Source organism: Enterovirga aerilata (genome assembly GCF_013044135.1).
GTDB lineage: Bacteria > Pseudomonadota > Alphaproteobacteria > Rhizobiales > Beijerinckiaceae > Enterovirga > Enterovirga aerilata.
In genome coordinates, this window is the sequence record NZ_JABEPP010000001.1 from 777,461 (window position 1) to 886,310 (window position 108,850).

The window sequence follows — 108,850 nt, forward strand, 5'->3', positions numbered from 1 at the left end:
CCTGCTCTGCGGGCTGGCCTGGTGGGTCTTCACCATCGGGGCGAGTCTCGTCGCCTGCACGGCAGCGCGCTTCGTCCGGGATGGGGCGTCGAGCGTGTTGGCGATCATCCCGGGCATGGGCGAGGTCGCCGGCATCCGCGCGCTGACCCTGTTCGGCGCGCGGGCCGGCAATGCGGCCGGGAGCGGCGTGATCGATCTGGCCACGGAGATCGTGGCGCAGATCCTCTTTACCCTCGCGGGGGTTGTGGCGCTTGTTGGCGTGCTCGGCTGGGCGGAGCTGGATCACGCGATCGGCATCGCCGTCGCATCCGTGCTGCCCCTTGTCGTGGCCTATCTGGTTTTCCGAATCGGGCGCATCCGCAAGGCGGTCGTGCGTTTTGTCGCCCGTGTGGAGCATCATTTCGGTCTCGCCGAGTGGGGCCTCGGGGCCGAGGCGGGCCGCACCGTCGCGGCGCTCTGGCAGGACCGACCGCGCCTCCTCGCCGGAATCCTGATCCATTTCGCCGCCTGGATGCTGTCGGCGCTCCAGATCTGGTACGCGGCCTGGGCGCTCGAGGCGCCGCTCTCCCCGCTCGGCTCGCTGGCGCTCGCCGCGCTCGTCCATGCGGCGCGCGGCGTGCTCTTCGTCGTGCCCTGGGGCGCGGGGGTGCAGGAGGTCGGCTTCGTCGTGGCCGGCGTCGCGCTCGGGCTCGACGAGCCGACCGGGATCGCCATGTCGCTCGCCTTCCGGGTGCGGGACATCCTGCTGGCGCTGCCGGCCCTCCTTCTGTGGGGCGTGGCCGAACTGCGCGAGCTCTGGCTCGCGCCCAAGTTCGATGCTCAGGCCGCGAAGGCGAAATCGCGGCCCGGCGCCGCATCGAGCAGCGCCCGCGTATAGGGGTGGCTGGGCGAGGCGAAGACCTCGCTCGTGCGGCCTTCCTCCACCACGACGCCCTTCTCCATGACCATGATGCGGTCGCAGATCTGTGCGGCGACCCGCAGGTCGTGCGTGATGAACAGGATGGCGAGCTGGAACCGCTTCTGCACGTCGTCGAGCAGGTCCAGCACCTGCTTCTGTACGGAGACGTCGAGCGCCGAAACCGCCTCGTCCGCGATCAGCACGTCGGGCTCCATGGCGAGGGCTCGGGCGATGGCGATGCGCTGCCGCTGCCCGCCGGAGAACTGGTGCGGGTAGCGCGACAGCGCGTCGGGCTGGAGGCCGACGAGCTTCATGATCTCGCGCGCCCGTGCGGTCGCGTCGGCTGCCGGGAGGCCGTAATTCATCGGCCCCTCGACGATGGAGGCGCCGACCGTGCGGCGCGGGTTCAGAGACCGGTACGGATCCTGGAATACCACCTGGATGCGCCGGCGATAGGGCCGGAGCTGCCGCTCGCGCAGCTTTGCGATATCGGCATTTGACACCAGGATCGCGCCCTCCGTCGGCTCGATGAGCCGCGCGATGCAGCGCGCCACCGTCGTCTTGCCCGAGCCGGATTCGCCCACGATGCCGAGCGTCTCGCCGCGCCTGACCTTGAGGTTCACGGCCGCGGCCGCCTTCACGATGCGGGGCCTGGAGAAGAAGCGTCGCTCGCCATAGGTCTTGCCGAGCCCGATCCCCTCCAGCGCGACCGGGCCGGTCGGCTCGGGCCGGCCCTTCGGCTTCAGGCTCGGGACGGCGCCGATCAGCATGCGTGTATAGGCGTGTTTCGGACGGGTCAGGACCTCTTCGGCCGGGCCCTCCTCGACGACGTGTCCGCCTTCCATCACGACGACCCGGTCCGCGATCTCTGCGACAACGCCGAAATCGTGCGTTATGAAGAGGACGCCCGTGCCGCGGCGGCTCTGCAGCTCCTTGATCAGCTTGAGAATCTGCGCCTGGGTGGTGACGTCGAGGGCGGTCGTCGGCTCGTCCGCGATGAGGAGCGCGGGGTCGAGCACGAGCGCGGCCGCGATCATGATGCGCTGGCGCTGGCCGCCCGAGAGCTGGTGCGGATAGGAGGCGTAGATGCGCTCCGGGTCAGGCAGCCGCATCGCCTCCATGATGCCGAGCACCCTGGTCCGGCGTTCCGCCGCGCCGAGATCGGTGTGGATGCGCAGGACCTCGTCGATCTGGTCGCCGATCGTGAGGACCGGGTTCAGGGCCGTCATCGGCTCCTGGAAGATCATGGCCATGCGCGTGCCGCGCAGGTCCCGCAGCCGCTGCGGCGAGGCTTCGAGGACGTTCTCGCCCTCGAGCAGGATTTGGCCTGCGGAGGGCTTCAGCACCTTCGGCAGCAGGCCCATGACCGAGAAGGCCGTGACCGACTTGCCCGAGCCGGATTCGCCGACGATGCAGACGATCTCGCCCGTGTTCACGGTCAGGGATACGCCCTCCACGGCGTGGCGCCGGTCGCCGCCTACCGGCAGCGCGACCGTGAGGTTCTTCACCTCGAGAACGGGCTTTGCGCTCTCCATCACCGCCCCGCCATCTTCGGGTCGAGCGTGTCGCGCAGTCCGTCGCCCAGCATGTTCACCGCGAGCACGGTGAGCGCGAGGAAGATGCCCGGATAGAGGATGTTGTGCGGATAGATGCGGAAGAGGTTGCGGCCCTCCGCCATGATGTTCCCCCAGGTCGGCGTCTCGGGCGGGATGCCGATGCCGAGGAAGGAGAGGATCGCCTCCACGAGCATCGCCGAGGCACATATGAATGTGCCCTGCACGATCAGGGGCGCGACCGTGTTCGGCAGGATGTGACGCACCATCAGTTTCGGGGTCGGCGTGCCGGCCATGATGGCGGCCTCGACATAGGGCTCCTCACGGACGGAGAGGACGATCGAGCGCACGAGGCGGACGACGCGGGGGATCTCCGGCACCGTGATCGCGACGATGACGGCGCCGAGCCCGGCCCGGAACAGCGAGACGACCGCGATGGCGAGCAGGATGGCCGGGATCGCCATCAGGCCGTCCATGAGCCGCATGATGGCCCCGTCGAGCCAGCGCACGTAGCCGGCGACGAGACCCAGCACGAGGCCGATGGCGAGCGAGATCGCCGCGACCGAGACGCCGATGATGAGCGACACCCGCGCCCCGTAGATGACGCGGCTATAGACGTCCCGCCCGAGCGAGTCGGTACCCATCCGGTGTCGGAAGGTCGCGGACGAGCCGTCGTCCTGCCGGATCGTGCGCTCGACCCCCGGCACGCGGTTGCGGAAGGCCGGGTTGATGGCGCTCGGGTCGATCGTTCCGAGCGCCGGCGCCAGCATCGCGATGAAGAGCATGACCAGCAGCACGCCGCCGCCGATCAGGACGGAGGGCTGCCGGAACAGCCTGCGCCAGACCGCGAAGCCGGGCGCCAGGGTCGGCGAGGGTGTCGCGGGCGCGAGGATCGCGGGCTTGGCGCTCAATAGCGGATCCTCGGGTCGAACAGCGTATAGGCGAGATCCACGCAGAGATTGATCGCGATGTAGACGACCGAGAAGAGCAGGATCACGGCCTGGATGGTCGGGTAGTCGCGGGCGAGAACCGCATCCACGGTGAGGCGGCCAAGACCCGGGATGGAGAAGACGCTCTCCGTCACGACCACGCCGCCGATGAGGAGCGCCACCCCGATGCCGATCACGGTGACGATCGGCACGGCCGCGTTCTTCAGCGCGTGGCGGAACAGGATCTTCCGCTCGACCTGCCCCTTGGCGCGCGCGGTGCGGATGTAGTCCTCGCCCAGCACCTCGAGCACGCTCGCGCGGGTCATGCGGGCGATGAGCGCGATATAGATCACCGACAGCGTCAGCGAAGGCAGGATCAGGCGCTGGAGGAAGCCCCGGAACCCGCCCGAGATCGATTGATAGCCCTGGATCGGCAGCCAGTTCAGCGTGATCGCGAAGACGTAGATGAGCGCATAGCCGATCACGAAGACCGGGACGGAGAAGCCGAGGACCGAGAACCCCATCACGACCCGGTCGATCCAGGTGCCGTGCTTGTAGGCGGCGAGCACGCCCAGCGGCACGGCCACGAGCACCGCGATCACGATCGTCGTCAGCGCGAGCGAGACCGTCGGCTCGAGGCGCCCGACGATCAGCTCGGCGACGGTCTTCTTGAAGAAGAAGCTTTCGCCGAAATTGCCGCTGAGCAGATTGCCGCTCCAGATCAGGAACTGGGTCAGGATCGGCTGGTCGAGCCCGAGCCGGGAGCGGATCATCGCGATCTGCTCTGAGGTGGCGTTGTCGCCCGCGATGACGGCCGCGGGGTCCCCCGGCGTCAGCCGCAGCATCAGGAAGACGAGCACCGCCACGATCAGGAGGACCGGGATGGTCGCGAGGAGGCGGCGCAGGATGTAGCCGAGCATCAGGCAGCACCTCGGCAGGGCAGCAGGGTGTCATCCCCGGCCGGAGCGAAGCGAAGGGGAAGGGGATCCAGTCGCACGAACTCGACCTCGAGATCCCCTTCCCGGCCGCTGCGCGGCCGCCGGGGATGACCTTCGGTCACTTCTTCTCGATGTTCCAGAAGACGGGTGCCGCGGCGGTCAGGATGCCCGAGATGTTCCCGCGCGTCCCGATCGGCACGTAGTACTGGCCGAGATGGATATGGGTCACCACCTCGCGCTGGCGCAGCTGCACCTTCTCGACGATCTCCTTCTGCTTGGCGGGATCGGTCTCGCGCGCGAAATCGTCGCGCAACTTCTCCATCTCGGCGTCGCACGGCCAGCCGAAGGCCGCCTTGTCGCAGGACGCGTTGATGAAGCCGGTCATCACCGGGTTCAGGATGTCGGCCGAGACCCAGGAGGTCAGCATCAGGTTCCAGCCGCCCTTGTCGACCGGGTCCTTGCGGGTGCGGCGGGAGACGACCGTCTGCCAGTCGGAGGACTGCATGTCGACCTTGAACCCGCCCTTCTCGAGGAGCTGCTTGGCGACGGGCGCGAGGTTCGTCAGCACCTGCAGGTCGGTCGAGTGCAGGAGCACGACCGGCGTGCCGTCGTAGCCCGCCTCCTTGAGCAGCTCCTGCGACCTCTTGAAGTTCGACTCGAGCAGGTTCTCCATGCCCTTCTCGGTCGCGAGCGCGGTGCCGCAGACGAAGATCGCCTTGCAGACCTTGTAATAGTCCGGGTTTCCGATCGTCGCGTCCAGGAAGTCCTTCTGGTTCAGCGCGTAGAACATCGCCTGCCTGATCTTCGGATTGTTGAAGGGCGGCAGCAGGTGGTTCGGGCGGAGTGTGTATTGCAGACCGAGCGGGTTGTAGTCGACCAGCTTGATCGACTTGTCGCTCTTGAGCAGCGGGATGAGATCGTGCGGCGGCTGCTCGTAGTAGTCGATCTCGCCCCCCAGAAGGGCGTTCGCGGCCTGCTGGTGGTCGGAGATCGCGAGCCATTCGACGCGGTCGAGCTTGACGACCTTGCCGCCGGCGAGGCCTGAGGCCGGCTCCGAGCGCGGCTTGTACTTGTCGAACTTGACGTAGACGATCTTGTCGCCCGGCTTCCACTCGTCCTGCTTGAACTTGAACGGGCCGGAGCCGGTGAAGTCCGAGATCTGCGTGTTGGGGTCGGTCTCCGCGACGCGCTTGGGCATCATGAAGGGCACGTTCGAGGACGGCTTGCCGAGCGCGAAGAGGAGCAGGCCCGTGGGCGATTTCAGCTTGATCGTGAAGGTCTTGTCGTCGCTCGCCGAGATGGTGTCGACGAAGCTCATGACCTTCTGGCCGAGCGGGTCGCGCGCCGACCAGCGCTTGATGGAGGCAACGCAATCCTCGGCCGTGACGGGCTTCTCGTCATGCCAGAGCAGGCCGTCGCGCAGCTTGAACGTGTAGGTGAGCTTGTCGGGCGACTCCGTGTAGGTGTCGACCATCTGCGGCTTGACCTCGCCCTTCTCGTCCAGCGCGAAGAGCGTGTCGTAGATCATGTAGCCGTGGTTGCGGACGATGTAGGCCGTGGTCCAGATCGGATCCAGGATCTTCACGTCGGAATGCATCACGGCCTTGAGCGTCGTCTGGGCCTGGGCCACGGACGTTCCGGCCAGCGCCGCCGCCGCGAACGCCGCCATTCTCCACGCGAAACTCATTCCCACCTCCGCTGTCGCGCCCCTTGCGCGGTTCTTATGAAAGGAGAATGCACGCGGCGTGCCGCCCCGTGTCAATCGCCAGCGCGTGCAGCATCCCGCTCGTAGGCCGCCGCGATCGCGAGGAGTTCGCGATCGGCGCGCGGGCGTCCCACGAGCTGAATGCCCATCGGCCTGCCCCGCTCGTCGAAGCCGGCCGGGACGTTGACCACCGGGCAGCCCGAGAGCGTGCCGATCACGACCACCTCCATCCAGCGATGATAGCTGTCCATCGGCACGCCCGCGACCTCCTGGGGCCAGCGCCAGTCGATCGGGAAGGGGAAGACCTGGGCGGTCGGCAGTGCGAGGGCGTCGAAGCGCTCGAAGAGCTTCAGGGCGACCTGGTAGAATTTCGCCCGGGTTCTCGCGGCGGCCGAGATGTCCTCGGAGCCGAGCCGGAATCCGCCCTCGATCTCCCAGGTCATCTCGGGCTTGAGGAGAGCCCGCTTGGCGAGATCGGCATAGACCTCGCCGTAGCGGCTGCTCATGGCCCAGTGCCGGAGCGTGACGAAGCTTTCCCAGAGGTCGGCCCAGGGAAACGGTACGGAGACGGGCTCGATCTGCCAGCCTGCCGGCTCCAGATCGCGGAGCGCGGCCTGGCAGAGATCGAGGATGCCGGGCTCGAAGGGCAGCCTGCCGTCGAGATCGGCCAGCCACGCGATACGGGGCGCCTCCTTGGGCGCAAGTCCGGCCTCGAAGGGCTCCGGCTCGGTCGCAAGCGAGAGCGGGGCGCGGGGATCGTAGCCCGCCATCACGGTCAGCATCGCCGCGAGATCGGCGACGCTCCTCCCCATCGGACCGTTCGTCGCGAGCTGGGCGTAGAACGGGTCCTGCGCCGGCACTGTCGGGACGCGGCCCTGGGACGGCCGGAAGCCGAAGACGTTGTTCCAGGCGCCGGGATTGCGCAGCGAGCCGCCGAAATCGGAGCCGTCAGCCACGGGCAGCATGGCAAGGGCGAGCGCGACCGCGGCGCCGCCGCTCGAGCCGCCGGCGCTGAGCTCGGGCAGGTAGGCGTTGCGGGTCGGTCCGAAGACCGGGTTGTAGGTGTGCGAGCCGAGCCCGTATTCGGGCACGTTCGTCTTGCCGACGATGATGGCGCCGGCCTGCCGGATGCGCCCAACGTGGAGGTCGTCCTCGGCCGGGACATGGTCCGAGAAGAGAGGCGAGCCCCAGGTGGTTCTGAGCCCCGCCGTCGCGGCGAGATCCTTGATGGCGATCGGCAGGCCGTGCAGCGCGCTGACCGTGCCGCCGGATGCCCGCCGCTCGTCCGCCTCCCGCGCCTCGGCGAGGATGTCCGCGCGCGGGCGCAGCGACACGACCGCGTTGTAGGTGGGGTTCAGCGCCTCGATCCGGTCGAGGCAGGCGGTCGCGAGCTCGACGGACGAGATTTCGCCGCCGCGCAGCCGCCGCTGCAGCGTGACGCCGTCGTCCCGCAGCAATTCGGGCGGCTCCAGCCCGGCGGGCGGGACGAGGCGGCCGTCGCGGCCGAAGGCGGGCCGGCGCATCAGGTCAGCCGGTGGAGGAGGCCGGCGATGAGGCGGCTGCGCTCAGCCAGGCTCTCCACCTCGATATGCTCTTCCAGCGTGTGGTACCCGGCGCCGAGAAGGCCCAGCCCGTCGAGCGAGGGAATGCCGGCAGCGCCGGTGAAATTGGCATCCGAGCCCCCGCCCGCCGAGCCGTGCGGCAGGTCGAAGCCGAGATCGCGCGCCACCCCCTTCGCCACCTCGTAGACCGCCATCGTCTCCTCGTCCGGCTCCCAGACGGGGCGGGTCACGCCGCGGGTGACCGTGAAGCGCGTACCGTCCGGATTGCGGACGGAGAGCGCAAGCATGCGTTCGACGCCGCGGTCGAGGTCGGCCTGGCGCTTGGCCATGGACAGCGCCTCGGCGCGGCAGGTCGTCGGCACGCAGTTGACCCAGCGCCCGCCCTCGATGACGCCGACCGAAAAGGTGCAGTCCTCGTCCGTCATCGCCTCGATGGCGAGGAGCTGGCGCGCCATCGCGTTGATCGCCGAGCGGCCCTCCTTGAGCGCCGCCCCGGCATGGCTCGGCCGGCCTTCCGCGAGGAGGTTGAAGCGGGCGATGGCATAGCGGCCGGTGACGACGCCGTTGCCGGGCTTCCCGGGCTCGGGCACGAGCACGTAGCGATGCTGACGCGCCTCGCTCATGATGAGGTCGCGCGTGCCGGGACTGCCGATCTCCTCGTCGCTCGTCAGCAGCACCGAGATGGGAAGGGGCGTCTCGATACCCGCGCGGGCGAGCTGGACCACGGCCTCGAGCGACGCGTAGGCGCCGCCCTTCATGTCGAGGATGCCCGGGCCGTAGCAGCGCCCGTTCTCGCGCCGGAACGGGAGCTTCTCCAGCGTGCCGACCGGATGGACCGTGTCGAGATGCGACATCAGCAGGATGCCGGGCTCGCCGCTCCGCGGATGCGGGAACTCGGCGCGGACGCAATCACCGAGGCCCGGCGGTCCGGGGATGCGCTCGATCCTCGCGCCCGCCGCCGCGAGATCTGCGGATGCGATGTCCATCATGCGGTTGACCGCCAGGATGTCGAAGGTCGGGCTCTCGGCCTCTACCCAGCGCTTGAGGCCGGCGAGCATGGCGTCGGTATCGAAGGGGAGGGCAGCGGGGTTCATGGCTGGGCGTTCTCGGATGGCGCGACTTCGCGCTTGACATTTATTCCTGTCATCCCCGGCGGCCGGAAGGGCCGGGAAGGGGATCCAGGTCGGCAAGGCTCCGGCGCGAGACGCTTGGATCCCCTTCCCCTCCGCGGCTGCGCCGCTCCGGCCGGGGATGACAAGGAGGTGCTCCTGCGTGCTTCGAGGCTCCGCTGCGCTCCGCACCTCAGGATGATGAGGTTGAGGAGGGCAAAACCGTTCAGGGCGACGCTCACGCCGCGAGGCGCTTCTCGACCACCCGCGCGAGCAGGCTCGCGCCGAGCGGCAGGATCTCCTCGCCCAGCACGAAGGCCGGATTGTGCAGGGGCACCCGGCCGGTATGGCCCACGAAGGCATAGGCGCCCGGCACGGCGCGCAGCATGTCGGCGAAATCCTCCGATCCCATCATCGGTTTCGGGTCGGTCAGCACGTTCTCGGCGCCGACGATGTCGCGCGCGGCATCCGCCAGCGCCTCCGCCTCGGCTTTCGTGTTGACCAGCACGTCGAAGATCGGCCGGATGTCGACCGCGACCTCCATGCCGAACGAGAGCGCGACGCCCTGCGCGATGGTGCGCATGCGCTCGTGAACGAGAGCGGCGACCTCCCGCGAGAAGGTCCTGATCGTTCCGGCGAGCGCCGCCTCCTCCGGTATCACGTTGTAGGCGGAGCCGGCATGGATCTGCGTGATGGACACAACCGCGGCCTGCAGGGGGTCGGTGTTGCGGGACACGATCGTCTGGAGCGCCTGGGCGAGGGCGGTCGCGGCCACGATCGGGTCGCGTCCGACATGCGGCATGGCGCCGTGGCTGCCCGCGCCGGTGATCCTGATGTCGAAGAAGTCGGCGCCGGCCATCGCCTGTCCCGGCCACACGGCGATCTGCCCCGGCTCGAGATAGGGCGAGTTGTGGAGGCCGTAGATCTCGTCGCAGGGGAAGCGCTCGAAGAGCCTGTCCGCCAGCATCGCGCGGGCGCCCCCGAGACCTTCCTCGGCCGGCTGGAACACGAACACGGCCGTGCCCTTGAAGCCGCGGTTCTCGGCTAGGTAGCGAGCCGCGCCGAGCAGCATCGTCGTGTGCCCGTCATGCCCGCAGGCATGCATCTTCCCCGGGACGGTCGAGCGCCAAGGCAGGTTCGTCAGCTCCTCGATCGGAAGCGCGTCCATGTCGGCGCGCAGCCCGATGCGGCGGCCCGGCCCGCCGGTGCCGTGCAGGATCCCGACCACGCCCGTCCGGCCGATACCGCGATGCACCTCGATGCCCCAGGAGGCGAGCTTCCCGGCCACGACCTCGGAGGTGCGGACCTCCTCGAAGCCGATCTCCGGATGGGCGTGCAGGTCGCGCCGGATGGCGACGAGGTCCTCGGTGAAATCCTGGATGGCGGGCATCGCGCCCATGTCACTCTCCGTCGTGTTCGAAGGTCAGGCGCCCGCGAAGACCGGGCCGAGCGGGGACATACGCATGCCGGGGCGCAGGCGCGTCCAGGGGAGGGCGGCTGGATCAACCGGCATCGGGCCGGGCGCGGCGCAGACGAGGATCGTCTCCGCGACGGGTTCGAAATCGGCACGGAAATGCACCGAGCTCTTGTTCACGAGGATCGCCTGTGCGGTCGGCTCGATTCCGACCTGCCGGTACATGGCCTGATCCGCCATCTGCGCCTTGCGCGACGCGACCGCGATGCGGACATCGCCGATCCGCAGGCACGCGCAGGGCCCGAGCTTCATGCGGGCGCCGCCATAGAAGGGGCCGGGCGCGACGAAGTTGCCGTCGGACAGCGCCTCGACCGCGAACTCCGCTTCGAGCGGCGCATCGCCCGGAACGCGCGACTTGGCGCCGAGTGCGACCCGGATCGTCGCGCCTGTTCCTGCCGCATGGGCGGCGGAGGCTGCCGCCGGATCGACGATGAGGCCGACCGCGGCGCGGCGCGCCTGGTTGCGGACAAGCGCGTGCACCATCCCCATCGTGTCCGAATCGCCGCCGGCGCCCGGGTTGTCCTGGGTGTCCGAGATCACGACGGGGCGGGTCGCGGTCTCCGCGATGCGCATCGCCTCGCGCACGCCCTCGTCCGGCGTGTAGACGCGGCCGCGGAACGCCTCCTCGCTCGCCATCACCAGCGCGGCGATCTCGTCGGCCGCCCTGTCCGCCTCCGCCTGGCTCGCCCCGTAGGCGACGACCGACGGGCCGCAATCCGGGAAGTCGGCGGCCGGAAATCCCGGCAGGAAGGACAGGGTCGGCACGGCCTCGCTCTCGAGGGCGGCAAGCCGACCGTAGATGGTCCGGCACGGCTCCATGGCGGTCGCCTGCCAGGCGATCGGAATGAGATACGGGATCTGCCGGAAGGCCTTGGCATGCCGCCGTGCCGTCCCGATGATGTCCGCGAGGTATTCGGCCGAGCGCCGTCCGGTCTCCGCCATGTCGACGTGCGGATACGTGCGGTACGCGATGAGCGCATCCGCGCTCTCCACCATCAGCGGGGTCACGTTGCCGTGCAGATCGAGGCTCGCGACCAGCGGCACGTCCGGTCCGATCGCGAGGCGCACGCGGCGCAGCACCTCGCCTTCCCCGTCGTCGACATGCTCGGCCACCATGGCGCCGTGGAGGTCGAGATAGACCGCATCGACCGGCAGCGCCGCCCGAATCCGCTCGACGAGATCGCCCGCGATCCGCTCAAAGGCCTCGCGCGTCACATGGGCCGACGGGCTCGCGGCGCACCAGAGGGACGGGAGCAGCGTCCAGCCGCGGCGCCGTCCTTCCTCGATGAAGCCCGACGCACCCACATTCACGTTGCGGACGGCCTCGAACACGCCCTCGCCGCGCGTCAGGACCGGCCAGCCGCCGCCCTGCTCGAAAGCCTCCATGCCCGCCCTGGAAGGCGCAAACGTGTTGGTCTCGTGCAGGAAGCCGCCGAGGGCGACGCGGTAGGGCATGTCGGGGAGGGTGTCAGCGTGTCGGCCGAGAACCAAGCACGCCGCGGCGCGCCAGCCAAGCTCTAATCTCGGGCCGGAACGGGCGCGGTCACTCCCCTTGCGGACGACACCCCGCGACGTATGGGCAGCGACCGATCAGGAACAAAGCGGCGTTGCAGCCCCATCCTCCAAGATCGTTGGTGAATGTAGAACGTCAGCTCGCCAAGCTTAACCGTCGCGTTTCGCGTCTATCCGAGCCGGAAACCTTCCGCCACCCTTGCGGGTTGTGCTTCGGAGCTGGTGAAATCTCAGGGACGACGGACATGAACAAGGTCATATCTGTCATGGCCGCGGCGACGCTGGGTGCGGGCCTGATGGCCATGTCGCCGGGCGCGCAGGCGAAGCCCGCTCTCCCGGATGCGGATGCACTCGCCGCCTCCGTGCCGAACGCCGAGTACACGCAGCATCGCGGGCGCCGCCACGGGCATTACCGCAGCCATCGCGGGCGCGATGCGGCGGCAGCGGCTGCCGCCGTGGGCGTCGCGGGTGCGCTGATCGGCGGCGCGATCGCGGCCCAGCAGCGGCGCGACTACTATTACGACCGGCCCTACGGCGCCTACGGCCATTACGGGCCGGATTACGACTACTACGATCCGTACTAAGCGGGGCCGGGCTCACGGGCCTGTCTGGTAGGAGCCCGGCCGCCGGAAGGCGGCCGGGCTTTTCGAATCACGCGCTCTCCCGGCAGGCTTGGCACTCGCCCTCCAGCTCGACCGCACGGCTGAGCGGCCTGAATCCGACTTGCGCGGCCGTGCCGGCAAGGTCGCGGGCGATCTCCGACGAGGCGAGCTCGTCGACATTGCCGCATACCGTGCAGACGAGGAACACCGTCGTCTCCCCGGCTCCGTGCTCGTGGTGGCAGGGCAGATATGTGTTGCGCACGGCGATCCGGTGGATCAGCCCCGCCTCCATCAGGAATTCCAGCGCGCGATAGACCGAGATCGGCGAGATGCGCCGCTCCCGCCCGAGCTGCTCGACGAGATCGTAGGCCCCGAGCGGGGCCGCGCTCGCGGACAGCGCCTCGAAGACGCGCCGGCGCAGCGGCGTGAACTGAAGGCCCCTGTCGCGGCAGACCCGCTCGGCATGCGCGACGAGCTCCGCCGCGTCCTGCGGTCCGTGCGGGTGGTGATGATGCGCGCCCGCGGGCGGCGGCTGTTCCTTGCCCATGGAGCCGATCCGGTCCTGTCCCGGTTACAATATTACAGCCCATGGCCCGCCAGGGCCACCCCATCGGACGGAAGGCCGCGCCCGTCCACAGGGGGTGCTGACGGCCGGTTCCGGGTCGTGTATGTTATATCCTAACACTGCTGCTCCGCAGCCCCGATCCTGGTGACCCGGTGAACCCCACGACACGATCCCGTTCCGACCGGCGGAGCCACGCCGCCGCCTCCCTGATGCTGCTCGGAGCGGGCGAGCGCCTCGCCATCTCGGTCCTCCTGTCCGGCGCGGCGTTCCTCGGTGTCGCTTGGGCGCTCGCCTGAACCGGGCATGACCTCGTCGGCGGCCGGAGGCACCGCGCCTGCGCTGACGTTTCGGGCCGCCTCCTTCGGCTATGGTGGCCGCCCGGCCATTCAGGGCGTTGACGGTGCGGTCATGCGCGGCGAGGTCCTGGCCCTCGTCGGGCCGAACGGCGCCGGCAAATCGACCCTGCTCAAGGGGATCGTCGGGGAGGCCGCGCGGCTCTCCGGCGATGTTGACCTGCACGGGCTGCGGGTGCGGGACCTCGCCTATCTGCCGCAGCAGCCCGAGATCGACCGGAGCTTTCCGATCACGGCGATCGAATTCGCGGCGACCGGCCTGTGGCGCCGGCTCGGCGCCTTCGGCCGCTATCGGCCGGAGCACCGCGCCGAAGTTGCCGACGCGCTCGCCCGCGTCGGCCTCGCCGCGCTGGAGGGCAGCCTCATCGGCGCGCTCTCCGGCGGGCAGATGCAGCGCCTGCTCTTCGCCCGCACCCTCCTGCAGGATGCGCCGCTGATCCTGCTCGACGAGCCCTTCACGGGGATCGATGCCGCGACCGAGGCCGATCTCCTCGGCATCGTCGGGCTCTGGCGGGAGCAGGGGCGCACGGTGGTCGCGGCGCTGCACGACCTTGCGCAGGTGCGGGCGGCCTTCCCGCGCGCGCTCCTGGTCGCGGGGCGCGTGATCGCCTGGGGCGACACGGCCGCGGTGCTGACGGCCGGGAACCTTGCGCGGGCGAACGGGCGCGAGCTCGCGCCGCCCGCCGATCCGGCCGCCGATGCGGCGCTCGCGGCCCTGGGCGCGACGTGACCGAATTCCTCCTGGGCCCCTTCATCGAGTTTGCGTTCATGCGGCGGGCCCTCATGGGCTGCCTCGCGCTCTCGCTCAGCGCCCCCCCGATCGGCGTCTTCCTGACGCTCCGGCGCATGAGCCTGATGAGCGATGCGATGAGCCACGCCATCCTGCCGGGTGCGGCGATCGGCTTCCTGGTGAGCGGGCTCTCGCTCCCGGCCATGACGATCGGCGGGCTCGCAGCCGGGCTCGCGGTGGCGCTGCTGTCCGGGGTCGTCACCCGGGCGACTCTCCTGAAGGAGGATGCCAGCCTCGCGGCCTTCTACCTCGTCTCGATCGCGCTCGGCGTGCTCCTGGTCTCGCTCAGGGGCTCGAGCATCGATCTCCTCCACATCCTGTTCGGCACGGTCCTGGCCCTCGACGACGCCGCGCTCGTCCTCATCGGCGCGATCTCCGCCACGACGCTCGTCTGGCTCGCGCTCGCCTACCGGCCGCTCGTCATCGAATGCGTCGATCCGCTCTTCCTGCGCCTCTCGGGTAGGGCGAGCACGGTCACGCATCTCTCGTTCCTGGCCGTCGTGGTGCTGAACCTCGTCGGCGGTTTCCAGGCGCTCGGGACGCTGCTCGCGGTCGGGATCATGCTCCTGCCGGCCGTCATCGCCCGCTTCTGGGCGGCGACGTTGTCCGGCCTCCTGCCGGTCGCGGTCGGGGCGGCGGCCCTGTCGAGCTATGCCGGCCTGCTTCTCGCCTATCACCGCGACCTGCCGCCCGGCCCGGCGATCGTGCTCACGGCCGGCGTGATCTACGCCGTCTCCATCCTGTTCGGCCGGCAGGGCGGCCTCGCCTGGCGGATCCGGAGAGCGTGACGGGCGGCAGCCTGGCTGCGGCCTCGCCCGTTCGCGCCGTCAATTGGCGAGGTAGCGCTTCGCCGCCTCGATCTCCGGGCGCCCCGTGTCGGCCTTTGCGGCGAGATGCGTGAGCTGCATATAGTAGCGCTTCGCGTTCTCGGGATCGCCTGCGAGTTCCGCCGCGCGCGCCGCACCATAGACCGCCCGGAAGCGGTTCGGCTCGGTCTTCTGCACGGCGAGGAACTCGCGGAACGCGTCCGCCGGACGATCCAGCTCCAGCAGCATTTCCGCCAGGAGCTCGCGCGCCGGCGCGAGGGGACCCGGCGTGATGACGTGCTTCTCCGTCCGGCTCTCGCGGTCGGCCGCCTGCCGGAGCCCGTCGAGCGCAGCCTCGCGGCGGCCGCGCGCGAACTCCGCCCAGGCCTCCGCCGTCTCGCGCTGGATGTCCACCTGCTCGGCCCAGTAGCCATCCCTGCCGCGCAGGCCTTCCGCGATGGCCTTCAGCGCGGCGATGTCGGCCCCCGCCTCCTCGGGCTTCCCGGCGCGCGCGAAGGCGACCGCGCGGGCGAAGTGGGTGAGGGCCTCCGTATAGGGGAAGCTCGATTTCCGCGGCGTCAGCGCCGCCGCTTCGTCCCAGGCCCCCCGTTCCATCACGAACCGGGCCGGCATGGCCGCGAGCCCGAAATAGGCGCTGTTGCGGGCCGAGGAGGGCAGCACGGCGTAGCGAGCGGCGCTCTCGATGATGCGCCGCGCCGCCTCGACCTGCCCGAGCTGGAGCTGAGCATAGACCATGTAGTCGTAGGCATGGAGCTCGTCGCTCGGCGAAGCGTCCTTGCGGGCGGCCTCGGCCGAACGCGCATTCATGGCGACGGACTGCTCCCAGCGGCCCACCCGGGTGAAGATGTGGGACGGCATGTGGAGCGCATGCGGCGCGTCGGGCGCGATTTCGGCGTAGCGCTCGGCCGCCGTGAGACCCCGCTCGGCGAGGGACGGGAAGTCGTAGGTATGGACCAGGTAATGCGCGACGCCGGGATGCTCCGGCTGCCGCGTCCATTCGGCCTCCAGGATCTCGGCCGCCTTGAGCGGCTTGGCGTAGGTCTTGTCCGTCGGCGAGGCCGCGACGTTGAGCGCAAGCGCATAGAAGATCCGCGCCTCCGGATCGTCCGGGAATCGCGCCGCCAGGCCCTCCATGGCCTTCTCGTAGGCGGCGACCCGCGTCCGGTGGTCCTTCGTGTCGTGGTCTCGGTAGAAGACGAGCAGCGCCTCCAGGTAGCCGCGCTCGCGCTCGGTCCTGGCGCCGATCGTCATGGCCTGTTCGAGCGCCTTCAGGCCCTCGGCCAGGTTGCGAGGAGTGGGCGGGCTGAACGGGTTGTTGAGCTGGGCCATGGCGTAGCCCCAATGCGCCATGACGCAGGACGGGTCGCGGGCCAGCACCGCCCGGAACTTGTCGGCGGCGGCCTGGTACCAGAAGGAATGCTGCAGCTTCATGCCCTCGTCAAAGAGGGGCTGCGCCTCGGCCGAGCAGGTGACCGGGAAATGCACCCTGCCGAGCGCCTGGTGGGCATGGCCGTCATGCTGGGCCAGAGCCGTGGAGGAGAGGAGAGCGGCGAAGGCGGCGCCGAGCAACCAGCGCGCCTCGTGCCGCGATGCGATCGCGACCATGGGCATTCTCCGATCGGTACGGTTCGAATGGCCCGATAGAGCTGGGCAAGGTCTTGCGGCGCTTCAGGTTCGATGCCCCGCCGCCAACGCGCTTATGCGAGGTGGGAGTTTACACCGGCGGACGGGCATGTCCACGAGCGCAAGCCGAGCCGCCGGCGCGGCGATGATCAAGGCCGTCGCGGCCGTCGCGGGAAACCGTAAGGCGCCAGGCGCTATCTCCGGCGGATGCGCCAGACCCGGGACAGCTTGATCTCCGTGTCCTCCAGCTCGCGCGTGACCCTGACGCGGTACTGCGCGATCTGCTCGATCTTGTCCTTCGGCAGATAGGAGCGGCCCGGATCTCCGATGAGCACGGTCGCGCCGCGCTGCTCCAGAGCGGAAAGCCAGGGCCAGATGCGGTCGGACATGTCCCGCTCGTAGAAGGCGTCGCCCGTCAGCACGACCTCCCAGCCCTCGTCCGTGCCGACGAGGTCGGCGAGGCGCGGCCTTACGCCGACCCCGTTCGCCTCGGCGTTGATCGCGATCGCCGCGGCCGCGAACGCGTCGATATCGGCCGCCTCGACCTCCCGCGCCCCGGCCATGGCGGCCGCGATCGCGACGAGGCCCGAACCCGAGGCGACGTCCAGCACCCTCCGTCCCCGCACGAGGCTCGGATTGTCGAGGATGTAGCGCGCGAGCGCCTGCCCGCCGGCCCAGGCGAAGGCCCAGAAGGGAGGCGGAAGCCCCATCTCGCCGAGTTCCTCCTCGGTCTTCTGCCACAGCGCCGTCGCCTCCTCCGCGACATGGAGGCGAATCTCCGGGGCATGCGGCACCGGCAGCAGCCGGGTCTCGCTCCGGATGAACGCCGCCCTGTCCACGATCCGGGTCACGCGGGAGCCCCGGCCAGCATGGCGCGGTAGAGCGCCTTCGCGCGCTCGGCTGCGTCCCGCTCGGTCCAGCCGTGGAGCACCCGCGCCCGGGAGGCCGCGCCCATGCGCGGCAGGAGGACGGGATCCTCCGCGAAACGCCGGAAAGCCGCGGCCAGCGCGGCCGGATCGTCCGGCGCCACCAGAAGGCCCTCCTGGTCGTCCGTGATGAAGTCGCGGCGGCCCGGGATGTCGGTCGCGACGAGCGGCCGGCCGCAGGCCGCCGCCTCGAGCAGCATGTCGGGCACGCCCTCGCCCGCCCGGGAGGGCATGCAGGCGAGATGGTGCTCCGCCCAGAGCGTCGCCGGCTCCGGCGCCACCGGCTGCCACCTGATCCCAGGCTGCGCGGCCCAGCCCCGCAGCGTCTCCGGCCGGAGGGCCTGCGGCGGCGCGCCGGCCTCTCCTCCGACCAGCGTGAGCTCCACGTCTAGGCCGCCCTCCCGGGCGATCCGGACCGCTTCGACCGCGACGTCGACCGCCATGGCCCGGAGCAGCGGACCGGCGACCGCGACCCGCAGCGGCGGCGCCGCAGGCATCGGCGGGGGCCGCAGCCCCTCGGCATCCACCCCGGATAGACGGATTATCGCCACGGCGCCGTCGCGCGGGTCGAAGCGCAGCGCCCGCGCGCCGCCCTCCGTCCCGAACAGGTAGCGCGTCCGGGGGCTGCGGAGGACGCGGCCGAGCAGGAACGCGGCGCCCCGCCGGGCCGCCCGCCCGGCAAGCCGCGGGTGCGGGAGCCAATCGCCGGCTCCCCCGATCCCGAAGACGCGCCTGTCGATCCCGGCCAGCAGGCAGGCGGCGCCGCCGACCAGGCTCGCCCGCAGCCCGATGCAGTGGACGAGGTCCGGCCCGGCGGCCTTCAGGGCCGCCGCGATCTGCCCGGCCGCATAGCCGGAGGCGAGTGGGTTCAGGCCGGGCGGGACGGTCTCGATCGCGTCCGCCGCGAGCCCGAGTTCCGCCGCGGCCCGCAGGAGAGCCGCCGGAACGGGGGCGTCTGCGACCACGAAGGCGATGCGGCCGCCCATCACGGCATCATCGCAGGTCGGCCGCTCGGGCCGCGCCGCCGCACCCGCTAGCGGAGGAACGGGTTGGTCAGCCGTTCCTCCCCCACGGTCGAGCCGGGCCCGTGGCCCGGCAGGAAGGACACGTCGTCGCCGAGCGGCAGGATCTTCTCCCGGATGGAGCGGAGCAGGGTCTCGTGGCTCCCGCCCGGCAGGTCGGTGCGGCCGACCGAGCCGCGGAACAGGACGTCGCCCATGAAGGCGAAGCGCAGGCTCGGCGCGAAGAAGACGACGCTGCCCGGCGAGTGGCCCGGGCAATGCAGCACGTCGAAGGTCACGCCCGCGATCTCGATCGTGTCGCCGTCCGCCAGGAAGCGGTCCGGCGCCACGTTGCGGACCCCGTCGAGGCCGTATTGCCGGCCCTGCAGCTCGAGCCGGGCGAGGAGCGGCGCATCACCCTCGTGCGGACCCACGATCTCGACCCCGATCTCGTCCCTGAGTTCGGCGGCCGCGCCCGCATGGTCGATATGGCCGTGCGTCAGGAGGATCGCCTCCAGGGTCACGCCCGCCCGGTCGACCGCCTGGCGGATCACGTCGAGATCGCCGCCCGGATCGATCACGACGCCCCGCCGGGTCGCCTGCGACCAGGCGATGGAGCAGTTCTGCTGGAAAGGCGTCACCGGGACGACCTGGACGGCGAAATCGGGCATCGGGCTCTCTGGGCGGGACGGGGCGCGCCGGTCGGCCCATCGCCTATCCCAGCTTGCCGCGACGACCAAGCGCCCGGGCTCGCCGGCTCAGCGGGCCGGCACCACCTGCGGCATCGCGATCCCGGTCGCGGCGGGGCGGGTGCGGGCGGAGAGGATCGAAACCGTGATCAGCCCGCCGATCATGCCGATATGCTCGGCCGCCGTGTGGAAGGCGTGCAGTGCCGCCGGGCCCTGCATCGTCCAGAAATGGTGCACGATCGGGATGGTCAAGGCCGTGAATATGCCGAGAGCGCCGGCGCCCAGCCAGACGTGGCGGCCGGCGATGATGAGGCCTGCTCCGACGAGCTGGGTGACAAGGACCGCGACGTTGAAGAGGATCGCGGGCTCCAGCCCGAACTGGCGCATGTCGGCGACGCCGGCGGAGAAGTTGATCAGCTTGTCGAGCCCGCTTCCCCAGAACGGGAAGGTGAGGATGATACGCGCCGCCAAGGCGAGGGCGCGATGGCTCAGCAGCGTCTGGATGGCCTGGGGCATGGACGGTGTCTCCGCTCGGAGCGCGCGGGGCGCGCCTCGGGCGCCGGAGGTAGCCCGTCCCGATTTCGGGGGTGTTGCACCCCTGTTTCGGCCTGAAACGAGCGGGAGTGCCGGCGGGCCGGCACTCCCGTCAGGGCCTCAGCGGCAGACGCGGCGCGGGCCCCACGGGGTATGCCGCACCCAGCAGCGGCGCGGGCCCCAGCCGGGGCCGCGGAAGCCCGGGCCCGGGCCGTAATAGCCGCGGCGCATCGGACGGCAGTAGCCGCCGGGGCCGCGGGCGAAGCCGGGGCCGCAGCCCTGGGCGACGCGCTCGATCAGGCCCGACCCGGCAAGATCGGCGGCGGGGGCGGCCGGAGCGGCGCTGGCCGCCGAGGCGAGGCCCATGCCGCCGGCCACGAGCGCGGCCGCGCCGATCATCTTGAGATTGAAGCTCATCCGTTTCTCCCTTGAGCCCCCGATAACGGCCAAGACGGCCGTCGGGTCCCATCCATCAGGCCGCAGGTGCGTTTACGCCCGCATGAGCGGCACGTGACGTTTTGGTCAGGGTGATGAAGGCGAGATGAACGGCCGAGCTTCGGGGCCCGAGCCGCGGAAGCCGGGGAGCGGGCGGGCACGCGCCGTCCTTCCCCGGCCCGGCACGGGTCGGTCGGACGGGCGTGACCGGACATGGCGCACTCGGTTGCCGAGTCCGATCGCCTGACGTATGCGGTCGCGCGAGGCCGACGCAGCCTGCCGCTCGCCCCCGCAAGGGGATGGTGAAAGCGTCATCCATGCCCCCGCATCGCATTTCTCCTTCCGGAGGGCGGCTGCGTCAGCAATGCGAGCCCTGACGATCGTTCGCCTCCATCGAGGAAGGCACATGCGATCTCATCTCGAGCCGAAGGCCATGGCGAAGGCCCTGCGCAACGCCTTGCAGGAGCGCGGGATCACCATAACCCACAGCGAAGCCCTGGAAATCGTCGCCGCGCAGCACGGCCTTGCGAGCTGGAACGTCCTTGCGGCGGCGCGAGGCGCGCCTGCCGAGGATGAGGTGCGGTTTTATGAGACCTGCCCGATCCTGCGCATCTTCGACGAAGGCCTCGCGAAGGAATTCTACGTCGATTTTCTCGGCTTCCACCTGGATTGGGAGCACCGGTTCGGGGAGAACTTCCCGCTCTATGTCCAGGTGTCGCGGGCGGGGCTGATCCTGCATCTCAGCGGCCACCACGGCGATGAGACGCCCGGCTCGACCGTGTTCGTCCGCATGCACGGCGTCGAGGCGTTCCAGGCGGAGCTCCTGCGCAAGGAGTACAAGCACAACAAGCCTGGGGTGGAGGACGTGCCCTGGGGCCGGGTGATGACGGTGACCGACCCGTTCGGCAACCGTATCCGGTTCTGCGAGGACAACTGAGACAACCGACGCCGAAGCCGTTCCTGATTGTGGTCGGGAGCGGAGCGGCGGCGCGGGTGATTGGAGAAGGCCGGCCCTCTTGGGACGGCCGTGGCGTCGTGCAAGAAGGCGTCATGGAAACCGACGCACGCTGCGAGCGCGAGGAGGCGCCTGGCTTCCTCGCAAATCAGGTTGCTCGGCTGTTCATCCGGGGCGTCGACCGCGACTTGGCCCCATCGGGCTCTCGGTGGCGCATCTGTCGCCCCTGCTTCTCCTTGCCGAGCAAGGATCTCTCTTGCAACGCGACCTCGTCCGCCAGTCTCCCAGCGGGCAGCCGGCGATGGTCGCGACCCTCTCGCGTCTCGAGAGAGCCGGCTTGATCGAACGGCGGCAGCACGATCGCGACCGGCGCGCCGTGCTGATCCAGTTGACGGCTGCGGGTCGCGAGGCGGTGAGGGCGGCCGGTTCGGCGTTGGCGGCTGCGAACGAGAAGGCTCTGATCGGCTTCGTACCCGCCGATCGCAAGCTCGCCATCGAGTTCCTGAAACGAATGGCGTCCAACCTCGGAAGGGCGACTAGATATATCAATATTGATATATTTTCTCTTCAGCTATAGAGCGCTCCGGTGCTGTCTCCCACGGCGCCGGAGGGTTCATGGCTCATCGCGTTCTGGTCACCGGCGCGAGCATCGCCGGCTGCACGGCGGCATGGTGGCTTTCGCATCTCGGAAATGAGGTCACGGTCGTCGAACGGACGGCCGAGTTCCGGGATGGAGGGCAGAACATCGACGTGCGGGGCATCGGCCGCGAAGTGCTGAGGCGGATGGGACTCGAGCAGCGCGTCCTCGAGTGCGGCACCGGCGAAACGGGAACGGCTTGGGTCGATGGCGATGGCCGTATCGTCGCGCAATTCACGACCGACGAGCTGGGCGGGGACGGGCCCACGGCCGAGATGGAGATCCTGCGGGGTGACCTGGCGCGTGTGCTCTACGAAGCCGCGCGCGACACCGTAGAGTTCCGCTTCGGAGACAGCATCAGGGGTCAGGGCATCCCTAAGATCGCTCCGAAGCTCGCGAACCCGAAGACCCGGCTCGGCATCCGCCTCCTCCACGCCGCCTTGCGGATCGCCAGCACCCGAGGCGTCCGCCTCATCGCGGGCCGCCTCTTCTCCCGTCCGCCGAAGGCACCCGACATCTCGGTGTACGAACATCCAGCGGGGTGAAATCCACCAGCGTCCGCTCCTCCTTCTGCCGAAGGTGACAAGCGGCCGGGCATCGGGCAGGTAAGGTGCCCCGTCAGGAGCCCCCATGCGCCGTCTCGCGATCCTCAGCCTCGTCCTGCCGCTCGCGACGCCGAGCCTGGCGGCGTTCCCGTGCGACGAGCTCTGGGGCGAGCGCAACGCCGTCTATGCCGATGCGGGCTACTGCTTTCGGACCGCGCGCGGTATCGCGGCCTTCGGCAATGCGGGCTGCCGCTACGACGACATCCGCGATGTCCCGCTCTCCGCCCGCGATCGCGCCAAGGTGAACGAGATCGTGCGGCAGGAGCGGGAGAACGGGTGCCGGGGGTAGGGCGCGACGATCGTCGGCCTTCCCCGGTCCGGGGTTTGGTTGGCCTGCGATGCCAAAGAGCGGGTGAATGGGTCGAGGAGCGCGGGACGCCGAAACGCCCGATCGGTTCTTATTAGAGGAGCCTTTCGGCGTTCCCACGGTGCATATTCCCATCTTCGTCATGACCGGGCTTGGCCCGGCCATCCACGAAAGACGCCGCGACAGGACTCAACCTTCGACGTCACGGCCACGGACAGACGTGGATGGCCGGGTCAAGCCCGGCCATGACGAGGCGGTTGCTAGTTCGGTTGCAAGAACTACGCTGTTCTCGTGTCTGGCAGCGTCTACATCGTCACGAACCGGCCGAACGGCATCCTCTACACGGGCGTTACGGCGGTTCTTCCCCGTCGTATCTTCGAGCATCGCGAGGGGCGCGGCAGCATCTTCACGCGGCGCTACGGCCTCACTCGGCTCGTCTGGTACGAGCACCACGACGACATTCGCGCAGCCATTCAGCGCGAAAGCAACATGAAGCACTACCCACGTGCCTGGAAGGTCAGGTTGATCCTGGAGATGAACCCAAACTGGGATGATCTCTACGAGACGCTCAATGGCGCGCCGCTCACCTGAACGTCATGGCCGGGCTTGGCCCGGCCATCCACGAAAGACGCCGCGACGGGACTCAACCTTCGACGTCACGCCCACGGATAGACGTGGATGGCCGGGCCAAGCCCGGCCATGACGGCGTGAGGTGAAGGCCCTCACATCACCGCGCCGATCTGCCAGGGCACGAACTCCGCGTCGCCGTAGCCCAGCTCCTCGCTCTTCGTGTGTTCTCCGGAGGCCACGGCGAGGATCTTGGCGAAGATCTCGCGGCCTTTCTCCTCGACCGGAACGCCTTCGAGGACGGGCCCGCAATCGATGTCCATGTCGTCGATCATGCGGCGGTAGATGTCGGAATTCGTCGCGAGCTTGATCGAGGGCGCGGGCTTGGCCCCGAAGGCCGAGCCGCGGCCGGTCGTGAAGCAGATGAGGTTCGCGCCGCCCGCGACCTGCCCCGTCGCCGCGACGGGGTCGTAGCCGGGCGTGTCCATGTAGACGAAGCCGTGCTCGGTCACCGGCTCGGCATATTCGTAGACGGCGCGCAGCGTCGCGCGCCCACCCTTCGCGGCGGCGCCGAGCGACTTCTCGAGGATCGTCGTCAGCCCGCCCGCCTTGTTGCCGGGGGAGGGGTTGTTGTTCATCTCGCCGCCGTTCCTGGAGGTGTATTCCTCCCACCAGCGGATGCGGGAGACGAGCTTCTCGCCCACCTCGCGCGTGGCGGCCCGGCGGGTGAGGAGGTGCTCCGCGCCGTAGATCTCGGGCGTTTCGCTGAGGATCGAGGTGCCGCCGTTCTTCACCAGGATGTCGGACGCGACGCCGAGAGCGGGGTTGGCCGTGAGGGCCGAATAGCCGTCCGAGCCGCCGCATTGGAGGGCGAGGACAAGTTCGGAGGCGGGCCGGGTCTCGCGGCGCGCGGCGGCCGCGATCGGCAGCATGTCGCGGATGGCGGCGACGATCGCCTCGACGGTCTTCTTCGTTCCGCCCGTCTCCTGGATCGTGAGGGTGCGGAAGGTGTCGGATTCGGTGAGCCCGTATTCCTGCTTCATGCGGCCGATCTGGAAGACCTCGCAGCCGAGGCCGACCATGACGATGCCGGCGAAGTTCGGGTGGCTCGCATAGCCCCATTGGGTGCGGCGCAGGACCTCGAAGCCTTCGCCATAGGCGGCATGGCCGCAGCCCGTCCCGTGGACGATGGCGACGACACCGTCGATCCCCGGGTACTCCGCGAGCAGGCCCGAGCGCTCCATGGCATTGGCGGCGAAGCGCGCCACGGAGGCGGAGCAGTTCACGCTCGTCAGGATGCCGATGTAGTTCCGCGTGCCCGTCCTGCCGGAGGCGCGGCGAAAACCCTGGAAGGTGGCGCGCTCGGGCTCCGGCAGGAGGCCGTCGTCGCGGGCGTCCTCGGCGAAGCGGTAGTCGCGCTCGAAATCGTGCAGCCCGACATTGTGCTCGTGCACCCATTCGCCGAGCGCGACGTGTGTCTTCGCAAAGCCGATGATCTGGCCGAACTTCTTCACCGGCTCGCCTTCCCGGATGGGAAGGATCGCCATCTTGTGGCCCTTCATGATCTTCTGGCGGGCCGTGATGCCGTGGGCGGTGTCGCCCGCCTGGACCACGTCGACGGCGACCACGACGTTGTCCTCGCTGCCCAGATGGATCACGCGCGGCGCGTTCATGGCGAGTTCATTCCTTCCTTTGGAAGCATTCCATACGGCGTTTCAGGGCGCGATGCGAACGACATCGGGCCGCGCCGCAGGGGGGCGGACACATGTCAGCGGCGACCGCCGGCGCAAGGCCGGCGCTGAATATCTGGGACGATCACTGGGATTTCCGTCCGGAGGATTGCCCCTGCGACGTGGATTTCGTCGCCTGGCTCGACGAGCAGGGCATCCGGGACGCCGCGATCTATCATTTCGGGACCGGCGGGCATCACCATGTCGGGATCGAATGCGCCCGGCCGGAGCGGCGCAACCACGTCCTCGCCATCACGGCCGCCCCGCGCGAGCACGAGGCCTTCGTGCGGCTCGCCATGGCGCGTCCGGAGGTGCTGCGCTTCTACAACGCGGTCTTCGGCGACATCTATCTCCTGAACGAGCGGCTCGTGCCCGAACTCGACGTCGTCACGCTCTTCCACCTCTGCGAGTTCAGGGGGCCCGCGAACGACGCCTATGGCGCGCTGACCGATCTGGAGGTCCTGCAGATCCTCACGCGCCGGCTCAGGCCCGGCGGCCACGCGCTGTTCTTCCCCGGCTCCTTCGCCTGGGACAGGGCGAACGACAGCGCCAAGGATGTCGTCGCCGCATGGGAGCGCGAGGGCGGCGTCGAGCCGGTCGGCAGGTTCCGCTCGCTCCTGGTCTACCGGAAGGCGCAGTAGCGGCTCGCCCGCTTCAAGCGGCGATGGCGATGTCCTCGATATCGGCCGACGGAGCGGCCACACTTCCGGTCGCGCATTTCCACCCTTCGATCCAGAGCATGTGCTCCGGGGAGCCGACCGGATAAGGGCAGATATCGGCAGGAAGGCCGTCCAGCCCCGCCTTGGCTCCCTCGTTCAGGAACTTGGTTCGATCGAACATGGCGGCGTTCCCTGCTTGTTTTCGGATGGAAACGTGGAGGCGGCCGGTTCGGATCCCGGCTGCCACGTGCAGCCGCTGAGGATCAGGCGGGGGCGTCGCCTCCGCGACTTGCCCGGAGAGCGACACCGCGCCATGAGGACGGGATGTCGATCCATGCCGTCCCGCCGCTCACCGATGCGCCCGCGCAGGTGCTTCTGGCGCATCTCGCCGAGCGGCTCGGCGCCGCCCATGTCCGGACCGATCCGGACGAGATCGCGCTGCATCTGCGCGAGGAGCGCGGCCTCTATACCGGCACCGCGCTCGCGGTGGTGCGGCCGGGCTCGACGGAGGAGGTCGCCTTCGTGGTGCGCGAATGCGCGGCCGCCGGGGTCGCGATCGTGCCGCAGGGCGGGAATACCGGCCTCGTCGGCGGCGGCGTGCCCTATGGCGGGATCGTGCTCTCGCTCGCGCGGCTGAACCGCATCCGCGAGCTGGACGCCGTCAACGCGACCATGGTGGCGGAGGCGGGCTGCGTGCTGGCGGATGTGCAGCGCGCGGCCGCAGAGGCCGGCCTGCTCTTTCCCCTGTCCCTGCCGTCCGAAGGCTCGTGCCGCATCGGCGGGAACCTGGCGACGAATGCGGGCGGCACCGCGGTCCTGCGCTACGGCAATGCCCGCGAGCTCGCGCTCGGCCTCGAGGTCGTGCTCGCCGACGGCCGGATCTGGAACGGGCTCACGGCGCTCCGCAAGGACAACACGGGCTACGACCTCAAGAACCTCTTCATGGGTTCCGAAGGCACGCTCGGCATCATCACGGCGGCCGTGCTGAAGCTGTTCCCGGGCATCCGCTCGCGCGCGACGGCCTTCGTGGGGCTCGCCTCGCCGCACGACGCGCTCAGGCTGTTCGAGCGGCTGCGCGCCGCAGCGGGTGCGGAGCTCACGGCCTTCGAGTACATGCCGCGCTTCGCGCTGGAGATCGTGCTGCGCCACCACGCCGCGGCCGTGAGGCCGCTGGCGGGCGAGCATCATTCCTACGGGCTGATCGAGCTCGCCTCGCCGCAGCAGGATGCGGATCTCGCGGGCATCTTCGAGGAGGTGGTCGGGGCGGCGATCGAGGACGGGCTCGTCGAGGACGCCACCATCGCGTCCTCGGATGCGCAGCGACTCGCGCTCTGGGACCTGCGCGAGCGGCTCTCGGAGGTGCAGCGCTACGAGGGCGGCTCCATCAAGCACGACGTCGCGGTCCCGGTCTCGCGCGTCGCCGAGTTCATCGATCAGGCGACCGCGGCCTGCGAGAGCGAGATGCCCGGCGTGCGCGTCTGCGCTTTCGGGCATTTCGGGGACGGCAACATCCACTTCAACCTGTCCCAGCCGGTCGGCATGGACAGGAACGCCTTCCTGGCCGCCTGGGAGACCTTCAACCGCATCGTGCACGACATCGTGCGCGAGATGCACGGCTCCATCTCGGCCGAGCACGGGATCGGGCTCATCAAGCGCGACGAACTCCCGCACTACAAGGACCCGGTCGCGCTCGATCTGATGTTCACCCTGAAGCGCGCGCTCGATCCGGCCAACATCCTCAATCCGGGCAAGGTGCTGGCCCTCGGCGAGAACCTGCCCGACGCGCTGCCCGCCGCGGGCGCCTGAGATGCCCGGGCCCGATCTCGACCTCCTCGCCTTCGGCGAGCCCCTGATGGAATTCGCCGAGATCACCCGGGAGGGCGAGCGTCTCTACCTGCCCGGGCATGGCGGCGACACGTCCAACGTCGCGATCGCGGCGGCGCGCTGCGGGGCGCGGGCCGCGTTCTTCTCGCATCTCGGCGACGACGCCTTCGGGCGCGGCTTCCTCGACCTGTGGGACGGGGAGGGGATTGACCGGTCTTCCGTGGTCGTCCGGAACGACCTCCGGACCGGCATCTACTTCATCTCCTACGGCCCGGACGGGCACGAGTTCAGCTATTTCCGCGCCGGCTCTGCCGCGAGCCTCGTCGGGCCCGACGACCTGCCGGTCGACCTCATTGCAGGCGCCAAGGTGCTGCATGTCTCGGGCATCAGCCAGGCGATCTCGGCCTCCTGCGCGGATGCGGTCTTCGCGGCGATCCGGCACGCCAAGGCGAACGGCCGCCTCGTCTGCTACGATACCAATCTCCGGCTCGCGCTCTGGCCGCTCGACCGGGCCCGCGCCGTCATCCACGCGGCGGTCGCGCTCTGCGACATCGCCCGGCCGGGCCTCGACGATGCGAGAAAGCTCACCGGGCTCGAGAAGCCGGACGCGATCGCCGATTTCTACCTCGGTCTCGGCCCCGGCATCGTCGCCATGACGCTCGGCAAGGACGGGACGCTCGTCGCGACCCCGCAGGAGCGCCGCCTCGTCCCGACCCGCAAGGTCGAGGCGGTGGACGCCTCCGGGGCCGGCGACACCTTCGGGGGCGCGTTCCTGTCGGAATGGCTGCGGACGGGCGATCCCTTCCGGGCGGCCGCGTTCGGCAACGCCGCCGCGGCGCTGAAGACGCTCGGCTACGGGGCGGTCGCACCGATGCCGCGGCGGGAGGCGGTGGAGAGGTTCCTGGCGGAGGGCGCGGGCGCGTAGCCGCGCGGGATCAGGCGGGGAGCAGCGTCTCGCAGACGGCGACGACCAGGATTGCGGAGACGAGAACGGCGAGCACGATACGCAGCACGAGAGCGGGATCCGGAACGACAATCAAAGCCGAACGCCCGGACCGCGACTTCGTTCGCGCCCGCGACGCTCCTTCGCAGCTCCGCCGCATCTGGAGCCCGCCGTCCGGATGTCCTAAGACGCGGCCCGACCCGGCGCCCGGACGGGCGCCACGGAGGAGACGCATGTATCCAGAGGTCCTTCTGCACATCGCCGGCGAATGGCGCGGAGCGCGCTCGGGCGAGACCCGCCCGATCGTGAACCCGGCGACGGCCGAGGAGATCGGCCGCCATCCGGTCGCCGGCAAGGCGGATCTCGACGAGGCGCTGGAGGCGGCCGAGCGTGGCTTCAAGACGTGGCGCGCCGTCTCGGCCTTCGACCGCGGCAAGATCATGCGCAAGGCGGCCAACCTCATCCGCGAGCGGGCCGATGCGATCGCCCGCGTGATGGTGCTGGAACAGGGCAAGCCGCTCGCCGAGGCGAAGGGCGAGACGCTGGCGGGCGCCGACGTGATCGACTGGTTCGCCGAGGAGGGGCGCCGCGCCTATGGCCGCGTGATCCCGGCCCGGGCCGACGGGGTCATGCAGATCGTCCTGCGCGAGCCCGTCGGGCCCGTCGCTGCCTTCACGCCCTGGAACTTCCCGATCAACCAGGCGGTGCGCAAGGTCTCGGCCGCGCTCTGCACCGGCTGCTCCGTCGTCCTGAAGGGGCCGGAGGAGACGCCCGCGAGCTGCGCCGAACTGGTCCGCGCCTTCCTGGATGCCGGCGTGCCGAGCGACGCGCTGTCCTTCGTGGTCGGCGTGCCGGCTGACATATCGTCGTATCTCATCCCGCACCCGACGATCCGGAAGATCTCCTTCACGGGCTCGACGGCGATCGGAAAGCAGCTCGCCGCGCTCGCCGGCCAGCACATGAAGCGCGTCACGATGGAACTCGGCGGCCACGCCCCGGCGATCGTGTTCAAGGATGCCGACCTCGACAAGGCTATCTCGGTGCTGAGCGCCAACAAGTTCCGCAATGCCGGTCAGGTCTGCGTCGCGCCGACCCGTTTCCTCGTCCACGACTCGGTGAAGGACGAGTTCGTCACCCGCTTCACCGAGGCCGCCAGGGCCATCAAGGTCGGCGACGGGCTCGATTCGAACACCCGCATGGGGCCGCTCGCGCATGACCGGCGCATCACCGCCATGGAGAGCTTCGTCGCCGACGCGCAGGCGAGCGGGGCCGAGCTCACGACCGGCGGCAAGCGCATCGGCAACCAGGGCTACTTCTTCGAGCCGACGGTTTTCACCGACGTGCCGCTGACGGCCAAGCTGATGAACGAGGAGCCCTTCGGGCCGATCGCGGCCATCCGCGGCTTCTCGGACGAGGAGGAGGCCTTCGAGGAGGCGAACCGGCTGCCCTACGGGCTGGCGGCCTACGCCTATACGCGCTCGACCGCGCTGGCCGAGAGGGTCGCGAGCCGGGTCGAGTCCGGCATGGTCTCGATCAACCATCACGGCCTGGCGCTGCCCGAGGTGCCCTTCGGCGGCGTCAAGGATTCCGGCTACGGGTCCGAAGGCGGCTCCGAGGCGATCGAGGGCTACCTGAACTCCAAGTTCGTGACCCAGGCCCGCGCCTGATGCGGGCGGGCCGCACCGGACCGGTACGGCCCGCCATCTTCCGGGGCTGCCGAGCGGCCGCCCGCCTCCCTCGTGCCCGGCAGCGGCCGGCAGGGGCGCGCGCGGTCATCCGGATATCGGGCAGGACGACATGAGCTCCATCGGAACGGCCGCGCCGGCGAGCCGGCCCGTCATGCCCGTGCTGGTGGCGCTCTCGGTCGCCCACCTGCTGAACGACCTGCTCCAGTCGATGATCCCGGCGATCTACCCGCTGATCAAGGCGGCGTACGATCTCGATTTCGCCCGGATAGGCCTGATCACCCTGGCCTTCCAGGTCACTTCGTCCCTGCTGCAGCCGCTCCTGGGCTACATCACGGACCGCCGCCCCTGGCCCTACGCGATGGTGGCGGGAATGGGCTCGACCCTCGTCGGCCTGCTCGGCCTGTCGTTCTCCGTGAACTATGCCATGGTCCTGGTCTCGGCCGCGCTGGTTGGGACGGGCTCGGCCGTCTTCCATCCGGAAGCCACCCGGATGGCGCGCCACGCCGCCGCCGGCCGGCAGGGCCTCGCGCAGGGCGTCTTCCAGGTCGGCGGCCATGCGGGCTATGCGCTCGGGCCCCTGCTGGCCGCTGCCGTCGTCGTCCCGCGCGGCCAGGCGAGCCTGTCCTGGTTCTCCGGCGTCGCCCTCTTGGCGATGGTCCTGATGGCCTGGACCGCCTCCCTCTACTCTGCGCTGCGCCCGCGGGCTGCGGATCCCGCGGCCCGGAGCGCGGAACCCGCCGCGGCGGCGCTGCCGCCGAGGCGGATCCTCCTCGCCATGGCCGTGCTGATCCTGCTCCTGTTCTCGAAGAACGCCTACACGGCCGCGTTCACGTCCTACTACACCTTCTACCTGATCGAGCGCTTCCAGGTGAGCGTCCAGCTCTCGCAGCTCATGCTGTTCCTGTATCTCGCGGTCGGCGCGGTCGGCGTGATCCTGGGCGGGATGCTCGGAGACCGGATCGGACGCGGCCGGGTGATCTGGCTGTCGATCCTGGGCTCGCTGCCCTTCGCGCTCGCGCTGCCGCACGCGGACCTGATCTGGACGGGCATCCTCAGCGTCGTCATCAGCTTCGTGATGGCGAGCGCCTTCTCGTCCATCCTCATCTACGCGATCGACCTGCTGCCGCACCGGGTGGGTCTGGTCGGCGGCCTCTTCTACGGGCTCTCCTTCGGGCTCGGCGGCGTCGCGGCCGCCGGGCTCGGGGCGGTCGCCGACCGGATCGGGATCGTGCAGGTCTTCGCGCTCTGCGCCTGGCTGCCCGCGATCGGCCTTCTGACCTTCCTGCTGCCCCGGAACGCGCCGGCCGCCTGACGGCGCCGGCTCGGCCCTCACGCGCCCGCGAGCGCCGCCTTCCCCGGCTGGCGATCCTGCCGGATCATCAGCACGGCGATCGCGGCCAGCATGCAGGCTGCGCCCGCCGTGTAGAAGGCGGGCAGGTAGCTCGCGAAGGCGTCGCGGCTGATGCCCGCGCCCAGGGCGGCCGTCGCGGCGCCGAGCTGGTGCCCGGTGAAGACCCAGCCGAAGACCAGCGCCGCCTTCTCGCGGCCGAATTCCTGACCGGCCAGTTTCACGGTCGGGGGCACCGTCGCGATCCAGTCGAGCCCGTAGAAGACCGCGAACAGCGTCAGCCCGTAGAACGAGAAGGTGGACATGGGCAGGAACAGGAGCGAGAGCCCGCGCAGCCCGTAATACCAGGCGAGGAGCTTGCGGCTGTCGTAGCGGTCGGAGAGCCACCCGGACAGGACGGTGCCCACGAAGTCGAAGGCCCCCATCATGGCGAGCACGGAGGCGGCCTCGACGTTCTGCATCCCGAAATCGAGGCAGAGCGGGATGAAATGCGTCTGGACGAGGCCGTTCGTCGACAGGCCGCAGACGTAGAAGGAGAAGAACAGGACCCAGAAGGAGGGGTTGCGCGAGCCTTCCGCCAGGACAGCGAAGGCGGTCCTGAACGGGTTCGAGGAGGGCGGAGGCGGGGGCGGCGCGACCTGCGTCTCGCCATAGGCGGGAAGCCCGAGCTGGGACGGGTGGTCGCGTCCGAGAAGCAGCATGAGCAGCGCCGCGACCGCGCAGGCGAGCACCGCCGGGATCACGGCCATGCGCCAGCCGGCATTGTCGGCGATCATGGCGGCGAGCGGCAGGAAGGCGAGCTGACCCGTCGCCGAGCTCGCCGTGAGGATGCCGATGACGAGCCCGCGGCTCTGCACGAACCAGCGGTTCGCGACCGTCGCGCCGAGCACCATGGCGGTCAGTCCCGTGCCGAGACCGGTGAGGAGGCCCCAGTAGAGCCAGAGCTGCCAGACGCTGGTCATCACGGTCGAGAGGCCGAGCCCGAGCACGATCAGCGCGAGCGCCGCGGCCACGATGCGGCGCAGCCCGTAGCGCTGGATGAGGGCCGCCGCGAAGGGCGCCATGAGCCCGAAGAGGAGGAGCCGGAGCGCGAGCGCGCCCGAGATCGAGCCGGTGTCCCAGCCGTATTCCCGCTGCAGCGGCACGAGGAACACGCCGAGATTACCCATCGCGGCGGCGGTCGCGACCATGACCAGGAAGGTCACGGCCACCATCACCCAGCCGTAATGGAGACCTTGCCGCGCCATGACGGGCGCGAGAGCGTTGGACAGCATGGGCGGGGCTCCGGCGCTAGCGCGCTCCGTCGAAATCGAGAGCGATGACGCCGGCCAGCGTCTCGCGCAGGGCCGTCGCGCGTTCGGCCCCGTAGGCCTCGTCGAACCTGGCCTGGGCGGCGGCCCAGCCCTTGCCCGCGAGGCGCAGCCGGTCGCGTCCGGCTTCCGTGATGGAGAGGGCGCGGCGTCGCGCGTCGCGGGGGTCGGTCGCGATCCGGACCAGGCCCTCGCGCTCCAGCGGGCGGATGTTGCGGCCCATCGTGGTGCGGTCCATCGCCATGTCGGCCGCAAGCTCGTTGATGGTGCGCGGCCCGAGATGCCGGAGCCGCGCCAGGACGGAGAACTGCGTCACCTTCAGGCCCGATTCCGCGAGATGCCGATCGTAGAGCGCCGTGATGTGACGAGCCGCTTTGCGGATCGCGAGCGCGTTGCACAAGTCAGGTTTCGTGATGGACGACATCAGGAGATCGGAGCCGGGAGGGGCCTTGCGGGCCGGCATATAGGCGCATATACGCCTATCTGGCAAGCGCGCTCGCCGCGCCGGACCTGGGGGGACGACGATGAGCGATGGACCGGAGATCGCCGGACGCCGGCGGGTGGTCACCTGGTCCGACCCGAAGGCGCTGGCCGCGGCGGGTCGGGGCCTCGCCGGGATCGATCATCTCAGGGCGATGATGGGGGGCAGCCTGCCGCCTCCGCCCGTGATGACGCTCCTCGGCATCACGCTCGGGACGGTGGAGGAAGGGCTCGTCCGGATGCAGCTCCAGGCGGCCGAATACCTCTACAACCCGATCGGCACCGTGCATGGCGGCATCCTCGCCACCATCCTCGATTCCGTGATGGGCTGCGCGGTGCACAGCACCCTGCCCGCGGGGCGCGGCTACACGACCCTCGAGATCAAGGTGAACTACCTCCGGGCCGTCACGGACGCGGTCGGGCTCGTGACGGCCGAGGGCCGCGCCGTCCATGTCGGGCGCACGACCGGGGTGGCCGATGCGCGGCTCTTCGACGAGGCCGGGCGGCTCTACGCGACCGCCTCCACCACCTGCCTGGTGTTCGACATCCCGGTCGAGAAGCGCACGCCGTGAGCACGCCCGGCGCTGCGCTCGACCCGCGCACCCGCGCGATCCTCGAAGGCTCGATCCTGCCGACGCTGCTCCGGCTCGCCTGGCCGAACGTCCTCGTCATGCTTGCCCAGGCCTCGACGGGGTTGATCGAGACCTACTGGGTCGGCCGGCTCGGGACGGATGCGCTCGCCGGCATGGCGCTCGTCTTTCCCGGCGTCATGCTGATGCAGATGCTCTCCGGCGGGGCGCTCGGCGGCGGCATCTCCTCCGCAATCGCGCGCGCGCTCGGCGCCAGGCGGCGCGAGGATGCCGACGCGCTCGTCCTCCACGCCCTCGCGATCAATGTCCTGATCGGCTGCGCCTTCGCGGCGGCGCTGCTCCTGTTCGGGCGGCCGTTCTACCGCGCGCTCGGCGGGGAGGGCGCCTCGCTCGAGGCGGCGCTGGCCTATTCCGACGTGGTCTTCTGCGGCATGCCGCTCCTCTTTGCCATGAACGCGCTCGCGAGCGTGGTCCGCGGCACGGGCAACATGCTCGTCCCGGCGCTCGTCGTCTGTGTCGGGGTGGCGCTCCTGCTTCCCCTCTCGCCGCTTCTCATCTTCGGCTGGGGTCCGGTGCCCGGCCTCGGGGTCGCCGGCGGCGGCGTCGCGCTCCTTCTCTTCTATGCGGCCGGGACGGCGATCCTCGCCTGGTACCTCCTGTCCGGCCGGTCGGTGGTGCGGCCTCGCGGCGCCCGGCTGCGCTGGGCGCTCTCGCGCGACATCCTGCGCGTCGGGGCCGTCGCGGCGGTCTCGTCGGTGCAGACGAACGTCGTGATCGGCGGCGCCACCGCGCTGGCCGGGCTGCATGCCGGGCCGGCGGCCCTCGCCGGGTTCGGCACGGCCGCCCGGCTCGAATACCTGATGGTGAGCCTCGTCTTCGGGATCGGCGCGCCGCTCGTCGCCATGGTGGGGACGAGCATCGGCGCCGGCCAGCGCGAGCGTGCGCTCAAGGTCGCCTGGTGCGGCGCGGCGCTCGCCTTCGCTGTAACGGAGGCCATCGGCGTCGCGGCCGCGCTCTGGCCGCGCGCCTGGCTCGGGCTCTTCGGGCAGGATCCGGCGATGCTGGAGGGCGGGGCCGCCTATCTGCGGATCGTCGGCCCCTCCTTCGGCTTCTTCGGCCTCGGTCTGTCGCTCTATTTCGCCTCGCAGGGCGCCGGCCGCCTGCTCTGGCCGCTGCTCGGCGGCTTCTTCCGCATGGTCGTCGCCCTGGCGGGCGGCTGGCTCGCGATGCGCCTCACCGGCCGAATCGAAGCGCTCTATGCCGGGCTCGCGCTCGGGCTCGCGGTCTACGGCGTGACCGTCGCGGCCGCCGTGGCGCGCGGCGTCTGGTTCGGGCCCCAGGATGACCAGGGCAGCATGCCCGGCCGCATCGAACCCGTCGGCACGACGGCTCGCGCCTAGCCCTCCGCTGCCAGCCGTTCTGCCTCGTCGGCCGGCGCAGTGCGGACGGAGCCGGTGACGTGAGCCCGAGGCGGGCGAGGCCTGCCGGCCTCCTGCGTACGGAATCGACATTTGGGCCGGGATCGGCCTACGCTCCGTGCCTGGGCAGGGGCCCATCGGAGACGGGTATGGATCGCGATACGGCTCGCCGCTCGGCGGCGGAGTTCTTCGGGACGTTCTGGCTCACCTTCGGAGGATGCGGGGCGGCGGTGCTGTCCGCCGCCTTTCCGCAATACGGGATCGGGTTTGCGGGCGTCGCGCTCGCCTTCGGGCTCACGGTCCTGTCGATGGCCTATGCGGTCGGCCATATCTCGGGCGGGCACTTCAACCCGGCCGTCACGCTCGGCCTGTGGTCGGCGGGGCGATGCGCCGACAGGCACGTCCTTCCCTATCTCGTGGCGCAGGTCGCGGGCGCGGTGGTCGCCGCGGCGGTCCTGTACCTGATCGCCTCGGGGAAGAGCGGCTGGGTACCGGGCGGGTTCGCGTCCAACGGCTATGGCGAGCTGAGCCCGGGCAAGTACGGGCTGCTCTCGTGCTTCTCCATCGAGTTCCTGACGACGTTCTTCTTCCTGTTCATCATCATCGGCACGACCTCGAAGGGGGCCGCGACCGGGTTTGCGGGCATACCGATCGGCTTCGCGCTGGTCCTGATCCACCTGATCACGATCCCGGTGACGAACACCTCCGTGAACCCGGCCCGAAGCACGGGACCGGCGCTCTTCGCGGGCGGCGAATACGTCGTGCAGCTCTGGCTGTTCTGGCTGGCCCCGATCCTGGGCGCGATGGGCGCCGGCTTCCTGGCCAAGTGGCTCTACGAACCCGCCGGTATCGTGGATACGGTCGTGGTCGAGGAACGGGCGGCCTGAGCGGCGCGGCTGGCGCCGTGGCTAGCCCGCGCGCGACGTGACGGCGCCGTCCCGCTCGAAGCTCTCGATCTCCTCGTCCGAGAAGCCGTGCTCGCGCAGCACGGCGCGCGTGTCCTCGCCGAGCAGCGGGGCGGCCTTGCGCACCCCGCCCGGCGTGCGGGAGAACTTGATCGGCAGGCCGAGCGCCTTCACGGGCCCGGCCGTCGGGTGCTGCACTTCGACCACCATCTCGCGTGCGATCGTCTGCGGGTCGGAGAGCGCCTGCAGCATGTCGTTGACCGGACCGCAGGGCACGCCCGCCTCCTCCAGCAGGGCGAGCCAATGCGCGGCCGGCGCGGTCCTGAACCGCGCGGAGAGCTCCGCCTCGAGCGCGGGCAGGTTCGCCATGCGGGCGGCGTTGGTCGCGAAGCGCGGGTCGCCCGCGAGCTCGGGCGCGCCGAGCGCCTCCAGCATGCGGACGAAGTTCTTCTGGTTCGCGCCGCCGACCACGATCCAGCCGTCTTCCGCCTGGAAGGCCTGGTAGGGCGCGTTCAGCGGATGGGCCGAGCCCATGGCCCGCGGCGCCGTCCCGGTGGCGAGCGCGATCGCGGATTGCCAGTAGGTCTGGACGAGCGCCGCCTCGAACAGCGACGTCTCGACGAACTGGCCTTCGCCGGTCTTGAGCCGGTGCGAATAGGCCGCCGCGATGCCGAGCGCCGCCAGGATCCCGGCCGTGATGTCGGATAGCGGCGGCCCGCATTTCGCCGGCGGGCTGTCCGGGCCGTCCCCGGTGAAGGTCATGATGCCGCTCATGGCCTGGGCCACAAGGTCGAAGCCGCGGCGGTGACGATAGGGGCCGGTCCGGCCGAAGCCGGAGAGCGAGCAGTAGATGAGGGCCGGGTTCTCGGCCCTGACGGCCTCGTAGCCGAAGCCGAGCCGGTCCATCACGTCCGGCCCGAAATTCTCCACCAGCACGTCGGCGTCGCGGACCAGGCGGCGCAGCACGGCCGCGCCGCCGGGCGTCTTCAGGTCGAGCACGATGCCGCGCTTGTTGCGGTTCATCATCATGAAGGACGCCGCCTCGTCGCCGATCTTGGGCGGGACGGACAGGCGCGTGTCGTCGCCGGAGGGGCTCTTCTCCACCTTGATGACGTCGGCGCCCATGTCGGCGAGCATCATGGTGCAGGTCGGCCCCGCCATGACATGGGTGAGGTCCACGACCTTGAGCCCGGCGAGCGGGCCGGCCTTCGTGCCTGCGGCGTCCGACATCGGAGAGCGGCTCACTCGCCCGTCCAGACGGGCGCGCGCTTGTTCAGGAAGGCGTCCATGCCCTCCCGGAAGTCCCGGCTCATGTAGCACATGAGGATCAGGTCCCGGCCTTCCTCACGGGACAGGCGGTGCCCGAGCCGGCGCACGGCCTCCTTGGTGGCCCGGAGGGTCAGGGGCGCGTGCCCGGCGATGAGGCGCGCGAGCTCCTCCGCCCGGGTCGCGAGCGCCTCGGCGTCCGGCACGATCTCCGACATGAGCCCGATCGCGAGCGCCTCCTGCGCCTCGACGAGCCGCGCCGTGAAGATGATGTCCTTCACGCGGGCCGGGCCGATCAGGCCCATGAGCCGCCCGATATTCCCCATCGCCAGGCAGTTCCCGAGCGTCCTTGCGATGGGGAAGCCGAATTTCGCATCGGCCGTCCCGATCCGGATGTCGCAGCAGGCCGCGATGCCGGCACCGCCGCCGGTGCAGAAGCCCGGGATCGCGGCGATCGTCGGGACGCGGCACTCCTCCAGCGCGGACAGGATGCGGTCGATGCGCGCCTCGTATTCCAGCGCATCCTCGGCCGTCTGGAAGGCGCGGAACTGGTTGATGTCGGTGCCGGACGCGAAGGCCTTCCCGCCCGCGCCGGTGATGATCAGGGCGCGCGCGGAGGGATCGGCGTCGAGCTCGCGGCAGATCCCGGCGAGGCGCTCGTACATGGCGAAGGTGAGGGCGTTGCGGGCCTGCGGCCGGTTGAAGGTCGCCTTGGCGATGCCGTCCCGCATCTCGAAGAGGAGATCCTGGTCGGACGATGCGGACAGGGCTGCGGACATGAGCGTCTCACGCGGAAATGGGTTGGGCTGCCGGAGGCGGATTGGGAGGGCACTTTGGCCATGCCGCGGCCGGCCGGCAACCTTCCGGCACTCGGCGTCCGCCTGCGCCCCGAGGCGCGGCGCGGACCTGGTCAGAATGGCGTCAAGCCGGGCAGATCCCCCGGCCTGATGCCGCAAGTTCCGGCACGGAGCGCATTGCCTTCACCTGATCTAATGTCATACCAATAGACCCATTGGGCCGCGGCGGAGCGTCGGCGGCGAAGCCTGTGCCGGAGCGTGGCGTGGAGCAGTCGAGCAAGACCGCGCGGGAACTCTATGAGGAGATCAAGGCGAGGCCGATGCGGCCCCGCTTCGGCTTCGGCAGGAAGCCGATGCTGATCAATATCGACCTGCAGAAGGCCTATACGGCGGTGGGCGAGTTCGCGACCGCCTACGAGACCGACCCGAAGCAGCTCGACTACGTCAACGAACTCGCCGACCTCTTCCGCGCGAAGCGGCTCCCGGTCGCCTGGACCTATGTGGCCTACATGGAATCGGGCGAGGATTGCGGCGTCTGGGGCACGCGCACGAACACCCCGGATTCGCTGCAGAACATCAAGGTCGGGTCCGAGCGCTCGAAATTCGATCCGCGCCTGAAGATCGACGAGGTCAAGGACATCATCGTCAACAAGCGGATGGCCTCGGCCTTCTTCGAGACCAACATCCCGTCGCTCATGGTCTGGCACCAATGCGACAGCGTGATCCTGACGGGCGGCTCGACCTCCGGCTGCGTGCGCGCCACCTGCGTCGAGGCCCTGTCCCGCGGCTACAAGGTCGCGATCCCGGAGGAATGCGTGGCCGACAAGCACGAGAGCCCGCATTTCGCGAACCTCTACGACATGGCGGTGAAGTACGCCGACGTCGTGCCGGTCGCCGACGTGATCGCCTACCTGAAGGCCTATCCGGGGACGAACGCGTGAGCGGCGGCATGTCGGGCGATCCCGGCCTCTACGATTACCTGCCCTACAAGGGCCGGCCGAAGATCACCTGGCCGAACGGCGCCCAGATCGCCGTCTGGATCGCGCCGAACATCGAGTTCTACGAATACGAGCCGCCGAAGAACCCGCTCCGCACGCCCTGGGGCCGGCCGATCCCGGACGTGCTCGCCTATTCCCACCGCGACTACGGCAACCGGGTCGGGTTCCGGCGCATGCTGGATGCGATGGACGAAGCCGGCTTCCGCGGCTCGGTCTCGCTCAACGTTGCGATGTGCGACCACCATCCCGAGATCATCAAGCTCTGTGCCGATCGCGGCTGGGAGTTCTTCTCCCACGGGGTCTACAACACGCGCTACGCCTACGGGATGAGCCCCGAGCAGGAGCGCTCGATCATCCGCGATTCCGCCGATACGATCAGGAAGTGGACCGGCCAGAAGCTCGACGGCTGGCTCGCACCGGCGCTCTCGAACAACGCCTGGACCATGGACCTCCTGGCCGAGGAGGGGCTGCTCTACACCTGCGACTTGTTCCACGACGACCAGCCGACGCCCATCCGGGTGAAGTCGGGCCACCGCTTCGTCAGCGTCCCGTACTCGCTCGAGATGAACGACACCATCGTCTACAACACGAACAGCTACGATCCCCGCCATTACGGGACGATCATCAGGCGCCAGTTCGACCAGCTCTACCGGGAGGGCGCGACCTCCGGCACGGTCATGTGCATCCCGCTGCACCCCTACCTGGTCGGGCAGCCGCACCGCATCGAGCCCTTCGCCGAGGCGATCCGCTACATCGCCGGCCACGACAGGGTCTGGAAGGCGACCGGGCGCGAGATCGCGCAGCATTTCCTCGCGAACCATTACGACGACTTCGCCGCCGGCGCGGCGCAGGCGCGCTGACGGGAGGACGACCATGCCGCTTCCCGAAGATCACCTCGAATACCCGCGCCGCCGGCACGGCATGGACCACGACCTCTACCCGTGGTCCGACCTCTTCGACCGGCCGAAGGTCGCCTGGCCGAACGGCGCGCGCGTCGCGCTCTGGGTCGCGCCGCTGCTGCAATGGTTCCCGATCGACTCGGCCGGGAAACCGTTCCGCGCCCCGGGCGCGCTGACCATGCCCTATCCGGATTACCGGCACTACACGAACCGGGATTACGGCAACCGCGTCGGCATCTTCCGCATCCTGGACGTCCTGTCGGAGCTCGGCATCCGCGGCTCGGTCGCGACGAATGCGGCGGTCGCGGAGCGCTATCCGGGCCTGGTGAAGGAGGTGGTCGGCCGCGGCCACGAGATCCTGGCGCACGGGCTCGACATGGACCACCTTCATTATGGCGGCATGCCGGAGGACGAGGAGGCCGAGCTCGTCCGGGGCTCGCTCGCGACCCTGCGCGACGCCTCGGGGCAGGCCGTCAAGGGCTGGCTCTCGCCCGGCCGCTCGCAGTCGCACGCCACCCTCGGGCTGCTGGCCGAGCACGGCGTCGCTTATTGCTGCGACTGGGCCAACGACGACATGCCCTTCCGGATGACCACGCCGAAAGGCGGCATCTGGGCGATGCCCTTCGCGCAGGAGACCGACGACCGCACGGTGATGCTCGACTTCAAGCACACCGAGGACAGCTGGCTGCAGCAGGTAAAGGACCGCTTCGACACCCTCTACCGCGAGGCTGCCACCCATGGCGGGCGCATCGTCTCCGTCCCGCTCCATGCCTGGGTCGCGGGCGTGCCGTACCGGATCGGAGCGGTCCGGGAGGCGTTGTCCTACATGATGGGCCAGGAGGGTGTCTGGGCCGCGACCGGCGCCGAGATCCTGCAGGCCTTCGAGGCGTCCGAGACCGGCCATGGCTGACCCTGCCGCGCCGCGCGCCCTCTACGACAAGATCTGGGACCGGCACGTCATCGTCGCGCGCGAGGGCGGTCCCTCGCTCATCGCCATCGACCGCCACATCATCCACGAGGGCTCCTTCCACGCCTTCAACGAGCTGCGGGGGCGGGGCCTCCGGCCGCGCCATCCGGACCGGATCTTCGGCGTCGCCGACCACTACGTCCCGACCCATGGCCGCCGGCCCGAGGATGCGCCGACGGAAGAGATCGCCCGGATGATCCGCGTCTTCGACGAGAACATGCGGTGGGGCGGCATTCCCCATTTCTCGCTCGCCGACCGGCGCCAGGGCATCGTCCACATCATCGGGCCGGAACAGGGGCTCACGCTCCCAGGCCTGACCATCACCTGCAGCGACAGCCACACCTCCACCCAGGGTGCGCTCGGCACCATCGCGTTCGGGATCGGCCAGTCGGAGAGCGCCCATGTCATGGCGACGCAGACGCTCTGGCAGGTGAAGCCGAAGACGTTCCGGATCACGGTCACGGGCCGGCGCGGGCCGGGCGTCGAGGCGAAGGACGTGATCCTCAGCATCATCCGCACCATCGGGGCGGGCGGCGCGACGGGCTATGCGGTGGAATATGCCGGTCCGGTGATCCAGGGACTGTCCGTCGAGGAGCGGCTGACGGTCTGCAACATGTCGATCGAGGCGGGCGCCCGGTCCGGCATGATCGCGCCGGACGACGCCACCTTCTCCTATCTGTACGGCCGGCCCTACGCGCCGAAGGGCGCCGAATGGGACAGGGCGCTGCGCTACTGGCGGACGCTCCCCACCGACGAGGGCGCGCGTTTCGACCGCGAGATCGCGATCGACGGCAGCGCCATCGAGCCGACCGTCACCTGGGGCACGAGCCCGGAGGACGCGCTCCCGATCTCCGGTCGGGTGCCGGATCCCGCCGAGATTCCCGACGCGCAGAAGCGCGGCACGGCCGAGCGCGCGCTCGCCTATATGGGCCTGACGCCCGGCACCAGGCTGACCGACATTGCGATCGACCGGGTCTTCATCGGCTCCTGCACCAACAGCCGCATCCAGGACCTGCGGGCGGCCGCCGCCATCCTGAAGGGCCGGAAATCCGCCGTGCCGGGCATCGTGGTGCCGGGCTCCGGCCTCGTGAAGGAGGCGGCGGAGGCCGAGGGGCTGGACCGCATCTTCAAGGAGGCCGGGCTCGAATGGCGGGATGCGGGCTGCTCGATGTGCTCGGCCATCAACGGCGACACCGTCGGCCCGCAGGAGCGCTGCGCCTCGACCTCCAACCGCAACTTCGTCGGCCGGCAGGGACCGGGTGCGCGCACCCACCTGATGAGCCCCGCCATGGCGGCCGCGGCCGCCGTGACCGGCAGGCTCACGGACGTCCGCCGGCTGGCCGGAAACTGAGGCGGGCATGGAACCCTTCATCCGCCTCACCGGCATCGCGGCCCCGATCGAGGGCCGCAACATCGACACCGACCAGATCCTGCCGGCGCGCTTCCTGAAGGCCGACCGGGCCAAGGGCTACGGCCAGTACTTCTTCCACGACGCGCGCTTCGACGGCGAGGGCCGCGAGAAGCCGGATTTCGTGCTGAACCGCGAGCCCTTCCGGCATGCCACGATCGTCGTGACGGACGACAATTTCGGCTGCGGCTCCTCCCGCGAGGGCGCCGTCTACGCGCTGCACGATTTCGGCGTGCGCGCAGTGCTCGCACCGTCCTTCGGCGACATCTTCTACAACAACTGCCTGAAGAACGGCGTCGTGCCGGTGCGGCTCGAGCGCGGGATCGTCACCGGCCTCCTCGAGAGCCTCAAGGACGCCCCCCGGCCCGAGGTGACGGTCGATCTCGAGGCGCTCGAGGTCGTCCTCCCCGATGGCGCGCGTCATGCCTTCACGCTCGATCCCTTCTGGCGCGAATGCCTGATGAAGGGCGTCGACGAGATCCAGCTCACGCTCGGCTACCTCGACAGGATCGAGGCGTTCGAGGGTGGCTACCACCGCGAGATGACCTGGCTCCGGCCGCAGGCCGGGCCCGTTCCGTGATGAAGACCAAGACGGCGCAAGGCCGCTTTCCGACGCTGACAACGACAGGGGAATGGCAGATGGCAGAGGATAAGAGCGGCTTCGAGACGATCGCCGGGACGGCCCGGAGCCGGCGCGAGCTCCTGAAGGCGGGCGGCTCGACGCTGGCGCTCGCCGCGGTGGGCACCGTTGCGGCTCCGGCCGTGCTCCGCGCCCAGGCGCCGACGGTCAAGATCGGCGGCATCGGGCCGCTGACCGGCGCGCTCGCCTATAACGGCAACCAGGCCAAGGCGGCGATGCAGTTCGCCATCGACGACGCCAACGCGGCCGGCGGCATCAAGAGCATGGGCGGCGCGAAGCTCGAGCTCCTCTTCGGCGACGCCGAATCTCGTCCGGATGTCGGGGCCGCTCAGGTCGACAAGCTCGCCGAGGCGGGCGTCTGCTGCCTCGTCGGCGCGCAGTCGAGCGCGATCAGCCTGGCGACGACGCAGGCCGCGGCGCGATTCAACCTGCCTCAGGTCGTCGATGTCGGCACCGCCGACCAGATCGTGCAGCGCGGGCTCCCGAACGTGTTCCGCTTCTCGCCCGGGACCGCGCGCTCCGTCGCGGAGGGCATCGCCAACCTCAACACGCTCAACGAGCAGGCCGGCAAGCCGGTGAAGACGGTCGCGATCGTGCACGAGGACGGCCCCTTCGGCTCGTCCATGGCGAGGCTGCTCCAGGAGAAGCTGCCCTCAATCGGCATGAACGTGGTGGAGACGATCAGCCACCCGACGCCGCAGCGCGACTTCACCAACATCGTGCTGCGCCTGAAGAACGCCAGGCCCGATCTCGTGATGCCGTCGCACTACATCAACGAGTTCATCCTGTTCGCGCGCACCATCCGGCAGCAGCGCTTTGCGCCCAAGGCGATCTATTCGATCTTCGGCGGCGGCGCCTCCAACATCAAGTTCGTGCGCGAGAACCAGGACGCGGCGCAGTTCGTGATCGACACCAACCACTGGTACGATCCGAGGAAGCCCGCCTCGCAGGCCCTCGCCAGGAAGGTCGCCGACGCCAAGCTCGACCTGACCTACGACATCATGGTCGCCTATGGGGCGACGCAGGTCGTGATCGACGCGATCGAGAAGGCGGGCTCGGCCGACCGTGCGAAGCTGATCGAGACCTTGTCGACCCAGACCTTCGCCGACACGGTCATGCCGTACGGGCCGATCAAGTTCGTCGGCGGCGACAATACCGGGTCGCATCTCGTCAACCTGCAGGTCCGCGGCGACAAGATCGAGGTCATCTTCCCCAAGGAATACGCCACGATCGACCCGGTCTTCCCGTTCCCGGATCGGAGCTGACCACGGTTCGCCCACCCGGTCGCGGTTCCGGATTCGGAGCTTCGCTCCGCCCCGGAACGACGGAGGGGGTCGGTGGAAGGCTCCAGACCTCGTCATCCTGAGGTGCGGAGCGAAGCGAAGCCTCGAAGGACGCACGATGGTCGTGCGTGCTTCGAGACGCCCCGGACGAGGTCCGGGGCTCCTCAGCATGACGACGTGAGTGGAATCCGAAGGTGATGATCCAGTCCTCTAAGACCGTCGCTGAGAAGCGGTACGCCTGATGCTCGGCCTCGTCGTACCGGCGGTCCTGAGCGGCCTGACCACGGGCGCGATCTACGCGCTCGTGGCCCTTGGGCTGACCCTGATCTACGGCGTCCTCCACATCATCAATTTCGCGCATGGCAGCCTGCTCATGGCGGCGCTCTATACGGCGCTGTTCATGAACCTGCGGCTCGGCCTCGATCCCTATGTCGCGCTGCCGGTCGTGGTCGCTATCTTCTTCTGCGCGGGCTACCTGCTGCAGCGCTACGTCATCGACACCTTCAGCCACGGGCGGGACGCCAACATCCTGCTCGCCACGCTCGCGCTGTCGATCATCATCGACAACGGCGCGCTCTACCTTTTCACCTCCAACACCCGCACCATCGACGTCCCCTACGCGTTCGAGATGGTCGAGATCGGGCCGGCCTTCATCCCCCTGCCGAAGCTGGTGGCCTTCCTGGCGGCGCTCGTCTTCGCGGCCCTCCTCTGGCTCCTGATGCGCCATACCCGCCTCGGCGCGGCGATCCGGGCGGTCGCGATCGAGAAGCGCGGCGCCGAGCTGATGGGCATCGACGTCAAGCACACCTACGCGATGTGCTTCGGCATCGGCACCGCCTGCGTCGCGGCCGCGGCCTGCCTGCTCCTGCCGACCTTCTACGTCACGCCGCAGGTCGGCTACGCCTTCGTGCTGGTCGCCTTCACGACGGTGGTGCTCGGCGGCATGGGCTCGCTCGGCGGCGCGCTGGTCGCGGGCCTGTTCCTCGGCGTCGTGGAGGCGCTGTGCGGCCTCTTCCTCGGCGAGACGCTCGGCCAGATCGGCATCTTCGCGGCCTTCATCCTGACCCTGCTGTTCCGGCCCGCGGGCCTCTTTGCGCCGAGGGTGGCCTGATGAGACGTCTCGGCCCCGGCGAGGGCGTGGTGGGCATCCTGCTCGCGCTCGCCGCGATCTCGCCCTTCGTCCTGCCGTCGCAGGCCTGGATCGGCTTCGCCGTGAACGCCGTCCTAATCAGCGTGCTCTCCATCGCCTGGAACGTGACGGGCGGGTTCTGCGGCCAGATGTCCTTCGGGCACGCGGCGCTCTACGGCACCGGCGCCTATGCGGCCGCCATGCTGCAGCTCCGGCTCGGCCTGAACCCCTACCTGGCGGGTATCGTCGGGATCGCGGCGGGCGCCGCCATGGGCGGGTTCATCGGCGCGCTCGCCTTCCGGTACGGGCTGCGCGGCTCCTATTTCGCCCTGGTGACGCTCGCCTTCGCGGAGGTGCTGCGCATCCTGGCGAGCTCCTTCGAGATCACGGGCGCGGGAAGCGGCCTGACGCTGCCGTTCAGGCCGGGCCTGGCGAACCTGCAGTTCCCCGACCGCTATGCCGCCTATGTCTTCGTCCTGATCCTCTGCATCCTGGCGCTCGCGGTCAGCGCCGCCGTCAAGGGCTCGCGCCTCGGCTCGAACATGGTCGCGGTGCGCGAGAACGAGGAGGCGGCGGGCGCCATCGGCATCGACGCGTTCCGGGTCAAGGTGGTCGCCATGATCATCTCGGGCGCGATCGCCGGCGCGGCGGGCGTCGCCTATCTGCAGATCCAGCTCTTCATCGACGCGCCCATCGCCTACGGCTCGCTGATCTCGGTCGAGGCCCTGCTCGGGCCGATCATCGGCGGCGCGGGCACGCTCCTCGGCCCGGTGGTCGGGACGGTCGTGCTCCACATCGTCGGCGAGGTCGTGAAGACGGGGGTCGGCGGGGCGCCGGGCCTGAACCTCGTCTTCTACGGCATCGTCCTCCTGCTGATCCTGCGCTTCCTGCCGAACGGCCTCATGGGGCTGGCCGGCAATCTTCGCTGGCCGGCCCGGACGGCGTCGGCCGCCCGCTCGGCGGAGGCGCGCTGATGCTCTCCGCGCGCGGCATCACCAAGCGCTTCGGCGGCCTCCTCGCGGTCAGCGACGCCTCCATCGAGGTGGCCGAAGGGAAGATCGTCGCCGTCATCGGGCCGAACGGCGCCGGCAAGACGACGCTCTTCGCCATCATGGCCGGGTTCCTCAGGCCGAATGCCGGGACCGTGACCTTCCGGGGCGCGCGGATCGACGGCATGGCGCCGCACCGGATCTGCCGCCTCGGCCTCACCCGCACCTTCCAGATCGTGCAGCCCTTCGCCGGGCTGACCGTGCGCGAGAACATCGCCTGCGGGGCGCATCTGCACCACGCGAAGCGGGCGGACGCCCTCGCGCGCGCGGCCGAGATCGCGGCCCAGGTCGGGATGGAGCGGATGCTCGACCAGCCCGCCCAGGACCTGACCGTCGCCGGACGCAAGCGGCTCGAACTCGCCCGCGCGCTCGCGACAGAGCCGAAGCTCCTGCTCCTCGACGAGGTCATGGCGGGCCTGATTCCGAGCGAGGTCGCCGAGATCATCCCGACGATCCGCAGGATCCGCGATTCCGGCGTGACCATCCTGCTGATCGAGCACGTGATGCAGGCCGTCATGAGCCTCTCGGAGGAGGCCTATGTGTTGAACCAGGGCCGCATCATCGCGCACGGGACCCCGCAGCAGCTCGTGCGCGACCCGCAGGTGATCGAGGCCTATCTCGGCCACGGCGCGGCCGAGCGCCTCCATGCGGGCCATCCGGGGGCCCAGGCCCATGCTTGAGATCGCCGGGCTCAAGGCGGGCTACGGCCCGGTCACCATCCTGCACGACATCGAGATGTCGATCGCGGCGGGCGAGATCGTCGCCGTGCTCGGCTCCAACGGCGTCGGCAAGACGACGCTGAACAACGTCATCTCCGGCATCATCCGGCCGCGCGCCGGCCGGATCCGGTTCGACGGCGAGGACATCACGGCGCGCCGCCCGAAGGACATCGTCGCCATGGGCCTTGCCCAGGTGCCGGAGGGGCGCAGGATCTTCCCGAACCTGACCGTGCGCGAGAACCTCGAGCTCGGCGCCTTCCGCCGGGCCGGGGCCAACCGCGCCCGCAACTTCGAGCGGATGTGCACGATCTTCCCGCGGCTGCGGGAGCGGCTGAACCAGCGCGCCGGGACGCTCTCGGGCGGCGAGCAGCAGATGCTGGCGATCGGGCGGGGGCTGATGTCGGAGCCGAAGCTCGTGATCCTCGACGAGCCGTCGCTCGGCCTCTCGCCGCTCCTGGTCGAGGAGATGTTCGAACTGATCCGGACCATCAACCAGGACGGCCTGGCGGTGCTGCTGGTCGAGCAGAACGTCGTCCAGTCGCTCGCGATCTCGTCCCGGACCTACGTCCTCGAGCAGGGCCGCTTCGCCATCGTGGGCAAGTCGGCCGACGTCCTCAACGACCCGAAGCTGCGCCAGACCTATCTCGGCCTGTGAGCCGCCTCGCCCATAACGAAGAAAGAAAGGGTGCGCCCTTGTCCACTCGCCCGACCGCCCGCCTCCGCGAACTCTTGTCCCGTCCCGGCGCCGTGATGGCGCCCGGCGTCGTCGATCCGCTCTACGCCCGGCTGGTCGCGAAGCACGGCTTCGAGGCCATGTACATGACGGGCGCCGGTACATCGGCGACGCGGCTCGGCATGCCCGATATCGGTCTTCTGACCCTGACCGAGATGGTGGACAACGCGGCCCGGATCGCGTCCGTGTCCGACCTGCCGCTCATCGCCGACGCCGATAACGGCTTCGGCGGGCCGTTCAATGTCCGCCGCGCCGTCCAGGAATACGAGCGCGCGGGCGTCGCGGCGATCCATCTCGAGGATCAGGTCCTGCCCAAGCGCTGCGGCCACCTCGCCGGCAAGCAGCTCATCTCCGCGCCCGAGATGGTGGCGAAGATCAAGGCCGCGACCGATGCCCGGCGCGATGCCGATTTCGTGCTCATCGCCCGCACGGACGCGATCGCCGTGGAAGGGTTCGAGCGGGCGCTGGAGCGGGCCGAGATGTACCGCGAGGCCGGCGCGGACGTGCTCTTCGTCGAGGCGCCCGGGCCTCATCAGCTCGAGGCCATCAACCGGCGCCTGAATTTCCCGACGCTCTACAACATGGCGACGAGCGGCAAGACGCCGTTCCTGAAGCGGGAAGAGATCGAGGCCTACGGCTTCAAGATCATCCTCTACCCGAACTGGCTCCTCCTCTCGGCCATCAAGGCCGCGGAGGGCGCGCTGGAGACGCTGAAGCGCGAGGGCACGATCGCCAGCATCGCCCCGGACCTGCCGAGCTTCCAGGAATTCTTCGACCTCGTCGGCATGCAGGAGGTGCGCGCGCTGGAGGCGCGCTACGGCGTGCCGGACGCGGCGCGGACGGATTACTGAGTCCGCGCGCTCATGGCGATCCGCCCGGCCGCGGAGGCGAGGTTCGAATTCTCCGTACCGGTCCTCGTGATCGGGGCCGGCGCCTGCGGGCTGACGGCGGCGCTGTCCGCCCGCGAGGCGGGCGCGGAGGTGCTGGTGCTGGAGCGCGACCCGCGCCCGTCCGGTTCCACCTCGCTCTCGGCCGGCCTGATCCCGGCAGCCGGAACGCGGCTCCAGCACGAGAAGGGCATTGCGGACAGCCCGGAGATCTTCGCGGCCGATCTCGCCGCCAAGGCCCGGGGCCGGAACGACCCAGCGGTCGTGCGCGCCGTCGCGGAGGCCTCCGGCCCGACGATCGACTGGCTCGTCGCGTCCCAGGGCCTCGACCTGCATCTCGTCGAGGGGTTCACCTATCCCGGCCATTCCCGCCTGCGCATGCACGGCCCGAAGACGCAGACGGGCGCGGACCTGGAAGCCATGCTGCTCGGCGCGGCCGAGCGTGCCGGCATCGACATCCTGACGGGCGCCTCCGTCGAGGACCTGTTCGCCGACGAGACCGGGCGCGTGGTCGGCGCGGGCTTCCGGCGGCCGGACGGCACGGCGGAGGCGGTCGGCTGCGAGGCCCTCGTGCTCGCCTGCAACGGCTTCGGCGGCAACCCGGATCTCGTCCGCCGCCACATCCCCGAGATGGCGGAGGCCGAGTATTGCGGCCACGCCTCCAATACGGGGGACGCGCTCCGCTGGGGCCTCGCCCTCGGCGCGGCCGCTGCCGATCTCGGCTCCTACCAGGGCCACGGCTCGGTGCCGCGGCCGCATTCCGCCCCGCTCACCTGGGCGGTCATCACGCTCGGCGGCTTCCAGGTGAACGCGCAGGGGAAGCGCTTCGCGAACGAGATGCGCGGCTATTCCGAACATGCCGAAGAGGTCCTGAAGCAGCCCGGCCGCTTCGCCTGGGACATCTACGACGCGCGCTGCGAGGCGCCCGCGCTCGCCTTCCACGACTACCGGGAGTTCAAGCGCCTCGGCGCCATCAAGGAGGCGGGCAGCGTGCGGGAGCTGGCCGCCGTCACGGGGCTTTCCGAAGCGGCCCTCGCCGACACGCTTCGCAACGTCGAGGATTGCGCCGCCGGACGCGCGCAGGATCCGTTCGGGCGCGACTTCACCAAGAACCCGCCGCTCGCGCCGCCCTACCGGGCGGCGAAGATCACGGGCGCCCTGTTCCATACCCAGGGCGGGCTCGCGATCGACGCCGGGGCGCGCGTGCTGCGGCCGGGCGGCGCGAAGCTGCCGAACCTCTTCGCGGGCGGCGGCGCGGCGCGCGGCCTCTCCGGTCCGTCCGCGTGGGGCTATCTCTCCGGCAACGGCCTGCTCTCGGCCGTCGTGCTCGGCCGCATCGCCGGGCTGTCCGCGGCCGCGCTGGTCGGCGCCGCCGCAGGCTGATCAGCGCGCCAGCGTGAGCTTCACGTCCACGTTCCCGCGCGTGGCGTTGGAATAGGGGCAGGTCCTGTGCGCCTGCTCGAGCAGGGCCCGGGCCTGGTCCTCCGGCAAGGCGGGCAGGGATACCAGGAGCTCGGCCGTGATCCCGTAGGCGCCTCCCTCCATCATGGCGAGCCCGACCTTCGCGGTCACCTGCGGGGTGCCGATGTCGAGCTTCTGCTGACGGGCCAGGTGATCCATCGTGCTCGCGAAACAGGCCGCATAGCCGACCGCGAAGAGCTGCTCGGGATTGGTGCCGCCGCCCGGCCCGCCCATCTCCTTCGGCCGCGCGAGCCTGAGGTCGAGCTCCCCGTCCGAGCTCCGGGCGGTTCCGTTGCGGCCGCCGGTCGCGACCGCTTCGGCCGTGTAGATCACTTTCATGGTTCTCTCTCCGGGTGGTGACATCAGGAGCGCGGGGCGAGGAGCGCCGGATGCTCGGCGGCCCAGGCCGCATAGGCTGCCGCGCCTTCGGGCGGCGGACGGAAGACCGGACCGAACTCGGCCTCGAACCGGGCGGGGCTCGGCGGCGAGAGGCGGGGGCGGTCCAGCGCGTCGTTGTAGGCGACGGAGGGCGCCTCGCCCGGGCCGCCGCGCCGCCAGGACCAGCCCGGGAACCGCTCCGCCAGCGCGCGGCACAGCAATTCGGGGTGCCAGGTCCGGCCGCAGCCGAGATTGTAGAGGTCGTGCGCCGGTCGCTCGGCCCGAAGCAGCGTGACCAGCGCGCGGGCGATCTCCGGGCCGGGCGTCCAGTCGCGGGAGCCGCCATCCGCAATGGTGACCGCTTCGCCGCGCAGAGCCGCGGCGGCGATCTGGAGCGGCGGGCTCAGCGTGTCGCGCAGGCCCGTGTCGTGCTCCCAGGGACCGTAGATCGCGGTGAGCCGGGTGCGCAGGACGTCGAGGCCCCGCGCGTCGCGGACCTGCACCGCCATCCGCTCCGCCGCGAGCTTCGTGATCGCGTAGAGGCTGGCGGGCCGGGGAGGGGTCTCCTCCGTGACCGGTTCAGCCCCGAAGGGCGCATCGCCATAGACGGCGCCCGAGCTCGTCAGGACGAAGCGCTCGACCCCGGCCCCGAGCGCGCCGAGGAGGAGGGCGTTCGTGCCCGCGACGTTGACGTCGATCACCCGCGTGGCGCGGCTCGGATCGGCATCCGGACCGGCCGTGATCGCCGCCGTGTGCAGCACGCGCCGGATCGCGTGTCGGGCAAGGACGCTTCGCAGGAAGGCTGGATCGCAGATGTCGCCGATCTCGACCGAGAGGCGGCCCGGCAGCGTCCGGAAGACGCGCAGCGCCTCCGGATGGAGCGGCCCCAGCGAGAGGGCGACCACGCGCTCGCCCTCGGCCAGAAGCTGCTCGGCGACGTTCAGGCCGATGAAGCCGCCCGCGCCCGTGATCAGGGTTGTCATCTCAGCCCCTCAGATGGCACGTCCCGCCTCGTGACCCTCGTAGACCGCCTCCATGGCGGTGCGGGGCGCGAGGCAGTCGCCGACGAGCTTCAAGGGAATCCCGGCCTGAGCGAGGGGCGCGCGAAGCTCGTCGGACGCGGCGTTGTACCGGGCGAGGATCACGGACGAGAATCCGCGGAGGGCCTCGATCTCGCCGCAGGACACGTCCTCGACCGCGAGCGTCGCACCGTCGAACGAGAGCACCTTGCGGAGCGTCGCGATCCTCACGCGCTTCTCGCGCAGCCGCTTGGTCCAGGCGAGCGTCGAGTAGATCGTCGTGCGCCAGGCGAAGCCGGCGACGGGCGAGAACACGGTGACGCGCTTGCCGAGGCCGGCCAGGTGCGCGATCGCCGAGAGGGAGGCCCACTCGCCGGTGAGATCCGCGAAGGCGACGGTCTCGCCGAGCGCGTCGGGGTCGGCGAGCGCGGCCTCTACCGTGAAGACCGGCCCGCCGCCCGGCAGGGCCGGGGCGAGCGGCCGCGAGCCGGTCGCGAGCACGACGAGGTCCGGCCGGCTCGCGACGATCTCGTCCGCCCTGGCCTCGCGGCCGAGCTCGACGGCGACGCCGAAGCGCGCGAGCTGGCGCTCCTGGAAGGCGAGGAGGTCGAAGAAGGCGTGGCGGGACGGCATGGCCCGGAGATGGTTCAGCTGTCCTCCGAGGCGGTCCGCGCGCTCGACGAGACGGACCCTGTGCCCGCGCGCCGCCGCGACCCAGGCCATCTCCAGCCCGGCCGGCCCGCCGCCGATCACGACGACGTTCTTCGGCTCCGGTGCCGGGTCCGTACTCGGCTCGCGCCAGGCGCCCTCGAGTCCGGCCTCGGGGTTCACGAGGCAGCGCACCGCCATGTTCTTCTCGAGCATTCCGGCGCAGCCCTGGTTGCAGGCGATGCAGGCGCGGATCTCGTCCGTGCGGCCCTCGACCGTCTTCCGGACGATCGCGGGCTCCGCGATATGGGCGCGGGCCATCCCGACCATGTCGGCCGCGCCCGCCGCGATCGTCTCCTCCGCCTCGGCGAGCGTGCGGTATCGGCAGACCGTGAAGACCGGGACCTCGTGCCCGGCCTGCCGGAGCGCCCCGCGGATGCCGGCTGGGAGATGCCGGAACATGGCGGGATCGAAGCTCATGTCCGCCATCTGCGTCGCGAGCGAATAGCTCGCGTGGTAGGCCGAGTGGCTGACATTGACGAAGTCGAGCTTCACCGCCCCGGCGAAGCGGCTGGCGACCTCCGCCATCTCGTCGGGATGGAGCCCGTCTTCGAGGTACTCCTCGGCGCTGATGCGGATGCCGAGCGTGTAGTCCGGACCGACCGCCTCGCGCACCGCCCGCAAGACCGCGAGCGGGAACCGCATGCGGTTCTCGAGCGGCCCGCCATAGGCGTCCTCGCGGCCGTTCGAGACCGGCGAGAGGAATTGCTGCAGGAGATGTCCGTGCGCGACCTGGACCTCGATCCCGTCGAGCCCGGCCTCGATCAGGTTGCGGGCCGTCGCGACATGGGCCTCGACCACGCTCGCCATGTCGTCCTCGGTCATGGCGTGCGGCATGGCCGAAGTGGCCGACCAGCGGATCGGGGAGGGACCCCAGGACACGGTCCGCTCGAAATCGCCGTCCACCTGCCGGCCGAGATGGATGATCTGGCCGAGAAGCCGCGCCCCCTCGGCCCGGACCGCCTCGCCGATGCGGGCGAAGGCCGGGATGCAGCGCCGGTCGAAACCGGCCACCGCCTGCGGGCGGCCGACGCAGTTCTGCTGCACCCGGATCGATTCGAAGATGATCGCGCCGACCCCGCCGCGGGCCCGGGCGCGGTGATATTCGAGGTGTCGCTCGGACGGCAGGTGGTCCTCGCCGAAATTGGTCGTGTGCGCCGGCACGAAGATGCGGTTGCGCAGCGTCAGGGCGCCGATCCGGATCGGCGCCAGCACATGCGGATAGGGTTCCGGCCCACCGGGGGCCCTGGTCTCGGACAGCATGCGTTCCTCAGCCGGCTCGTCCGCGCTCGCGCGGGCTATCGTCCGGTACGCATAATGTCATATCAATAAGACCGGACGCGTCGAGTCCGCGCCTGCCCAGATTGCGAGCACCACGCCTCATGACCGACCAATCCGCTCTCTCGGGCCGTATCGCGGTGATCACGGGGGCGGCCGGCGATATCGGCCATGCCATCGCGGCGCGGTTCGCGGCGGCGGGTGCGGGTCTGGCCCTGCTCGATCTCGACGCCGATGCCGCCGGCCGCCTCGCGCAAGGGTCGGAGCTCCCGCCCGGCCGGTCTCTCGCGCTCGGCTGCGACGTGTCGGACGAAGCCTCGGTCGAGCGCACGGTCGCGGCGGTGCTGGAGCGGTTCGGGCGCATCGACATCCTGGTCAACAACGCCGCCGCGCTGACGCCGCTCGCTCCCGTGGCCGATGTGCCGGCCGCCGCCTGGAGGCAGGCGATCGACGTCAACCTGACCGGCGCCTTCCTGATGGCGCGCGCCTGCCTTCGCCCGATGCGGAAGGCCGGCCGCGGCGTCGTCATCAACATCGCGTCGCAGCTCGCCCATGTGACCACGCCGGGCCGCGCTCCGTACAGCGCCTCCAAGGCGGGGCTGCTGTCGCTGACGCGCAGCATCGCGCTCGACCACGCGGCGGAGGGAATCCGGGCCGTCAGCCTCTCGCCCGGCGCCGTGATGACGGGCCGCCTCACGCGGCTCATCGGCTCGCCCGACGAGGTCGCGGCGGCGCTCGCGCCCGGCTATCCGGCCGGCCGGATCGGCCGGCCGGAGGAGGTCGCCGCGGCCGCGCTCTTCCTGGCGAGCGACGCGGCCGGGTTCGTGAACGGGTCGGACCTGGTGATGGACGGCGGCTACACGGCGCGCTCAGTCAGACCTCGGGCTTCTGCTGGTAGCGCCAGAGATTCGGGCTGCCGCTGCCGTCGCGCGACATCGACAGGCGCACCTCGTACTGGTCGGGCCGATAGAGCGCGCTCAGATACTCGATCGGGCGGCGCTTCTCGTCCCGCACCGTGCGGGTGAGCGCGATCAGCGGCTGCCCGACCTGAACGCCGAGCAGGGGCGCCGAGAAGGCGTCGGCGAGCTTCGCCGTGATCGTGCTGTCGGCCGAATCGACCCGGGCGCCGCCGCGCTCGAGTAGCCGGATCAGCGATCCTGAGGCCAGCTCCTCGCGCGTATAGGTCCGCCCGAGCGCGGCCGGGACGTGGGTGGTCAGGAGCGACACCGGCACGCCCTCGCGCGAGCGCGTGCGCACGGCCTTCTGCACCGAGCCGCCCTCCTCGATCTCGAGCGTCGCGGCGACGATCGGCGAGGCCGGGATGTACTCGAAGGAGTGCAGGGTGACGGTGGTATGCTCGGCATAGGACGAGAGGTTGTCCGCGAGCCCCGAGAGCTGGCCGGTGATCGGCGTGCCGAGAGCGCCCGAACGCGCGAAGGTGCCGCGCCCGCGCCGCCGCTCGATGAGCCCGTCCGCCGTCAGCATCTCCATCGTGCGGCGCACGGTGATCCGGGAGACGCCGTGCTGCTTGGAGATCTCCAGCTCCCCCGGCAGCGGGACCTCGGCCGGAAAGCGGCCGTCCTCGATCTGCTGGCGCAGCACGAGATAGAGCCGGTGGTAGAGCGGAACGGGGCCGGCACCCTGATCGTCGCGATCCATGCCGGCCGATTAGCATGTCCTAGGGATATAACATACTGGGGCGGGGCAGCGGGCCACAGGACGTTCAGCCGTTACCGTTCTCCGGGAGAGCGCCGCCCAGCTCGCGCGAGCGGCGCATGACGAGGTCGATCAGCCGGTCGAGATGCGCCCGGTCGGCGGCGGACAGTCCGGCCGTCAGCCGCTCGACATGCGCCAGAGCGAGCGGAACGATCTTCCGGTAGAGGCGCTCGCCTTCGGGCGTCAGCACCAGGAAGGCCTCGCGCAGATCCGCCTCGTTCCGACGCCGCCGGACGAGGCCGCGGCCCTCGAGCGCGGCGACGGCGCGGCTCACCTTCACCTTGCCCATGCGCGAATGCGCGCCCACCGCCTTGGCCGTCATGGAGCGAAACTCGCCGAGCGTGGCCAGAACCCGCCATTCGGGCACCGAGATGCCGAAGCGGGTGCCGTAGCTCCGGGCCAGGCCTTCGCTCACGGTCTCGGCCAGCACGTTCAGCCGATAGGGCAGGAACTCGGACAGCCGCAGCGCAGGCTCGCGGTCGGGGTCCGGACGGAGTGCGCTTGACATCGGGCCGTGGCGGGATATTCGAGAGGGAGATCGTTACATCTGAAACTAATTCGCCGAGCAGGGGAGGGCAACGTCATGAATGTCCAGACACCGGCCGCCTTCGGCCATGTCGCCACCGGCTCCGGCATCACCCCGGGCTACATGTCCGGCTTCGGCAACGGCTTCGAGACGGAGGCGCTGCCGGGGGCCCTGCCGGTCGGCCGCAACTCGCCGCAGAAATGCCCCTACGGCCTCTATGCGGAGCAGCTCTCCGGCTCGCCCTTCACGGCGCCGCGAACGACGAACGAGCGCTCCTGGCTCTACCGGATACGCCCGACCGTCTCGCATTGGGGCGCGTTCAAGAAGGTCGATAACGGGCTCTGGCGCACGGCCCCGGCGCATGAGGCCGATCTGCCGATCGCGCCGCTGCGCTGGGACCCGATCGAGATCCCGGCCGAGCCGCTCTCCTTCATCGAAGGACTGCGCACGATGACGACCTGCGGCGATGCGGGCAGCCAAGCCGGCATGGGCGCGCATCTCTTCTTCGTCACCCGCTCGATGCAGGACGAGTATTTCTACAACGCCGACGGCGAGATGCTCTTCGTCCCGCAGCAGGGCGAGCTCCGCCTCGCGACGGAGTTCGGCATCATCGACATCGAGCCGGGCGAGATCGCGGTGATCCCGCGCGGCGTGAAGATCCGGGTCGAGCTCCTGAACGGACCGGCGCGCGGCTATCTGTGCGAGAATTACGGCGGCGCCTTCACGCTGCCCGAGCGCGGCCCGATCGGCGCGAACTGCATGGCCAACCAGCGCGACTTCCTGACGCCCGTGGCGGCCTACGAGGACCGCGACGCGCCCTCGCGCATGTTCGTGAAATGGGGCGGGCAGCTCTGGGCCTGCGACCTCGACCATTCGCCGCTCGACGTCGTCGCCTGGCACGGCAACTACGCGCCCTACAAGTACGATCTCCGGAAGTATTCGCCGGTCGGGCCGATCCTGTTCGACCATGCCGACCCGTCCATCTTCACGGTCCTGACCTCTCCCTCGGAGACGCCCGGCACGGCGAATATCGACTTCGTGCTGTTCTCGGACCGGTGGCTGGTCGCCGAGAACACGTTCCGGCCGCCCTGGTACCACATGAACGTCATGAGCGAGTTCATGGGCCTGGTCTACGGCGTCTACGACGCCAAGACCGGCGGCGGCTTCGCGCCGGGCGGCGTCTCGCTCCACAACATGATGCTGCCGCACGGCCCCGACCGCGACGCCTTCGAGCGGGCGTCGAATGTCGAGCTGAAGCCGCACAAGCTGGAAGGCACGCTCGCCTTCATGTTCGAGACGCGCTTCCCGCAGCGGGTGACGCGGTTCGCGGCCGAGCACCCCGCCTTCCAGCGGAGCTATGCCGGCTACGGCCGCGCGCTCGAGAAGCATTTCGACCCGACGCGACCCTAGACAATCCCGCCCGCCCCGGCGAAAGCCGGGGCCCAACTGAACGGATGCCGGCTTTCGCCGGTATGGGCGGGAGGATGCCATGGGTGGCGCGAGGCTGGACGGCACGCACGATCCGGCGCTGCGAAGCTGGGTGCCGTCCGCGGACGGGCATCCCGATTTCCCGATCCAGAACCTCCCGCTCGGGATCTTCTCGCCTACGGGCGGCGCGAGGCGGGCGGGCATCGCCATCGGCGACCGGATCCTGGACCTCCGGGGGATCGCCGGGCTCCTGTCCGGCGAGGCCGCGCGTTTCGTCGAGGCGGCGGGCGAGACGCTGAACGGGGCGCTCGCGCTCGGGGCGGGGCCGCGCCGCGCGCTGCGGCTCCGCATCTGCGAACTCCTGCGGCAGGGCTCGCCCGAGCGGGCCGGGATCGAGCCGCACCTGCACGAGGCCGCCTCCTGCACGCTCCATCTCCCGGCGGCGGTCGGCGACTACACCGACTTCTATGTCGGCATCCATCACGCGACGAATGTCGGGCGGCAGTTCCGCCCCGACAATCCGCTGCTGCCGAACTACAAATGGGTGCCGATCGGCTATCACGGGCGCGCCTCCTCCGTGGTCCCGTCCGGGACGCCGGTGCGGCGGCCCAACGGCCAGCGCAAGCCCGCCGCGGAGACGGTCCCGAGCTTCGGGCCCTCCCGCAACCTCGATTACGAGCTCGAGCTCGGCATCTGGATCGGGCCCGGAAACGAGCTCGGCGAGCCGGTCCCGATCGGGGAGGCCGCCGATCGCATCGCGGGCTACTGCCTGCTCAACGACTGGTCGGCGCGCGACATCCAGGGCTGGGAATACCAGCCGCTCGGACCCTTCCTGGCCAAGAATTTCGCCACGACGATCTCGCCCTGGATCGTGACCCCGGAGGCGCTCGCGCCCTTCCGCGCGCCGCAGGCGCCGCGCCCGGACGGCGACCCGGCACCGCTGCCCTACCTGGCCGACGAGGCGGATGCGGCCTCAGGTGCGCTCGCGATCGAGCTGGAGGCGCTGCTCGTCACGGCCGACATGAAGGCGAAGGGGATGGCGCCGCACCGGCTCGCGCTCTCGGATGCGCGCCACATGTACTGGACGGCCGCGCAGCTCGTGGCGCACCATGCCAGCGGCGGCTGCAACCTCCGGCCCGGAGACCTTCTCGGCAGCGGGACGCTGTCCGGCCCGGACCGGGCCTCCTGCGGCTCGCTGCTCGAGGCGACGAATGGCGGCCGCGAGCCGATCGCCCTGCCCTCGGGCGAGGAGCGGCGCTTCCTTCAGGACGGCGACGAGGTGATCCTCTCGGCGCGCTGCCGCCGCGAGGGTTTCGCGCCGATCGGCTTCGGCGAATGCCGGGGCGCCATCCTGCCGGCCCCGTCCGCCTGAGGCCGCTCAGCCGGCGCGCCCGGGGAGCGGCAGCGGCGCGGCGGCCTTCAGGGTGTGCAGCACGACGGAGGTCTGGACCTGGGCGACGCTGTCGTCCGGCAGCAGCTCCTCGTTGACGACGGCCGAGAGCGCCTTCAGGTCCGGCACGATCATCTTCAGCAGGTAGTCGCTGTCGCCCGTCATGGCATGCGCCTCCAGCACGCAGGGGAGGCGGCGCACGAGCTCGGCGAAACGGCGGGCATTGTCCCGGTTATGGGCCGCCAGCCGGACCTTGGTGAAGACGAGCACGTCGAGGCCGAGCATCTCGCGGTCGAGCTCGGCCCGGTAGCCGCGGATCAGGCCGCTCTCCTCCAGCCGGATGCGCCGCCGCGAGCACTGGCTCGGCGACAGCCGCACCTTGTCGGCCAAGTCCTGGTTGCCGAGCCGGCCGTCCTCCTGGAGGGCCGCCAGGATGCGCAGGTCGAAACCGTCGAGCGTGATCGATGCAGTCATGGCCGGCCTCGATCATGCACGATCCGTGCGCCTCCTGGCCAGTGGCGGCTCAATTTCGCACGCATCCCGCGGGCCGGATATGCTTCTCTGGCCTCCCAGCAAGGAGGCCGCCATGGGACCCTATCCGCACGATGCGCCGCCCCCGGCCATCGACGCCCAGAACCCGATGGGGACGGACGGGTTCGAGTTCGTCGAATACGCCCATCCCGATCCGCAGGAGCTGCACCGGCTGTTCCGGGCCATGGGCTTCTCGCCCGTCGCGAAGCACCGGACCCGGGCGATCACGCTCTATCGCCAGGGCGACGTGAACTACCTCGTCAACGAGGAGCCCGGCACGCATGGGCACAACTTCGTCGCCGCGCACGGCCCCTGCGCGCCCTCCATGGCCTTCCGCGTCGTCGATGCGCGCGCCGCCTATGAGCGCGCCCTCGCGCTCGGCGCCGAGCCGGCCGACCCGGCGGACGGGGCGAAGACGCTCGATGTTCCGGCCGTGAAGGGGATCGGCGGCTCGCTGCTCTATTTCGTGGACCGCTACGGCCGCAAGGGCTCCCCCTACGCGGCCGAGTTCGACTGGCTCGGCGAGCCGGATCCGCGGCCCGAGGGCTACGGCCTGTATTATCTCGACCACCTGACCCACAATGTCCGGCGCGGCCGCATGGACGTCTGGGCCGGCTTCTACGAGCGCATCTTCAACTTCCGCCAGATCCGCTACTTCGACATCGAGGGAAAGCTCACCGGCCTCTATTCCAAGGCGCTGACCAGCCCCGACGGCAAGATCCGCATCCCGATCAACGAGGATGCGGGTGACAACGGCCAGATCGAGGAATACCTGCACGCCTATAACGGCGAGGGCATCCAGCACATCGCCTGCGGCTGCCGCGACATCTACGCGACGATCGAGGCGCTGCGGGCCAACGGCGTCGCCTTCATGCCCTCGCCGCCGCCGGTCTACTACAAACGCGTCGACAGGCGCGTGCCGGGCCACGGCGAGCCGCTCGACCGCATGGAGCGGAACGGCATCCTCATCGACGGCGAGGGCGTGGTCGAGGGCGGCTACACGAAGGTGCTGCTGCAGCTCTTCTCCGCCAATGCGATCGGGCCGATCTTCTTCGAGTTCATCCAGCGCAAGGGCGACGAGGGCTTCGGCGAGGGCAACTTCAAGGCGCTCTTCGAATCGATCGAGGAGGACCAGATCCGCCGCGGCGTGCTGAAGGAGAAGGCGGCTTAGCTGCTAGCCGCTTTCGAGTGAGAGGCGTCGAAAACGGACCTGTGCCGGATAACGCCTCGGCCGCGTCACGGCATCTCGAGCGCCAACCTCGACCGCAGCCTGCCAAATCTTCAATAGTCGCCGGATCGGGCGGACGCGGTCCAGAACACGAGGCGGCGCTGGAGCCATTCCATCACGAGGTGGAGCGTGATCCCCATGATCGCGAGGCAGACGAGCACGCCGAAGATCCCGGCCGTGTCGAGGTTCACGTTGGCCTGCAGGATCAGATTGCCGAGCCCGACCTTGGAACCGACGAACTCGCCAACGATCGCGCCCAGGATGCTGAAAACAATGGCAACCTTCAGCCCGGCGAAGATGGTCGGCAGCGCGCTCGGAAGGCGCGCCATGCGAAAGGTCTGCCACTTGGTTGCCTTGAGCGAGCGCATGAGCTCGATCTTCTCGGCGTCGATCGAGCGGAGGCCTGCGATGACGTTCACGAGGATCGGGAAGAACGCCACCGTGGCGGCGATGAAGATCTTTGAGGTGATGCCGAACCCGAACCAGATGATAAGCAGCGGCGCAATGGCGATCTTGGGCGTGGTCTGGATCACGATGAGGTAAGGGTAGAGCGTCCGTTCAATGATCCGCGACTGCGCGATCAGCGTTCCGAAGAGGGTCCCAAGGAAAGCCGCGATGAAGAACCCGAGCAGCGCCTCCGAGAGAGTGTAGGCGGCGTGGGCGAGATACGAACCGCTAGTGACGCCCGACCAGAAGGCCGTCGCGACCTGCCCCGGCGCCGGGATGACATAATCGGGGATTGCCAAGCCCTTCACCACGCCATGCCAGGAGCCGATGATCAGCACAAAGAGGAGCGGGATCAGGACGATCTCCGGGCGGCGGCGCAAGAGCCCCGGGGCAGGCCCGGTGGAGTAGTCACTGCTGTCCATCAATCGAGTCCCTTGGCGTTGAAATGCGCCCGGATCTGTCGAACGTAGACGCCGAAACGGTCGGTGTTGACGATGTCGATGTCCCGCTGCGCCGGAAGCTCGACATCGATGACCTCGGCTATGCGACCAGGCCGCGGCGTCATGACGACCACGCGCTCGCCGAGAAAGACCGCCTCCGGGATCGAGTGGGTGACGAACAGGATCGTGGTCCCGGCCTCGCGCCAGATGCGCATGATCTCGAGATTCATCGTATCGCGCGTCATGGCGTCGAGCGCCCCGAAGGGCTCATCCATGAGCACGACGGACGGCTCGTGCACGAGGGAGCGCGCGATGGCGACGCGCTGCTGCATGCCGCCCGAGAGCTCGAACGGATACTTGGCCGCGAAGTCGCTGAGGCCGACGATCTCCAGCAGCTCCAGCGCCCGCGCGCGGCTCTTCGCAGGCGGCAGCCGTAGCACTTCGGCGGGCAGCAGCACGTTGTCGAGGACCGTGCGCCAGGGAAACAGGACCGGTGTCTGGAAGACGATTCCCATGTCGCGCTGTGGTCCCGAGATCTCCTGCCGGCGCATCAGCAGTCTGCCACGCGTTCGCGGGATCAGGCCTGCGACGAGGCGCAGCATCGTGGACTTGCCGCAGCCGGACGGGCCGACGATCGTCAAGAACTCGCCCGTGCCGATCTCGAGCGAGACGGGTGCGAGAGCCTGGACGGGATTTCCGTCGCGCGCCGCATAGACCTTTTCGATCTCCTGGAGCTGGATGATCGGCGTCCTTGCGGCTTCGGCAGGACGTGGCATGAGCTTAACCGCTGCCGGCATGGGATGATGATCTCGCGCTCTGCTGCTTGGCGTACTCGAACCCGCCCCCGGCCTCGATGATCTCCATGAGGAAGGGCGGCAGAGGCTCGGCCTTGAAGGTCTTGTCCGTGGTACGGATCTCGCCCGTCGCGAAGTCGACAGCGAGTTCGTCCGCGTCCCGGATCGCGCAATAGGTCTCGTCGTCGATCGTCAGCACCGGAACGCCCATGAAGACGGTCAGCCGGTAGGGGCCGCGCGACAGCGAGCGGCAGATGAGGCCGAGGCCCATCGCCTTCATGGCGATGAAGGGATGGCTGTGGACGCTCCCGTGCGCGAAATGCGCGCCGGCGACGATGATGTCGCCGGGTTTGGCCGATCGGGCGAGGTCCGGACTCACCTCCGCCAGAAGGTGCTGCCGCAGATAGTCCGGCTCGAAATTGAACACGTGCGGCGGCGCGATGAGCTGGTCGCTGGAGACGCCGTCGGGCAGCTTCCAGCACCGGCCGTGATAGGGCGTCAGCATCGTCTCAGCTCCGCACGTAGCTGCGCGGATCGGCGATCCGCCCGGCGATCGCGGACGCCGTTACCGTGAGGGCGCTCGCGAGGAAGATCTCCGCTTCGCTGCTTCCCATCCGGCCGGGGTCGTTGCGGGTGCTGGTCGAGATTCGGCGCTCACCCGGGCAGAGCTGCGCCGTGCCGCCGAAGCAGGGGCCGCATGTAGGCGCCGCGACGGCCGCCCCGGCATCGATGAAGCGATTGAGCAGGCCCTCGCGCATGGCCTGCTGGAAGACGCGCTTCGTCGAGGGGATGACGAGCATCTTCACGCCCGGATGGACGCGGCGCCCATCCAGCATCGCGGCGGAGGCGCGCAGGTCCTCGATCGTGCCGGATGCGCAGGAGCCGAGATATGCGTGCTGGATCTCCATCCCGCCGAGTTCGAGGACAGAGCGTACATGAGTGGGGGAGGGCGGGATGGAGATCTGCGGGGCGAGGCCGGCGAGATCGACCGATATCTCGTGCGCAAAGCTCGCATCTGCATCGCTCGTCATCATCTCGGCGTCGGCGACCCCGAGGCTTCGCAGAGCCGCGACTGTAGTGTCGTCGGCCGGCACGACGGCCGATTTCGCGCCAATGTCGATGCACAGCCCGCAGAGGGTCATGCGGTCCCAGAACGGGATGTGCCGCAGGCCCTCCCCATGAAACTCGACGATGCGATAGCTCGCTGTCTCTTCGTCGAGCTGCCGCATGGTTGCCAGCGCGACATCGCGGGCGCTCACGCCTGGGCTCGGCATCCCCGTAATCGTGACGCGGATCGTCTCCGGCACCCGGACCCAGATCTGGCCGGCCGCCATCATCAGGGCCGTCTCGAAGCCGAACGGAATCCCGATCGCGCCGGCGCCGCCAATCACCGCGGTATGGCTGTCCGCCGCCGCCACGAACATGCCCGGCCGGACGAGCCCGCGCTCGACGATCAACGGATGCGTGATGCCTTCGCTGTCGAAGAGGTGCCCGACGCCGAGCTCCGCCGCCATCTCGCGCGTGATGCGGTTTCGGTCCGCGCCCGCCTGGGAATGTGCCGGCACCTCGTGGTCGATCGCGACGACGACGCGCTCCGGCCGGGCGAGCTTGTCCATGCCGAGCCCGCGCAGGCGGCGCACATAGGCCGGAAAGGCGACCTCGGGTGTCGTGACGAGATCGGGCGAGCACCAGACGACCTCGCCCGGCATCACCCTCTCGCGCCCGCTCGTACGGGCGAAGATCTTCTGGCTGAGGGTCTGGCCCATGGCTCAGGCGGCCTTCTCGCGGGAGGCCTCGGTCTCGCCCCACACGTTCTCGGGCAGCGGCAAGCCCTGCAGATCGGCCGCCGTGAGGCGGCCGTCGGGCTCGACGCCGAACTCGTCCAGCACGGTGATGAGCTGGCGGGTATGCTGGGCCGAGTGCCAGGCCGTGCGCTCGAGAATCTCGTGCATGCTCTGCTCGCCCCAATACGCCGTCATCCGGCCTTGGCACGCTGGATCGGGGTTCGCCGCCCACCATTCCTTGAACCGGCGGGCGACGTCGCGACCGTAAGCGGGGATGTCGTCGCCCGGCTTCACGCCGTGCGTACCGCGCATCATCAACTCGTAGGTGTATTCCGTCGGGATGCTGGCGGCCTCGACGAAGGCCTCCGTGACACGGAACGTGTGCTGCCCGAGGGCGCGGGGCGAGAAGAAGTTGCGGAACACGACGTCCACCGCCTCGGGCGGGATCTGGCGCATGTAGCGCTCCGCCGCCGCGAGCACGTTGTTCAGCCGGTCGACCAGAACGGCTGGCGGCAGCCGCGTCTCGGCCTCCACGTCCAGACCGAGGAACGCGACGATATCGGCGAGCGATTGCGCGTAGACGAAGCTCGAGCCCTGGGCGACGATCGGCACGCTGCGGGCCCCGAGCGCGAGGAGCTGCTGCATCGCTTCAGGGTTGTCCTTCACGTTCACGGATTCGAAAGGGACGCCGCGCCGGTTGAGGAACTCCTTCGTACGTAGGCACGAGCTGCATCCCGGCGCCCAGAAGACCCGGACCGGATCCGACGATCGAAGCATCTCACCGCCTCCCAAAACGCGCATCGCTTACCGGGCCTTTGCGAAAAGCTGCTCGATGCGGGCGGCTTCACCGTTGCCTACGATCTCGCCGATCTCCGAGAATTTCGTCATCTCCGGGATGATCGCCTCGGTCGTGCCAGTCTCGTGCAGAGCGGCGAGGAGCTTCGTCTGCGCTGCGACGCTGACCTGGATCAGCGACAGCGGGTACAGGGCCATGGCGAAGCCGAAAGCCTTAAGTTGCTGGGCGCTGTACATCGGCCGGATCGTCTCGGCCGCGACGTAGATCACCGGGATGGAAACGCTTCGGGCGATTGTCTCGAGCTCGGCCGGCGTGGAGAGGGAGGGGACCATCACGGCGTCAGCACCCGCTGCCTCCATCACGCGGCAGCGCCGGGCCGCTTCCTCAACCCCGAGGATGGTGACGGCGTCGGTGCGGCCAATGATCAGGAAATCCGGCGAGAGCCGGGCCCGGCACGCGACTTGAAGCCGAGCGGTCATCTCGTCCTCCGACGCCAGCTCCTTGCCGGCCATCGCACCGCACTTCTTGGGCATGCGCTGGTCTTCGAGATGCAGCCCGCCAAGGCCTGCGCGCTCCAATCCGCGCACCGTCTCCCAGATGTTCACTGGGCCGCCATAGCCGGTATCCGCATCCGTGATGACGGGTACGGTGACCGCCTCGGCGATCCGCTGTCCCTGGACAATCACCTCGCTCATCGTGACGATGCCGACATCCGGCTTTCCGAGGCTCGCCGCGTAGGAGAAGCCCGAGATGTAGACCGCCTCGAAGCCCGCGCTCTCGATGAGGCGGGCACCAAGCGCATCGTGGCAGCCCGGCACCATCGCGAGGTCCGGGCCGGCCAGCATCCGGCGCAGCTTCTCGCCGGGGCTCGTCACGCTGGCTTGGCTCATTGCGAAGCCCTGGCGGTCTTCTCGACCTCGGCCTGGTCGAACGCGTTGATGGCCGGCACGAAGGCGTTCGTGAACATGTCCGACGGCTTCACATCGTCCTTCAGCTCGCCGGTCGACTTCATGAAGTTGATCGTCTCCGCGGCGGAGCTGGGCGGCATCTCGCCCCATTTCGCGCCCGGCTCGACCTTCAGGAACTCGATGCGGGTCTCGACGATATGCAGCGCCTGGCGCAGGGCCTCGGCGTCGGAGAGGTTGCTCGGCTTCGTGGCCGGGAACACGGTCCAATGCGCCTTCACGGCAGCTTCGGGATTGGCGATCGTGAAGGCGGTGCCTTCGGCCACGCAGCGCAGGAACTTGCCGACCACCTCCGGATTGGCAGCCGCATAGTCGTCGCGCGTGAAGATCGAGCTGCCCCAGTTCAGCTTCTCGGCGGCCTCGCTGGTGAAGCGGCGGAACTTGAGCCCCATGTTCTCGGCCGTGGCGAGCTGAGAATCCCAGGTGCCCCAGGCTTCGACGCGGCCCGCGCGCAAAGCCGCGACCGCCTGGGCGCCCGCGCCGGTCTCGATCCAGCTCACATCCTTCTCCGGGTCGAGCCCGACCTCGGTCATCATACCCTTAAAGACGCGATATTGCTGCGCGCCGTAGGAGAAAACGCCGACTGTCTTGCCCTTGAAATCCTTCAGGTCCTTGATCGGGCTCGCCTCGGGCACGACGAGGAAGACGAAGTTCTTCCGCATGTTCATGTAGACGGCCTTGATCGGGCCGCCCTTCGAACGGGCGATGATCGCCGCCGCCGGGCCCGAGAGCACGAACTCGACGCGCCCTGTCAGCAACGCCTGCACGGCCGCGTTCGTGTTCGTTGGCTGGATTTCGACCGCAAGCCCCTCCCTTTCCCAACACTTCGTGTGGATCGGGACGGAGGTGTTGTTCGCCTGGGACACATCGATGACCGTCGAGCCGACGGCCATGGTGACCTTCTGCTGCGCCGATGCGGGCAGGACGGCAAAAAGCGACGCGGAAGCGCCGAGAAGTGTCGCGAGAAGCCGGCTGATGGTTTCCTCCTGTCCGGCCGCTTGGCGACCGCCTTCTTGGACGGGAACCTGAGCAGGTTCCCGTCTTCAAACAACGTACTCGGTAGTATGTTTGACGTCAATCAGGCGGCCTGCGCCATCTCCTCGTCCGCCACGATGTAGCCGAGCGGCTCGCCGAGCAGCGTCGTGCGGTAGAGGCGGCGCGGGATGTTGATGTCGTAGTCGTCGAGCGCCAGGTGCATCGCGCAGCGATTGTCCCAGGCGATCATGTCGTCCGGCTGCCAGCGGTGTCGGTAGGTGAATTCCGGCTGCACCGAATGGCGGAACAGGTATTCGAGGATCGGCTGCGCCTCCTCGTCCTTCATGCCGACGATCCCGGTGGTGGTCATCTCGGCGACGAACAGCGCCTTCCGGCCGGTCTCTGGGTGGACGCGCACGACGGGCTGGGCGACCGGCGGATTGCGCTTACGCACGTCGGACAGGTCGCGCCCGCGCGAATGCCTGGCGACCGTCATGTCCTGGATGCCCCAAAGGCCGTCCAGTAGCTCCTTCATCTTGTCCGACAACGTCTCGTAGGCGAGGTACATGTTGGCGAACATCGTGTCGCCGCCGACTGGCGGAATGACCTCGCAGCGCAGGAGCGAGCCGCGCGCGGGGCGCAGCGTCGTGGACAGATCGGAATGCCATTGCCGGCCGACCGGCTGCTTGCGGCCGTCGATGACGGCGTTCACCACCGGCAGGATCTCGTGGAAGTCCGGATCGCGGAACTTCGGGATGGTGCGATGGTCGTCGAGCTCGCCGAAGCGGCGGCTGAACGCGACGTGCTGCTCGTGGGTGAGCTTCTGGCCGCGGAACAGCAGGATGACGTGGTCCTGCCAAGCCTTCTCGATCGCAGCGAAATCCGCGTCGCTGATGGGCTTCGTGAGATCGACGCCGCCGATCTCGGCACCGATGCCGGCCGAAAGCTTCGTGACTTGTATCGCCATTTCTTCCTCCGTGATGTCCGCCTTGTCGCGGGTGCTTGTCCTGGTCCTGTCAACGGCCCTTGAAGACTGGCCTCCTCTTCTCGAGGAAGGCCGCCCGGCCTTCCTCGAAATCCTCGCTCGAGAAGAGCAGCGCCTGCCCGTCGAGCTCGGCTGACAGCGCTTCGTCGAGGGATGCAGCGTGCGTCATGTGCGCCTTGGTCAGGCCCACCGCGAGCGGGGGGGCGGCGGCGAACCCGACCGCGACGGCGATCGCTTCGTCGAGCAGCCGCTCGTCCGGTACGAGCCGGTCGAGGAGGCGAGAGGCGAGGGCTTCCTCGCCGCCCGTCACGGGCGCAGCGAACAGGATCCGCTTCGCCTCGCCAGGCGTGACGCGGCGCGCGAGCGACCAGCCGAGCGCGAGATCCGCCATCAGGCCGACCTTGGCGAAGGCCGAGCAGAAGCGCGTGCCGGGGCTGCCGACGACGTAGTCGCACGCGAGGGCGAGCGACATGCCCGCTCCGAAAGCGTTGCCGTTCACGGCCGCCACCACCGGCTTCGGCCCGCAGACGATCGTGCGAAGCAGCCCGTGCGAATGCGCCATGCGGGCGCGGGACGCCGCCGGATCACGGCTTGGCAGGCTGGACAGATCGCCGCCTGCACAGAAGCTGCTTGCCGTGCCGGTGAGGACGATCGCGCGGCATTCACCATCAGCCGTCAGATCGTCGAAGGCGTGCACGAGACCGCCGCGCAGCTCCGGCGACAGAGCGTTTCGGCGCTCCGGCATGTTCATCGTGACGATCGCGACGGCGCCGCGGCGTTCGGTCAGGACGGGAGCGTTCACGCGGCCTCCTTCCCGAGCCCGGCCGGGCGCATGTCGACAGGTGCGGCCAGGAAGCTCCCGCCGTCGACCCGCAGGATCTGGCCCGTGATCATTCCCGCCGCTGGCGAAAGGAGGAAGGCCACGAACTCGGCCACTTCCGCAGGTTCGACAAGCCGGCGGATCGGCGTCTCGCGGCGGAGGCGGTCCCGGAGTTCCGGCGTGCTGTTCGCCTGGAACGCGGGTGTTGCGACGGTGCCGGGCGCGATGCAGTTCACGCGAATGTCGTCGGCGGCCCATTCCAGGGCCAGAGCCTTGGTCAGCCCTGCGACGCCCGACCGGGCCGCGACGGAATGCGCCATGCCGAGTGCTCCCCGCTCCGCACCCGTAAGCGAGATCGACAGGATGCTGCCGCCGCCGCGGAACAGCGGGCGCGCGGCCTGGCACAGGTGAAAGACGGCCGTGAGATTGAGGTCGATGACGGCCTGCCAGCCGCGCGGGCGGATGTCTTCCGCGGCGGCGTAGAACTGTCCACCGGCGTTGTTCACCAGTCCGGTGAGACCGTGCCTGGACGCGAACTCGGCGAGCGCCGTGCGCGCGGCATCAGCGTCGCGCACGTCGCACGGGATCGGGACGAAGCGCCCGCCCGCAGCCGCAACTGCGGACGCCGTCTGGTCCAGCGGCTCCGCGCGACGGCCGCAGCCGCCGACGACCGCGCCGAGGCGCGCCAGCCGTTCGGCGATGGCGCGGCCGATGCCCGTGCCCGCGCCGGTGACGAAGACGGCGGCGCCGTCCAGCGCTCCCTCGCGGAAGATGTCGGCGGCCCGTGTCATCAGTCGTCGGCCCGGACGAGGCGCTTGGCCTTGTGGGTCGTGCGCTCCAGGCTGCCCGGCGGCAGCAGCTCGATCTCGGCGCGGATCGACAGACGCTGCTTGATCGCCTCGGCCAAGCGGGCGGGGAGGGCAGGATCACTGCCTTCCACCCGCAGCCGAATGCCCTTGAGAAAGCCTGTCGCGTCATCCCTGACGGAGCGATCGACGACGATCTGGTACTCGTCCCCGAGCCCCGGGATCGCGCGAACCACGTCCTCGACCGCGGACGGGAACACGTTGACGCCGCGCACGATCAGCATGTCGTCGGCCCGGCCGTGCACGCCGCCGACGAGCCGCGCGTGCGTCCGGCCGCAGCCGCATCGCGAGCGGTCCCGCACGACGATGTCCCCGGTCCACCAGCGGACGAGCGGCCCAGCCTGCTTGTCGAGATGGGTGACGACGAGGACGCCCGGCGTGCCGTCCGGCACGGGCGCCTTCGTGTCCGGATCGACGATCTCGGCGCAGACGAAGTCCTCCGCGATATGCGGGCCGCTCTGCGCCTCGCACTCGCCCGCGATGGGCTGGAATTCGAGGCAGCCGTAGAAGTCGTAGCAGCGGGCATCCCAGAGATCCTGAATGCGCTTGCGCGTGGCGGGCACGCTCGCGCCCGGCTCGCCGCCGACCATGATGGCCCGCACCTTCGAGGTCGCCGGCGACAGGCCGCGCTTCTCGATCTCCTCTCCCAGATGGACGATGAACGAGGGCGTGCCGCACAGGACCGTCGTGCCGTATTCGAAGATCGTCGAGATTTGGCGCGCGGTGTCCTGGCTCCCGGCCGGGATGCAGGTCGCCCCGGCGCGCTGGTAACCGAGCGTCGCCCCGAGCCCGCCGACGAACCACGTGTAGGTGAACAGGCACTGGAAGACGTCGCCCGGCTCCACGCCCTGCGCGTGCGCCGTGCGGGCATAGAGGTCCGCCCAGCGATCGAGGTCGCGCTGCGTCCAGAATTGCGGCGTGGGCTTCGCGGTCGTGCCCGACGAGAAGTGGATACGCCGGACCTCGCTCATCGGCACCGAGACGAAGCGGCCGTGCGGCGGAGCGGCAGCCACGGACGCGACGTAGTCGGCCTTGTGGGTGAAGGGCAGCGCGGTGATGTCCGACAACTCGCGGATCTCCTCCGGCTCGAAGCCCATCCGGCCGAATAGGTCGCCGTAATGGCCGGGGGAGCGGGCGAGGCGTCCGAGCTGCTCGCGAAGCCGCTCGAGCTGATAGGACTCTAGCTCGTCTCGGCTCCAGGATTCGACCGGGCTCCAATGCCCCGCCGATCCGGTCTGATCGAGGGCGGCGCTCATTTGGCCATCCTCAGGCCGGACATGGCGAAGTCCACGATCGTGTCGGCGAGCGCCTTGCGGTCAGCGGCCGACTGGTTGCGGCGCGGCCGGTACCAGAGGGTCGTCCAATTCAGGGCGCCGAAGAACGCCTTCACGACGATGCGAACATTCTGGTGCGGGATCGCGCCTTCCCGAATGGCTTCCTCGATCGTGTCGGAGAACAGCTTCTCGTATTTGTCGCGAAGGTTGAGGATATGCTTAAGGGTGGCCCGCTGTTGTTCTGTCGTCTGCCCGGCAAGGTGCATCTCGAGGCCCTGCACGGCAACGCGCTGATAGGCAAAGTTCTGAATAATGACGGTGATATGAGCGCTCGCCATGGCGCGCAGGCGGTCGATGGCAGCCCCTTCCTGCTGTGCAGCCTCCTGCACGGCCGCGAGATCCATCTCCATCCCGCGCAGATGGACGTCGAAGAAGAGATCGGTCTTGCTCCGGTAGTGGTGATAGACCCGGCCCTTGGTGGCGCCGAGAAGATCGCAGACATCGTCGATGCTCGTCGCCGCGAAGCCCTTCTGCATGAACGCTTCGGCGGCAGCGTCGAGGATCTCCGTCCGGCTCGCGCTGTCCGTGCTCGTCGCGACCGGCCGGCGCAGGCTCGCTACTCCGCCGCGCATAGGCGCTCCTCCAGGCTCTTGAATTCCGATTTGATGGCCCGGGCGAGAACGAGGCGCTGGATCTCCGAGGTGCCCTCGTAAATCTCGGTCGCTTTCTGGTCCCGATAGATGCGCTCGACGAGGTTCGGCTTCACGAAGCCCTGGCCGCCGAAGACCTGCACGCCGACATCCGCGGCCTCGTGCGCGACCTCGCTGCAGAACAGCTTGGCCTGCGCCCCGATCGCCGTGACATCCTCGCCCTCGTCGTAGGCATAGGCAGCCTCGAAGGCGAGCATGCGTCCGGCCGAGATGCGGGTCGCGAGGTCCGCGAGCTTGAAGCCGACACCCTGGTGGTCGATCAGCGGGCTGCCGAAAGTGGTCCGCTCGACGGCCCGTCGGCATGCCGCCTCGTAGGCCGCGATCGCCAAGCCGATCGACTGGGCCGCAACCGTGATGCGACCGATGTTCAGCGTCGCCAACGCGAGCCTGAGGGCCGAGCCCGGAGGCGAGAGCAGCCGGTCCGCCGGCACCCAGGTGTCGAGGACGACGGACGCGTTTACCGTCCCGCGCATCCCCATCTTGTCCTCGCGCGCCTCGTCGTCGACCCCGTCGGCATCGCTGTCGACGATGAAGGCCGCAATGCCGCGGCGCCCGGTGCCGGGCGCCGTCTGCGCGAAGACGACATAGAGGTCGCAGATGCCGCCATTGCCGATCCAGCACTTCTCGCCTCGGATCCGCCAGCCCGTGCCTTCGCGTGTTGCGACGGTCTCCATTGCGGCGGGGTCCGAGCCTGCGTTGCGCTCGCTCAGCGCGAAGGAGATGGCCTTGCGGTCGCGCGCCACGGCGCCGAGGAACTTCGCCTTCTGCTCGGGCGAGCCGCCGAGGAGAACCGGGGTCGCGCCGAGCTGGAGCGTCGCCGCGATCCCGCTCGTCGAGGCGCAGCCGCCCGCCATCTGCTCCATGGCGGCGCAGAAGGCCATCAGCGAAGCGCCGCCGCCGCCATAGGCGCTGGGCAGGAACATGGTCGCGATGCCGGAATCATAGAGAAGCTCGACATTCTCGGCCGGGTAGCGCTGCTCGCGATCAATCTCGGGAGCGCGAGGGGCGAAATGGCGCGTCGTGAGGTCGGCCGCGACGTCGCGCCAATTGCGCGACGCCTCATCCAACCGAGGAGTCCAAATCGTCGCCATCGCTCGGTATCGTCTCCACCCCGCGACCGCCACGTCGCGGCCGCATCTTCTCGCTTGCAAACAACGTACTCGGTAGTATGTATGCCGTCAACGTCCATGCTCTACGAAGAGCTGCGAATGTCGGGAGAGAACGCCGTGGTTGGTATGCTGGAAGGCAAGGTGGTGGCCGTCACGGGCGCGGCTCGCGGCATCGGCCGCGAGGTGGCGCTGCTCTGCGCCCGTGAGGGCGCCGCGGTGGTCGTGAACGATTACGGCGGATCCGAGCACGGCGAGGGTTCGGACGAGAGCCCGGCCCAGGAGGTCGTGCGGGAGATCGAGGCGGCGGGTGGCTGCGCCGTCGCGAACGCGGCGTCGATCTCCGACCCGGCTGGTGCCACGTCCATCATCGAGGACGGCGTCTCACGTTTCGGCCGCATCGACGCGATCGTGAACAACGCAGGATTCCTGCGCGACGCGATCTTCCACAAGATGTCGATCGCCGATTGGCGCGCCGTGATCGACGTGCATCTGAACGGGTATTTCTACGTGGCCAAGGCCGCCGCGCAGCATTTCCGCGAGCAGGGCTCAGGCTCCTACGTCAACTTCACGTCGACCTCGGGACTGATCGGGAACTTCGGCCAGGCCAACTACTCGGCCGCCAAGATGGGCGTGGTCGGCCTGTCGAATTCCATCGCGCTCGACATGGGGCGGTTCGGCGTGCGCTCGAACTGCATCGCGCCCTTCGCCTGGAGCCGGATGACGGCGAGCATTCCGGCAGAGACGGAGGCCGAAAAGCTGCGGGTGGAGCGCTTCAAGTCGATGAGCGCGGACAAGGTCGCTCCGCTCGCCGCCTTCCTGTGCTCCGACGCGAGCAAGGACGTCACCGGCCAGATCTTCTCCGTGCGGAAAAACGAGATCTTCCTGTTCAACCGGCCGCTGCCGATCCGGTCGATGCACCGGTCGGAGGGTTGGACGGTCGAGAGCATCGCGTCGGACCTTATCCCGGCCATGAAGCAAAGCTTCCAACCGCTGAAGCGCTCGGCAGAAGTCTTCGCCTGGGACCCGATCTGAGGTCGACGCCATGCCCCTCGATCCGGATATCCTGAAGAGCTGCATGCCGATCGAGACGCGGCACGCGCTGACGCGTCGCGACACCATCTTGTACTCGCTCGGTATCGGCGTCGGGATAGGGGAACCGGGCGGGGCCGAGGCGCTGCGCTTCGCCTATGAGCCCGAACTCGCGGCGTTCCCGACCATGGCGACGATCCTCGCCTATCCCGGGTTCTGGCAGAGGGAGCCGCGCTTCGGGCTCGACTGGCGCCGGATTCTCCATGGCGAACAATCCGTTCGCATCCACCAGCCATTGCCCGTGGAAGGCGTCCTGGTCGGGCGGACGGAGATCGATGGCATCTTCGACAAAGGCGCTGACAAGGGTGCGCTCATCTATTCGCGACGCGAGATCCGGGACGAAGCAACGGGCGATCTCGTGGCGACGATCATCCAGGGATCGTTCCTTCGCGGCGACGGCGGTTTCGGGGGCTCAGCCGAGGGGGCCCCGAGGCCGCATTCCGTTCCCGAGCGGGCGCCGGACGTGACCATCGACCTTCGGACTCGGCCCGAACAGGCGCTCATCTATCGCCTCTCGGGCGACTACAACCCGCTCCATGTCGATCCGGATGTCGCGAGAGCCGCCGGCTTTACACGCCCTATCCTGCATGGCCTGTGCACCTATGGGGTTGCCGGCCGCGCGGTGCTGGCCGGCCTGTGCGATGGAGAGCCCGAGCGGTTGACCCGGATCGACTGCCGCTTCACGGCCCCGCTTTATCCGGGCGAAACGATCCGGACCGAGATCTGGCGCGAGGGCGAAGGTCGGGCCGCGTTCCGGTCGAGTGTCGCGGAGCGCGGGGTCGTCGTCCTGAACAACGGCCTCGCGGAGTACAGGTGAGGGCATGGTCGGTATCGCGGCGTTCGGCGCCTACATCCCCCGCCTGCGGCTGCAGCGAGCCTCGATCGCGGCGGCGCATGCCTGGTTCAACCCGGCCCTGAAGGGGCTTGCCAAGGGCGAGCGCTCCTTCGCGAGCTGGGACGAGGACGTCGTGACGATGGCCGTCGAGGCGGCACGCGACTGCCTCGATGGTCGCGATCGCGCGGAGATCGCCTCGCTCTCGCTCGCATCGACGACCGCGCCCTTCGCCGATCGTCAGAACGCCGGGATCGTCAAGGAGGCCCTGAACCTCGACGACGCCGTGTCCACGTTCGATCTCGGCGGAAGCCAGCGGGCCGGCGTCTCCGGCCTGATCCAGGCGATCCGAGCGGCCGCCTGCGGACCGGTCCTTTGCATCGCATCCGAGAAGCGGGCGACACGGCCCGGCTCCGAGGGCGAGATGACGAGCGGTGACGGAGCGGCCGCTCTGCTGGTTGCACCGGGGGAGGGCGTCGCGCGCCATCTCGGCGACCACAGCGTCTCGGCCGACTTTGTCGACCATTTCCGCGGCGAAGGCGAGAAGTTCGACTACGGCTGGGAAGCGCGCTGGATCCGGGACGAGGGCTATGCCCGTCTCGTCCCGAAGGCGGTCGCGGGCGCGCTGGCGAAGGCCGGGCTCGCGGCCGGGGATATCGACCGCTTCATCCTGCCCGCGCCCATGCGGGGCGTCGCCGAGGCGATGGCCAAGGCCGCGGGTATCCGGCCCGAGGCGGTCGCGGACGGGCTCGCCGCGACCGTCGGCGAGACCGGAGTCGCCCACCCGCTGCTAATGCTGGCGCATGCGCTCGAACAGGCCAAGGCCGGCGAGCGCGTCCTGGTCGCCGGCTTCGGCTCCGGCTGTGATGTCGTGATCTTCGAGCGCACCGCCGCGACCGCGGCGCCGCGCCTCGGCGTCTCCGGCTGGCTCGCCCGGCGCAAGGCCGACGCGAACTACATGAAGTATCTCGTCTTCAACGGGCTGATCGACATCGAGCGCGGCATGCGGGCCGAATTCGACCAGAAGCAGCCGCTCACGGCACTGTGGCGGAACCGGAAGACGGTGCTCGGGCTCGTCGGCGGGCGTTGTACCAAGACCGGAACGATTCAGTTCCCGAAGACCGATATCAGCGTCAATCCAAACGACCGCTCGGTTGGCACGCAAGAGGACCATCCGCTGGCGGATCGGCTGGCCCGCATCCTGACCTACACGGCCGACCGGCTGACATACACGCTCGATCCGCCCGCGCATTACGGCATGGTCGAGTTCGAGGAGGGCGGCCGCATGAACGCGGAATTCTGCGACGTCGAGCCGGAGGATGTCGAGGTCGGACGCCTGATGCGCATGATGTTCCGCATCAAGGCGATCGACGAGCAGCGCGGGTTCAGGCGGTATTTCTGGAAGGCCGCCCCGGCGGATTGAGGCGAGAGGAGCGGGACATGCCCACGGGCATCAAGGACAAGGTCGCCATCCTCGGCATGGGCTGCGCCAAGTTCGGCGAGCGCTGGGACGCCGACGCCGACAGCCTCATGGTGGAGGCCTATCTGGAAGCGCTTTCGGATGCCGGCATCGAGACGTCGATGATCGACGCGGCCTGGCTGTCCGTCGCCTTCGACGCGATCAATATCGGGCCGTCCGGCATCCCGGCCTCGATGGCGCTCCGGCTGCCGAACGTGCCGGTGACCAAGGTCGAGAACTACTGCGCGTCCGGCACGGAAGCCTTTCGGGGCGCGGTCTATGCGGTCGCGAGCGGCGCGGCCGACATCGCGCTCGCAATAGGCGTGGAGAAGCTGAAGGACACAGGCTATGGAGGCCTGCCGGTCCGCACGCGCGGCACGACCTTCGACATGATCGGCGTGGTCGGCTCCGCGCCTGGCAACTTCGCCCAGCTCGCGGGCGCCTACCGGGCCCGGCACAACGTTGCGCCCGAGGACCTGAAACGGGCCATGGCGCATGTCTCGGTGAAGAGCCACGCGAACGGCGCGAAGAACCCGAAGGCGCATCTGCGCAAGGCGATCGACATGGACACGGTGCTGAACGCGCCTATGATCGCCGAGCCGCTCGGGCTCTTCGACTGCTGCGGCGTTTCGGACGGCGCCGCCTGCGCGATCGTCACCACGCCGGAGATTGCGCGCGGCCTCGGCAAGACCGACCTCGTGACCGTGAAGGCGCTGCAGCTCGCAACCTCGAACGGCTGGGAGCTGCAGGGCTCGGGCTGGGACGGCAGCTACTTTCACACGACCCGTGTCGCGGCCGAGCGCGCGTACCGGGAGGCGGGCATCACGGATCCCCGCAACCAGATCAGCCTGATGGAGGTGCACGATTGCTTCTCGGTGACGGAGCTCGTCACCATGGAGGACCTGCACATCAGCCCGGAGGGCGGCGCCGTGAAGGACGTCCTGGACGGGGTTTTCGACGCGGACGGCAAGATCCCCTGCCAGATCGACGGCGGTCTCAAGTGCTTCGGGCATCCGATCGGCGCGTCCGGACTGCGCATGATCTACGAGAACTACCTGCAGATACTGGGCCGAGCCGGTCCCCGCCAACGTGTCGACCAGCCGGTGCTCGGCCTGTCGCACAATCTCGGCGGCATGCCGAACCAGAACGTCTCGGCCGTCGCGATCGTCGGGCTCGAGGGCGCCTGACCGATGGACCGCGAGACGCTCGACGCACTGCGCGACGCGATCCGCCGCTTCACGCGCGAGCGGCTCGTTCCGCTCGAGGCGGAGGTCGCCGAGACGGACAGGATCCCGGGCGAGATCGTCCAGGAGATGCGCGATCTCGGCCTGTTCGGCCTCACCACGCCTGAGGAATATGGCGGCCTCGGCCTGAAATCCTCCGAGGAGATCGAGCTCATCATGGAGCTCACCTCGGCCTCGGCCGCCTTCAGGTCGACGGTCGGGATCAGCCTCGGCCTCGGCTCGCAAGCGATCCTCATGGACGGGACGGAAGCCCAGAAGGCCGAATGGCTCCCCCGCATCGCCTCAGGCGAAGTGATCACCAGCTTCTGCCTGACGGAGCCGGAGTCCGGTTCAGACAGTGCCGCGCTGCGCACCTCCGCTGTCCGCGACGGTGACGCCTACGTGCTGAACGGCACTAAGCGCTTCATCACGAACGCGCCGATCGCGGGGCTTTTCCTCGTCATGGCGCGCACGAGCCGTGAGGCGCTGCCAAAGAACGGGCATATCACGGCCTTCCTGGTTCCCGCCGGCACGCCGGGCCTGCGGATCGGACCGAAGGACCGCAAGATGGGCCAGGCCGGCGCATGGTCTGCGGACGTCTATCTGGAGAACGTGCGGGTCCCGGCGGAGGCCATCATCGGTGGGAGCGAGGGGCGCGGCTTTGCCACCGCGATGAAATCCCTCGATCGTGGGCGCATCAACGTCGCCTCCGTCTGCGTCGGCCAGGCCCGCCGCATCCTCCACGAGGGCATCCGGTACGCCGCAGAGCGCAAGCAGTTCGGGCAGCCCATCGGGCAGTTCCAGCTTGTCCAGGCGATGCTGGCCGACAGCCAGGCGGATCTCTATGCTGCGGAATGCATGCTCCGCGACGTCGCGAAGCGGTATGACGCAGGCGAGCGTGTCTCGCTCGAGGCATCCTGCACGAAGATGTTCGCGTCCGAGATGGTCGGTCGCATCGCCGACCGCGCCGTCCAGATCCATGGCGGTGCGGGCTACATGCGCGACAGCGCCGTCGAGCGCTTCTACCGCGACGTGCGTCTGTTCCGCATCTACGAGGGTACCACGCAGATCCAGCAGGTCATCATCGGCCGTGAGCTGATGAAGCGAGCTGAGGCTTGAAAGGCTCTCCCTCTCGTCACGCTTAGTCGTCCAGCGGCGGCCGGGGCAGGCATCGTCGGTCTGCCGACACACTGTGCTGCCAAAAACGTTCGGTTCAACACATGTCCGCTTCGGAGCAGCGGGCCGTTCTGGCTGAATGACCGGCATGGGCCGAAAGCCACCGCTGAATTTGGCCGCTGCACGAACCCGCTGCGCGGGATGGGCGCGCGTGATGAGGGGCGCGTAGAGAGGCGAGCGTTGCGCCCGCCTTGAGGGCGGCCCGGCGTGGTCTGACCATCCGGCTCCTTTCACGGAGGAGCCTGGCGATGATCCTTCCCGTTCTCGACGCGCCTGTGAGCCCGCTGCGGCAGCGGCTGATCGACGACATGACCATGCGGCGTTTCTCGCGCGAGACGCAGCGCAACTACATTCGCGACGTCGGGCGGCTGGCCACCTTCCTGGGCCGCTCGCCCGACGAATTTTACCCTTGCCGAGTGGCAGCAGGCGAAGCGCCAAGGCATCCATCCGCGCTGGCTCAAGCAGGCTGTCCAAGCGTGCTGGGCCAGGTCCGATGGGACGCAGGCCTTCCAGCGCAGTCTTGAGGAGCGCGGCTTCTTCCTAGCGCGAGGCGACCGGCGCGGCTTCGTCGTGCTCGACCACGATGGGGAGGTCTACTCGTTGCCTCGGATGCTGGACCTGAGGACCGGGGAGATCCGCGCTCGTCTCGGCGATGGGGGCGAGTTGCCGAGCGTCGAAGCGACGAAGCGGCAGGTCGGCCAGCGGATGACGCCGGCAATCAAGCGGCACATCGCAGAATCCCGCCTGCACTTCCGGAAACGCGCGACCACCTTGGCCAATGCGAACATGCAGATGACCTACCGGCACAGGGAAGAGCGCTCGCGACTCGACCAGCGCCTTGCAACGGAGTGGGACGAAGAGGTCCGCGCCCGCGCCCGGCGCCTCCCGACCGGTCTTCGCGCGATCTGGGCTCGCGTCACGGGGCGATACCGAGGACCCGGGCCGAGCTCGAGGCAGAGGCTGATCGGTCGCGGGTGCGGCAGGAGGCGGAACGGCAAACGCTGATCGATCGACAGCTCGCGGAATGGCGTCCTCTGCAGGATCGCGTCAGGGAGTTGCGGCGGCGGAGGCAGAGAAACTCTCCGAGCTACGCCGCGAGATGGGTGGCCATCTTCAGCTCGTTCGGGCTCCGTCGCTTCAGCAGCGACTCGACGACCCAGCAGAACCCGAACCCGGGCGAAGGCAACCCCGACGCGAGATGTGAGCAGCCTTTCGTACCCGAACCGGGTTTTGGGCTTGGCCGTACGCTTCGCGCCCTTCTGCGACATCTGGAAGCGTAAGGGTCGCTCCCGAAAGCGGCCATTCGATATGGGCCGGTTCGGCTCGCATATGAGGCGTTCGCCATGCTGGGCGGCGAAAGGCTGCTTGCCAACGTACCTGCTAGGCTGGCTGAGTTCGATGTACTCTAGGGTCTTCCTGCGTCGAGACATCAGCACCAGCGGCCTCCATTGCAAACAAAATCGATTTTGGCCGCCCTGCAATAGTCAGGAAATTCGCTCACGCAAAAAGCAGCTCGTTCCCAACACGGAGACGATCATGCTCTTTTTCATTTTCAAAGCGCTGGCCAGATCAGCGGAACGCCGCCGCCTGCATGCCGAGCTTCATCAGCTGAGCGACGCGACCCTGAAGGACATCGGCCTCACTCGACATGATCTTCGGCGCGGGCTGGCGGAGGCGGCGGAACCTCTGGAGGCGACGGCCGCACGCCTGCACCGGCACACGTCTTCCGCAAAGCTCAAGCTGGTCGCGAGAGTGCTTATCGTCGGCTCGCTCGTCGTCAGCCCCGGGCAGAGCCGGGCCGAGGCGTTCCTCGCGTGGTTCGACCAGAATGCCGCAGAGAGTTCCGGCGAGGTGGCGACGAGCATGTTCTACGGCGGCGGACACTGGCACGCCTACGGGACAAACCCGAAGAGGACGCAGCCGCGGGAGTTTCTCGACCAGGGCGGACAACCCTCGCTCGACGGCGAGGAGGCCTCACCGGCACGAGGCTTCGGCCCGCAATCCGAGCGCACCCCGACCAGGAGCGAGCCCGCTCGCGAGCAAACGGCGCGCTGACTGGTCGTCCCCTCGTCCGATGCGCGGCGGCTTTGGATGCCGCGCCCCTTCAACCCAGCGACCCACGTTCCAAACCGGGCCCCTGCGCCCCGGAACGCACGCGTGAGCAGGAAGACTCCCTCATGTCCGATCCGGCACCCCCCTCGCACCAGCTCACGGTGCGCGTCGTGAAGCCCGGCACGCCGTTCCGGGGAAAGCAAGGCCACGTCTACACGCCGGCCATCTCTGGCGGGTCGGTCGGGGCAAAGGCCCTCCACATGCAGGTTCTCAGGCTCCCTCCGAACGAAATCGGGAAGGCCCACAAGCACGAGTCGCACGAGACGGCCATCTACATCGTCAGCGGCCGATCGGCGGTCTGGTTCGGCGAGCGGCTTGATCATCACGCGGCCGCCAGCGCTGGGGAGTTCGTCTACATCCCGGCGGGGTTGCCGCACCTCCCGTACAATCCGAGCCCCACGGAGGAATGCGTCGCAGTCATCGCGCGGACCGACCCTAACGAGCAGGAGAGCGTCGTGCTCCTTCCCGAGCTCGATGGAGCGATGCGGGACAGCCTTCGCGTGCTGGCCTGAGGCGGGCGCAGCGCGGCAGGTCGTCAATGGGCGGCGTGGTCCGCAGCGGGTCGATCCCGTGAGCCAAACCCCAGGCCAAGAGCACAGTCCCGATGCCGGCGCAGATTCGGACAATGAACCGCACATTCGTGCAATCGCACGGGACGCTGCTGGGGCAGAGCAGGCGGCAGGAGAGCGCCTCGTGTCCGTGAGCGGGGACGACGCTCTTCCCCGCATCGAGGAGGGCCCCCTCCCCATTGCGGTGTCTCCCGGAGAGCCTGGCACCGGCACGGATGGGCAACCCACCTCGGAGCGCCCGCGACCTGGGGGCGCCGCCGCCTACGATCCAATGCACCCGAGCAGGACCATGTTCACCACTCCCGTCGACCCGTTCACCGAACGCACGAGGCTTGCCCGCTCGTCCCGGTTTCCGGCACGAGGGCACGACCTCCCGCCTCCGCATCGACGTCGTCCGATATCCGACCCCCGAGGCGCGCGGCGGTCAGATAGTGGCAAGGCGGCTCGCGTACGCGCGGCGATCCTCTTCGTCGACCTCCGGGGCTTCACGGGAACGGCGGAGCGCCTCGGTCTCGAGCGCACGCACGACATGCTCCGCAGCTACTACCGGATCATCGACCGTTGCGCAGCGGCCTCCGGCGGCTCCGTCCTCGGATATCAGGGCGATGGCGCCATGCTCGGCTGGGGTGTTCGGCGCAAGGACCCCCACCATGCCGCAGGCGCGGTGCGGGGCGCGATCGAGCTGCTTTCCGCGCTGACGGCATGGCTGGAGCGTCACGGAGCGCCTGCATCGCCGGTAGCCGTCCGCATCGGCGCCCATTGCGGAGAGGTGATCGTGGATCGCCTGGGCCGGGGCTCGGCGGCGGGCCGCACCGCGTTCGGCGACGTTGTAAACCTCGCAAGCCGCCTTTCGGAAATCGCCGCGGCGGGAGGCGCGCCCGTCGCCTTTAGTGAGCGGCTGGTCCGGGAGGCCGGTCCCGACGTCGTCGCAGCGATTGCGGATCGGCTCTCTGCCCCGCTTCTCACGGTCGTGCGCGGCCGATCGCGTAGCGTCCTGGCACAGTTCTTCGGAACGGCGACCGAGCCGCTTCGCCGCCGTCCGGGCCCGCCGGACGTGGAGGATGGCGATGGGGGCAGGGCCTGACCATCGTCCTCCCGCAAGCCGCCGATCGCCCTTTCTGCCGACCGCCCCTCTCGAATTGGAGCCTCGCCGTGACGAAACACGTCGTGCTGGTCGACGACGACGCATCGATGCGTCACCTCGTCAGCGACTACCTCGCAAGCAATGCGTTCGAGGTCAGCGCCGTCGCGGACGGGGACGCCATGGATCGCGTCCTCGCGCAAAAGGCAGCCGATCTCATCGTTCTCGATTTGCAACTCCGCAACGAGAACGGTCTCGACCTCATGCGCCGGCTCGACGGCCGGGCAGACGCCCCGATCATTCTCATCACCGGAAGCAGAAGCGACGAGGCCGACAAAGTAATCGGGCTCGAACTCGGGGCAGACGACTACATCACCAAGCCGTTCGGACTGCGCGAATTCCTGGCTCGGGTGCGGGCGGTCCTCCGCCGAAGCGATGCGGTAGCCGCGGCGGGCAAGCGGAGATCCGACCGATCGACCTACCGATTCGGAGAGTGGCAGCTGTCGCTGCGGACGCGCCGCCTCACGACGGGCGACGGGCCTCCGGTTCCGCTCACGGCTGGCGAGTTCAACCTGCTGACCGCCTTTTTGCGCGCCCCCCAGCAGGTCCTGTCGCGGGAGCAACTCCTAGCCGCGAGCCGCGTGCACGACGACGAGGTCTTCGACCGCAGCATCGATGTCCTCATCCTGCGGCTCAGGCGCAAGATCGAAACGAACCCGTCCCAGCCACGCCTGATCAGGACCGAACGCGGCGCCGGCTATGTCCTGGCGGTTCCCGTCGAGGTGGCATGAGGTGAACGAGCGGGATTCCAGGCGGGGGCCTTCCCCCCGCAGGCCATCCACGGCCGGTAGGGCAGACGACGATGGATCACCTCAGCGGCGGCGAGACCAGGCGAGAGGAGCCCTGGATCCGTTCGGATCTTCGGTCGTGATTGAGGCCGCTCAGGGTTACAGGTGCAACACGTTCAGCCCTGCTCGAAACCGCCCCGTAGCACGCATGCTCACGTGATGGTCCCTGCGGACCGACGGTCCGTTCCCGCTGCTCGCCGGTTCGTCTTCGGGACGGATGCGGCGGCCCCCTTAGGGAGCGGCGGACCAGACAGGAGACCAGGATGAACGCTTTAGCTCAGGTCGCACGGCTTCCGGACGCGGCTGCCGTCCACTCCACCCGCGGGCTCGTCGTGAGCCGGCCCGAAGATGCCAGGCCCTTCGAGGCCATTCCGGGCGAGATGATCTCCATCAGGGTTCACAGCTCGCAGGTCGGCGGACATTTCGCGATCCTCGAGTCCCTCCTTCAGCCCCGTTGCGGTCCGCCTCTCCACACGCATCGCGAGGACGAGACGTTCCAGGTGCTGGAGGGAACGATGACCTTCCTTTGCGAAGGGCGCCGCCTGGAGGGCGGGCCGGGCACGATCGTGCACGTCCCGGCCGGCATGGCCCACGCGTGGGCCAACCTGACCGACAGGCCCGCGAGGATGCTCGTCACCCTGAGCCCGGGTGGGCTGGAAGACATCTTCGCCCAACTCGCCGGACGTTCACCGGCCGAGTTCGGGGAACTTGTCGAACGCTATGGGTCCGTCATCGTCGGCGGTCCGATCTCTTCCTGAGTCCAGCGCCGAAACGGAGGTCGGACACCATGATCGACGTCGCATTCTCGACGGCGCGGCTTCAGCCCGTGGCCGGATCCACCATGAACGTCACGATCGCCGGGGAGGGCGAGGCCGTCCTTCTCGGCCACAGCTACCTTTGGGACGCTGCTATGTGGGCTCCCCAGATCGCCGCGCTCTCCCGCTCCCATAGGATCGTCGCACCCGATCTCTGGGGCCATGGAGGCTCGGGTCGCCTGCCACACGACGCGACGACCCTTGAAGACTTGGCCGCACACCACCTCGCGCTCATGGACAGTCTCGGCATCGAGCGGTTCGCGGTAGTCGGCCTGTCCATCGGCGGCATGTGGGGCGCGGAACTCGCCCTCATGGCGCCGGACCGGGTCTCTGCGCTCGTGCTCCTCGACACCTTCGCCGGCGCGGAGCCCGCAGAGGCGAGAGCCGGCTATCGTCTGATGATGGAGATGGTCGGACAGGCAGGCCGCGTCCCAGAGGCACTCGTCGACAAGCTCGTCGGGCTCTTCATCTCGCCGGACGCGGCAGCGAGACAACCCGATCTGCCCGCAACGTTCCGCAAGAGGCTGGGGAGCTGGGATCGGCAGGCTCTTCTCGAGTCGGTCGTTCCGCTCGGGCAGATGTTCGTGGAAAGGAGGAGCCTCCTCGCGCAGTTGCCCACGCTCGCCATGCCGGCTCTCGTGGTGACTGGGAGCCTGGATGTACCCCGTCCGGTCCACGAAGGGCGGGAGATGGCGGCGATCCTCGGCTGCGAGTTCGTCGAGGTGGCCGGAGCGGGCCACATCAGTTCGCTCGAAGCTCCCGACGAGGTGAACAGAATTCTCCAGGATTTCTTGCGACGTCATCGTGGCGAAACAGATCACGGCGATTCCCGAAAGAGACCAGCCACAATCCAAGCCTGACGTTGCCTTCCTCCATCCGAACGGATCGGGTGACCATATCGGCTGGACCGAGCCGGATACTGAGCAATGACCATACCAAGTCCGTGCGAAGCACTGACCTCGCAGATCAATGCCGCCGTCCCGCACATCGTCACGCGACTCGGCGGCTCCTCCGTCAGCATCGTCCGGCATCGACCCCGCTCGATCGGAGAAGGCGACCTCATATCGGTCGCGGCGGAGGATGCCTACGTGATTATCTACCAGCTGGTGGATCATCCTCGGCACGACACGTGGTTGGGCGGGAGGTTCACCCCGGCCGGGCCGGCTCCGCGCGGGACGCTCAACATCGTCCATCTCGGCGAGGGGCTCTCGGCACGGTTGCTGGCTCCGTTCGACAGCCTGATCTTCCACATCCCGCTGGCCTCGCTGAACGAGCTGGCCGATCGGGAAAGACTTCCGCCCGTGTCCGCCCTGCGAACTCCGTCCGAGGAGGCGATCGGAGACCCATTGCTGCGCGATCTGCAGGACAGCCTCCTGCACATGCTCGACCGCCCAGACGGGACCAGTCGGCTTCTGCGCGATCATCTCGTCATGGGACTGCATGCCCATTTCGCGGAACGCTACGGCGGGCTTGGGACCGGGCAGCCCCATCGGCCCGGCGGGCTGGCGTCGTGGCAGGAGCGGCGGGCCAAGGAGCTGATCGCGTCGAACCTCGCCAAGGATCTCACCCTTGCGGAGGTCGCCGCCGAGTGTCGGCTTTCACCGGCTCATTTTGCGAGAGCCTTCAAGGCGTCGACCGGGTCGACGCCTCATGGTTGGCTCCAGGCGAGGCGGATCGAACGCGCGAAGGAACTGCTCGCCAAGCAGAACCTCGCGCTGGCCGAGGTCGCACTCGCGTGCGGCTATGCCGACCAGAGCCATCTCACGAGGACGTTCGGCGCGCGGGTCGGGATGTCGCCGGGCGTGTGGCGACGGACGTATTCGCGAGCCTGATACAGCCGTGTTGTAGCCGCCTACGGCAGCGGGAGCTCCGGTGAGCTGCAAAGTTTTCCCTGCAGGCAGGCCTGGACCCGCGCCCGGCAATCGCGCAGGCTCCGCTTGACAGGAAGCTTTCAGCCGAAAGGTCGATCCTGATCCTGGCGAAAGCGGCATCGGGCACGCGCTCATGATGATGCTGGGCGCGATGCAGGTTGGCATGCCGATGGCTCCGGTCTCCACCGCCTACGCGACGATCCGTCGGATGATTGCTGGAGCAGCGCATGCGCCGAGTTGGCAGCGAAACGGTGTCGCCCCGCTTCCCCGGTGACGGTCCGACCCTAGTCACGCGGACGGCCTCGTCCGCGATCAGCGTCACCCGTTACGCTCCGTCCGATGTCGGCGACGGCCTCGACATCCGCATGCCGGCCGAGGATGCGTTCGTCGTCGTTTTTCAGCTGCGCGAACATCCAGCTCACGACTTCTGGATGCATGGACGGTTTGCTCCGGCCGACGCGGCCCCGCGCGCGACCCTGAACATCGTCGACCTGGCGGCCGATCCGCGCGCCCAGTCGACGGCGCCGATCGACAAGCTGATGTTCCATCTTCCCCGCCCGGTGCTGGACGAGGTCGCCGAGACTGTGCGTGCGCCGAGAGTGGAGTCGCTGACGGCCCCGCTTGGCTGGAGAACGCCCGATCCCGTGATCGAGCAGATGGAAGGGCTGATCCTCGGCGCGCTGGAAGGCCGGTACCGCAACAGGCTCTTCGTCGATCATCTCCTTCTCGGTCTCACCGTCCATTTCGCGGTCACCTATGGCGGCCTGCGGACGACCGAGATGCCGGCGTCCGGCGGCCTGGCGCCCTGGCAGGAGAGGCGGGCGAAGGACCTTCTCGCCTCCAATCTCGCGCGCGACATTTCGCTCGGGGAGGTCGCCGCCGAGTGCGGGCTGTCGATCAGCCACTTCTCGCGCGCCTTCAAAGCCTCGACGGGCATGCCGCCCCACGCCTGGCTCCAGGCCCAGCGGGTCGAGCGGGCCAAGCAGATGCTCCGCAGGTCGTCGTCATCGCTGGCCGGCATCGCACTCGAGTGCGGCTTCGCCGATCAGAGCCATTTCACCCACATCTTCGGCCGCAAGGTCGGAATGTCGCCGGGCAAGTGGCGGCGGATGGGGAGCTGACGTTGGTTCCGTCGTATCGCCAATCCGGGTTTCGAAGCCCGAAATAGCACAAACAGACAAAAGCCAGCTCATCCGCTCAATCAGCTCGGTCGACGTCCGCAGATGATCCGCTCGAACATCGACCGGATCAAGCAATGTCGACCAAAGCCTACGCGGCCCACTCGGCCGGACAGAAACTCGCACCGTTCGCTCTTCAGCGTCGCGCCGTAGGACCGGAGGATGTCCGGATCGACATCCTGCACTGCGGCGTGTGCCATTCGGATCTGCACACGGTTCGCGGCGACTGGCCCGGCATCCGTTTCCCCGTGGTGCCCGGACACGAGATCGTGGGCCGTGTCGCCGCGGTGGGAGACAGCGTGTCCCGATTCCGACCCGGCGACATTGCCGGCGTGGGATGCATGGTGGGCTCCTGCCTGCGCTGCGATTCCTGCTGCGAGGGCCTCGAGCAGTACTGCGATCACGGCTTCGTCCAGACCTACGGCGGCAACATCTTCGGCGGGGGAGAGACCACCTACGGCGGCTACGCTACGGATATCGTGGTGGACCAGCGCTTCGTGCTCTCCGTGACGCACAAAGGCGACCTGGCCGGCGTCGCCCCCCTTCTCTGCGCAGGCATCACGTGCTGGTCGCCGCTCAGGCGCTGGCGTGCAGGACCGGGCAGCCGGGTCGGTGTCGTCGGGATCGGCGGGCTCGGACACATGGGCGTCAAGCTCGCCGCCGCGCTCGGCGCGCATGTCGTCGCCTTCACGTCGTCGGAAGGAAAGCGCCGGGAAGCCCTGTCGCTTGGAGCCCATGAGGTGGCCGTCTCCCGCTATCCCGAGGAGATGCGGGCGCACGCGAACTCCCTCGACCTCCTTCTCGACACCGTGGCGGCGCCGCACGACCTCGACACCTACTCCCAGCTGCTGAAGCGGGATGGAACCATGGTGCTCGTCGGCATCCCCGAGCGGCCACATCCTCCGATCGGTGTCGTGAACCTCATCATCAAGCGCAGGGCGATAGCCGGATCCGCCTTCGGCGGCATCGCGGAAACGCAGGAGATGCTGGACTTCTGCGCCGAGCGGAACATCACGGCCGACGTCGAGCCGATCTCCATCCAGGACGTCGAGACGGCCTACGAACGGCTCCAGCGGAGCGACGTCCGGTACCGCTTCGTCATCGACATCGCGAGCCTTCGGGACGAGCTGCTCCATGCCTGGCGGTCGTAACCGCTCGGGAGCGGCCGAGCACGGGCGGTGCGAGCGAAACACGGCATGGGACCTGCGGGACGACATGGCGATCGCGCGCCAGGGCAGGCACTTCAACCTCGGTCAGTCGTCGGTGAGCATCGTGGCCTCTGCGGCCCACATGCGGGGACGGTTCACGATTCTGGACGTGACCTGCCCCGGGGGTCGTGAGGTCTTCGATGATCCGGAACGGATCGAAGGAGCCCTGTGGCTCCGGTCCGGCCAATTGCTGGCCGGGATCGAGAGGCAGGTGATCGCCCTCGCGCCTGGACAGGCGATCCCTTGTGCTCGCGGCCGCCTCCAGCAGCTCCGTACGGCCCCGGAGAGGCCGGCACGCTTCCTTCTTCTGTGCGCCGGAGGCGCGTTCGAGCGTTTCGTCCGCGATACCGGCCGCCCGATCCTGCAGGATCCCCCGGGACGCGAGGTGCCACCGCCCGCGCCGCTCCCTCCATGGCCCCTGCTCGACACGACCCTCGCCGAGTCGCTTCCTGCGGGCATTGGCCTCGAGATCGGAAGCCCCTGGGTGGCCGAGGCCGCCCTCCCAGGCGGAAGCACATGGGCGGGCGATGCGGGAGCGAGTGGCGAGGACCTGCACGTTCTCGAGGGCGACCTGGAGCTCATGCCGAACGGCGGCTCGGGCCCCCGCCGAGCGGCCAGGCTCTGTCGCGGCACCGCAATCCGCGTCTCGGGGAACGCTTATACCCTCCACAACCCGGGCCGCTCCCCGGCGAGGGCCCTGATCATCAGGCAATCGGTCACGGTCGTCCGGGGCGAGCGGGATGAAGAGCCACTCCCCGACGTCCCGCAGCCGCCAAGGCATCTCGGAGCGACTTCGCAACGAGAGCCGCCGGCCCGAACACAGGGCAACCTGTCGCTTCATGACGATTGCAACGCGATTGGCAGCCCAAGACACGGTGCCGAAAACGAGTGAGCCCATCAGGTGGCCGGTCGGGCGACATGCCGCGTCTTCGAAAGCCCTGAAAGCCAGGCGGCCTGAACCCTCGAAATCCCGAGATCGACGAACGAGTTGGCGATGCACGCTTCGACAGACCACCGACCCACGCCTGCCGATCTTATGACGCAGATGATCACCGGCTTCTGGGTCACGCAGATCGTGCGCGGCGCGGCCATGTTCGGCTACGCGGACCACCTGCGGCACGGGCCGGCATCGGCCGAAGCCATCGCCGAAGCCGAGGGCCTCGACGCGGCGGCGACGTTCCGGCACCTGCGGGCCTGCGTCACGCTGGGGCTCGTCGCGCATGACGGATGCGCGTTCCGGACGACGCCGCTGCTGGAGACGCTGCGACGGGATGATCCGCGCTCGCTCAGGGCGCTGGCGCTCTCTCAAGCAGCTCCCGGCCACTGGCTCTCCTGGGGCCGGTTCACGGATGCCCTCCGGACTGGGGAACGACAGACCGTGCCTGCCCTCGGTGCCGAGATTTTCGACTACTTCGCGCAGCATCCGACCGAGGCCGGGGATTTCACCGAGGCGATGAGCAGCCTAAGCGCGGCCGTTGCGGGCGAGGTCGCGCGCGTTCTGGACGTGGTCGGCATCGAGCGGGTCGTGGATGTCGGCGGCGCTGCCGGGCGCTGCTCCAGCCGCTGCTTGAGAAGCATCCCGGCCTTCACGGGACAGTCTTCGACCTCCCCGGCGTGATCGCGGGTGCGAAACGACCGTCCAGGCCGCCCGACATCTGCTGCCGCATGGATTTCGTGGCCGGAGACTTCTTTTCGTCGGTTCCGGCAGGGGACCTCTATCTCCTGAAGCACGTCCTCCACGACTGGGGCGACGACGAATTCTTGGAGATACTCCGGAACTGCAGGGCGGCGATGCGGGGCGGCGGCCGCATCGCGATCATCGAGCTGGTACTGGGCGAAATCGGGGAGCCCGGGCCAACCCCTCTTATGGACATGAACATGCTCGTGATGGCGTCTGGTCGCGAGAGGAGCTTCACCGAGTACGCGCATCTGCTCGGGAAGGCGCGATTCGGGGAGGTTCGGATCACCACGATACATTCGCCGTGGGCCATCATTGAAGCCTCGTGCGAGGTCTGACACCCTTGCCAGTTCTCGGATAGCCTCCGGAAGGGCCGATTTAGACAGCACTCCCTCCAAAGCCGCCGTTCCACTGTCGGCCAACTCCGGGCTATGCTTGCTCCCGAGGGACGCTACCTATTGAAGGGCAGGGCCCATCGACGCCTGATGAGTCGGTGCCGGATCTTCGCGGGCGGCTGCCCATGTGGGTAATGACGAGCGGTCGCGATCCGCTGTGGCGCTCGAGTCTGGCGCGTTGCCGGCGAGCCTGCGGCGGATCGCGTCTGGCATCTCTCTGTCCAGGTCGCCCCCGAGATCGTCGAGCGCTTGCTCGGTGATCCGGTCCTTGCCGACCCGCTCGCGCGCATCGTCGAGGCGGGACTGGTAGTCCAAGAGTTCCTTGCGCTCCAGCTCCAGTCTCAGCTTCTCGTCGTGGGTCGCCTTGTAGGTCTCCCATGTCGGCTTCCTGTCGTCGATCGTGCGCCAGCGCAAGGGAGGCGCATCGGCCGGCCGCCGAAGCTAACGGACGTGCAGGTGTTCGACGCGCAATACCGGATCGCCACGGGCCAGACGACGCGGGCCGCGATCGCCGCGGAGCATAGGATGGCACCGTGGAGCCTGACCCGGGCCATCAGGCGGTCGATGCGGGCTTCGGCGCATTGAGCCTGCGAGGGCCTTCAACCGCGCCCTGCAACACCCTTCAGCGACAGGACGAGGGTCATCGGGTGAGACGGCGAAGCCTTGAATCCGTAATGCTCGTAGAAGGCCTTCGCGTCCTCCGAGATCGCGTGGACGAGCAGGCCGCGGATGCCCATGATGTGGGCTGCCTGCGCGGTCCGGAGCACGGCATCCTGCAGCAGGGCCGTCCCGAGCCCCTTGCCCTGCCAGCGGCGGTCGATGGCGAGCCGCCCGAGGATCGCCATCGGGATCGGGTCCGGCATGTTCCGGCGGACCGGCCCGGGCGCGTCGATCGCCGCGATCGCGCCGGAGGCGAGGCAATAGTAGCCGACGACCTGAACGCCCTCGCTGACGACGTAGGTCCGCGAGGCGCCGCTGACCTGATTGGCCCGGGCGCGGCGCCGCAGCCAGTCGTCGAGGCTGTCCTGGCCGCTCTCGAACTGGGTGAGATCGTGTGTGTCGGTCAGAAGCTCCGGCGGCGACAGCGTCATGGCTGCCACGGTTTAGGGGCCTTCATCAGCCGCGCGAAACCCTCGCCATCCGGCGGAGCGTCGAGCACGGCGAGGTAATGCCGGTAGCTCTCCGGATCGACCCGGACGAGGGTCTGGTCGAGGAGCGCGTCCTCGGCCGCCCTCCTGGCCGCATCGATCATGAAGTCGGAACGCGTCTTGCCATGGGCCCTGGCCGCCCGGTCGATCAGGCCGCGCACGTCCTCGCGGATACGCAGGTTGACGGCGCGGGTATGGGTGTCGGGTGTCGGCTTCGAGGCCATGGCTTTTCTCCTTCTCCGATCATTCATAACACAGACGCATACACAACGTGTATCTAATTCGTGCCTCGCCTTAGGGATGCCGTCACGGGATGGGTGCAGGCCGGAGCGGAGAGGGGGCGCCAAACAGAGGCTGCCGGAATTCTCTCCGGCGGCCTTGGTCAGCGCCGAATGGTAGGTCTACGCGGCTGTCCCGGTAGCTCCCCACAGGGAAGCGCAGGAAGCGCGGCGCCCAGCCTTCCGCTTTGTCGCGGCCCTCGCCGGTCGCGTACTGGCGCAGGATCGACCGGACCAGCTTTGCCGGGCTGCCCTTGTAGGCCTCCGCCACCGCCTTGCCGCCGACCTCCTCGATCATCGCGAGAAGGGCCGGCGCTAACCCTCGACCTCTCCCGCTACGAGCCGTACCTTGCGGACACCGACATCCCGGCCGAGCAGCGGCGCGAACTCCTGAAGACGCTTTGGGAGATCGTGGTCGGCTTCGTCGACCTCGGCTTCGACTTGGCACCGGTCCAGCAGGTCGAGACGGGCGACACGGAGGATTTGTCCTCCGCCCTCCGCCTCATGGTAGGATCGGACGGCACCATCAACGGAGACCATCGCAACACAAACATCCTGGAGGCCCCATGAGACCGATCGCACCCGAGTTCAACGCGCACACGAAGGCGGTCATCTATTGCCGCGTATCGAGTGCCAAGCAGACGGTCCGGGGCGAGGGGCTTGGTTCCCAGGAGCAGCGCTGCCGTGAATACGCCCGCTACAAGGGCCTCGACGTCGTCGAGATTTTCCGGGACGATGCGAGCGGCAGCCTCGCGACGAGGCCCGGCATGCAGGCGATGCTGGCCTATCTCCGCCGTCACCGGAAGAAGGGGCCGATCGTCGTCATCATCGACGACATCTCGCGCCTCGCCGCGGCATCGACGCCCACCTGAAGCTCAGGGCCGCGATCGGCGAGGCCGGAGGCATCCTGAAGAGCCCGACCATCGAGTTCGGCGAAGATTCCGACTCCATCCTGGTCGAGAACCTCCTCGCCTCCGTCTCGCAGCACCAGCGCCAGAAGAACGGCGAGCAGACCATCAACCGGATGCGCGCCCGCACCATGAACGGCTATTGGTGCTTCGCGGCCCCGATCGGCTATCGCTACAAGCGCATCTCAGGCTACGGCAACATGCTGGTCCGGGACGAACCCTATGCCTCGATCCTGCAGGGGCCTTCGAGGGCTTCGCTTCGGGGCGCTTCGACACGCAGACCGAGGTGAAGCGCTTCCTCGAAAGCCACCCCGAATACCCAAAGGACCTGCCGAACGGCGACATTCGCTACGGCACCATCGGGCAGATGCTCGGTCCGCCCGATCTATGCCGGCTACGTCGAGGCCCCGAACTGGAACGTGCCGCGCCGCAAGGGTCACCACGAGGGTATCGTCTCCGGCGAGACCTTCGCCCGCATCCAGGAGCGGCTCGCGGCTGGTGCTCGGGCGCCGATCCGCAAGGAGCTGAAGGACCTCGCGGCGCAGACCGAGAAGCTGCTGGAGCGCATCGTCGAGACGGACAATCCGGCCGTCGTCTCCGCCTACGAGAAGAAGGTCTCCGCCCTGGAGAGCCAGCGCATCATCCTCACCGAACAGGCGGACAACGCGGGCAAACCCCGCTACGCCTTCGACGATGTGTTCGAACTCGCCATGCGGTTCCTCGCAAACCCTTAGAATCTCTGGGCTTCGGGCCACCTGCAGCTGCGCCGGACAGTGCTCCGATTGGCCTTCTCGGAGCGGGCGCGGTACCGGCGGGAAGAGGGGTTTTCGAACGCGAAAATCGCGTTGCCTTTCAGGCTCTTAAGTGAGGTTGGAGGAGCTGAAAAGGAGCTGGCGCGCCCGAAAGGATTCGAACCTCTGACCCCCAGATTCGTAGTCTGGTGCTCTATCCAGCTGAGCTACGGGCGCCCGTCGAGGGCGGCACACGGCGCCTCGAACGGATGCGTGAGATAGTGAGTTCCGGCCGGCTTGGCAACCGCCTTCCGCGCCGCGCCGCGCCGGACGGGAGGAGGCGGCCCGAGCTGCCGCGCGGCCGTTCACGGCATCGGGCCCGCCCCGCGCTGTCTGCGCCGCCGCCCGCCTGCGCCACGTCGGATCGTGGTCAGCCTCGTGCCACACCCCATTGCGCCTCGCCGGAGCCCTCACGCTCTCCTGACGCGGCTGTTCGCGCGGCGGACGCATCCGCCGTGCGGGCGCTTCGGCGAAGATCTTGGCCCATGGCGCGGCTCCCGCGCCGCGGCGATCGGATGTATGGCTGCACCGCGGGATCAACATCCCTGCATCGCGGGGTCGAACGTCCGGGCGCCGGGCCCGGCGGGGCGGGTCAGCGTGCCGGCCGGTCCGGGATGGTGATGCAGAAGCAGGCGCCCGCGGGCGCGTCCTCCAGGACGATGGAGCCTCCATGCAGGCGCACGAGCTCCTCCGCGATCGGCAGTCCGAGGCCCGTGCCGCCGCTCCGCTCCGATGCCTGGAACGCCGAGAAGAGCCGGTCCTTCACCCGATCGGGGACGCCCGGGCCGTTATCGGCGACCCAGAGCCGCACCACGCCGCCGGACCGCACGCCGCGGACCGCGATCCTGGCCTCCGGCGTCTTCGCCCGCGCGAGAGCCTCAACGGCGTTGCGGATGAGGTTGAGGAGGACGCGGCCGAGCTGGTCGGGATCGGCATCGACCATCAGGTCGCCCGGCGTCTCGTCGAGCACCGCGATCGGGTGCCCGCCGCCGAGCCTGGTCAGGTCGAGCTGGTCGGCAAGCACGCTCTTCACCGGCACCATCCGGCGCTGCGGCGGGCGCTCGCTCGCGCGGCCATAGGCGAGGGTCGCGCCGCAATAATCGACCGCGCGCGCGAGCGTGCCGACGAGCCGCGGCGCGACCTTCTGGACGGCAGGATCGTCCACGTCGCCGAGCCGGTCGCTCAGGAGCTGGGCGGTCGTCAGCATGTTGCGGAGCTCGTGATTGATCTTGCTGACCGCGAGGCCGAGATCGGCAAGCCGCCGCTTCTGCCGCAGCTCGTTCGCCAGCGCGGTCTCCATGCGGGCGAGCGCTTCCTCGGCCGCCCCGATCTCGTCCGTGCGGCCGCTCGTCCGGATGATCCGGCTCGCATCCTCCGGGTTGCGGGCGAAGTCGGTGACGTTCGCCGCGAGACGGCGCACCGGGCGCACCACGAGGAGGTGGAGCGCCAGATAGAGCAGCGCCGACGTGATGCCCGAGACGGCCAGCGACACCGCCAGGAATTGGCGCGTGAAGGCGAGCATCGCCTCGCGCAGCGGACGCTCGTCGAGGAGGATCTCGACCCAGTCCATGCCCGGCGCCCCGGGCGGGCCGGGCGCCACGATCCGGGTGGTGCGCGGCAGCGGCATGAGGAGCGTGCGGAGCGCGCCGCGGATGCGCCCGTACCAGGGCGGCTGGCGCAGATCGATATGCCGTTCCGGCACGGGCGGGACCTCGGCGCCGGTGGCCAGGAGCCATTGCGTGCCCTGGCCGCGCACGCCGATCGCCTGGGCCCCCTTCACGGCCGCCAGCAGCTTCTCCTCGAGCTCCTCCGGGCGCTCTCCCGGCGGCGCGGCGGACAGGGCGAGCGCGATCATCTGCGCCCCCATCACCCGGTTTCTGATCCAGGCCGCGCGGAAATTCGCCAGCGAGGGCACGTAGATCAGGACCTCGGCGATCATCATGAACAGGGTCGTCAGCAGGATCAGCCTGGCCGACAGGCCGAGGCGGCGCGCCACGGGAGGAGCTTCCGCGTGCGGCGTCATGCGCGAGGCGACCGTCGTCATGCGGGCCTCGCGGGAGCAATGCGGCCGCCGCGTCGCGGCGCGGCGCAGGAAGCGATCGGCACGGTCATCGGCCGATGTTCTAACAGAGAAGCGGCCCCGGCGGGAGCGCCGGGGCCGCCTTGGCGCTGCGGCGGACGTGGGGAGCGTGCCGCAGCGCCGGGGAGGGAAGCGGTTCAGAAGGGCAGGATGATGTCCATCACCTGCTGGCCGTAGCGCGGCTGCTGCACGTCGGTGATCTGGCCGCGGCCGCCATAGGCGATCCGCGCCTCGGCGATCTTGGTCGAATCGACGGTGTTGTCCGCCTGGATGTCCTCGGGCCGGATGATGCCCGCGACGATCAGCTCGCGGACCTCGAAATTCACCCGGATCTCCTGCTTGCCCTCGACGACGAGGTTGCCGTTGGGCAGCACCTGCGTGACGACGGCCGCGACGTTCGTGACGAGCTCCTCCTTCCGGGCGATCGAGCCGGTCCCCTCCGTCGTGGTGGTGGAGTTGCTCGACACGAGCGAGCTCGGGTCCGAGCCGGGCAGGACGTTCTTCGATTCGACGCCGAAGAAGTTCGGCACGCCGAGCTTGTCGCCGCTCGTGCGGGAGCGCTTCGTCTCGTTGTCGAGATTGGCCTTGTCGGTCACCTTCACCTGCACGGTCACGATGTCGCCGACCTGCTGCGCGCGCTGGTCCTTGAAGAAGGCGCGCGAGCCCGTCCGCCAGAGCGAGTTCGCCGCATAGGACGAGGGCTGCGGGTTCGGCATGGGCATGCGCACCGGCTTGTAGCCGGGCTGCGCGGTCGGGTCCTCGATGGAGGACAGGTCCGGCGGCTTGCCGACATTGGAGAGGCGGTCGAGCGAGCCGCAGCCGCCGAGAAGCGGGCCGAGGGCGGCGAGGGCGAGCGCGGCGCGGGAAGCGGGGCGGAGGCTGGGCATGTCGGTTCTCGCGGTCACGGCGGATCAGTTCTGGGAGGGCAGGGCGCCTGCGGCGACCACGCGTTCGGTGAAGCCGGGCCGGACGGAGACCTTGCCCGGCGCGACGACGGTGGCCGGGACCGCCTTCTTGGACCCGGGGTTGACGATCGTGATGACGTCGCCGAGCGCCCCGCCTTCGGAGGCCCGCACCCGCATGGAGAGGATCATGCCGGGCGCCTCGTAGACGGCGGTCACGATCTCGCCCTTCTGCACGAGCTCCGGCCGGGCGAGGTCGCCGGACCTGACGAACCCGCCGGCCCCGAGCGCCCGGCGCGCGACGCGGCCGGCGAGCGAGGTCCCGTCCAGGATCGCGTCCGGGGAGACGGCATCGCGCGGGCGCTTCTCGACGGAGATGTCGGACGGCCTCACGCTCTCGCCGCGCTCGAGCGAGCGGGTCAGGACCGCGACGTCCACGAGGTCCACGACGGTGCCGGAGACGCGGAGCGAGGCGCGGCGCTCCGTCGGCGAGGGGCCGATCCAGACGGTCGCGGAGAGCCGGCGCGAGCGGCGGTCGAGGAGGAGGTCGCCGGCCACGACCTCGCCCCTCGTGTCGGGCGCGAGGGTGAGCTGCGGCGGGGCCCCGTCGAAGACGATGCCGGTCGCCGCCGGATCGAAGCCGAGCTTGTCGCCGAGCGCCCGGCGCAAGGCCGCCTCGATCTCGCCGCCGCCGACCTGCCGTGCGGCGCGGGTGACGGTGATCTGGAGCCGGCCGCCCGTCTCCAGGCCGGACATCCCGAGCTCCTGCGCCGCCTCGACGATGCGCCGGGTCTGGATCGTGCCCGTCTGGCCGAGCACGGGCGAGCGGAAGAGCGCCGTCTCGGCGAGTGCCGCGGGCGCGCCTTCGACGAGGTCGGCGAGGGTCAGGATGTCGCGCTTGGCGACCACGTCGCCGCGCAGGATCGGCCGGTCGGCCGCGAATGCCGCGCCGGACCAGAGGAGGGCGGCGCCGAGGGCGCAGGCGAGGGTGCGGATCATCGTCGCCGCCTCAGCCGCGGAACATCTGGCTGGTGGAGGACAGCATCTGGTCCGCCGCCGTGATCACCTTCGAGTTCATCTCGTAGGCGCGCTGGGCCGCGATCAGGCCGGAGATCTCCGTGACGGCGTTCACGTTCGCCTCCTCCAGGTAGCTCTGCTGGAGGTTGCCGAACCCGTCCTGGCCGGGATTGCCGTCGACCGGCTGGCCGGAGGCGGCGGTCTCCGTGAACAGGTTGTCGCCGGCGGAGTTGAGCCCGGTCTTGTTGATGAAGCGCGAGAGCTGGATCGTCCCGAGATTCTGCGGCGCCGTCTGGCCGGGCAGCGTCGCCTGGACGAGGCCCTGGCTCGAGATCGAGACCGAGGTCGCATTCTGCGGCACCGTGATCCCGGGCTCGACCAGGTAGCCGTTCTGGGTGACGAGCTGGCCCTGCGCGTCGAGGCTGAACGAGCCGTCGCGCGTATAGGCCGCGCTCCCGTCGGGCATGCGGATCCTGAAATAGCCCTCGCCCCGGATCGCGACGTCGTAGGGCTTCCCCGTCGAGGTCAGGTTGCCCTGGGACATGTCGCGCGGGGTTGCCACCGTCTTCACGCCCGAGCCGATCGAGAGCCCCGCCGGAAGCACGGTGCCCTGGTCGGAGGTCGAGGAGCCGGCGCGGCGCAGGTTCTCGTAGAGCAGGTCCTGGAACTGCGCCTGCTGGCGCTTGAACCCGGTCGTGCGCAGGTTGGCGATGTTGTTGGAGATGGTCTGGACGTTGAGTTCCTGGGCCGCCATCCCGGTCGCGGCCGTCTGAAGTGCGCGCATGCTGGCTCTCCTCAGGCCGCGTTGGTGCCGTCGGCGAGCTTGGAGATCGCCGTCCGCTTCAGGTCTTCGAGCCGCCCGACCATGCTGGCGACGCTGGCATAGGCCCGGTTCACCTCGATCAGGCGGGTCATCTCCTGGACGGCCTTGACGTTCGAGCGTTCGAGCGCGCCCGATTCGAGCCGGCTCGTCGCGCCGGCGGGCTCGGCCGGGGCCGTCGCCGAGAAGAGGTTGCCGCCCTCGTTGCGGAGCGTCCGCATGTCGGCGAAGCGGACCACGCGGACATGGCCGTGCTGGGCCTGGGCGGAGCTGACCGTGCCGTCCGGCGCGATCGAGATGTCCGTCTCGTTGCGGTCGAAGGCGATGGGCCCGTTGTCGCCGAGCACGAGGTGGCCGTCGCTCGTCACGAGCTGGCCCTGCGCGTCCAGCATGAAGGCTCCGTTGCGCGTGTAGCGCTCGCCCCCTGCCGTCTGGACCGCGAAGAAGCCGTCGCCCTTGATCGCGACGTCGAGCGGGTTCCTCGTGTATTCGATCGCCCCCGCGGAGGTGTCGAGAGCCGTGCCCTTGTCGATGACGTAGTCGAGCCTGCGGTCGGGGCGCCGGAAGGCGTCGCCGCTGGCCTTGGGCATCAGGTAGCTTTCGAAGCGCGAGGCGCGCGCCTTGAAGCCGTTTGTCGAGACGTTCGCCACGTTGTTGGCGATGACGTCGAGCTCGCGCCTGAGCGCCATCTGGCGCGACAGGCCGACGAGCAGCGCGTTCTCCATGAACCGCTCCCGCTCTTGTCCCCGCCGGATCCTCGACGCTCCCCAGCGCGAACCCGGCGGTCGAGCCGTCGCAGCCGGCGTGCCAGGACGGAAAGCAAAAAGAATGTAATGTATTTCAGATATTTAGTCCGAAAATTGAATGCGTCGCATGCGGCACGACATGGTTACCCGGTCGTTTCGACCCGGCAGTTCCTGCCGACTTAACCCGCGATTAACCCTGCCCGCACAAGGTCGCGGGACAGGATGGCGCCGACCCAGAGTCGCGGCCGGGAAGCAGCGCGAAGATGGCCAAGAAGCCGAAGGAGCCCTCCGGGGACGGTGCCGAGAAGGCCGGCGCGCCAGGGGGCGGCGGCCGGAAGAAGCTGATCGTCGTCGTGGCCGCGGTCCTGCTCCTCGCGGGCGGCGCGGGCGGCTGGTTCATGATGGGGCGCGGCGCCAGGCAGGCGGCCGTGCCGGAGAAGAAGCCGGTCGCCTTCGTCGATGTCCGCGAGATGACCGTGAATCTCGCGGCCGAGCCGAACCAGGACCGTCCGCGCTTCCTGAAGTTCAAGGTCGCGCTCGAGGTGAAGGATCCGAAGATCGTCCCGGAGGTCACGCCGCTGCTGCCGCGCGTGGAGGACATCTTCCAGGTCTTCGTGCGGGAACTGCGGGCGAGCGACCTCGAAGGCTCGGGCGGCATCCACCGGCTCCGCGAGGAGCTGCTTCGGCGCGTGAACGTGGCGGTGGCGCCCACCCGGGTCGAGGCGGTGCTGTTCAAGGACGTGATCGTGCAATGAGCGGCTTTCTCGTGGTCACGGCCGACCTCCTGGTCGGGATCCTCCTGGTCGCGACCATCGTCTCCTCCGTCCGGCTGTCGCGCCGCATCTCGGGCCTGAAGGCGGACGAGGCGGCGATGCGGGCGACGATCGGCGAGCTGGTGGCTGCGACCGAGGCCGCCGAGCGCGCGGTCTCGGGGCTCCGCAAGACGCTGGCCGAGTGCGACGAGGAACTCGCGGACCGCATCCGGACGGCGCAGCGGCAGGGCCAGGAACTCGCCCGCGCCATCGCGGCCGGCGAGAAGGTCATGGGCGGGCTCGAGCGCGTGTTCGACGCGACCCGCCGCGCGCTCCACGCCTCGCCGCCTCCGACCGCTTCGGTTCCGGCCGAGGAGCCGCGTCCCGGCGGGCCGCTCCAGGCCGCGCTCGCGGCCGCGCAGGCCGTGGCGGAACGCAGCGCCCGCAGGCTCGAGAGCCGGGCGGCGTGACTGCCAGGCGGGCCCTGCCGAGCTTCCGGCTGATCGACGGGGTCGTCATCGCCGCAGTCGCGCTCCTCGGCCTCAAGGTCCTGGGGGTCTTTGCCGAGCTCGGCGCGTCCCCGCCGGCCGATGCGCGCGCCGCGATCCCGGCCGCCAGGCAATCCGGCTTCGCCCGGGTGATCTCGCACGCCCGCACGAATCACGACTCGGACGAGCCGATGACCACCGGCTCGGTGCCCTCGAAGGAGGAGCCGGCGCAGGCCAGGGACGAGCCGCAGCCGGCCGCGCGCGAGGCCGCGCCGCCGCTCCAGCCGCCCTCGCCGACCGAGCGGCTGCTGCTCGAGCGTCTGAGCGAGCGCCGGGAGGAGCTGCAGCAGCGCTCGCGCGAGATGGAGGCGCGCGAGAAGCTGATCCAGGAGCAGGAGCGGCGGCTGGAGGAGCGCCTGGGCCAGATGAGGGCCGCCGAGGAGGCGCAGAAGGCCGCACCGCCGCCCGCCAAGCCCGGCGCCGATCCCGGGGCGCTGAAGAACGTCGTCATCATGTACGAGACGATGAAGCCGAAGGAGGCGGCGCGCGTCTTCGACCGCCTGCCGCTCGACGTCCTGCTCTCGGTCGTGACGCAGATGAACTCCCGCAAGATGGCCGAGATCCTGGCCGTCATGACGCCGGACGTCGCCGAGAAGCTGACGGTGGCGCTGGCCAAGCGCGCCGCGGGAGCCGACGAGCCGAAGACCGCCGCCGCGGCGGCCGCGCTGCCCGCCGGCGAGCTTCCCGCCATCGAGCGGCCCGGCCCGGCCCGCCGCTGAGCCTCGGTTAAGCGCGCGTTAGCCGCGCGCCCGTAAGGTGCGGCCGTCCACGCAGCCTGGCGAAGCGGACGGCACGCTCGTCTCCTCGGTGTCGATGATGCCCTATCTCGGCCGGCGGTCCGGCCCTGCGCTCGGACGTCTGCTCCTTCTCCTCTGCTTCGCTCTGGGCGCCGGTGTCGTCGGGGCCGGCTCGGCAGCGGCGCGCGAGGTGACCGTCACCGGCACGAAGATGGACCGGTTCGGCCGGATCCTCCTGCATTTCGACCAGCCCACCAAGGTCTCGGCCAGGGTCGCGAACGCCGTCCTCATCATCACCTTCGCGGAGCCCTCCCGGATCAAGGCGGAGAAGCTCGCGACCGAGCTCGCGCCCTACATCACGACGGTGCGCCGGGACCCGGACGGGACGGGGCTCCGCATCGCGCTCGCCGCGCCCGTCCGGCCGAACATGCTGGAGGCGGCGGAGCGGGTGTTCATCGACCTCCTGCCGCCGAACTGGACGGGGCTCCCGCCCGGGCTCCCGCCCGAGGTCGTGGCCGAGCTCGCCCGGCGCGTGCAGGAGGCGGAGGCGAAGCTCAGGGCGGCCGCGCCGCGCCGCACCGAGCCGGCCAGGACGGTGAAGCTCCGCATGGCCGAGCTGCCGAGCCTGACGCGGCTCGTCTTCGAGACCCCGCCGGCCCTGCCCGTGCAGATCAGGGAGGTGGGCGAGGGCGTGGAACTCGCCTTCGAGGGCGCGTCGGCTTTCGACGGCGGCGGGGCGAAGCCGAAGCTCGCGGCGGGCGTCGCGGCTTTCGAGGCGGAGCGCGACGGCGGCGTCCTGATGGTCAGGGTCAGGCGGGCTCCCGGTTTCGCGGCCCAGACCTTCCGCGAGCCCGACGGGATCGTCGTCGACCTCGCGAAGCCTCAGCCGCCGCAGGTGCTGCCGGAGCCCGCGCCCGCAAGGGAGGCCGCGGCCCCGCCGCCCTCGGCCGTGTCCGTCGTGCCGCCGCAGAAGGTGGAGGCGGAGCCCGCCGCCCCGCCGGCTCCCCCCCCCGCCCCGGACCACAGGCTTCCGACCGCCGCGGCCGTCGCGCCGCCGCCGGCCGGCCCGCCCGCGACGGTGCTCGCGAAGGTCGAGACGGGGCCGCAGGGCGCCTCCCTCCTGTTTCCGTTCCGGAGCCGGACGCCGGCGGCGGCCTTTGTCCGGGCGGGCGCCCTGACGATCGTGTTCGACGCCGCCGACCGGCTCGACGTCTCGGCGCTGGCGAACAGCCCGGACCCCTCGCTCCGGCCGATGGAGGTCAGGCAGGAGCCCGGCCTCGTGACGCTGCGCTTCCCGGAGCCCGCGGCGGGTTCGGCCCGCTTCTCGGCGGAGGGCGAGGGCTGGCGGCTTTCCGCCGGCAGCTCGGCGGCGCTGCCGGCGGACTCGCTCAAGGTCACACGCGCACTCGACGAGCATGGGCGGCCGCTGGTGCGGGTGGGCCTGCTCGGATCCTCCAGGGCGCATTGGCTGCGCGAGCCGGACGGGATGCGCCTTGCCGTCGTGACCGCATCCGGGCGGGCGCAGACGCTGCCGCTGGCGCGCAGCTTCGTGGAGTTCGGGCTCGCGCCCACGCTGCACGGCGTCGTCGTCGAGGCGCATGCGGACGATGTCGCCGTCGCGCTCGGCCAGACCGGGGTGTCGATCGGGCGCGAGCTCGGGCTTTCGCTTTCGCTCAGCCCGCGCGGGCAGGAGGAAGGGGGCACGGCCTCCCGCCTCGTCCTCAAGCGCGATGCCTGGGTGGCGGACGTCGCGCCCGGCGCTTTCGACCGCTACGCCGCCCTGGTCTGGGAGGCCGCGCACGCGTCCCGCGCCGGGCGGGCCGAGGCGCGCTACCGCCTGGCGCGCTTCCTGGTCGCGAACGGGCTCGACCACGAGGCCTCGAGCGTCCTCGCCCTGGCCCGTGCGGAGGATCCGGTCTTCGCCCGCCGGCGGGAGACCGTCCTCCTGTCCGGCATCGCGGCCGCGCGGGCCCGCCGCTTCGCCGAGGCCAGGGCCTTCCTCGCCGCGGCCGGGACGAGCGAGGAGCCGGAGGCGATCCTCTGGCGGGCGGCCGTGGACGCGATGGAGGGCCGCTGGGCGGCGGCGCTCGCGGGCTTCCGCCGGGCGAACGAGGTCGTCGAGCTCTATCCCGACGACCTCGCCGGGCCGATCCGCCTCCTCGCGCTGAATGCGGCGCTGGAGGAGGGGGACATCGCGCGCGCCGAAGGCGAGCTCGGCGCGATCGACCGGATGGCGACCGGGAGCGTCCCGCGCGACCGGCACGACCTCGCTCGGGCCCGGGTCGATGCCGCCGCCGGGCGCGAGGAGGCGGCGCTCAAGGACTACGAGAGGCTGATCGCCGAGGCGGATCTGCCCGTCCGGTCGGAGGCGACCCTGCATTGGACGAGGCTCGGCCTCAAGACGAAGACCCTGGAGCTGGACGACGCGATCGAGCGGCTCGAGACTCTGTCCGTGACGTGGCGCGGCGACGAGCTCGAACTCGCTGCCATAACCGACCTCGCGCGGCACTATGGCGAGGCGAAGAGGTGGCGCGACATGTTCGCCATGGCGCGGCGCGCCAACCGCTACTTCCCCAAGCACCCCGCGACGCGAGCGCTGCAGGAGGATTCGGCACGCCTGCTGGAGGAGCTCCTGCTGCGGGCCGAAGACGGCAAGCTGTCCGGCGTCCAGGCGCTGGCGCTCTATTTCGACTTCAAGGAGCTCGCGCCGGTCGGGCGCCGCGGCGACGAGATCGTCCGCCGTCTCGCCGACCGTCTCGTCGAGCTCGACCTGCTCGACCAGGCCGCCGACCTGCTTCAGTACCAGGTCGAGAAGCGCCTGACGGGCGCCGCGCGGGCGACCGTGGCCGCGCGGCTCGCCGCGATCCGGCTGATGAGCGGCAAGCCCCTCCTGGCGCTCGCCGCGCTGCACGCGACGCGCCTCGCCGAGCTGCCGGAGGAGGTCCGACGCTTCCGCTACGTGCTCGAGGCGCGGGCCCAGGCCGAGCTGTCCCGGCCGGACCTCGCGCTGGAGATCCTGGAGGGCGAGACCGGGCCCGATTTCGACCGCCTCCGGACCAGCATCCTGTGGACCGCGAGGCGCTGGCGCGAGGCCGGCGAGGCGGGCGAGGCCATGCTCGGCACGCGCTGGGAGGGGGCCGAGCCTCTCACCGATCGGGAGCGGGCGGACGTGCTCCGGGCCGCCATCGCCTACGCACTTGCCGACGAGCGGATCTCGCTCGATCGGCTCCGGCAGAAATTCGGCCGCAAGATGCTGGATTCGCCCGACGCGAAGACCTTCGGCCAGGTCGTCAGCCCGGACGCGGTGCAGACGCGCGAATTCCGCCTCGCCGCGCAGGAGGCGACCCGGGCGGATTCGCTGCGCCTCCTCCTGTCCGACTGGCGCGGCCGGCCGCTGGAGCATCCGGCCGAGCCCGAATCCGACGCGCCGCCTTCCGAACCGCCCACCGTGCCGCGGGTCGAGGGCGCAGTCGAAGGCACAAACGGTGCGCCCGCACGCGGGTAGAGCTCATCCCCCGAAGCTCTGGACGAGCGAACCCGCGACCAGGCTCCACCCGTCCACCAGCACGAAGAAGATCAGCTTGAACGGGAGCGCGATCGTCGTCGGCGGCAGCATCATCATGCCGACCGACATGAGGATGGACGCGACGACGAGGTCGATGATCAGGAACGGGACGAAGAGCAGGAACCCGATCTCGAAGGCGCGGCGGAGCTCGGAGATCATGAAGGCCGGCACGAGGATGTGCAGCCCGACCGCCGCGGGCTCGGCCGGCGGCGGCTCGCGGGAAAGCTCGACGAAGAGCGCGAGGTCCTTCTCCCGGACGTGGCGGAGCATGAAGTCCCGCATCGGCACCGAAGCGCGGGTGAAGGCTTCGCCGGGCTGGATCTGCCCGGCGAGCAGGGGCTCGACCCCGACCCGGTAGACCTCCCGGAAGGTCGGGGCCATCACGAACGCCGTCAGGAACAGTGCGAGGCTCACGATCACGGCGTTCGGCGGCGCCGTCTGCGTGCCGATGGCGGACCGCAGGAGCGAGAGCACGACCACGATCCGGGTGAAGGAGGTGACCATCACCAGGATGGAGGGGGCCACCGCGAGGACGGTGACCAGCGCCACGAGCTGAAGCGCGCGCTCCGTCACCCCGCCGCCCGGGCCGAGATCGAGGCTCAGCGTCTGGGCGATGGCCGCGCCCGCGCCGGCCGAAAGCGCGCCGGCCGCCAGCGCAAGCAGCAGGCCGCCCCTGCGCAGCGGACGGAAGAGGCTCGGCATCAGGCCGCGAATCGCTGGTCCATCGGCGCGACCCTGCGGTGCGGCGGGCATGCAGCGCAAGCGGCGCCGACGAGGCTCCCGACCGCCAGGCCGGGAGGCGTCTCAGCCCTTGCTGTCCTTCCGGTCGAGGGGGCGGCCGAGGAGGCGCGCGAACTCCGCCTCGATATCCTCGATGGAGAAGGGGTCGGGACGCGGCGAGGGCGGCGCGGGCGGCTCCGGAGGCGGAGGGGGAGGGGGCGGGGAGGGCGGAGCTGTCTCGGCCTGACGCGGCGGCTCCGCAGGTGCCGCGGGCGCGGCGACCGCGGCCGGCGCGCTGCCTTGGGCGGGTGCGCTTCTGGGCCGGGACGCCGGCTGAGGCTCGGGCGGAGCGGCCGGACCCGCTTCCGGCGGAGCGGGAGCCGCGACCGTCTCGGGCGCGGGCTTCGAGGGGGCCTTGGCCGGCCCCGGCTGCGGACGGGGAGGGCCTGCAGGCTCGCGGACCGGCTCGGGCGTCGGTCGCGCCGGCGTGGGCTCCGGCCGCTTCAGCGCGTCCTCGAGCTGGCGTGCCATGTCGGGCAGCGGCGGGCGGCCGGGCCCGCTCTCCGGGTCCTTTGCAGGCGGAACGGGCGTCGGGACGGGACGGGGGCCTGCCGGGCGCGGCGGCGCGGCCGCGCCGCCGGCCGGCATAGGCGTGGCGCGGCTCCTGTCGGGGCGCGGTCCCGGACCGGCCGGGGCGGGCGCGGCGGGGCGGGGGGCGGGCTCCCCGGGACGACCCGCCGGCGAGCGGACCGGCGCCGCGACGGGGGCAACGACCGTATCGGCGCGCCCGAGATGCCCTGCGACGACGGGCTCGGCCGCCCGCGCGGCGGGCCTGACCGAGGTCGGCTCGACGACCGGCCGCACCGGCGCGATCTCGGGGGGCCGGTCGGCCGCGGGAGCCTCGAGCCGCTCCGCCACCTCGGCGGCGACGTTCGGCAGCCGCGCGCCTGCGACCCGGACGATGTTGGTCTCGACCACGACGTCGTTCGGCCCGCCCACCAGGAGGAGGTGCTCGACGTTGTCGCGGCGCAGCAGGATGAGCTGCCGCTGCCGGTCGAGATCGTAGACGTCCACGATGCCGAGGCGCGGCTGCCGGGCCCGCCCCCGGTCGTTGGCGAGCGTCAGCCTGCCCCCCGTGAGCCGCCTCAGAACCAGCGCGAAAAGCGCGAGAAGGGCGAAGATGATCGCGAAGGCGATCAGGTACTTAACCGCTGGCGGCAGATTCTCGATGCCCGGTATCGACAGCAAGACGCGACTCTCTCGGATGGCGACGGGGTCCCGTCCCATGCGGCCACCCCGTGCCGCAAGACCCGGGATGAGACGATGTCGTCCCGATCTAGCACGTCCTCCCGGTGATGTCGCGGACCCGTGGCGCAACGGCACAGGACGGGCCGCGGGTGCCGGGCTCGGTCCCGGCCGACCGAACCAAGTCGCTTCAGTGGCTTAACGCCGGGTTAACCATAATGGCGGCAAAACCTGCCGAGTTGGCCCGAGCCCCGATCCCATGGCGATCACCGACCTGCCCCTCGTCTCGATGCTGAAGAGCAAGCTGCACTGGCATCAGGCCCGGCAGAAGGTCCTGGCCGAGAACGTGGCGAACGCCAACACGCCGGGCTTCAAGCCGATGGACCTGAAGGAGCCGGGCCTCGCCGCCGCGTTGGGCGGCACCCTCCCGCTGGAGCGGACGAGCCCGCTCCATATCGGCTTCGGCGACGCCTCCGGTGCCGTGGAGGCCGCCAAGGCCGCCCGCTTCGAGACGCGGCCCTCGGGCAATGCGGTCAGTCTCGAGGACGAGATGCTGAAGGTCGCCTCCAACCAGTCGGACTACCAGCTCGCGACCTCGCTCTACCAGAAGAGCCTGTCCATGCTGCGCACGGCCGTCGGCGGCCGCGGCATCTGACCATGGACTTCCTCCGCTCCATCGGCATCGCCGCTTCCGGCCTGCGGGCCCAGTCCGGCCGCATGCGCATCATCGCCGAGAACGTGGCCAATGCCGATTCAACCGGGGAGAAGCCCGGGGCCGATCCCTATCGGCGCAAGATCCCGACCTTCTCGCAGCATGTCGACCGGGAGCTCGGGGCGAGCGTGGTGTCCCTCGGCCGGGTGGCGCGCGACCCGAGCGCGTTCCGCACCCGGCACGATCCGGGCAACCCGGCTGCCGACGCCTCGGGGCAGGTCAAGCTCCCGAACGTCAACACGCTCGTGGAGACGATGGACATGCGCGAGGCCCAGCGCAGCTACGAGGCGAACCTGAACATCGTCACCGCCACCCGCCGCATGATCTCGCGCACGCTCGAGATCCTGCGCGCCTGAACGAGGGTTGAGAGACATGGCGATCACCTCGGGCGCGGGCGCCTATGCGGCGACCCAGCGGCTTCTGTCCGCCGGGGGGCAGGGCGGCGGACTCTCGCCGGGCCTGTCCGCCGCGGCGGGGGGCGGCAGCTTCACGGCGCTCCTCGAACAGGCGGTGGGCGGCGTGGCGGAGGCCGGCCGCAAGGCCGAGGCCCAGGCGGTGGCCGCCGCGGGCGGCAAGGCCGACCTCGTGGACGTCGTGACCGCGGTGGCCGAGAGCGAGACGGCGCTCCAGACCCTCGTCGCCGTGCGCGACAAGGTGATCGCGGCCTACGAAGAGATCCTGCGGATGCCGATATGACCGGCGCCGCCATCCTCGATGTCGCCCGGGACGGCATCGCCACCTTCCTCAAGGTCGGCGGCCCGCTCATGCTGGTCGCGCTTGCGGTCGGCCTCGTCGTGTCGCTCGTCCAGGCCCTCACGCAGATCCAGGAGCAGACCCTCGTCTACGTGCCGAAGATCGTCGCCGTGTTCGGCGCGATGCTCCTCTGCCTGCCCTTCATGGCGGATGCGCTCGCGTCCTATATGGGCCGGATCGCCGTGCGGATCGCCACAGGCGGCTGATCCCCGCCGCCCGTCCGCAGCCAGGTCGCCGGCCCGCCGGGACACGCCATGACCCTCGCGCTCCCGGAACTCGCCACCCTGTTCATGCTGACCTTCGCGCGGGTCGGCACGCTTGTCATGCTCCTCCCGGGGACGGGGGAGCGGCTGGTCCCGGGCCGGCTGCGGCTCTCCTTCGCGGTCCTTCTCACGCTCATCCTGCTGCCCCTCGTGCGCGGCCTGTTCCCGCCCGGCGACGCTCCGGCGGCCGTGATCGGGACGATGATCGGCGAGGTGGCGATCGGGCTCGCGCTCGGCCTTGCGACCCGGATGGTCGTGGCCGCGCTCCAGACCGCCGGCAACATCGTGGCGCAGGAGCTCGGCCTGTCCTTCGCCATGACGATCGATCCGACCCAGGGCGGCGGCCAGGAAGCGGCCATCGGCAACTTCCTGACGCTGCTCGGGGTCACGCTGGTCTTCGCGACCGACCTGCACCATCTCGCGATCGCGGCGATCGGCAACAGCTATGAGCTGCTGCCCCCCGCCCGGATGCCGGATGCGGGCGACGCGGCCCGGCTGGCGATCGGAGCGGTCGGGCGTGCCTTCAAGCTCGCCGTCCAGATCTCGGCGCCCTTCATCGCCTTCGCCTTCCTGTTCAATCTCGGGCTCGGGATCCTGTCGCGGCTGATGCCGCAGATGCAGGTCTTCTTCCTCGCCATGCCGCTCACGATCCTCATGGGCGTCCTGGTCCTGCTCGCCGTGATCGGCGCGATGATGAGCGTCTATCTCGGGCAGCTCGGCAGCTTCCTGTCCCAGCTGGGGCTCGGCTGATGGCCGAGGCCGCCGACCGCGAGGACCGCACAGAGGAGCCGACGCAGAAGCGCCTCGACGACGCGATCCGGCGCGGCGACGTGGCGAAGAGCCAGGAGGTCTCGACCTTCCTGGCGCTCGGGGCGATGACGCTGGCGCTGCTTCTGGCCGGCGGCTGGTCCGGCCGTGCGCTCACGCTCGATCTCCG

114 protein-coding genes, 1 tRNA gene and 2 pseudogenes (2 of these 117 cut by a window edge) are annotated in these 108,850 nt (G+C 69.7%); 65 read left to right on the top strand and 52 right to left on the bottom strand.

Translation table 11 applies throughout. The annotated features are described in order from the left end of the window. Positions 1–877, top strand: the 3' portion of a protein-coding gene (locus HJG44_RS03870) for a lysylphosphatidylglycerol synthase domain-containing protein (protein WP_171216987.1). Its footprint begins 308 nt before the window's first position; 877 of the gene's 1,185 nt are visible here — the last part of the coding sequence; its start codon lies off the left edge, out of view; the stop codon is at positions 875–877. Here the strand turns inward: HJG44_RS03870 and HJG44_RS03875 are convergent. The 8 genes from HJG44_RS03875 to HJG44_RS03910 form a co-directional block, all read right to left on the bottom strand. Continuing rightward, positions 820–2,433, bottom strand: coding sequence for an ABC transporter ATP-binding protein (locus tag HJG44_RS03875; RefSeq protein ID WP_171216988.1), 1,614 nt, complete (start codon positions 2,431–2,433; stop codon positions 820–822). The two genes, HJG44_RS03870 and HJG44_RS03875, sit on opposite strands and share 58 nt — an antisense overlap. Beyond that, positions 2,433–3,314 carry an ABC transporter permease gene (locus HJG44_RS03880; protein ID WP_246736065.1) on the bottom strand — a complete coding sequence of 294 codons (882 nt, stop codon included), beginning with the start codon at positions 3,312–3,314 and terminating at the stop codon, positions 2,433–2,435. Before HJG44_RS03880 ends, HJG44_RS03875 begins: the two co-directional genes overlap by 1 nt. Positions 3,315–3,358: 44 nt before the next feature. Next, positions 3,359–4,300, bottom strand: coding sequence for an ABC transporter permease (locus HJG44_RS03885; RefSeq protein WP_171216989.1), 942 nt, complete (start codon positions 4,298–4,300; stop codon positions 3,359–3,361). Positions 4,301–4,436: 136 nt separating this feature from the next. Then, a complete protein-coding gene (locus HJG44_RS03890; protein WP_171216990.1) occupies positions 4,437–6,005 on the bottom strand; it encodes an ABC transporter substrate-binding protein in 1,569 nt (522 codons plus the stop codon). A 71-nt stretch (positions 6,006–6,076) separates the two neighbouring features. After that, positions 6,077–7,546, bottom strand: a complete 1,470-nt coding sequence (locus HJG44_RS03895; protein ID WP_171216991.1) for an amidase — start codon at positions 7,544–7,546, stop codon at positions 6,077–6,079. After that, complete coding sequence (locus tag HJG44_RS03900) at positions 7,546–8,679, bottom strand: M20/M25/M40 family metallo-hydrolase (protein ID WP_171216992.1); 1,134 nt, start codon at positions 8,677–8,679, stop codon at positions 7,546–7,548. Before HJG44_RS03900 ends, HJG44_RS03895 begins: the two co-directional genes overlap by 1 nt. Before the next feature lie 253 nt (positions 8,680–8,932). Beyond that, positions 8,933–10,093, bottom strand: coding sequence for a M20 aminoacylase family protein (locus HJG44_RS03905; protein WP_171216993.1), 1,161 nt, complete (start codon positions 10,091–10,093; stop codon positions 8,933–8,935). 24 nt (positions 10,094–10,117) lie between these two features. Continuing rightward, on the bottom strand, positions 10,118–11,623 hold the full coding sequence (locus HJG44_RS03910; protein WP_171216994.1) for a M81 family metallopeptidase: 1,506 nt from the start codon (positions 11,621–11,623) through the stop codon (positions 10,118–10,120). 302 nt (positions 11,624–11,925) lie between these two features. Here HJG44_RS03910 and HJG44_RS03915 point away from each other — a divergent pair, with 302 nt between their 5' ends. Further along, positions 11,926–12,264: a hypothetical protein gene (locus HJG44_RS03915; protein WP_171216995.1), complete on the top strand. Its 339-nt coding sequence runs from the start codon at positions 11,926–11,928 to the stop codon at positions 12,262–12,264. A gap of 67 nt (positions 12,265–12,331) precedes the next feature. On the opposite strand, the gene HJG44_RS03920 is transcribed toward HJG44_RS03915, so the two are convergent. Then, positions 12,332–12,829 (bottom strand): Fur family transcriptional regulator, encoded by a 498-nt coding sequence (locus HJG44_RS03920; RefSeq protein WP_171216996.1) that lies wholly within the window; start codon positions 12,827–12,829, stop codon positions 12,332–12,334. A gap of 170 nt (positions 12,830–12,999) precedes the next feature. On the opposite strand from HJG44_RS03920, the gene HJG44_RS03925 reads away from it, so the two are divergent. From HJG44_RS03925 to HJG44_RS03935, 3 genes are read left to right on the top strand one after another with little or no spacing between them, the layout of a single operon-like run. Then, positions 13,000–13,143 (top strand): hypothetical protein, encoded by a 144-nt coding sequence (locus HJG44_RS03925; protein ID WP_171216997.1) that lies wholly within the window; start codon positions 13,000–13,002, stop codon positions 13,141–13,143. A gap of 7 nt (positions 13,144–13,150) precedes the next feature. Further along, complete coding sequence (locus HJG44_RS03930; RefSeq protein WP_171216998.1) at positions 13,151–13,930, top strand: metal ABC transporter ATP-binding protein; 780 nt, start codon at positions 13,151–13,153, stop codon at positions 13,928–13,930. Positions 13,931–13,968: 38 nt separating this feature from the next. Continuing rightward, positions 13,969–14,778 (top strand): metal ABC transporter permease, encoded by an 810-nt coding sequence (locus HJG44_RS03935; RefSeq protein WP_171217302.1) that lies wholly within the window; start codon positions 13,969–13,971, stop codon positions 14,776–14,778. Between the two features lie 39 nt (positions 14,779–14,817). On the opposite strand, the gene HJG44_RS03940 is transcribed toward HJG44_RS03935, so the two are convergent. The 6 genes from HJG44_RS03940 to HJG44_RS03965 all read right to left on the bottom strand — a co-directional run bounded on the left by HJG44_RS03940 (position 14,818) and on the right by HJG44_RS03965 (position 20,007). Continuing rightward, on the bottom strand, positions 14,818–16,422 hold the full coding sequence (locus HJG44_RS03940; RefSeq protein WP_171216999.1) for a tetratricopeptide repeat protein: 1,605 nt from the start codon (positions 16,420–16,422) through the stop codon (positions 14,818–14,820). Positions 16,423–16,634: 212 nt separating this feature from the next. Then, complete coding sequence (locus HJG44_RS03945) at positions 16,635–17,291, bottom strand: 50S ribosomal protein L11 methyltransferase (protein WP_171217000.1); 657 nt, start codon at positions 17,289–17,291, stop codon at positions 16,635–16,637. Next, on the bottom strand, positions 17,288–18,352 hold the full coding sequence (locus tag HJG44_RS23510) for a glycosyltransferase (RefSeq protein WP_171217001.1): 1,065 nt from the start codon (positions 18,350–18,352) through the stop codon (positions 17,288–17,290). The genes HJG44_RS03945 and HJG44_RS23510 overlap by 4 nt, the downstream gene beginning before the upstream one ends. Before the next feature lie 47 nt (positions 18,353–18,399). Next, a complete protein-coding gene (locus HJG44_RS03955; RefSeq protein ID WP_171217002.1) occupies positions 18,400–19,038 on the bottom strand; it encodes an MBL fold metallo-hydrolase in 639 nt (212 codons plus the stop codon). 87 nt (positions 19,039–19,125) lie between these two features. After that, positions 19,126–19,572 (bottom strand): DoxX family protein, encoded by a 447-nt coding sequence (locus HJG44_RS03960; protein WP_171217003.1) that lies wholly within the window; start codon positions 19,570–19,572, stop codon positions 19,126–19,128. Positions 19,573–19,710: 138 nt separating this feature from the next. Beyond that, complete coding sequence (locus HJG44_RS03965; RefSeq protein ID WP_171217004.1) at positions 19,711–20,007, bottom strand: GCG_CRPN prefix-to-repeats domain-containing protein; 297 nt, start codon at positions 20,005–20,007, stop codon at positions 19,711–19,713. A gap of 424 nt (positions 20,008–20,431) precedes the next feature. Between HJG44_RS03965 and HJG44_RS03970 the strand changes: the two genes are divergently transcribed. From HJG44_RS03970 to HJG44_RS03990, 5 genes are all read left to right on the top strand, one after another. Then, a complete protein-coding gene (locus HJG44_RS03970; protein ID WP_171217005.1) occupies positions 20,432–20,962 on the top strand; it encodes a glyoxalase superfamily protein in 531 nt (176 codons plus the stop codon). A 226-nt stretch (positions 20,963–21,188) separates the two neighbouring features. Next, complete coding sequence (locus HJG44_RS23945) at positions 21,189–21,557, top strand: MarR family transcriptional regulator (protein ID WP_171217006.1); 369 nt, start codon at positions 21,189–21,191, stop codon at positions 21,555–21,557. A 38-nt stretch (positions 21,558–21,595) separates the two neighbouring features. Next, positions 21,596–22,162 carry an FAD-dependent monooxygenase gene (locus tag HJG44_RS03980; RefSeq protein WP_171217007.1) on the top strand — a complete coding sequence of 189 codons (567 nt, stop codon included), beginning with the start codon at positions 21,596–21,598 and terminating at the stop codon, positions 22,160–22,162. A gap of 85 nt (positions 22,163–22,247) precedes the next feature. Further along, the gene (locus tag HJG44_RS03985) at positions 22,248–22,511 is read left to right on the top strand and encodes a YARHG domain-containing protein (protein WP_171217008.1); all 264 of its coding nucleotides are present in this window, start codon (positions 22,248–22,250) and stop codon (positions 22,509–22,511) included. A 309-nt stretch (positions 22,512–22,820) separates the two neighbouring features. Continuing rightward, positions 22,821–23,120, top strand: a complete 300-nt coding sequence (locus tag HJG44_RS03990) for a GIY-YIG nuclease family protein (protein WP_171217009.1) — start codon at positions 22,821–22,823, stop codon at positions 23,118–23,120. A 131-nt stretch (positions 23,121–23,251) separates the two neighbouring features. Here the strand turns inward: HJG44_RS03990 and HJG44_RS03995 are convergent, their stop codons facing one another. Next, positions 23,252–24,769: a UxaA family hydrolase gene (locus HJG44_RS03995; protein WP_171217010.1), complete on the bottom strand. Its 1,518-nt coding sequence runs from the start codon at positions 24,767–24,769 to the stop codon at positions 23,252–23,254. Positions 24,770–24,861: 92 nt separating this feature from the next. Here HJG44_RS03995 and HJG44_RS04000 point away from each other — a divergent pair, with 92 nt between their 5' ends. Continuing rightward, positions 24,862–25,467 (top strand): hypothetical protein, encoded by a 606-nt coding sequence (locus tag HJG44_RS04000; protein WP_210260892.1) that lies wholly within the window; start codon positions 24,862–24,864, stop codon positions 25,465–25,467. Between the two features lie 13 nt (positions 25,468–25,480). Here HJG44_RS04000 and HJG44_RS04005 read toward each other — a convergent pair whose 3' ends face one another. Continuing rightward, positions 25,481–25,666, bottom strand: a complete 186-nt coding sequence (locus tag HJG44_RS04005) for a ribosome modulation factor (protein WP_171216321.1) — start codon at positions 25,664–25,666, stop codon at positions 25,481–25,483. 143 nt (positions 25,667–25,809) lie between these two features. Here HJG44_RS04005 and HJG44_RS04010 point away from each other — a divergent pair, with 143 nt between their 5' ends. The 4 genes from HJG44_RS04010 (at position 25,810) to HJG44_RS04025 (ending at position 31,252) form a co-directional block, all read left to right on the top strand. Then, positions 25,810–27,291 carry an FAD-binding oxidoreductase gene (locus HJG44_RS04010; RefSeq protein ID WP_171217011.1) on the top strand — a complete coding sequence of 494 codons (1,482 nt, stop codon included), beginning with the start codon at positions 25,810–25,812 and terminating at the stop codon, positions 27,289–27,291. A 1-nt stretch (position 27,292) separates the two neighbouring features. Beyond that, positions 27,293–28,234 (top strand): sugar kinase, encoded by a 942-nt coding sequence (locus tag HJG44_RS04015; protein ID WP_171217012.1) that lies wholly within the window; start codon positions 27,293–27,295, stop codon positions 28,232–28,234. Between the two features lie 251 nt (positions 28,235–28,485). Next, complete coding sequence (locus tag HJG44_RS04020; protein WP_171217013.1) at positions 28,486–29,919, top strand: NAD-dependent succinate-semialdehyde dehydrogenase; 1,434 nt, start codon at positions 28,486–28,488, stop codon at positions 29,917–29,919. Positions 29,920–30,049: 130 nt separating this feature from the next. Next, positions 30,050–31,252: an MFS transporter gene (locus HJG44_RS04025; protein ID WP_171217014.1), complete on the top strand. Its 1,203-nt coding sequence runs from the start codon at positions 30,050–30,052 to the stop codon at positions 31,250–31,252. Positions 31,253–31,269: 17 nt separating this feature from the next. On the opposite strand, the gene HJG44_RS04030 is transcribed toward HJG44_RS04025, so the two are convergent. Together HJG44_RS04030 and HJG44_RS04035 are read right to left on the bottom strand one after the other, a co-directional pair. Beyond that, positions 31,270–32,562 (bottom strand): MFS transporter, encoded by a 1,293-nt coding sequence (locus tag HJG44_RS04030; protein WP_171217015.1) that lies wholly within the window; start codon positions 32,560–32,562, stop codon positions 31,270–31,272. A gap of 16 nt (positions 32,563–32,578) precedes the next feature. Continuing rightward, positions 32,579–33,022, bottom strand: coding sequence for a MarR family winged helix-turn-helix transcriptional regulator (locus HJG44_RS04035; protein ID WP_171217016.1), 444 nt, complete (start codon positions 33,020–33,022; stop codon positions 32,579–32,581). Between the two features lie 49 nt (positions 33,023–33,071). Between HJG44_RS04035 and HJG44_RS04040 the strand changes: the two genes are divergently transcribed. From HJG44_RS04040 to aqpZ, 3 genes are all read left to right on the top strand, one after another. Continuing rightward, complete coding sequence (locus tag HJG44_RS04040) at positions 33,072–33,650, top strand: PaaI family thioesterase (RefSeq protein WP_346767095.1); 579 nt, start codon at positions 33,072–33,074, stop codon at positions 33,648–33,650. Further along, positions 33,647–35,068 carry an MATE family efflux transporter gene (locus tag HJG44_RS04045; RefSeq protein ID WP_346767080.1) on the top strand — a complete coding sequence of 474 codons (1,422 nt, stop codon included), beginning with the start codon at positions 33,647–33,649 and terminating at the stop codon, positions 35,066–35,068. Before HJG44_RS04040 ends, HJG44_RS04045 begins: the two co-directional genes overlap by 4 nt. A 167-nt stretch (positions 35,069–35,235) precedes the next feature. Continuing rightward, positions 35,236–35,973: an aquaporin Z gene (aqpZ, locus tag HJG44_RS04050; protein WP_171217018.1), complete on the top strand. Its 738-nt coding sequence runs from the start codon at positions 35,236–35,238 to the stop codon at positions 35,971–35,973. Between the two features lie 21 nt (positions 35,974–35,994). On the opposite strand, the gene HJG44_RS04055 is transcribed toward aqpZ, so the two are convergent. Next, complete coding sequence (locus tag HJG44_RS04055) at positions 35,995–37,221, bottom strand: CaiB/BaiF CoA transferase family protein (protein WP_171217305.1); 1,227 nt, start codon at positions 37,219–37,221, stop codon at positions 35,995–35,997. 11 nt (positions 37,222–37,232) lie between these two features. Next, complete coding sequence (locus HJG44_RS04060) at positions 37,233–38,036, bottom strand: enoyl-CoA hydratase/isomerase family protein (RefSeq protein WP_171217019.1); 804 nt, start codon at positions 38,034–38,036, stop codon at positions 37,233–37,235. Positions 38,037–38,317: 281 nt separating this feature from the next. On the opposite strand from HJG44_RS04060, the gene HJG44_RS04065 reads away from it, so the two are divergent. From HJG44_RS04065 to HJG44_RS04120, 12 genes are all read left to right on the top strand, one after another. Next, positions 38,318–38,995, top strand: coding sequence for an isochorismatase family protein (locus HJG44_RS04065; protein ID WP_171217020.1), 678 nt, complete (start codon positions 38,318–38,320; stop codon positions 38,993–38,995). Further along, positions 38,992–39,912, top strand: coding sequence for a polysaccharide deacetylase family protein (locus tag HJG44_RS04070; RefSeq protein ID WP_210260893.1), 921 nt, complete (start codon positions 38,992–38,994; stop codon positions 39,910–39,912). Before HJG44_RS04065 ends, HJG44_RS04070 begins: the two co-directional genes overlap by 4 nt. A 13-nt stretch (positions 39,913–39,925) precedes the next feature. Beyond that, entirely contained in the window at positions 39,926–40,861 is a 936-nt protein-coding gene (locus tag HJG44_RS04075; RefSeq protein WP_171217021.1) for a polysaccharide deacetylase family protein, read from the top strand. Beyond that, the gene (gene leuC, locus HJG44_RS04080; RefSeq protein ID WP_171217022.1) at positions 40,854–42,269 is read left to right on the top strand and encodes a 3-isopropylmalate dehydratase large subunit; all 1,416 of its coding nucleotides are present in this window, start codon (positions 40,854–40,856) and stop codon (positions 42,267–42,269) included. Before HJG44_RS04075 ends, leuC begins: the two co-directional genes overlap by 8 nt. Positions 42,270–42,276: 7 nt before the next feature. Then, positions 42,277–42,906 (top strand): 3-isopropylmalate dehydratase small subunit, encoded by a 630-nt coding sequence (gene leuD, locus HJG44_RS04085; RefSeq protein ID WP_171217023.1) that lies wholly within the window; start codon positions 42,277–42,279, stop codon positions 42,904–42,906. A 59-nt stretch (positions 42,907–42,965) separates the two neighbouring features. After that, positions 42,966–44,231, top strand: a complete 1,266-nt coding sequence (locus HJG44_RS04090) for an ABC transporter substrate-binding protein (protein ID WP_171217024.1) — start codon at positions 42,966–42,968, stop codon at positions 44,229–44,231. 259 nt (positions 44,232–44,490) lie between these two features. Continuing rightward, on the top strand, positions 44,491–45,360 hold the full coding sequence (locus HJG44_RS04095) for a branched-chain amino acid ABC transporter permease (protein WP_171217025.1): 870 nt from the start codon (positions 44,491–44,493) through the stop codon (positions 45,358–45,360). Further along, entirely contained in the window at positions 45,360–46,352 is a 993-nt protein-coding gene (locus HJG44_RS04100; protein WP_171217026.1) for a branched-chain amino acid ABC transporter permease, read from the top strand. Before HJG44_RS04095 ends, HJG44_RS04100 begins: the two co-directional genes overlap by 1 nt. After that, a complete protein-coding gene (locus tag HJG44_RS04105; protein WP_171217027.1) occupies positions 46,352–47,107 on the top strand; it encodes an ABC transporter ATP-binding protein in 756 nt (251 codons plus the stop codon). The genes HJG44_RS04100 and HJG44_RS04105 overlap by 1 nt, the downstream gene beginning before the upstream one ends. Continuing rightward, a complete protein-coding gene (locus HJG44_RS04110) occupies positions 47,100–47,801 on the top strand; it encodes an ABC transporter ATP-binding protein (RefSeq protein WP_171217028.1) in 702 nt (233 codons plus the stop codon). The genes HJG44_RS04105 and HJG44_RS04110 overlap by 8 nt, the downstream gene beginning before the upstream one ends. Continuing rightward, positions 47,798–48,730 carry an isocitrate lyase/PEP mutase family protein gene (locus HJG44_RS04115; RefSeq protein WP_346767081.1) on the top strand — a complete coding sequence of 311 codons (933 nt, stop codon included), beginning with the start codon at positions 47,798–47,800 and terminating at the stop codon, positions 48,728–48,730. The genes HJG44_RS04110 and HJG44_RS04115 overlap by 4 nt, the downstream gene beginning before the upstream one ends. A gap of 12 nt (positions 48,731–48,742) precedes the next feature. Then, positions 48,743–50,149 (top strand): FAD-dependent oxidoreductase, encoded by a 1,407-nt coding sequence (locus HJG44_RS04120; protein WP_171217029.1) that lies wholly within the window; start codon positions 48,743–48,745, stop codon positions 50,147–50,149. Here HJG44_RS04120 and HJG44_RS04125 read toward each other — a convergent pair whose 3' ends face one another. From HJG44_RS04125 to HJG44_RS04135, 3 genes are read right to left on the bottom strand one after another with little or no spacing between them, the layout of a single operon-like run. After that, positions 50,150–50,566: an organic hydroperoxide resistance protein gene (locus HJG44_RS04125; RefSeq protein ID WP_171217030.1), complete on the bottom strand. Its 417-nt coding sequence runs from the start codon at positions 50,564–50,566 to the stop codon at positions 50,150–50,152. A 23-nt stretch (positions 50,567–50,589) separates the two neighbouring features. Then, the gene (locus HJG44_RS04130; protein WP_171217031.1) at positions 50,590–51,588 is read right to left on the bottom strand and encodes an NAD-dependent epimerase/dehydratase family protein; all 999 of its coding nucleotides are present in this window, start codon (positions 51,586–51,588) and stop codon (positions 50,590–50,592) included. A gap of 9 nt (positions 51,589–51,597) precedes the next feature. After that, the gene (locus HJG44_RS04135; protein WP_171217032.1) at positions 51,598–53,595 is read right to left on the bottom strand and encodes an oxidoreductase; all 1,998 of its coding nucleotides are present in this window, start codon (positions 53,593–53,595) and stop codon (positions 51,598–51,600) included. A 119-nt stretch (positions 53,596–53,714) separates the two neighbouring features. On the opposite strand from HJG44_RS04135, the pseudogene HJG44_RS23515 reads away from it, so the two are divergent. Continuing rightward, positions 53,715–54,461: pseudogene (locus HJG44_RS23515) on the top strand (SDR family NAD(P)-dependent oxidoreductase); the annotation flags it as partial. 22 nt (positions 54,462–54,483) lie between these two features. On the opposite strand, the gene HJG44_RS04140 reads toward HJG44_RS23515, so the two are convergent. Further along, positions 54,484–55,269 (bottom strand): GntR family transcriptional regulator, encoded by a 786-nt coding sequence (locus HJG44_RS04140; protein ID WP_171217033.1) that lies wholly within the window; start codon positions 55,267–55,269, stop codon positions 54,484–54,486. Between the two features lie 64 nt (positions 55,270–55,333). Further along, on the bottom strand, positions 55,334–55,834 hold the full coding sequence (locus tag HJG44_RS04145) for a MarR family winged helix-turn-helix transcriptional regulator (RefSeq protein ID WP_171217034.1): 501 nt from the start codon (positions 55,832–55,834) through the stop codon (positions 55,334–55,336). Between the two features lie 75 nt (positions 55,835–55,909). On the opposite strand from HJG44_RS04145, the gene hmgA reads away from it, so the two are divergent. Both hmgA and fahA read left to right on the top strand, forming a co-directional pair. Beyond that, a complete protein-coding gene (gene hmgA, locus HJG44_RS04150; protein WP_171217035.1) occupies positions 55,910–57,262 on the top strand; it encodes a homogentisate 1,2-dioxygenase in 1,353 nt (450 codons plus the stop codon). Positions 57,263–57,341: 79 nt separating this feature from the next. Then, positions 57,342–58,652 carry a fumarylacetoacetase gene (gene fahA / locus HJG44_RS04155; RefSeq protein WP_171217036.1) on the top strand — a complete coding sequence of 437 codons (1,311 nt, stop codon included), beginning with the start codon at positions 57,342–57,344 and terminating at the stop codon, positions 58,650–58,652. 6 nt (positions 58,653–58,658) lie between these two features. On the opposite strand, the gene HJG44_RS04160 is transcribed toward fahA, so the two are convergent. Next, positions 58,659–59,144: an Lrp/AsnC family transcriptional regulator gene (locus tag HJG44_RS04160; RefSeq protein ID WP_171217037.1), complete on the bottom strand. Its 486-nt coding sequence runs from the start codon at positions 59,142–59,144 to the stop codon at positions 58,659–58,661. 112 nt (positions 59,145–59,256) lie between these two features. On the opposite strand from HJG44_RS04160, the gene hppD reads away from it, so the two are divergent. Beyond that, positions 59,257–60,372 (top strand): 4-hydroxyphenylpyruvate dioxygenase, encoded by a 1,116-nt coding sequence (hppD, locus tag HJG44_RS04165; protein ID WP_171217038.1) that lies wholly within the window; start codon positions 59,257–59,259, stop codon positions 60,370–60,372. Between the two features lie 110 nt (positions 60,373–60,482). On the opposite strand, the gene HJG44_RS04170 is transcribed toward hppD, so the two are convergent. From HJG44_RS04170 to HJG44_RS04230, 13 genes are all read right to left on the bottom strand, one after another. Next, complete coding sequence (locus HJG44_RS04170; protein WP_171217039.1) at positions 60,483–61,298, bottom strand: ABC transporter permease; 816 nt, start codon at positions 61,296–61,298, stop codon at positions 60,483–60,485. Next, positions 61,298–62,092: an ABC transporter ATP-binding protein gene (locus HJG44_RS04175; protein ID WP_171217308.1), complete on the bottom strand. Its 795-nt coding sequence runs from the start codon at positions 62,090–62,092 to the stop codon at positions 61,298–61,300. The genes HJG44_RS04170 and HJG44_RS04175 overlap by 1 nt, the downstream gene beginning before the upstream one ends. A 4-nt stretch (positions 62,093–62,096) precedes the next feature. Then, complete coding sequence (locus tag HJG44_RS04180) at positions 62,097–62,615, bottom strand: 3-isopropylmalate dehydratase small subunit (RefSeq protein ID WP_171217040.1); 519 nt, start codon at positions 62,613–62,615, stop codon at positions 62,097–62,099. 4 nt (positions 62,616–62,619) lie between these two features. Beyond that, positions 62,620–63,876 (bottom strand): 3-isopropylmalate dehydratase large subunit, encoded by a 1,257-nt coding sequence (locus HJG44_RS04185; protein WP_171217041.1) that lies wholly within the window; start codon positions 63,874–63,876, stop codon positions 62,620–62,622. 3 nt (positions 63,877–63,879) lie between these two features. Continuing rightward, positions 63,880–64,671 carry a glutaredoxin domain-containing protein gene (locus HJG44_RS04190; RefSeq protein ID WP_171217042.1) on the bottom strand — a complete coding sequence of 264 codons (792 nt, stop codon included), beginning with the start codon at positions 64,669–64,671 and terminating at the stop codon, positions 63,880–63,882. 27 nt (positions 64,672–64,698) lie between these two features. Further along, positions 64,699–65,580, bottom strand: coding sequence for an isocitrate lyase/PEP mutase family protein (locus tag HJG44_RS04195; protein ID WP_171217043.1), 882 nt, complete (start codon positions 65,578–65,580; stop codon positions 64,699–64,701). Then, on the bottom strand, positions 65,577–66,548 hold the full coding sequence (locus HJG44_RS04200; RefSeq protein WP_171217044.1) for an ABC transporter substrate-binding protein: 972 nt from the start codon (positions 66,546–66,548) through the stop codon (positions 65,577–65,579). The genes HJG44_RS04195 and HJG44_RS04200 overlap by 4 nt, the downstream gene beginning before the upstream one ends. A 185-nt stretch (positions 66,549–66,733) precedes the next feature. Beyond that, positions 66,734–67,597, bottom strand: a complete 864-nt coding sequence (locus HJG44_RS04205; protein ID WP_171217045.1) for a TauD/TfdA dioxygenase family protein — start codon at positions 67,595–67,597, stop codon at positions 66,734–66,736. 49 nt (positions 67,598–67,646) lie between these two features. Then, entirely contained in the window at positions 67,647–68,417 is a 771-nt protein-coding gene (locus tag HJG44_RS04210) for an enoyl-CoA hydratase-related protein (protein ID WP_171217046.1), read from the bottom strand. After that, entirely contained in the window at positions 68,414–69,226 is an 813-nt protein-coding gene (locus tag HJG44_RS04215; protein ID WP_171217047.1) for an SDR family NAD(P)-dependent oxidoreductase, read from the bottom strand. The genes HJG44_RS04210 and HJG44_RS04215 overlap by 4 nt, the downstream gene beginning before the upstream one ends. Then, the gene (locus tag HJG44_RS04220; RefSeq protein WP_171217048.1) at positions 69,226–70,557 is read right to left on the bottom strand and encodes a phenylacetate--CoA ligase family protein; all 1,332 of its coding nucleotides are present in this window, start codon (positions 70,555–70,557) and stop codon (positions 69,226–69,228) included. The genes HJG44_RS04215 and HJG44_RS04220 overlap by 1 nt, the downstream gene beginning before the upstream one ends. After that, complete coding sequence (locus HJG44_RS04225) at positions 70,554–71,207, bottom strand: TetR/AcrR family transcriptional regulator (RefSeq protein WP_171217049.1); 654 nt, start codon at positions 71,205–71,207, stop codon at positions 70,554–70,556. The genes HJG44_RS04220 and HJG44_RS04225 overlap by 4 nt, the downstream gene beginning before the upstream one ends. Then, positions 71,192–72,352, bottom strand: a complete 1,161-nt coding sequence (locus tag HJG44_RS04230; RefSeq protein WP_210260895.1) for an acyl-CoA dehydrogenase family protein — start codon at positions 72,350–72,352, stop codon at positions 71,192–71,194. The genes HJG44_RS04225 and HJG44_RS04230 overlap by 16 nt, the downstream gene beginning before the upstream one ends. 159 nt (positions 72,353–72,511) lie before the next feature. On the opposite strand from HJG44_RS04230, the gene HJG44_RS04235 reads away from it, so the two are divergent. The 17 genes and pseudogenes from HJG44_RS04235 (at position 72,512) to HJG44_RS23525 (ending at position 89,871) form a co-directional block, all read left to right on the top strand. After that, positions 72,512–73,426, top strand: coding sequence for an SDR family oxidoreductase (locus HJG44_RS04235; RefSeq protein WP_346767096.1), 915 nt, complete (start codon positions 72,512–72,514; stop codon positions 73,424–73,426). Positions 73,427–73,436: 10 nt separating this feature from the next. Beyond that, the gene (locus tag HJG44_RS04240; protein WP_171217051.1) at positions 73,437–74,300 is read left to right on the top strand and encodes a MaoC/PaaZ C-terminal domain-containing protein; all 864 of its coding nucleotides are present in this window, start codon (positions 73,437–73,439) and stop codon (positions 74,298–74,300) included. 4 nt (positions 74,301–74,304) lie between these two features. Beyond that, a complete protein-coding gene (locus HJG44_RS04245) occupies positions 74,305–75,738 on the top strand; it encodes a hydroxymethylglutaryl-CoA synthase family protein (RefSeq protein WP_171217052.1) in 1,434 nt (477 codons plus the stop codon). A gap of 17 nt (positions 75,739–75,755) precedes the next feature. Continuing rightward, positions 75,756–76,961 carry an acetyl-CoA acetyltransferase gene (locus tag HJG44_RS04250; protein ID WP_171217053.1) on the top strand — a complete coding sequence of 402 codons (1,206 nt, stop codon included), beginning with the start codon at positions 75,756–75,758 and terminating at the stop codon, positions 76,959–76,961. Positions 76,962–76,964: 3 nt separating this feature from the next. After that, a complete protein-coding gene (locus HJG44_RS04255) occupies positions 76,965–78,116 on the top strand; it encodes an acyl-CoA dehydrogenase family protein (protein ID WP_171217054.1) in 1,152 nt (383 codons plus the stop codon). Between the two features lie 305 nt (positions 78,117–78,421). Continuing rightward, entirely contained in the window at positions 78,422–78,697 is a 276-nt protein-coding gene (locus HJG44_RS23520) for a hypothetical protein (RefSeq protein ID WP_246736009.1), read from the top strand. Positions 78,698–79,571: 874 nt separating this feature from the next. Further along, positions 79,572–80,228 carry a DUF1127 domain-containing protein gene (locus HJG44_RS04265; RefSeq protein WP_171217055.1) on the top strand — a complete coding sequence of 219 codons (657 nt, stop codon included), beginning with the start codon at positions 79,572–79,574 and terminating at the stop codon, positions 80,226–80,228. Between the two features lie 122 nt (positions 80,229–80,350). Next, positions 80,351–80,797, top strand: coding sequence for a cupin domain-containing protein (locus HJG44_RS04270; RefSeq protein ID WP_171217056.1), 447 nt, complete (start codon positions 80,351–80,353; stop codon positions 80,795–80,797). Positions 80,798–81,143: 346 nt separating this feature from the next. Then, a complete protein-coding gene (locus tag HJG44_RS04275) occupies positions 81,144–81,938 on the top strand; it encodes an adenylate/guanylate cyclase domain-containing protein (RefSeq protein ID WP_171217057.1) in 795 nt (264 codons plus the stop codon). A gap of 68 nt (positions 81,939–82,006) precedes the next feature. Then, positions 82,007–82,726 (top strand): response regulator, encoded by a 720-nt coding sequence (locus HJG44_RS04280; RefSeq protein ID WP_346767082.1) that lies wholly within the window; start codon positions 82,007–82,009, stop codon positions 82,724–82,726. Positions 82,727–83,046: 320 nt separating this feature from the next. Next, on the top strand, positions 83,047–83,541 hold the full coding sequence (locus HJG44_RS04285; protein ID WP_171217058.1) for a cupin domain-containing protein: 495 nt from the start codon (positions 83,047–83,049) through the stop codon (positions 83,539–83,541). A gap of 29 nt (positions 83,542–83,570) precedes the next feature. After that, complete coding sequence (locus HJG44_RS04290; protein ID WP_210260897.1) at positions 83,571–84,458, top strand: alpha/beta fold hydrolase; 888 nt, start codon at positions 83,571–83,573, stop codon at positions 84,456–84,458. A gap of 66 nt (positions 84,459–84,524) precedes the next feature. Then, positions 84,525–85,430: an AraC family transcriptional regulator gene (locus tag HJG44_RS04295; RefSeq protein ID WP_171217059.1), complete on the top strand. Its 906-nt coding sequence runs from the start codon at positions 84,525–84,527 to the stop codon at positions 85,428–85,430. Between the two features lie 266 nt (positions 85,431–85,696). Further along, positions 85,697–86,590 (top strand): AraC family transcriptional regulator, encoded by an 894-nt coding sequence (locus HJG44_RS04300; protein ID WP_171217060.1) that lies wholly within the window; start codon positions 85,697–85,699, stop codon positions 86,588–86,590. Between the two features lie 134 nt (positions 86,591–86,724). Next, positions 86,725–87,798: an NAD(P)-dependent alcohol dehydrogenase gene (locus HJG44_RS04305; protein WP_171217061.1), complete on the top strand. Its 1,074-nt coding sequence runs from the start codon at positions 86,725–86,727 to the stop codon at positions 87,796–87,798. Between the two features lie 64 nt (positions 87,799–87,862). Further along, entirely contained in the window at positions 87,863–88,747 is an 885-nt protein-coding gene (locus HJG44_RS04310) for a hypothetical protein (RefSeq protein WP_171217062.1), read from the top strand. Between the two features lie 153 nt (positions 88,748–88,900). After that, positions 88,901–89,871: pseudogene (locus tag HJG44_RS23525) on the top strand (methyltransferase). A 117-nt stretch (positions 89,872–89,988) separates the two neighbouring features. Here HJG44_RS23525 and HJG44_RS04325 read toward each other — a convergent pair. The 4 genes from HJG44_RS04325 to HJG44_RS04340 all read right to left on the bottom strand — a co-directional run bounded on the left by HJG44_RS04325 (position 89,989) and on the right by HJG44_RS04340 (position 91,652). Then, positions 89,989–90,342, bottom strand: coding sequence for a hypothetical protein (locus HJG44_RS04325; RefSeq protein ID WP_171217064.1), 354 nt, complete (start codon positions 90,340–90,342; stop codon positions 89,989–89,991). A 185-nt stretch (positions 90,343–90,527) separates the two neighbouring features. Then, the gene (locus HJG44_RS04330) at positions 90,528–91,019 is read right to left on the bottom strand and encodes a GNAT family N-acetyltransferase (RefSeq protein WP_171217313.1); all 492 of its coding nucleotides are present in this window, start codon (positions 91,017–91,019) and stop codon (positions 90,528–90,530) included. After that, a complete protein-coding gene (locus tag HJG44_RS04335) occupies positions 91,016–91,300 on the bottom strand; it encodes a type II toxin-antitoxin system TacA family antitoxin (RefSeq protein ID WP_171217065.1) in 285 nt (94 codons plus the stop codon). Before HJG44_RS04335 ends, HJG44_RS04330 begins: the two co-directional genes overlap by 4 nt. Before the next feature lie 82 nt (positions 91,301–91,382). Continuing rightward, positions 91,383–91,652: a hypothetical protein gene (locus tag HJG44_RS04340; RefSeq protein ID WP_171217066.1), complete on the bottom strand. Its 270-nt coding sequence runs from the start codon at positions 91,650–91,652 to the stop codon at positions 91,383–91,385. Between the two features lie 113 nt (positions 91,653–91,765). Here HJG44_RS04340 and HJG44_RS04345 point away from each other — a divergent pair, with 113 nt between their 5' ends. The 4 genes from HJG44_RS04345 (at position 91,766) to HJG44_RS23540 (ending at position 92,996) form a co-directional block, all read left to right on the top strand. Further along, a complete protein-coding gene (locus HJG44_RS04345; RefSeq protein WP_171217067.1) occupies positions 91,766–91,924 on the top strand; it encodes a hypothetical protein in 159 nt (52 codons plus the stop codon). After that, positions 91,921–92,226 carry a recombinase family protein gene (locus tag HJG44_RS23530; RefSeq protein ID WP_246736010.1) on the top strand — a complete coding sequence of 102 codons (306 nt, stop codon included), beginning with the start codon at positions 91,921–91,923 and terminating at the stop codon, positions 92,224–92,226. The genes HJG44_RS04345 and HJG44_RS23530 overlap by 4 nt, the downstream gene beginning before the upstream one ends. A 152-nt stretch (positions 92,227–92,378) precedes the next feature. Then, positions 92,379–92,552 carry a hypothetical protein gene (locus HJG44_RS23535; protein ID WP_246736011.1) on the top strand — a complete coding sequence of 58 codons (174 nt, stop codon included), beginning with the start codon at positions 92,379–92,381 and terminating at the stop codon, positions 92,550–92,552. 129 nt (positions 92,553–92,681) lie between these two features. Then, on the top strand, positions 92,682–92,996 hold the full coding sequence (locus tag HJG44_RS23540) for a hypothetical protein (RefSeq protein ID WP_246736012.1): 315 nt from the start codon (positions 92,682–92,684) through the stop codon (positions 92,994–92,996). 157 nt (positions 92,997–93,153) lie between these two features. On the opposite strand, the gene HJG44_RS04355 is transcribed toward HJG44_RS23540, so the two are convergent. The 6 genes from HJG44_RS04355 to flgF form a co-directional block, all read right to left on the bottom strand. Beyond that, positions 93,154–93,230, bottom strand: a tRNA-Arg gene (locus HJG44_RS04355). A 415-nt stretch (positions 93,231–93,645) separates the two neighbouring features. Further along, positions 93,646–95,097: a sensor histidine kinase gene (locus HJG44_RS04360; protein ID WP_246736013.1), complete on the bottom strand. Its 1,452-nt coding sequence runs from the start codon at positions 95,095–95,097 to the stop codon at positions 93,646–93,648. A 173-nt stretch (positions 95,098–95,270) separates the two neighbouring features. Further along, positions 95,271–96,020, bottom strand: a complete 750-nt coding sequence (gene flgH, locus HJG44_RS04365) for a flagellar basal body L-ring protein FlgH (RefSeq protein WP_171217068.1) — start codon at positions 96,018–96,020, stop codon at positions 95,271–95,273. A 24-nt stretch (positions 96,021–96,044) separates the two neighbouring features. After that, a complete protein-coding gene (gene flgA / locus HJG44_RS04370) occupies positions 96,045–97,034 on the bottom strand; it encodes a flagellar basal body P-ring formation chaperone FlgA (RefSeq protein WP_171217069.1) in 990 nt (329 codons plus the stop codon). Positions 97,035–97,044: 10 nt separating this feature from the next. After that, on the bottom strand, positions 97,045–97,836 hold the full coding sequence (gene flgG, locus HJG44_RS04375) for a flagellar basal-body rod protein FlgG (RefSeq protein WP_171217070.1): 792 nt from the start codon (positions 97,834–97,836) through the stop codon (positions 97,045–97,047). 11 nt (positions 97,837–97,847) lie between these two features. After that, positions 97,848–98,597 (bottom strand): flagellar basal-body rod protein FlgF, encoded by a 750-nt coding sequence (gene flgF / locus HJG44_RS04380; protein ID WP_171217071.1) that lies wholly within the window; start codon positions 98,595–98,597, stop codon positions 97,848–97,850. A 284-nt stretch (positions 98,598–98,881) separates the two neighbouring features. On the opposite strand from flgF, the gene fliL reads away from it, so the two are divergent. From fliL to HJG44_RS04400, 4 genes are read left to right on the top strand one after another with little or no spacing between them, the layout of a single operon-like run. Beyond that, positions 98,882–99,373 carry a flagellar basal body-associated protein FliL gene (gene fliL / locus HJG44_RS04385; RefSeq protein ID WP_171217072.1) on the top strand — a complete coding sequence of 164 codons (492 nt, stop codon included), beginning with the start codon at positions 98,882–98,884 and terminating at the stop codon, positions 99,371–99,373. Further along, entirely contained in the window at positions 99,370–99,840 is a 471-nt protein-coding gene (locus HJG44_RS04390; RefSeq protein WP_171217073.1) for a DUF6468 domain-containing protein, read from the top strand. Before fliL ends, HJG44_RS04390 begins: the two co-directional genes overlap by 4 nt. After that, complete coding sequence (locus HJG44_RS04395; protein ID WP_346767083.1) at positions 99,837–100,637, top strand: MotE family protein; 801 nt, start codon at positions 99,837–99,839, stop codon at positions 100,635–100,637. The genes HJG44_RS04390 and HJG44_RS04395 overlap by 4 nt, the downstream gene beginning before the upstream one ends. Before the next feature lie 37 nt (positions 100,638–100,674). Beyond that, positions 100,675–104,160: a tetratricopeptide repeat protein gene (locus HJG44_RS04400; RefSeq protein ID WP_171217074.1), complete on the top strand. Its 3,486-nt coding sequence runs from the start codon at positions 100,675–100,677 to the stop codon at positions 104,158–104,160. 3 nt (positions 104,161–104,163) lie between these two features. On the opposite strand, the gene fliP is transcribed toward HJG44_RS04400, so the two are convergent. Both fliP and HJG44_RS04410 read right to left on the bottom strand, forming a co-directional pair. Next, positions 104,164–104,925, bottom strand: a complete 762-nt coding sequence (gene fliP / locus HJG44_RS04405) for a flagellar type III secretion system pore protein FliP (RefSeq protein WP_171217316.1) — start codon at positions 104,923–104,925, stop codon at positions 104,164–104,166. A gap of 99 nt (positions 104,926–105,024) precedes the next feature. Then, on the bottom strand, positions 105,025–106,188 hold the full coding sequence (locus tag HJG44_RS04410; protein WP_246736014.1) for a hypothetical protein: 1,164 nt from the start codon (positions 106,186–106,188) through the stop codon (positions 105,025–105,027). A gap of 256 nt (positions 106,189–106,444) precedes the next feature. Between HJG44_RS04410 and flgB the strand changes: the two genes are divergently transcribed. The 6 genes in view from flgB to flhB are tightly spaced (at most 48 nt apart) and all read left to right on the top strand, a layout consistent with a single transcriptional unit that may run on beyond the window. Further along, a complete protein-coding gene (gene flgB, locus HJG44_RS04415) occupies positions 106,445–106,840 on the top strand; it encodes a flagellar basal body rod protein FlgB (protein WP_171217075.1) in 396 nt (131 codons plus the stop codon). A 2-nt stretch (positions 106,841–106,842) separates the two neighbouring features. Next, positions 106,843–107,253 (top strand): flagellar basal body rod protein FlgC, encoded by a 411-nt coding sequence (gene flgC, locus HJG44_RS04420; protein WP_171217076.1) that lies wholly within the window; start codon positions 106,843–106,845, stop codon positions 107,251–107,253. Between the two features lie 16 nt (positions 107,254–107,269). Beyond that, positions 107,270–107,593, top strand: a complete 324-nt coding sequence (gene fliE / locus HJG44_RS04425) for a flagellar hook-basal body complex protein FliE (protein ID WP_171217077.1) — start codon at positions 107,270–107,272, stop codon at positions 107,591–107,593. Next, positions 107,590–107,856, top strand: coding sequence for a flagellar biosynthesis protein FliQ (fliQ, locus tag HJG44_RS04430; protein ID WP_171217078.1), 267 nt, complete (start codon positions 107,590–107,592; stop codon positions 107,854–107,856). The genes fliE and fliQ overlap by 4 nt, the downstream gene beginning before the upstream one ends. Positions 107,857–107,904: 48 nt before the next feature. Further along, the gene (gene fliR / locus HJG44_RS04435) at positions 107,905–108,663 is read left to right on the top strand and encodes a flagellar biosynthetic protein FliR (RefSeq protein WP_171217079.1); all 759 of its coding nucleotides are present in this window, start codon (positions 107,905–107,907) and stop codon (positions 108,661–108,663) included. Then, positions 108,663–108,850, top strand: the 5' end (the start) of a protein-coding gene (flhB, locus tag HJG44_RS04440; protein ID WP_171217080.1) for a flagellar biosynthesis protein FlhB. The gene runs 880 nt beyond the window's last position; 188 of the gene's 1,068 nt are visible here — the first part of the coding sequence; the start codon lies at positions 108,663–108,665; the stop codon falls past the right edge of the window. The genes fliR and flhB overlap by 1 nt, the downstream gene beginning before the upstream one ends.

What these genes read in the sequence shown, in the direction of transcription:
- HJG44_RS03875 (WP_171216988.1), bottom strand. Translation starts at nt 2,433, where the DNA reads ATGGAGAGCGCAAAGCCCGTTCTCGAGGTGAAGAACCTCACGGTCGCG.
- HJG44_RS03885 (WP_171216989.1), bottom strand. Translation starts at nt 4,300, where the DNA reads ATGCTCGGCTACATCCTGCGCCGCCTCCTCGCGACCATCCCGGTCCTC.
- HJG44_RS03890 (WP_171216990.1), bottom strand. Translation starts at nt 6,005, where the DNA reads ATGAGTTTCGCGTGGAGAATGGCGGCGTTCGCGGCGGCGGCGCTGGCC.
- HJG44_RS03895 (WP_171216991.1), bottom strand. Translation starts at nt 7,546, where the DNA reads ATGCGCCGGCCCGCCTTCGGCCGCGACGGCCGCCTCGTCCCGCCCGCC.
- HJG44_RS03900 (WP_171216992.1), bottom strand. Translation starts at nt 8,679, where the DNA reads ATGAACCCCGCTGCCCTCCCCTTCGATACCGACGCCATGCTCGCCGGC.
- HJG44_RS03905 (WP_171216993.1), bottom strand. Translation starts at nt 10,093, where the DNA reads ATGGGCGCGATGCCCGCCATCCAGGATTTCACCGAGGACCTCGTCGCC.
- HJG44_RS03910 (WP_171216994.1), bottom strand. Translation starts at nt 11,623, where the DNA reads ATGCCCTACCGCGTCGCCCTCGGCGGCTTCCTGCACGAGACCAACACG.
- HJG44_RS03915 (WP_171216995.1), top strand. Translation starts at nt 11,926, where the DNA reads ATGAACAAGGTCATATCTGTCATGGCCGCGGCGACGCTGGGTGCGGGC.
- HJG44_RS03920 (WP_171216996.1), bottom strand. Translation starts at nt 12,829, where the DNA reads ATGGGCAAGGAACAGCCGCCGCCCGCGGGCGCGCATCATCACCACCCG.
- HJG44_RS03930 (WP_171216998.1), top strand. Translation starts at nt 13,151, where the DNA reads ATGACCTCGTCGGCGGCCGGAGGCACCGCGCCTGCGCTGACGTTTCGG.
- HJG44_RS03935 (WP_171217302.1), top strand. Translation starts at nt 13,969, where the DNA reads ATGCGGCGGGCCCTCATGGGCTGCCTCGCGCTCTCGCTCAGCGCCCCC.
- HJG44_RS03940 (WP_171216999.1), bottom strand. Translation starts at nt 16,422, where the DNA reads ATGGTCGCGATCGCATCGCGGCACGAGGCGCGCTGGTTGCTCGGCGCC.
- HJG44_RS23510 (WP_171217001.1), bottom strand. Translation starts at nt 18,352, where the DNA reads ATGGGCGGCCGCATCGCCTTCGTGGTCGCAGACGCCCCCGTTCCGGCG.
- HJG44_RS03955 (WP_171217002.1), bottom strand. Translation starts at nt 19,038, where the DNA reads ATGCCCGATTTCGCCGTCCAGGTCGTCCCGGTGACGCCTTTCCAGCAG.
- HJG44_RS03960 (WP_171217003.1), bottom strand. Translation starts at nt 19,572, where the DNA reads ATGCCCCAGGCCATCCAGACGCTGCTGAGCCATCGCGCCCTCGCCTTG.
- HJG44_RS03965 (WP_171217004.1), bottom strand. Translation starts at nt 20,007, where the DNA reads ATGAGCTTCAATCTCAAGATGATCGGCGCGGCCGCGCTCGTGGCCGGC.
- HJG44_RS03970 (WP_171217005.1), top strand. Translation starts at nt 20,432, where the DNA reads ATGCGATCTCATCTCGAGCCGAAGGCCATGGCGAAGGCCCTGCGCAAC.
- HJG44_RS03980 (WP_171217007.1), top strand. Translation starts at nt 21,596, where the DNA reads ATGGCTCATCGCGTTCTGGTCACCGGCGCGAGCATCGCCGGCTGCACG.
- HJG44_RS03985 (WP_171217008.1), top strand. Translation starts at nt 22,248, where the DNA reads ATGCGCCGTCTCGCGATCCTCAGCCTCGTCCTGCCGCTCGCGACGCCG.
- HJG44_RS03995 (WP_171217010.1), bottom strand. Translation starts at nt 24,769, where the DNA reads ATGAACGCGCCGCGCGTGATCCATCTGGGCAGCGAGGACAACGTCGTG.
- HJG44_RS04000 (WP_210260892.1), top strand. Translation starts at nt 24,862, where the DNA reads ATGTCAGCGGCGACCGCCGGCGCAAGGCCGGCGCTGAATATCTGGGAC.
- HJG44_RS04005 (WP_171216321.1), bottom strand. Translation starts at nt 25,666, where the DNA reads ATGTTCGATCGAACCAAGTTCCTGAACGAGGGAGCCAAGGCGGGGCTG.
- HJG44_RS04010 (WP_171217011.1), top strand. Translation starts at nt 25,810, where the DNA reads ATGTCGATCCATGCCGTCCCGCCGCTCACCGATGCGCCCGCGCAGGTG.
- HJG44_RS04015 (WP_171217012.1), top strand. Translation starts at nt 27,293, where the DNA reads ATGCCCGGGCCCGATCTCGACCTCCTCGCCTTCGGCGAGCCCCTGATG.
- HJG44_RS04020 (WP_171217013.1), top strand. Translation starts at nt 28,486, where the DNA reads ATGTATCCAGAGGTCCTTCTGCACATCGCCGGCGAATGGCGCGGAGCG.
- HJG44_RS04025 (WP_171217014.1), top strand. Translation starts at nt 30,050, where the DNA reads ATGAGCTCCATCGGAACGGCCGCGCCGGCGAGCCGGCCCGTCATGCCC.
- HJG44_RS04030 (WP_171217015.1), bottom strand. Translation starts at nt 32,562, where the DNA reads ATGCTGTCCAACGCTCTCGCGCCCGTCATGGCGCGGCAAGGTCTCCAT.
- HJG44_RS04035 (WP_171217016.1), bottom strand. Translation starts at nt 33,022, where the DNA reads ATGTCGTCCATCACGAAACCTGACTTGTGCAACGCGCTCGCGATCCGC.
- aqpZ (WP_171217018.1), top strand. Translation starts at nt 35,236, where the DNA reads ATGGATCGCGATACGGCTCGCCGCTCGGCGGCGGAGTTCTTCGGGACG.
- HJG44_RS04055 (WP_171217305.1), bottom strand. Translation starts at nt 37,221, where the DNA reads ATGTCGGACGCCGCAGGCACGAAGGCCGGCCCGCTCGCCGGGCTCAAG.
- HJG44_RS04060 (WP_171217019.1), bottom strand. Translation starts at nt 38,036, where the DNA reads ATGTCCGCAGCCCTGTCCGCATCGTCCGACCAGGATCTCCTCTTCGAG.
- HJG44_RS04075 (WP_171217021.1), top strand. Translation starts at nt 39,926, where the DNA reads ATGCCGCTTCCCGAAGATCACCTCGAATACCCGCGCCGCCGGCACGGC.
- leuC (WP_171217022.1), top strand. Translation starts at nt 40,854, where the DNA reads ATGGCTGACCCTGCCGCGCCGCGCGCCCTCTACGACAAGATCTGGGAC.
- leuD (WP_171217023.1), top strand. Translation starts at nt 42,277, where the DNA reads ATGGAACCCTTCATCCGCCTCACCGGCATCGCGGCCCCGATCGAGGGC.
- HJG44_RS04090 (WP_171217024.1), top strand. Translation starts at nt 42,966, where the DNA reads ATGGCAGAGGATAAGAGCGGCTTCGAGACGATCGCCGGGACGGCCCGG.
- HJG44_RS04095 (WP_171217025.1), top strand. Translation starts at nt 44,491, where the DNA reads ATGCTCGGCCTCGTCGTACCGGCGGTCCTGAGCGGCCTGACCACGGGC.
- HJG44_RS04100 (WP_171217026.1), top strand. Translation starts at nt 45,360, where the DNA reads ATGAGACGTCTCGGCCCCGGCGAGGGCGTGGTGGGCATCCTGCTCGCG.
- HJG44_RS04105 (WP_171217027.1), top strand. Translation starts at nt 46,352, where the DNA reads ATGCTCTCCGCGCGCGGCATCACCAAGCGCTTCGGCGGCCTCCTCGCG.
- HJG44_RS04110 (WP_171217028.1), top strand. Translation starts at nt 47,100, where the DNA reads ATGCTTGAGATCGCCGGGCTCAAGGCGGGCTACGGCCCGGTCACCATC.
- HJG44_RS04120 (WP_171217029.1), top strand. Translation starts at nt 48,743, where the DNA reads ATGGCGATCCGCCCGGCCGCGGAGGCGAGGTTCGAATTCTCCGTACCG.
- HJG44_RS04125 (WP_171217030.1), bottom strand. Translation starts at nt 50,566, where the DNA reads ATGAAAGTGATCTACACGGCCGAAGCGGTCGCGACCGGCGGCCGCAAC.
- HJG44_RS04130 (WP_171217031.1), bottom strand. Translation starts at nt 51,588, where the DNA reads ATGACAACCCTGATCACGGGCGCGGGCGGCTTCATCGGCCTGAACGTC.
- HJG44_RS04135 (WP_171217032.1), bottom strand. Translation starts at nt 53,595, where the DNA reads ATGCTGTCCGAGACCAGGGCCCCCGGTGGGCCGGAACCCTATCCGCAT.
- HJG44_RS04140 (WP_171217033.1), bottom strand. Translation starts at nt 55,269, where the DNA reads ATGGATCGCGACGATCAGGGTGCCGGCCCCGTTCCGCTCTACCACCGG.
- HJG44_RS04145 (WP_171217034.1), bottom strand. Translation starts at nt 55,834, where the DNA reads ATGTCAAGCGCACTCCGTCCGGACCCCGACCGCGAGCCTGCGCTGCGG.
- hmgA (WP_171217035.1), top strand. Translation starts at nt 55,910, where the DNA reads ATGAATGTCCAGACACCGGCCGCCTTCGGCCATGTCGCCACCGGCTCC.
- fahA (WP_171217036.1), top strand. Translation starts at nt 57,342, where the DNA reads ATGGGTGGCGCGAGGCTGGACGGCACGCACGATCCGGCGCTGCGAAGC.
- HJG44_RS04160 (WP_171217037.1), bottom strand. Translation starts at nt 59,144, where the DNA reads ATGACTGCATCGATCACGCTCGACGGTTTCGACCTGCGCATCCTGGCG.
- hppD (WP_171217038.1), top strand. Translation starts at nt 59,257, where the DNA reads ATGGGACCCTATCCGCACGATGCGCCGCCCCCGGCCATCGACGCCCAG.
- HJG44_RS04170 (WP_171217039.1), bottom strand. Translation starts at nt 61,298, where the DNA reads ATGGACAGCAGTGACTACTCCACCGGGCCTGCCCCGGGGCTCTTGCGC.
- HJG44_RS04175 (WP_171217308.1), bottom strand. Translation starts at nt 62,092, where the DNA reads ATGCCACGTCCTGCCGAAGCCGCAAGGACGCCGATCATCCAGCTCCAG.
- HJG44_RS04180 (WP_171217040.1), bottom strand. Translation starts at nt 62,615, where the DNA reads ATGCTGACGCCCTATCACGGCCGGTGCTGGAAGCTGCCCGACGGCGTC.
- HJG44_RS04185 (WP_171217041.1), bottom strand. Translation starts at nt 63,876, where the DNA reads ATGGGCCAGACCCTCAGCCAGAAGATCTTCGCCCGTACGAGCGGGCGC.
- HJG44_RS04190 (WP_171217042.1), bottom strand. Translation starts at nt 64,671, where the DNA reads ATGCTTCGATCGTCGGATCCGGTCCGGGTCTTCTGGGCGCCGGGATGC.
- HJG44_RS04195 (WP_171217043.1), bottom strand. Translation starts at nt 65,580, where the DNA reads ATGAGCCAAGCCAGCGTGACGAGCCCCGGCGAGAAGCTGCGCCGGATG.
- HJG44_RS04200 (WP_171217044.1), bottom strand. Translation starts at nt 66,548, where the DNA reads ATGGCCGTCGGCTCGACGGTCATCGATGTGTCCCAGGCGAACAACACC.
- HJG44_RS04205 (WP_171217045.1), bottom strand. Translation starts at nt 67,597, where the DNA reads ATGGCGATACAAGTCACGAAGCTTTCGGCCGGCATCGGTGCCGAGATC.
- HJG44_RS04215 (WP_171217047.1), bottom strand. Translation starts at nt 69,226, where the DNA reads ATGACACGGGCCGCCGACATCTTCCGCGAGGGAGCGCTGGACGGCGCC.
- HJG44_RS04220 (WP_171217048.1), bottom strand. Translation starts at nt 70,557, where the DNA reads ATGAGCGCCGCCCTCGATCAGACCGGATCGGCGGGGCATTGGAGCCCG.
- HJG44_RS04225 (WP_171217049.1), bottom strand. Translation starts at nt 71,207, where the DNA reads ATGCGCGGCGGAGTAGCGAGCCTGCGCCGGCCGGTCGCGACGAGCACG.
- HJG44_RS04240 (WP_171217051.1), top strand. Translation starts at nt 73,437, where the DNA reads ATGCCCCTCGATCCGGATATCCTGAAGAGCTGCATGCCGATCGAGACG.
- HJG44_RS04245 (WP_171217052.1), top strand. Translation starts at nt 74,305, where the DNA reads ATGGTCGGTATCGCGGCGTTCGGCGCCTACATCCCCCGCCTGCGGCTG.
- HJG44_RS04250 (WP_171217053.1), top strand. Translation starts at nt 75,756, where the DNA reads ATGCCCACGGGCATCAAGGACAAGGTCGCCATCCTCGGCATGGGCTGC.
- HJG44_RS04255 (WP_171217054.1), top strand. Translation starts at nt 76,965, where the DNA reads ATGGACCGCGAGACGCTCGACGCACTGCGCGACGCGATCCGCCGCTTC.
- HJG44_RS23520 (WP_246736009.1), top strand. Translation starts at nt 78,422, where the DNA reads ATGATCCTTCCCGTTCTCGACGCGCCTGTGAGCCCGCTGCGGCAGCGG.
- HJG44_RS04265 (WP_171217055.1), top strand. Translation starts at nt 79,572, where the DNA reads ATGTACTCTAGGGTCTTCCTGCGTCGAGACATCAGCACCAGCGGCCTC.
- HJG44_RS04270 (WP_171217056.1), top strand. Translation starts at nt 80,351, where the DNA reads ATGTCCGATCCGGCACCCCCCTCGCACCAGCTCACGGTGCGCGTCGTG.
- HJG44_RS04275 (WP_171217057.1), top strand. Translation starts at nt 81,144, where the DNA reads ATGTTCACCACTCCCGTCGACCCGTTCACCGAACGCACGAGGCTTGCC.
- HJG44_RS04285 (WP_171217058.1), top strand. Translation starts at nt 83,047, where the DNA reads ATGAACGCTTTAGCTCAGGTCGCACGGCTTCCGGACGCGGCTGCCGTC.
- HJG44_RS04290 (WP_210260897.1), top strand. Translation starts at nt 83,571, where the DNA reads ATGATCGACGTCGCATTCTCGACGGCGCGGCTTCAGCCCGTGGCCGGA.
- HJG44_RS04295 (WP_171217059.1), top strand. Translation starts at nt 84,525, where the DNA reads ATGACCATACCAAGTCCGTGCGAAGCACTGACCTCGCAGATCAATGCC.
- HJG44_RS04300 (WP_171217060.1), top strand. Translation starts at nt 85,697, where the DNA reads ATGCGCCGAGTTGGCAGCGAAACGGTGTCGCCCCGCTTCCCCGGTGAC.
- HJG44_RS04305 (WP_171217061.1), top strand. Translation starts at nt 86,725, where the DNA reads ATGTCGACCAAAGCCTACGCGGCCCACTCGGCCGGACAGAAACTCGCA.
- HJG44_RS04310 (WP_171217062.1), top strand. Translation starts at nt 87,863, where the DNA reads ATGGCGATCGCGCGCCAGGGCAGGCACTTCAACCTCGGTCAGTCGTCG.
- HJG44_RS04330 (WP_171217313.1), bottom strand. Translation starts at nt 91,019, where the DNA reads ATGACGCTGTCGCCGCCGGAGCTTCTGACCGACACACACGATCTCACC.
- HJG44_RS04335 (WP_171217065.1), bottom strand. Translation starts at nt 91,300, where the DNA reads ATGGCCTCGAAGCCGACACCCGACACCCATACCCGCGCCGTCAACCTG.
- HJG44_RS04340 (WP_171217066.1), bottom strand. Translation starts at nt 91,652, where the DNA reads ATGATCGAGGAGGTCGGCGGCAAGGCGGTGGCGGAGGCCTACAAGGGC.
- HJG44_RS23530 (WP_246736010.1), top strand. Translation starts at nt 91,921, where the DNA reads ATGAGACCGATCGCACCCGAGTTCAACGCGCACACGAAGGCGGTCATC.
- HJG44_RS23535 (WP_246736011.1), top strand. Translation starts at nt 92,379, where the DNA reads ATGCGCGCCCGCACCATGAACGGCTATTGGTGCTTCGCGGCCCCGATC.
- HJG44_RS04360 (WP_246736013.1), bottom strand. Translation starts at nt 95,097, where the DNA reads ATGACGACGGTCGCCTCGCGCATGACGCCGCACGCGGAAGCTCCTCCC.
- flgH (WP_171217068.1), bottom strand. Translation starts at nt 96,020, where the DNA reads ATGCCCAGCCTCCGCCCCGCTTCCCGCGCCGCGCTCGCCCTCGCCGCC.
- flgA (WP_171217069.1), bottom strand. Translation starts at nt 97,034, where the DNA reads ATGATCCGCACCCTCGCCTGCGCCCTCGGCGCCGCCCTCCTCTGGTCC.
- flgG (WP_171217070.1), bottom strand. Translation starts at nt 97,836, where the DNA reads ATGCGCGCACTTCAGACGGCCGCGACCGGGATGGCGGCCCAGGAACTC.
- flgF (WP_171217071.1), bottom strand. Translation starts at nt 98,597, where the DNA reads ATGGAGAACGCGCTGCTCGTCGGCCTGTCGCGCCAGATGGCGCTCAGG.
- fliL (WP_171217072.1), top strand. Translation starts at nt 98,882, where the DNA reads ATGGCCAAGAAGCCGAAGGAGCCCTCCGGGGACGGTGCCGAGAAGGCC.
- HJG44_RS04390 (WP_171217073.1), top strand. Translation starts at nt 99,370, where the DNA reads ATGAGCGGCTTTCTCGTGGTCACGGCCGACCTCCTGGTCGGGATCCTC.
- flgB (WP_171217075.1), top strand. Translation starts at nt 106,445, where the DNA reads ATGGCGATCACCGACCTGCCCCTCGTCTCGATGCTGAAGAGCAAGCTG.
- flgC (WP_171217076.1), top strand. Translation starts at nt 106,843, where the DNA reads ATGGACTTCCTCCGCTCCATCGGCATCGCCGCTTCCGGCCTGCGGGCC.
- fliE (WP_171217077.1), top strand. Translation starts at nt 107,270, where the DNA reads ATGGCGATCACCTCGGGCGCGGGCGCCTATGCGGCGACCCAGCGGCTT.
- fliQ (WP_171217078.1), top strand. Translation starts at nt 107,590, where the DNA reads ATGACCGGCGCCGCCATCCTCGATGTCGCCCGGGACGGCATCGCCACC.
- fliR (WP_171217079.1), top strand. Translation starts at nt 107,905, where the DNA reads ATGACCCTCGCGCTCCCGGAACTCGCCACCCTGTTCATGCTGACCTTC.